At 57.6% G+C, this 115,343-nt stretch carries 93 protein-coding genes (2 of these 93 cut by a window edge); 48 read left to right on the top strand and 45 right to left on the bottom strand.

Translation table 11 applies throughout. The features are described 5' to 3' along the window. The 8 genes from ACR0DB_RS12745 to ACR0DB_RS12710 all read right to left on the bottom strand — a co-directional run. Nucleotides 1–105, bottom strand: the start of a protein-coding gene (locus ACR0DB_RS12745) for an acetyl-CoA C-acyltransferase (RefSeq protein ID WP_480551328.1). Its footprint begins 1,074 nt before the window's first position; only the first 105 of its 1,179 coding nucleotides appear in the window; its start codon is at nt 103–105; its stop codon lies off the left edge, out of view. Nucleotides 106–179: 74 nt separating this feature from the next. Beyond that, nucleotides 180–1,157 carry an NAD(P)H-dependent flavin oxidoreductase gene (locus ACR0DB_RS12740; protein ID WP_480551326.1) on the bottom strand — a complete coding sequence of 326 codons (978 nt, stop codon included), beginning with the start codon at nt 1,155–1,157 and terminating at the stop codon, nt 180–182. A 93-nt stretch (nt 1,158–1,250) separates the two neighbouring features. After that, nucleotides 1,251–2,180 carry a sugar kinase gene (locus ACR0DB_RS12735; protein ID WP_480551324.1) on the bottom strand — a complete coding sequence of 310 codons (930 nt, stop codon included), beginning with the start codon at nt 2,178–2,180 and terminating at the stop codon, nt 1,251–1,253. A gap of 285 nt (nt 2,181–2,465) precedes the next feature. Next, a complete protein-coding gene (locus tag ACR0DB_RS12730) occupies nt 2,466–4,055 on the bottom strand; it encodes a GMC family oxidoreductase (RefSeq protein WP_480551322.1) in 1,590 nt (529 codons plus the stop codon). 26 nt (nt 4,056–4,081) lie between these two features. Beyond that, nucleotides 4,082–5,194, bottom strand: coding sequence for an ABC transporter ATP-binding protein (locus ACR0DB_RS12725; protein WP_480551320.1), 1,113 nt, complete (start codon nt 5,192–5,194; stop codon nt 4,082–4,084). Between the two features lie 6 nt (nt 5,195–5,200). After that, nucleotides 5,201–6,082 (bottom strand): carbohydrate ABC transporter permease, encoded by an 882-nt coding sequence (locus ACR0DB_RS12720; protein WP_170785834.1) that lies wholly within the window; start codon nt 6,080–6,082, stop codon nt 5,201–5,203. Beyond that, nucleotides 6,082–6,975, bottom strand: a complete 894-nt coding sequence (locus ACR0DB_RS12715; protein WP_170773383.1) for a carbohydrate ABC transporter permease — start codon at nt 6,973–6,975, stop codon at nt 6,082–6,084. The genes ACR0DB_RS12720 and ACR0DB_RS12715 overlap by 1 nt, the downstream gene beginning before the upstream one ends. A gap of 102 nt (nt 6,976–7,077) precedes the next feature. Next, complete coding sequence (locus ACR0DB_RS12710) at nt 7,078–8,328, bottom strand: ABC transporter substrate-binding protein (RefSeq protein WP_480551318.1); 1,251 nt, start codon at nt 8,326–8,328, stop codon at nt 7,078–7,080. A gap of 353 nt (nt 8,329–8,681) precedes the next feature. On the opposite strand from ACR0DB_RS12710, the gene ACR0DB_RS12705 reads away from it, so the two are divergent. From ACR0DB_RS12705 to ACR0DB_RS12695, 3 genes are all read left to right on the top strand, one after another. Continuing rightward, entirely contained in the window at nt 8,682–12,230 is a 3,549-nt protein-coding gene (locus tag ACR0DB_RS12705; RefSeq protein ID WP_480551316.1) for an adenylate/guanylate cyclase domain-containing protein, read from the top strand. A gap of 29 nt (nt 12,231–12,259) precedes the next feature. Beyond that, complete coding sequence (locus ACR0DB_RS12700; protein WP_170773377.1) at nt 12,260–12,517, top strand: DUF4242 domain-containing protein; 258 nt, start codon at nt 12,260–12,262, stop codon at nt 12,515–12,517. Nucleotides 12,518–12,608: 91 nt separating this feature from the next. After that, on the top strand, nt 12,609–14,024 hold the full coding sequence (locus tag ACR0DB_RS12695; protein ID WP_480551314.1) for an FAD-binding oxidoreductase: 1,416 nt from the start codon (nt 12,609–12,611) through the stop codon (nt 14,022–14,024). Between the two features lie 9 nt (nt 14,025–14,033). Here ACR0DB_RS12695 and ACR0DB_RS12690 read toward each other — a convergent pair whose 3' ends face one another. Beyond that, nucleotides 14,034–14,765, bottom strand: a complete 732-nt coding sequence (locus ACR0DB_RS12690) for a response regulator transcription factor (RefSeq protein ID WP_170773373.1) — start codon at nt 14,763–14,765, stop codon at nt 14,034–14,036. Further along, nucleotides 14,762–15,952: a GAF domain-containing sensor histidine kinase gene (locus tag ACR0DB_RS12685; RefSeq protein WP_170773371.1), complete on the bottom strand. Its 1,191-nt coding sequence runs from the start codon at nt 15,950–15,952 to the stop codon at nt 14,762–14,764. Before ACR0DB_RS12685 ends, ACR0DB_RS12690 begins: the two co-directional genes overlap by 4 nt. A 224-nt stretch (nt 15,953–16,176) precedes the next feature. On the opposite strand from ACR0DB_RS12685, the gene ACR0DB_RS12680 reads away from it, so the two are divergent. The 5 genes from ACR0DB_RS12680 to ACR0DB_RS12660 are packed head-to-tail and all read left to right on the top strand — an operon-like array spanning nt 16,177 to nt 21,465. Further along, nucleotides 16,177–17,190, top strand: a complete 1,014-nt coding sequence (locus tag ACR0DB_RS12680) for a substrate-binding domain-containing protein (RefSeq protein ID WP_480551311.1) — start codon at nt 16,177–16,179, stop codon at nt 17,188–17,190. Between the two features lie 3 nt (nt 17,191–17,193). Next, nucleotides 17,194–18,666 (top strand): sugar ABC transporter ATP-binding protein, encoded by a 1,473-nt coding sequence (locus ACR0DB_RS12675; RefSeq protein WP_480551309.1) that lies wholly within the window; start codon nt 17,194–17,196, stop codon nt 18,664–18,666. Next, nucleotides 18,663–19,589, top strand: coding sequence for an ABC transporter permease (locus tag ACR0DB_RS12670; RefSeq protein WP_170785822.1), 927 nt, complete (start codon nt 18,663–18,665; stop codon nt 19,587–19,589). Before ACR0DB_RS12675 ends, ACR0DB_RS12670 begins: the two co-directional genes overlap by 4 nt. Then, complete coding sequence (locus ACR0DB_RS12665) at nt 19,586–20,563, top strand: ABC transporter permease (protein WP_480551307.1); 978 nt, start codon at nt 19,586–19,588, stop codon at nt 20,561–20,563. Before ACR0DB_RS12670 ends, ACR0DB_RS12665 begins: the two co-directional genes overlap by 4 nt. Then, the gene (locus ACR0DB_RS12660; protein WP_480551305.1) at nt 20,560–21,465 is read left to right on the top strand and encodes an SMP-30/gluconolactonase/LRE family protein; all 906 of its coding nucleotides are present in this window, start codon (nt 20,560–20,562) and stop codon (nt 21,463–21,465) included. Before ACR0DB_RS12665 ends, ACR0DB_RS12660 begins: the two co-directional genes overlap by 4 nt. 13 nt (nt 21,466–21,478) lie before the next feature. Here the strand turns inward: ACR0DB_RS12660 and ACR0DB_RS12655 are convergent, their stop codons facing one another. Together ACR0DB_RS12655 and ACR0DB_RS12650 are read right to left on the bottom strand one after the other, a co-directional pair. Next, nucleotides 21,479–24,169, bottom strand: coding sequence for a DUF6493 family protein (locus ACR0DB_RS12655; RefSeq protein ID WP_480551303.1), 2,691 nt, complete (start codon nt 24,167–24,169; stop codon nt 21,479–21,481). Next, a complete protein-coding gene (locus tag ACR0DB_RS12650) occupies nt 24,166–25,500 on the bottom strand; it encodes an SWIM zinc finger family protein (protein ID WP_480551301.1) in 1,335 nt (444 codons plus the stop codon). The genes ACR0DB_RS12655 and ACR0DB_RS12650 overlap by 4 nt, the downstream gene beginning before the upstream one ends. A gap of 296 nt (nt 25,501–25,796) precedes the next feature. Between ACR0DB_RS12650 and ACR0DB_RS12645 the strand changes: the two genes are divergently transcribed. After that, the gene (locus ACR0DB_RS12645; protein WP_480551299.1) at nt 25,797–27,536 is read left to right on the top strand and encodes a type I secretion system permease/ATPase; all 1,740 of its coding nucleotides are present in this window, start codon (nt 25,797–25,799) and stop codon (nt 27,534–27,536) included. After that, entirely contained in the window at nt 27,536–28,849 is a 1,314-nt protein-coding gene (locus ACR0DB_RS12640; RefSeq protein WP_170773363.1) for an HlyD family type I secretion periplasmic adaptor subunit, read from the top strand. Before ACR0DB_RS12645 ends, ACR0DB_RS12640 begins: the two co-directional genes overlap by 1 nt. Nucleotides 28,850–28,854: 5 nt before the next feature. On the opposite strand, the gene ACR0DB_RS12635 is transcribed toward ACR0DB_RS12640, so the two are convergent. Next, nucleotides 28,855–30,906: a dockerin type I domain-containing protein gene (locus tag ACR0DB_RS12635; RefSeq protein WP_480551297.1), complete on the bottom strand. Its 2,052-nt coding sequence runs from the start codon at nt 30,904–30,906 to the stop codon at nt 28,855–28,857. Nucleotides 30,907–31,062: 156 nt separating this feature from the next. Here ACR0DB_RS12635 and ACR0DB_RS12630 point away from each other — a divergent pair, with 156 nt between their 5' ends. From ACR0DB_RS12630 to ACR0DB_RS12610, 5 genes are read left to right on the top strand one after another with little or no spacing between them, the layout of a single operon-like run. Next, entirely contained in the window at nt 31,063–34,938 is a 3,876-nt protein-coding gene (locus ACR0DB_RS12630) for a beta strand repeat-containing protein (RefSeq protein WP_480551295.1), read from the top strand. Nucleotides 34,939–34,996: 58 nt separating this feature from the next. Continuing rightward, entirely contained in the window at nt 34,997–35,806 is an 810-nt protein-coding gene (locus ACR0DB_RS12625; protein WP_480551293.1) for a SapC family protein, read from the top strand. Beyond that, nucleotides 35,807–37,144 (top strand): TolC family protein, encoded by a 1,338-nt coding sequence (locus ACR0DB_RS12620; protein WP_480551291.1) that lies wholly within the window; start codon nt 35,807–35,809, stop codon nt 37,142–37,144. After that, complete coding sequence (locus ACR0DB_RS12615; protein WP_480551289.1) at nt 37,141–39,288, top strand: type I secretion system permease/ATPase; 2,148 nt, start codon at nt 37,141–37,143, stop codon at nt 39,286–39,288. The genes ACR0DB_RS12620 and ACR0DB_RS12615 overlap by 4 nt, the downstream gene beginning before the upstream one ends. After that, nucleotides 39,272–40,582 carry an HlyD family type I secretion periplasmic adaptor subunit gene (locus ACR0DB_RS12610; protein WP_480551287.1) on the top strand — a complete coding sequence of 437 codons (1,311 nt, stop codon included), beginning with the start codon at nt 39,272–39,274 and terminating at the stop codon, nt 40,580–40,582. Before ACR0DB_RS12615 ends, ACR0DB_RS12610 begins: the two co-directional genes overlap by 17 nt. 72 nt (nt 40,583–40,654) lie before the next feature. Here ACR0DB_RS12610 and ACR0DB_RS12605 read toward each other — a convergent pair whose 3' ends face one another. From ACR0DB_RS12605 to ACR0DB_RS12595, 3 genes are all read right to left on the bottom strand, one after another. Beyond that, on the bottom strand, nt 40,655–41,356 hold the full coding sequence (locus tag ACR0DB_RS12605) for a response regulator transcription factor (RefSeq protein WP_170785802.1): 702 nt from the start codon (nt 41,354–41,356) through the stop codon (nt 40,655–40,657). Continuing rightward, the gene (locus ACR0DB_RS12600) at nt 41,356–43,269 is read right to left on the bottom strand and encodes a PAS-domain containing protein (RefSeq protein WP_480551285.1); all 1,914 of its coding nucleotides are present in this window, start codon (nt 43,267–43,269) and stop codon (nt 41,356–41,358) included. The genes ACR0DB_RS12605 and ACR0DB_RS12600 overlap by 1 nt, the downstream gene beginning before the upstream one ends. 64 nt (nt 43,270–43,333) lie before the next feature. Continuing rightward, nucleotides 43,334–44,809: a sulfatase-like hydrolase/transferase gene (locus ACR0DB_RS12595; RefSeq protein WP_480551468.1), complete on the bottom strand. Its 1,476-nt coding sequence runs from the start codon at nt 44,807–44,809 to the stop codon at nt 43,334–43,336. Between ACR0DB_RS12595 and ACR0DB_RS12590 the strand changes: the two genes are divergently transcribed. The 5 genes from ACR0DB_RS12590 to ACR0DB_RS12570 all read left to right on the top strand — a co-directional run bounded on the left by ACR0DB_RS12590 (nt 44,729) and on the right by ACR0DB_RS12570 (nt 48,966). Continuing rightward, complete coding sequence (locus ACR0DB_RS12590; RefSeq protein WP_480551473.1) at nt 44,729–44,926, top strand: hypothetical protein; 198 nt, start codon at nt 44,729–44,731, stop codon at nt 44,924–44,926. The genes ACR0DB_RS12595 and ACR0DB_RS12590 overlap by 81 nt on opposite strands. Nucleotides 44,927–45,055: 129 nt before the next feature. Continuing rightward, nucleotides 45,056–46,180 (top strand): MlaE family lipid ABC transporter permease subunit, encoded by a 1,125-nt coding sequence (locus tag ACR0DB_RS12585; protein ID WP_480551283.1) that lies wholly within the window; start codon nt 45,056–45,058, stop codon nt 46,178–46,180. Nucleotide 46,181: 1 nt separating this feature from the next. Then, nucleotides 46,182–46,997 (top strand): ABC transporter ATP-binding protein, encoded by an 816-nt coding sequence (locus tag ACR0DB_RS12580; RefSeq protein ID WP_480551281.1) that lies wholly within the window; start codon nt 46,182–46,184, stop codon nt 46,995–46,997. Between the two features lie 5 nt (nt 46,998–47,002). Further along, the gene (locus ACR0DB_RS12575; RefSeq protein WP_170773352.1) at nt 47,003–48,319 is read left to right on the top strand and encodes an MlaD family protein; all 1,317 of its coding nucleotides are present in this window, start codon (nt 47,003–47,005) and stop codon (nt 48,317–48,319) included. Then, a complete protein-coding gene (locus ACR0DB_RS12570) occupies nt 48,316–48,966 on the top strand; it encodes an ABC-type transport auxiliary lipoprotein family protein (protein WP_170785788.1) in 651 nt (216 codons plus the stop codon). Before ACR0DB_RS12575 ends, ACR0DB_RS12570 begins: the two co-directional genes overlap by 4 nt. Here ACR0DB_RS12570 and ACR0DB_RS12565 read toward each other — a convergent pair. The 3 genes from ACR0DB_RS12565 to ACR0DB_RS12555 form a co-directional block, all read right to left on the bottom strand. Beyond that, nucleotides 48,963–50,879 carry a vWA domain-containing protein gene (locus tag ACR0DB_RS12565; protein ID WP_480551279.1) on the bottom strand — a complete coding sequence of 639 codons (1,917 nt, stop codon included), beginning with the start codon at nt 50,877–50,879 and terminating at the stop codon, nt 48,963–48,965. The two genes, ACR0DB_RS12570 and ACR0DB_RS12565, sit on opposite strands and share 4 nt — an antisense overlap. Then, the gene (locus ACR0DB_RS12560) at nt 50,876–51,415 is read right to left on the bottom strand and encodes an RNA polymerase sigma factor (protein WP_170773347.1); all 540 of its coding nucleotides are present in this window, start codon (nt 51,413–51,415) and stop codon (nt 50,876–50,878) included. Before ACR0DB_RS12560 ends, ACR0DB_RS12565 begins: the two co-directional genes overlap by 4 nt. Nucleotides 51,416–51,476: 61 nt before the next feature. Beyond that, nucleotides 51,477–53,057 carry an FMN-binding glutamate synthase family protein gene (locus ACR0DB_RS12555; protein WP_480551277.1) on the bottom strand — a complete coding sequence of 527 codons (1,581 nt, stop codon included), beginning with the start codon at nt 53,055–53,057 and terminating at the stop codon, nt 51,477–51,479. Nucleotides 53,058–53,233: 176 nt separating this feature from the next. Here ACR0DB_RS12555 and ACR0DB_RS12550 point away from each other — a divergent pair, with 176 nt between their 5' ends. Next, on the top strand, nt 53,234–53,638 hold the full coding sequence (locus ACR0DB_RS12550) for a fluoride efflux transporter FluC (protein WP_480551275.1): 405 nt from the start codon (nt 53,234–53,236) through the stop codon (nt 53,636–53,638). Further along, nucleotides 53,635–53,997, top strand: a complete 363-nt coding sequence (locus ACR0DB_RS12545; protein ID WP_170773343.1) for a fluoride efflux transporter FluC — start codon at nt 53,635–53,637, stop codon at nt 53,995–53,997. Before ACR0DB_RS12550 ends, ACR0DB_RS12545 begins: the two co-directional genes overlap by 4 nt. A gap of 20 nt (nt 53,998–54,017) precedes the next feature. Here ACR0DB_RS12545 and ACR0DB_RS12540 read toward each other — a convergent pair whose 3' ends face one another. From ACR0DB_RS12540 to queC, 8 genes are all read right to left on the bottom strand, one after another. After that, the gene (locus ACR0DB_RS12540) at nt 54,018–54,344 is read right to left on the bottom strand and encodes a cytochrome o ubiquinol oxidase subunit IV (RefSeq protein ID WP_237215853.1); all 327 of its coding nucleotides are present in this window, start codon (nt 54,342–54,344) and stop codon (nt 54,018–54,020) included. Then, the gene (locus ACR0DB_RS12535) at nt 54,337–54,969 is read right to left on the bottom strand and encodes a cytochrome c oxidase subunit 3 (RefSeq protein WP_480551272.1); all 633 of its coding nucleotides are present in this window, start codon (nt 54,967–54,969) and stop codon (nt 54,337–54,339) included. Before ACR0DB_RS12535 ends, ACR0DB_RS12540 begins: the two co-directional genes overlap by 8 nt. Then, on the bottom strand, nt 54,966–57,056 hold the full coding sequence (locus ACR0DB_RS12530; RefSeq protein ID WP_480551270.1) for a cbb3-type cytochrome c oxidase subunit I: 2,091 nt from the start codon (nt 57,054–57,056) through the stop codon (nt 54,966–54,968). Before ACR0DB_RS12530 ends, ACR0DB_RS12535 begins: the two co-directional genes overlap by 4 nt. After that, nucleotides 57,053–58,003, bottom strand: coding sequence for a cytochrome ubiquinol oxidase subunit II (locus ACR0DB_RS12525; protein WP_480551268.1), 951 nt, complete (start codon nt 58,001–58,003; stop codon nt 57,053–57,055). Before ACR0DB_RS12525 ends, ACR0DB_RS12530 begins: the two co-directional genes overlap by 4 nt. A gap of 104 nt (nt 58,004–58,107) precedes the next feature. Next, nucleotides 58,108–58,569, bottom strand: a complete 462-nt coding sequence (gene queF / locus ACR0DB_RS12520) for a preQ(1) synthase (protein WP_480551266.1) — start codon at nt 58,567–58,569, stop codon at nt 58,108–58,110. A gap of 20 nt (nt 58,570–58,589) precedes the next feature. Continuing rightward, nucleotides 58,590–59,300 (bottom strand): 7-carboxy-7-deazaguanine synthase QueE, encoded by a 711-nt coding sequence (gene queE, locus ACR0DB_RS12515; protein WP_480551264.1) that lies wholly within the window; start codon nt 59,298–59,300, stop codon nt 58,590–58,592. Beyond that, the gene (queD, locus tag ACR0DB_RS12510) at nt 59,297–59,650 is read right to left on the bottom strand and encodes a 6-carboxytetrahydropterin synthase QueD (protein WP_170356227.1); all 354 of its coding nucleotides are present in this window, start codon (nt 59,648–59,650) and stop codon (nt 59,297–59,299) included. The genes queE and queD overlap by 4 nt, the downstream gene beginning before the upstream one ends. After that, a complete protein-coding gene (gene queC, locus ACR0DB_RS12505; protein ID WP_480551262.1) occupies nt 59,650–60,351 on the bottom strand; it encodes a 7-cyano-7-deazaguanine synthase QueC in 702 nt (233 codons plus the stop codon). Before queC ends, queD begins: the two co-directional genes overlap by 1 nt. 531 nt (nt 60,352–60,882) lie before the next feature. On the opposite strand from queC, the gene ACR0DB_RS12500 reads away from it, so the two are divergent. From ACR0DB_RS12500 to ACR0DB_RS12470, 7 genes are all read left to right on the top strand, one after another. Continuing rightward, nucleotides 60,883–62,511: a peptide ABC transporter substrate-binding protein gene (locus ACR0DB_RS12500; protein WP_170773328.1), complete on the top strand. Its 1,629-nt coding sequence runs from the start codon at nt 60,883–60,885 to the stop codon at nt 62,509–62,511. Between the two features lie 66 nt (nt 62,512–62,577). Continuing rightward, complete coding sequence (gene oppB, locus ACR0DB_RS12495) at nt 62,578–63,501, top strand: oligopeptide ABC transporter permease OppB (RefSeq protein ID WP_480551260.1); 924 nt, start codon at nt 62,578–62,580, stop codon at nt 63,499–63,501. 10 nt (nt 63,502–63,511) lie between these two features. Continuing rightward, on the top strand, nt 63,512–64,441 hold the full coding sequence (locus ACR0DB_RS12490; RefSeq protein WP_170773324.1) for an ABC transporter permease subunit: 930 nt from the start codon (nt 63,512–63,514) through the stop codon (nt 64,439–64,441). Between the two features lies 1 nt (nt 64,442). Further along, the gene (locus tag ACR0DB_RS12485) at nt 64,443–66,248 is read left to right on the top strand and encodes an ABC transporter ATP-binding protein (RefSeq protein ID WP_480551258.1); all 1,806 of its coding nucleotides are present in this window, start codon (nt 64,443–64,445) and stop codon (nt 66,246–66,248) included. Nucleotides 66,249–66,564: 316 nt separating this feature from the next. Next, nucleotides 66,565–67,458 carry a UTP--glucose-1-phosphate uridylyltransferase GalU gene (gene galU, locus ACR0DB_RS12480; protein ID WP_170773319.1) on the top strand — a complete coding sequence of 298 codons (894 nt, stop codon included), beginning with the start codon at nt 66,565–66,567 and terminating at the stop codon, nt 67,456–67,458. Between the two features lie 67 nt (nt 67,459–67,525). Beyond that, on the top strand, nt 67,526–68,962 hold the full coding sequence (locus tag ACR0DB_RS12475; RefSeq protein WP_480551256.1) for a mannose-1-phosphate guanylyltransferase/mannose-6-phosphate isomerase: 1,437 nt from the start codon (nt 67,526–67,528) through the stop codon (nt 68,960–68,962). A 133-nt stretch (nt 68,963–69,095) separates the two neighbouring features. Next, on the top strand, nt 69,096–70,172 hold the full coding sequence (locus ACR0DB_RS12470; protein WP_480551254.1) for a DUF2793 domain-containing protein: 1,077 nt from the start codon (nt 69,096–69,098) through the stop codon (nt 70,170–70,172). A gap of 31 nt (nt 70,173–70,203) precedes the next feature. Here ACR0DB_RS12470 and fcl read toward each other — a convergent pair whose 3' ends face one another. Next, nucleotides 70,204–71,181 carry a GDP-L-fucose synthase gene (gene fcl, locus ACR0DB_RS12465; protein WP_480551252.1) on the bottom strand — a complete coding sequence of 326 codons (978 nt, stop codon included), beginning with the start codon at nt 71,179–71,181 and terminating at the stop codon, nt 70,204–70,206. 10 nt (nt 71,182–71,191) lie between these two features. Continuing rightward, a complete protein-coding gene (gene gmd / locus ACR0DB_RS12460) occupies nt 71,192–72,316 on the bottom strand; it encodes a GDP-mannose 4,6-dehydratase (protein WP_170773314.1) in 1,125 nt (374 codons plus the stop codon). Between the two features lie 155 nt (nt 72,317–72,471). Between gmd and ACR0DB_RS12455 the strand changes: the two genes are divergently transcribed. Continuing rightward, nucleotides 72,472–73,776 (top strand): UDP-glucose dehydrogenase family protein, encoded by a 1,305-nt coding sequence (locus tag ACR0DB_RS12455; protein WP_480551250.1) that lies wholly within the window; start codon nt 72,472–72,474, stop codon nt 73,774–73,776. Here ACR0DB_RS12455 and ACR0DB_RS12450 read toward each other — a convergent pair. After that, complete coding sequence (locus ACR0DB_RS12450; RefSeq protein WP_480551248.1) at nt 73,773–74,651, bottom strand: phytanoyl-CoA dioxygenase family protein; 879 nt, start codon at nt 74,649–74,651, stop codon at nt 73,773–73,775. The two genes, ACR0DB_RS12455 and ACR0DB_RS12450, sit on opposite strands and share 4 nt — an antisense overlap. A gap of 105 nt (nt 74,652–74,756) precedes the next feature. On the opposite strand from ACR0DB_RS12450, the gene ACR0DB_RS12445 reads away from it, so the two are divergent. Further along, nucleotides 74,757–75,647 (top strand): LysR substrate-binding domain-containing protein, encoded by an 891-nt coding sequence (locus ACR0DB_RS12445; RefSeq protein WP_480551246.1) that lies wholly within the window; start codon nt 74,757–74,759, stop codon nt 75,645–75,647. Here the strand turns inward: ACR0DB_RS12445 and ACR0DB_RS12440 are convergent. From ACR0DB_RS12440 to ACR0DB_RS12430, 3 genes are read right to left on the bottom strand one after another with little or no spacing between them, the layout of a single operon-like run. After that, nucleotides 75,620–76,696 carry a helix-turn-helix domain-containing protein gene (locus ACR0DB_RS12440; RefSeq protein WP_480503696.1) on the bottom strand — a complete coding sequence of 359 codons (1,077 nt, stop codon included), beginning with the start codon at nt 76,694–76,696 and terminating at the stop codon, nt 75,620–75,622. The two genes, ACR0DB_RS12445 and ACR0DB_RS12440, sit on opposite strands and share 28 nt — an antisense overlap. A 57-nt stretch (nt 76,697–76,753) precedes the next feature. Beyond that, nucleotides 76,754–77,500: an anti-sigma factor gene (locus ACR0DB_RS12435; RefSeq protein ID WP_480551244.1), complete on the bottom strand. Its 747-nt coding sequence runs from the start codon at nt 77,498–77,500 to the stop codon at nt 76,754–76,756. Continuing rightward, nucleotides 77,497–78,069, bottom strand: coding sequence for an RNA polymerase sigma factor (locus ACR0DB_RS12430; protein WP_480503693.1), 573 nt, complete (start codon nt 78,067–78,069; stop codon nt 77,497–77,499). The genes ACR0DB_RS12435 and ACR0DB_RS12430 overlap by 4 nt, the downstream gene beginning before the upstream one ends. A 48-nt stretch (nt 78,070–78,117) precedes the next feature. Between ACR0DB_RS12430 and ACR0DB_RS12425 the strand changes: the two genes are divergently transcribed. The 5 genes from ACR0DB_RS12425 (at nt 78,118) to ACR0DB_RS12405 (ending at nt 84,773) form a co-directional block, all read left to right on the top strand. Beyond that, the gene (locus tag ACR0DB_RS12425) at nt 78,118–79,065 is read left to right on the top strand and encodes a c-type cytochrome (protein WP_480551242.1); all 948 of its coding nucleotides are present in this window, start codon (nt 78,118–78,120) and stop codon (nt 79,063–79,065) included. A gap of 75 nt (nt 79,066–79,140) precedes the next feature. Beyond that, nucleotides 79,141–80,157, top strand: a complete 1,017-nt coding sequence (locus ACR0DB_RS12420; protein WP_480551240.1) for an Ldh family oxidoreductase — start codon at nt 79,141–79,143, stop codon at nt 80,155–80,157. A 70-nt stretch (nt 80,158–80,227) separates the two neighbouring features. Beyond that, nucleotides 80,228–82,414 carry a Tex family protein gene (locus tag ACR0DB_RS12415; protein ID WP_480551238.1) on the top strand — a complete coding sequence of 729 codons (2,187 nt, stop codon included), beginning with the start codon at nt 80,228–80,230 and terminating at the stop codon, nt 82,412–82,414. Nucleotides 82,415–82,484: 70 nt separating this feature from the next. Further along, a complete protein-coding gene (locus tag ACR0DB_RS12410; RefSeq protein ID WP_480551236.1) occupies nt 82,485–83,621 on the top strand; it encodes an NADH:flavin oxidoreductase/NADH oxidase in 1,137 nt (378 codons plus the stop codon). A 183-nt stretch (nt 83,622–83,804) separates the two neighbouring features. Then, entirely contained in the window at nt 83,805–84,773 is a 969-nt protein-coding gene (locus tag ACR0DB_RS12405) for a DUF3137 domain-containing protein (protein WP_480551234.1), read from the top strand. Nucleotides 84,774–84,788: 15 nt separating this feature from the next. Here the strand turns inward: ACR0DB_RS12405 and ACR0DB_RS12400 are convergent, their stop codons facing one another. Continuing rightward, nucleotides 84,789–85,247, bottom strand: coding sequence for an Lrp/AsnC family transcriptional regulator (locus tag ACR0DB_RS12400; protein WP_331252117.1), 459 nt, complete (start codon nt 85,245–85,247; stop codon nt 84,789–84,791). Between the two features lie 124 nt (nt 85,248–85,371). On the opposite strand from ACR0DB_RS12400, the gene putA reads away from it, so the two are divergent. Next, nucleotides 85,372–88,842, top strand: coding sequence for a bifunctional proline dehydrogenase/L-glutamate gamma-semialdehyde dehydrogenase PutA (putA, locus tag ACR0DB_RS12395; protein WP_480551232.1), 3,471 nt, complete (start codon nt 85,372–85,374; stop codon nt 88,840–88,842). A gap of 63 nt (nt 88,843–88,905) precedes the next feature. Here putA and ACR0DB_RS12390 read toward each other — a convergent pair whose 3' ends face one another. Further along, nucleotides 88,906–89,937, bottom strand: a complete 1,032-nt coding sequence (locus ACR0DB_RS12390; protein ID WP_480551230.1) for an NADP-dependent oxidoreductase — start codon at nt 89,935–89,937, stop codon at nt 88,906–88,908. Between the two features lie 296 nt (nt 89,938–90,233). On the opposite strand from ACR0DB_RS12390, the gene mtnA reads away from it, so the two are divergent. Next, nucleotides 90,234–91,325, top strand: a complete 1,092-nt coding sequence (gene mtnA / locus ACR0DB_RS12385) for an S-methyl-5-thioribose-1-phosphate isomerase (protein WP_480551228.1) — start codon at nt 90,234–90,236, stop codon at nt 91,323–91,325. A gap of 32 nt (nt 91,326–91,357) precedes the next feature. Continuing rightward, nucleotides 91,358–93,391, top strand: coding sequence for a bifunctional aldolase/short-chain dehydrogenase (locus ACR0DB_RS12380; protein WP_480551226.1), 2,034 nt, complete (start codon nt 91,358–91,360; stop codon nt 93,389–93,391). Here the strand turns inward: ACR0DB_RS12380 and ACR0DB_RS12375 are convergent. Further along, nucleotides 93,388–94,437 carry an FkbM family methyltransferase gene (locus tag ACR0DB_RS12375; RefSeq protein WP_480551224.1) on the bottom strand — a complete coding sequence of 350 codons (1,050 nt, stop codon included), beginning with the start codon at nt 94,435–94,437 and terminating at the stop codon, nt 93,388–93,390. The two genes, ACR0DB_RS12380 and ACR0DB_RS12375, sit on opposite strands and share 4 nt — an antisense overlap. A 472-nt stretch (nt 94,438–94,909) precedes the next feature. Between ACR0DB_RS12375 and ACR0DB_RS12370 the strand changes: the two genes are divergently transcribed. From ACR0DB_RS12370 to ACR0DB_RS12340, 7 genes are all read left to right on the top strand, one after another. Further along, nucleotides 94,910–95,830: an NAD-dependent epimerase/dehydratase family protein gene (locus ACR0DB_RS12370; protein WP_480551222.1), complete on the top strand. Its 921-nt coding sequence runs from the start codon at nt 94,910–94,912 to the stop codon at nt 95,828–95,830. Beyond that, complete coding sequence (locus ACR0DB_RS12365) at nt 95,831–97,342, top strand: glycosyltransferase family protein (protein WP_480551220.1); 1,512 nt, start codon at nt 95,831–95,833, stop codon at nt 97,340–97,342. It begins immediately after the preceding gene. A 118-nt stretch (nt 97,343–97,460) separates the two neighbouring features. After that, nucleotides 97,461–98,231, top strand: a complete 771-nt coding sequence (rfbF, locus tag ACR0DB_RS12360; RefSeq protein ID WP_170773284.1) for a glucose-1-phosphate cytidylyltransferase — start codon at nt 97,461–97,463, stop codon at nt 98,229–98,231. A gap of 6 nt (nt 98,232–98,237) precedes the next feature. Then, nucleotides 98,238–99,293 carry an NAD-dependent epimerase/dehydratase family protein gene (locus ACR0DB_RS12355; protein WP_170773282.1) on the top strand — a complete coding sequence of 352 codons (1,056 nt, stop codon included), beginning with the start codon at nt 98,238–98,240 and terminating at the stop codon, nt 99,291–99,293. Next, the gene (gene rfbC, locus ACR0DB_RS12350) at nt 99,294–99,851 is read left to right on the top strand and encodes a dTDP-4-dehydrorhamnose 3,5-epimerase (protein WP_480551217.1); all 558 of its coding nucleotides are present in this window, start codon (nt 99,294–99,296) and stop codon (nt 99,849–99,851) included. A gap of 109 nt (nt 99,852–99,960) precedes the next feature. Continuing rightward, nucleotides 99,961–100,935 (top strand): class I SAM-dependent methyltransferase, encoded by a 975-nt coding sequence (locus ACR0DB_RS12345; protein ID WP_170785728.1) that lies wholly within the window; start codon nt 99,961–99,963, stop codon nt 100,933–100,935. 519 nt (nt 100,936–101,454) lie between these two features. Continuing rightward, complete coding sequence (locus ACR0DB_RS12340; RefSeq protein WP_480551214.1) at nt 101,455–103,089, top strand: HAD-IA family hydrolase; 1,635 nt, start codon at nt 101,455–101,457, stop codon at nt 103,087–103,089. A 98-nt stretch (nt 103,090–103,187) separates the two neighbouring features. On the opposite strand, the gene ACR0DB_RS12335 is transcribed toward ACR0DB_RS12340, so the two are convergent. The 7 genes from ACR0DB_RS12335 to ACR0DB_RS12305 form a co-directional block, all read right to left on the bottom strand. Further along, nucleotides 103,188–104,177 (bottom strand): C45 family autoproteolytic acyltransferase/hydolase, encoded by a 990-nt coding sequence (locus ACR0DB_RS12335; protein WP_480551212.1) that lies wholly within the window; start codon nt 104,175–104,177, stop codon nt 103,188–103,190. Nucleotides 104,178–104,185: 8 nt separating this feature from the next. Next, on the bottom strand, nt 104,186–105,634 hold the full coding sequence (locus ACR0DB_RS12330) for a biotin carboxylase (protein WP_480551210.1): 1,449 nt from the start codon (nt 105,632–105,634) through the stop codon (nt 104,186–104,188). Between the two features lie 17 nt (nt 105,635–105,651). Then, the gene (locus ACR0DB_RS12325; RefSeq protein WP_480551208.1) at nt 105,652–108,384 is read right to left on the bottom strand and encodes an aminotransferase class I/II-fold pyridoxal phosphate-dependent enzyme; all 2,733 of its coding nucleotides are present in this window, start codon (nt 108,382–108,384) and stop codon (nt 105,652–105,654) included. A 44-nt stretch (nt 108,385–108,428) separates the two neighbouring features. Next, nucleotides 108,429–109,397 carry a carbon-nitrogen hydrolase family protein gene (locus ACR0DB_RS12320; protein WP_170773267.1) on the bottom strand — a complete coding sequence of 323 codons (969 nt, stop codon included), beginning with the start codon at nt 109,395–109,397 and terminating at the stop codon, nt 108,429–108,431. 110 nt (nt 109,398–109,507) lie between these two features. Next, nucleotides 109,508–109,846, bottom strand: a complete 339-nt coding sequence (locus tag ACR0DB_RS12315; RefSeq protein ID WP_480551206.1) for a hypothetical protein — start codon at nt 109,844–109,846, stop codon at nt 109,508–109,510. 69 nt (nt 109,847–109,915) lie between these two features. Continuing rightward, nucleotides 109,916–110,437: a VOC family protein gene (locus ACR0DB_RS12310; protein WP_480551204.1), complete on the bottom strand. Its 522-nt coding sequence runs from the start codon at nt 110,435–110,437 to the stop codon at nt 109,916–109,918. A gap of 138 nt (nt 110,438–110,575) precedes the next feature. Continuing rightward, the gene (locus ACR0DB_RS12305; RefSeq protein WP_480551202.1) at nt 110,576–111,142 is read right to left on the bottom strand and encodes a cupin domain-containing protein; all 567 of its coding nucleotides are present in this window, start codon (nt 111,140–111,142) and stop codon (nt 110,576–110,578) included. 149 nt (nt 111,143–111,291) lie between these two features. Here ACR0DB_RS12305 and ACR0DB_RS12300 point away from each other — a divergent pair, with 149 nt between their 5' ends. Both ACR0DB_RS12300 and ACR0DB_RS12295 read left to right on the top strand, forming a co-directional pair. After that, nucleotides 111,292–112,569 (top strand): 4-aminobutyrate--2-oxoglutarate transaminase, encoded by a 1,278-nt coding sequence (locus ACR0DB_RS12300; RefSeq protein WP_170773259.1) that lies wholly within the window; start codon nt 111,292–111,294, stop codon nt 112,567–112,569. A 2-nt stretch (nt 112,570–112,571) separates the two neighbouring features. Continuing rightward, nucleotides 112,572–114,047 carry an NAD-dependent succinate-semialdehyde dehydrogenase gene (locus tag ACR0DB_RS12295; RefSeq protein ID WP_237215846.1) on the top strand — a complete coding sequence of 492 codons (1,476 nt, stop codon included), beginning with the start codon at nt 112,572–112,574 and terminating at the stop codon, nt 114,045–114,047. 143 nt (nt 114,048–114,190) lie between these two features. Here ACR0DB_RS12295 and ACR0DB_RS12290 read toward each other — a convergent pair whose 3' ends face one another. Further along, nucleotides 114,191–114,772 (bottom strand): VOC family protein, encoded by a 582-nt coding sequence (locus ACR0DB_RS12290; RefSeq protein WP_170773595.1) that lies wholly within the window; start codon nt 114,770–114,772, stop codon nt 114,191–114,193. 211 nt (nt 114,773–114,983) lie between these two features. Beyond that, nucleotides 114,984–115,343, bottom strand: the 3' end of a protein-coding gene (locus ACR0DB_RS12285; protein ID WP_480551200.1) for a hypothetical protein. Its footprint extends 438 nt past the window's final position; the window shows 360 of its 798 coding nt (coding positions 439–798); its start codon lies off the right edge, out of view; the stop codon is at nt 114,984–114,986.

Raw genomic sequence — 115,343 nt, 5'->3', positions numbered from 1 at the left:
GATCGAATGCCCCATCAAAGAGGCCCCAAACGTGTTGTTAAACCCACCCCGGAAGGACTTGGCCAAACCCGTGCGGGCGGTTGAAACCAGAACGGCTCGTTTCATCTGTTGGGTTCTCCTTTTGCTTTACGTGTTTGGCGACACCCTCGCTTTGTAGCAAGATTTGCATTCCGCCCGGATCAATCCCGGCTAAAAGCGGCCAAGCGATCTGTGATGATCTCGTGGGCATCCGACATGATCCGATCAATCAGTTCCTGACAGGTAGGGATGTCATGGATTAACCCCGCAACCATCCCGCAGGACCACGCGCCTGCATCCATCTCACCATCTTGCATGACGCGCGGATAGACACCTGCGACTTCATTCATGATGTCCTCGAATTGTAGCTCCGTACCCTTGGCACGCTCCGTTTCCAAAACACGTTCGACGGCTGTGTTGGTCAGAACGCGCTCAGTGTTGCGCAAGGGGCGCATGACAAGGCGTGTGTCCAGTTCCGAGGCCGCGACGATGGCATCCTTGACGTTCTGATGCACCGGAGCTTCTTTCGTGGCGATGAACCGCGTACCCAGATTGATCCCGTCCGCCCCCATCGAAAGCGAAGCCACAAGACTGCGCCCATCCGCCTGCCCGCCCGATGCGACAAAGGGGATCTCCAGTTCATCCGCTGCGCGCGGCAACAAGATCATGTTCGGGATATCATCCTCGCCCGGATGACCGCCGCATTCAAACCCGTCGACCGACACCGCATCGCAGCCGATCTCTTGCGCTTTCAGCGAATGGCGAACCGACGTGCATTTGTGGATGACCTTGATCCCGGCCTCTTTGAGGTAGGGCATCACCTGCACAGGATTGCGTCCGGCCGTTTCGACAATCTGCACCCCGCCATCGATGATTGTTTTGATGATGGCCGGGTAGTCGGGCGCGTTTACCGTTGGCAGAAAGGTGACATTGACCGCGATAGGCTTGTCGGTCATGTCCTTGCAGCGCGCGATCTCATTGGCCAGATCTTTGGGTGTCTTTTGTGTCAGTGCAGTGATCGTCCCCAGCCCGCCCGCGTTTGAGACCGCAGCCGCCAGTTCTGCAAAACCCACGTAATGCATCCCCCCCTGCATGATGGGGTGTTGGATGCCGAACAGCTCGGTAATTCTGGTTTTCATACTCTGCCCTTCGAATTTAATTTTCGATCGTTCTATCTGTCATCTATGCCAAAGAACCGTCTTGGGAACAGGTTCTGCCTCAAGACTGTATGATCAGTCTATTTCCGGAACTCTGTCCTTGGGAATGCGCGCGCCGAAGTGCCGGATAGCTTCGCCCGCCGTCCTCTGCCCCCAATGAACTGCCTTTTCCTGATCACAGCCTTTGAACCGAGCGGAAAGATATCCAGCGTTGAATGCGTCTCCGGCACCTGATGTGTCGCGAACACCATCCACGGATTGGGTCGGAACTTCGCTCAGATGATCGTCGCAAAACGCCGTCAGAGCCGCGGCGCCATTTTTGACTGCAATTTCAACGACGCCAGCGCGACGCAAACGGTCAACTGTCTGAACCGGCGACTCGTCGCCCCACAGGGCGCTTTCATCGTCAAAGCTGGGCAGAGCGATATCGGTGAGCGTATTGAACCTGGCCAGAACGTTCCGCGTTTCGTCAGCAGACCTCCATAGTCGCGGGCGCACGTTAGGGTCGAATGACACGATCGCTCCCTGCGCCCGCGCCTTGGTCAAAGCTTCAAACAGAGTTTCACGGGCGGGCTCAGACAAAATGGCCAGTGTAATACCCGACAGATGGATCAGCCCCGAACCGGTCACGGCCTGTTCCAGCCATTCCAGATCGTCAGCGAATAACCGCGCCGCTGACGTATCCCGCCAATACTGAAAACTGCGCTCAACCCCATCAAGCTCAATCATGTAAAGACCCATCGTACGAGCCTCTGATCGACCAATGCCCGAGACATCCAGCCCGTCCTGCTGCGACTGCTCGACAAAAGCATCTGAAACGGAATCCATGCCAACTTTGGTAACAAACCCGACATCGGCCGCATCCCCAAGTAGTTGTGCCATGTGCCAAGCGGTGTTGAACGTATCGCCGGCAAAGCCCCGGCGATAGGTTTCGTTGCCTATATCCGCCATTTCGATCATCGCTTCGCCGATAGCGAGCGCCTTTCGGGATCCAAACGCTAACACTGGGCAACCTCCAATTCGGGCTTTCCGCCGGGCGGCCGCGCGCCGCAGATTTTATCTGGCAAAAGAAACGCCTTCGCGATGCGAGAACGGGCCAAAAAATACTCAGCGATTCCGCCACTCACATGCGGGTTCATCATTCAAAATTCCAACGGATTGATGGCGATAACAACCTTGTATCGTCAATGTATCGCAATCGACAACGGTTTCTTGTAGCGCGCCCTTTCAGACCCATCGACCATGGGCCCTGGACCACGAGAAATCCAGACCCGTCAGCATGGCCATTTTTTAGAAGACGTTGTGGTCCTGTTTGATCATATCTGCAGCCTTTTCACCGATCATGATCGACGGCGCGTTTGTGTTTGATGAGTTGACAGCTGGCATGATCGACGCATCTGCGACCCGCAGCCCCTCGATCCCGTTGAAGCGCAAACGCGGGTTCAGAACAGCTCCGGTATCGCTGCCCATCCGGCAAGTGCCGGCGCAATGGTGTGAGGTTTTGGAATGTTCGCAGATGAAATTGAAATAGTCTTCGTCCGTGCGCACATCCGGCCCCGGAAGGCGTTCGGCCAGAATGTAGGGTTTCAGCGCCTCCTGTGCCAGAATTTGCTGCACCAATTTCAGCCCGCGAACGGACATCTCACGATCATAAGGATCTGACAGGTAATTCGGATCGATCAGAGGCATGTCGGCGGGATTATCACTGCGCAACCGAACCGATCCCCGTGACCGTGGCCGCAAATGACAGGCGTTCAGCGTCACACCGCCATTTGGCATTGCTGCTACACCGGCTTCGATCCCGGTGCCAAGGCCCAGATGCATCTGGATATCGGGTGAGCGGGCGTTTTCATCTGCATACCAGAACCCACCCGTCTCAAACAGGCTGGAGGCAACCGGGCCCTTGCGCGTGAGCAGGTATTGCAAAGCCGCCAGCGCTGACAGATGCGGCTTGGCATAGCGGTCATAGGTATGCGGGCCCGTAACCTCGCATATCGCATAGAGGTCCAGATGATCCTGCAAATTCGCCCCGACATTGGGCTGGTCATAGACGACATCAGTTCCCAAAGCTCTCAGCGCCTCCGCCGGACCAATACCCGAAAGTTGCAACAACCGGGGCGAGCCGATGGCCCCCGAGGACAGGATCACCTCGGCCTCGGCGACGATTTTGCGGCCGTCCAGCAATTCGACGCCCGTTGCCCTACCGTTTTCAACCGTGATCCGGCGCACCTGCGCGTGTGTCTGAATGGTCAGGTTGGGCCGCGACCGTATGGGCGCAAGAAAGGCCATCGCGGCAGAGGACCGACGCGCACTGCGCTGGGTCAGTTGATAGTACCCCGCCCCGTCCTGCTTGGCCCCATTCACATCCGTTGTCTTTGGTATACCCAACTGACCGGCGGCCTCGATAAACGCATCGCAGATCGGCAGAGGGGCTGCGGGCATGGAAACCCCCAGCGGGCCGCCTTGGCCGTGGAACTCTCCCCCATATGTGTCATTGTCTTCGGATTTCTTGAAATAAGGCAGAACGTCCGCGTAACCCCAACCCTCGCAGCCCATCTGACGCCAGTCATCATAGTCCTGTGCCGCTCCGCGGGTGTAGATTTGGGCATTGATGGCCGAACCACCACCGATCACCTTGGCCTGTGTATAGGTGAACACCTTGCCCTGCATGTGCTGCTGCGGCACGGTGCTCCACCCCCATGACCCAATGCCTTTAGTCATCTTGGCGAAGCCTGCGGGCAGATGGAACAAGGGGTGACGGTCGCCGCCTCCGGCCTCAAGCAGCAGGACCCTCAGATCGGGGTTTTCCGAAAGGCGTGCGGCGATGACGGACCCGGCAGACCCCCCGCCTACGACGATAAAGTCGTAGCCGGTTGTCATGCGTTTAGGCCCTTCATCACAGTGGACTATCCCTGAATGCGGTTTTCGGTTTCAGGATCGAAGGCCACCGCTTTTTCCATGTTGACCGCAAAGGTGAAGTCCTGCCCAGGCGAAACCTCTGCATCCGACCGCATGCGTGCAATCACATCCCGACCACCCAGCGTCATGGACACAAATGTGTCGGACCCCGCCGGTTCTGTCACGACGATCCGGTTGGTCATCTGCGCGATATTCGACGATTTCCGATCTGCCCCGTCGACATCCGTGATCGTCTCGGGTCGGATACCAAGCAGGATGTCGCGCCCGTCCCAATGGGACAGGTTGTCCTGACTGAACGGCAGTTGCGCCATTGCGCCGTCATGCAAGGCGACCTCGGCCTGGGGGCGCCCATCCACCATCACCACCTTGGCAGGCACCACATTCATAGCGGGCGACCCCATGAAGGTGGCGACGAAGATATTGGCGGGGGTGTCATAGATCTCTTGCGGAGTACCCAGTTGTTGCACGTATCCACCGTTCATGACGGCGATCCGGCTGGACAGGGTCATCGCCTCGATCTGGTCATGGGTCACGTAGACAATGGTCGTGCCAAGGTTCTGGTGCAGTTTCTTGATCTCGGTCCGCATGTCGACGCGCAGCTTGGCGTCCAGATTGGACAGAGGCTCGTCGAACAGGAACACATCAGGGTTGCGCACCAAAGCCCGCCCCATGGCCACGCGCTGACGCTGACCGCCCGACAATTGGCCCGGCTTACGATCCAGTAACTGCTCAATCTGCAACAGCTTGGCAACCTCGGCCATGGCCTTTTCACGTTCGGGTTTCGGCACGCCGTGCATTTCAAGTCCGAAGGTGATGTTCTGCCCCACGGTCATGTTGGGGTACAATGCGTAGCTCTGGAACACCATGGCGATGTTGCGGTTTGAGGGATGAACCCCGTTCATCACCTGATCCTTGATACGGATCTCACCGCTGGTGATCTCTTCCAGCCCCGCGATCATGTTCAGAAGGGTGGACTTGCCGCAGCCCGAGGGCCCGACGAGCACCAGAAACTCGCCCTCCTGCACCGAGATGTCCACCTTGTGCAACACCTCGACCGCACCGTAGGACTTGGTTGCGTTGTCGATATCAAGAAAACCCATGGTCCGTTATCCTTTCACTGAACCCGCCATCAGGCCGCGGACGAAGTAACGACCGGCCACGATATAAACGAGCAGCGTTGGCAGCGCGGCCAGAATGGCGCCTGCAAAATGTACGTTGTATTCCTTTACCCCCGTCGACGACTGCACAAGATTGTTGAGCGCGACCGTCATTGGCTGGCTGTTGGCATCGGCAAATGACGCGCCAAACAGGAAGTCATTCCAGATATTGGTGAACTGCCAGATGATTGACACCACCGCGATAGGGCCTGAACTGGGCAGCAGGATGCGCCAGAATATCTGGAAGAACCCCGCCCCGTCGATCTGTGCCGCCCGGATCAGTTCGGTAGGGAAAACGGCATAGTAGTTTCGGAAGTAAAGCGTGGTGAAGCCAATGCCGTAAACCACATGCACCAGTGCCAGACCCCATGTGGTGCCCGCTAGGCCCATCAGGCCCAGCATCCGCGCCATCGGGATCAGAACGATCTGGAATGGGATGAAACAGGCAAACAGCATCAGCCCGAACAGGATGGTGTCATACTTGAAGCGCCACTTGGTCAGTACGTATCCATTTAGCGCGCCCAAAATGGTCGAGACGATAACGGCGGGCACAACCATCTTGATCGAATTCCAGAAATACGGGCGCAAGCCCGTCGGTTCGACCCCGATCTGGGCCGAGGACCAGGCTTGCAGCCACGGCTCGAGCGTGAAGACCTCTGGCAGGTTCATCATGCCGCCGCCAGTGATTTCCTCCAAGGGTTTGACCGAATTCACCAGCATCACGTAAAGCGGCAAGAGGTAAAACAGTGCAAACAGCAGCAAAACCAGATAGATCAGCGTGCGCGTGACGCGGCCCGTGCGGATTGCGGTATCTTGCGAAGTCTGAGACATCAGCGTTTCTCCCGCAATTCAGCGTAGAGATAAGGGATCATGATAGCGGCTATGGTCATCAGCATGATCGTGGCCGAGGCTGCGCCGATCCCCATCTGATTCCGCGTGAACGTGTAGGAATACATGAAGGTTGCGGGCAGCTCGGTCGCGCGGCCCGGACCGCCGCCGGTCAACGCGATTACAAGGTCAAAGGTCTTGATCGCAAGGTGGCTGAGGATCACGAAAGCCGACAGGAAAGCGGGCCTCAGCTGCGGGATGATGATCCGACGATAGAGGTTCCAGTTCGACGCCCCGTCCATTTGTGCCGCGCGCAGGATTTCATTGTCGATACCCCGCAGACCGGCCAGAAACATCGCCATGACAAAGCCCGAGGTCTGCCAGACCGCCGCTAACACGACGGTGTAAATCGCAAAGTCGCGGTTCTTGATCCAATCGAACTCAAAACTGGTCCAACCCCAAGTATGCATCACGTTTTCCAGCCCGATGCCGGGATCGAGGAACCATTTCCACGCCGTTCCGGTCACGATGAAGCTGAGCGCCATCGGATACAGGTAAATTGGACGCAGCAGGCCTTCACCGCGAATTTTCTGATCGAGGAAGATCGCCAATCCCAAGCCGATACAGGTGCAGATCACGATATAAAGCCCCGCGAAAATCCCCATATTGATGAGCGAGGTTTCCCAATGGCTCAATCGCCAGAGCTTGTCGTAATTCTCCCAGCCGACCCAGCCGAAGCTGGGCAGAATACGACTGTCGGTGAAGGACAGGTAGACCGAGAACAGGATGAACCCGTAGACGAAGACCAGAACCATCGCCAGTGAAGGCGACAGGACCAGTTTGGGAATCCAGTTCTGAAGGCGTGTCTTGAAATCCGCGTCGGCTGAAGCAGCCATGGCGTGCCCTCCTCGTTCCAGAGTTGGTGTTTTGGGGCTTATCCTGCCCCTTTCAAGACAGGGCGGCCAGGCAGCCGCCCCGTCAGAAGGTTCAAGTCGGGATTACTTGGCGATGGAAACCGCGTCGACCAGTTCGGTCACAGCTGTTTCACTGTCATACTCGCCGTTGAAATGCGCCGTCACGACGTCATAGACCGCGTTTTTCACCGAAGCCGGCGCCGCGTGGCCGTGCGCCATAGAACCGAACAAGTTGCCCGACGATGCAGCGGCGGCCAGATCCTTCATGCCTTGCTGACCACAAGCGTCTAGGTCGCTGCCATCCACGTCGGTCCGGGCCGGAACGGAACCCTTCACCTTGTTGAATGCAATCTGGAAGCTTGGCGACAGAATGGCGCTGGCCAACGCGGCCTGCTCGGCTGAAACCGAACCGCCTTGGTCGAACATCATGAACTGGTCGGCGTTGAAGGTGACCTGGTCCTGCGTGCCGGGGAAGCGGAAGCACAGGAAGTCCTGACCCGGAACTTTGCCCGCGTTCAGGAATTCACCCTTGGCCCAGTCACCCATCATCTGGAAACCGGCCTCGCCATTGATCACCATCGCGGTGGCAAGGTTCCAGTCGCGGCCCGAGAAGTTCTCGTCCACATTGGCGGCGATGAAGGACATGCGATCGAACGCTTCTTTCATAGCATCACTGCCCAGCGTTTCTTCGTCCAAATCAATGAACGCCGCCTTGTAACCGTCCGCCCCCAGGGTTGACATCGCGATTGCGTCAAACACGGTTGCGTCTTGCCAGGCCTGACCGCCATGGGCGATCGGGGTGATCCCGGCGGCTTTCAGCGCTTCGACAGCCGCGACGAACTCGTCCCAGTTGGTGGGCTGGGCGATACCGTTTGCATCCAGGACCGCCTTGTTTGCCCACACCCAGTTGGTCGAATGCACATTGACCGGAGCCGAAACCCACTTGCCGTCATGCTTGGCAAAAGCCTTCAATGCGTCTGGCACCACATCGTCCCAACCTTCTTTGGCTGCAACTTCGTTCAGGTCCGCCAATGCGCCCTGATCGGCCCAGTCCAGAATGTCGAAACCCAGTGCCTGAACGGCAGTCGGGGCATTCCCGGCTGTGACACGGGCACGCAGAACGGTCATCGCCTGCTCACCACCGCCACCGGCGACAGGCATGTCGGTCCAGCCGATACCCTGCCCGGACAGGTCGTCTTTCAGAACATTCAGTGCGGCGGCTTCACCACCGGACGTCCACCAGTGCAGAACCTCAACCTCTTCCGCCTGCGCCAGGCTGGTGGTGCTCAACAGCCCTGCCACAATCAGAGATTTTGTTTTCAGTAAGTTACGCATTTTCTTTCCTCCCAATATGCGATCTTTTTTGCACGGCCCCTTTTCGGGGTCCCATTCTTCCGTCTTGCGGCCATCCTCCAACCGCACATTCACCCGAAACGTTTATTGCGTTTTCTCGGCGAAATACTCCCAAACACTTAAGTTCATTCTTACCGAAGTCCCGGCCAAAGTGAATGTCAGCGCTATCATTGATCAAGGAACCGGCTTCGTCCAGTGTTTTGAACGCCAAAGTCAAAAGAAGGGTTTCAAATACCCGAGTCTTTTCGATCGTTTAGTTCGGGCACATGGCAGGGCCGCCAGATCGAAACGTCGCTTGGCTTGATCCGTGGGCCAATAGTCCGCATGATCACGAAATGAGTTTTGAAGTCACGTCATGGCTGAAAGACCTTGGAATGGAGCAGTATGCTGACACGTTCCTGCAAAATGACGTCGATGCACGTGCCCTACCGCTGCTCTCAAATGAAGACCTCAAAGAACTTGGCTTGTCCCTTGGCCACAGGAAGATCGTCCTTGCCGCCATAGCAAAGTTGGATGGCAACCCCGGATTGCCCATCACAAACGCCCCACCAGATGGAAACAAACCCGGTGAAACCGAAACCCGAGCACCAACTGCCGAGCGACGCCATCTGACCGTGTTTTTTGCCGATCTTGTCGGATCGACCGAATTGACAAACAAGTTCGATCCCGAAGATATGCGCGCCTTGTTGCAAAGTTATCAAGACAGTGTCGCTGGGGCAGTGACGCGTTTTGGTGGCTATGTCGCCAAGTATCTGGGTGATGGGTTGCTGGTCTTTTTTGGTTGGCCACAGGCCTATGAAGACCACGCCATCCGTGCGGTGAAGGCGGGATTGGATTCAGTTGCGCACGTGAAAATCCTGAAAACCCCTGACGGCGAGCCTTTGTCCGTTCGGATCGGTATCGCAAGCGGTGACGTGGTCGTAGGCGACGCCGTTGGTGAAAATACCTTCGAAGAGGGCGCGATGACCGGTCCGGTTCTGAACCTGGCGGCGCGGTTGCAGGAAAACGCGCAGCCGAACACGGTGGTAACTACAAGCGAGGATTCTGATGCCAGCCTGCGACGGGTCTTTTCGATTTCCTCACTTGGCCCTGTTTCGCTAAAGGGCTTTGACACCCCGCGTACCTTGCTGCAGGTCACGGCCGAGCGCAGCGCCGACAGCCGTTTTCAGGCGTTGCATCGTGAAAGTGAAAGCTCGGAAATGATCGGGCGGGACTTCGAAAAAGGTATCCTGCATCAAACTTGGCAACGGGCCTCTGCCGGGCATGGTGAGGTCGTCCTGCTGTCTGGCGAAGCCGGGATCGGCAAATCCCGCCTGACGGAAGAGTTTCTGAGCGGCGGCGACATCGCTGCGACGGCAGACGTCTTACGACTGAATTGCTCGCCCTATCTGACCAGCAGCCCCTTTCACCCGGTGACCGAGCGCATCTCGCAGGATGCAGGTGTCGGACCGGACTTAAATGACGATCGGGTGGTAGAGCTGGTCCGCGCCATGCTTGAGAAACGCGAGGGGATCGAACTGGATCACGTCCTGCCAGTTTTTGCGGCACTGGTCGCCCCACACAGTGATGTGGCCGAAAAGATTCTTGACCTGTCACCACAGGAACAGCGGGATTTGACCATCCAGACGTTGATCGACACGGTCAAAGCCCGCTCAACTGTGCGACCGGTTGTATTGTGTGTTGAGGACGCGCATTGGATTGACCCTTCGACAAACGCCTTGCTGGAAAGGTTCAAGTCCATCTGCTCGGACCTGCCATTGATGATGTTGATCACTCACCGCCCCGGCTGGGATCTTGCACGGGACGAAGGGGAAGCACACACTCAAACCCTACACCTGCGCCGCTTTGATCCAGACCATGTGGCGAACTTGATCCGCAATGTCTCGGGCAAGACCCCCGACACCGATCTGGTTCAGCTGATCATAGAAAAGACGGACGGCGTCCCACTGTTCGTCGAAGAACTTACCCGCGCTTATCTAACCACAGGTGGGCAGGGTGCAGTGGCTGTTCCTTCGTCACTAAAAGGCGCGTTGATGGCGCGGTTGGATGCGGTTTCATCAGACGCGAAACAGGTGGCACTGACAGGCTCGGTGATCGGGCGCGAGTTTGAACCTGGCCTGCTGCGTGCAGCACTGACGGATGCCACGGTCGACACCGCAAAGGGCCTGGACGAACTGTGCAAAACCGGGCTTGTTTTCGAAAGCGGCAACTCCAGAGGTCATTTCGTTTTCCGTCACGCACTGATCCGCGACACTGCCTATCAATCCATGCTCAGCACAACTCGGCGGGCGCAGCATGCCCATGTTGCCAAGGCGTTGGCAGCGTTGCGGTCCGCCGAGATTGAACGTCGACCTGAACTTGTCGCCCGACACCTGACCGAGGCCGAAGACTGGAGTGCGGCGTTCAAAAAATGGCAGGCGGCAACCGAAATGGCGCTGGCTCGTTCCGCCAGTCACGAGGCAATGACTAACGCGCACGAGGCGCTGAATGCAGCACGGAACCTTGAGGGCGACAATCAGTCCGAAACAATCCGGGCAACTGTTCTTGTCGGGCGCAGCTTTGATAGTTTGGGACAGCTACCCGAAGGCATTGCGGAACTCAAAAGCGCCTCGGACGCGGCAAATGCCCTTGGGGATGTCGAATTGGCCGCCGACGTAGCCCTGCATTTTTCGGATTCCTGCATGATGGCTGGGCAACGACATGGCGAAGTGATTTCCCTGTGCGAGGCCGCTTTGAAAAACCTGCCCGCGCAAGACGAAAGACGCCAGTGCCAGCTAAAAAGTCAGCTTGCCCGTGCCTGTCTGTTCCTTGGTCAAGCCTCAGAGGGTGCCCGATACGCCCAGGAATCGATGGAGCTTGCCGCCAAGCTGGGAGACAACAAATCCCAGTTCTCGGTCATGATGATGCAATACGGCGCGCCATTTATCGCAAGACCCGCCGACGAAAGGCACAAATGGCGGGAACATCTGGACAAGATGCACGAAGTAGCGCAGCATCTTGGCTCGATTGATCAGGGTCGGGACCGCACACTCAGCCTGTTTGTTGGGGCCGAAATGGCTGACCGGGCTCTGCTGGACCGGTCATTGAAACTGCTGACCGAGGTCTCCCAGAAAGACAATCACTTGCAGCTCTATTGGGTTCAGACCCATGCCCGGGCAATGATAGCGATCATGGAGGGCGACTTTGGCAAGGCCGAAAAGCTAGCTACCGAGGCGGTGAAAATCGGCCGCAAAACCCACGGGAAACATATCGAAGGCGTGTTTGGCGTTCAGATGTTCACCCTGCGCCGAGAACAAAGCCGTTTGCACGAAGTGGCTCCGGTCATTAAAAAACTGATGGATGAAAACGCTGACGACATGACCTGGAAGCCCGGTTTTGGCGTCATCGCAGCTGAACTGGGGTTTCATGACCCCGCTGAACGCATCCTGAACGAGGTCGCCGAGAGCGGATTTTATCTGCCGTCAGACGCCATGTATTCGACCACATTGTCCTATCTGTCCGATATTTGCGTCGCAGTCGGTCATACCACGCACGCGCAAACGCTGTTCGAGATGTTGGCCCCTTACGAAGACCTCACCATTACCGCTGGGGCAACGACGGTATGTACTGGCGCGGGTGCGCGACGGTTGGGAAATCTGGCTGCATTGCTTGAAGATTGGCCAACTGCAGAACGGATGTTTACCAAGGCAATCCAGATTGACACGGACATGGATTGCCCGCCCTGGGTGGCACACAGCAAAGCCGCCTATGCGGCGGCTCTGCGCAGGCTTGGCGGCAAGGACAACCTTGAACAGGCCATCCATCTCGAGGCCGAGGCGTTGGCAACAGCTCAGAAATTGAGTATGGTTTCCCTTAGGGAAAGGCTTGAAGGAACTGCAAGCTGAACCCTGTTTTCATTTCCTGGGGGGGAAATATGCCAAGATATATTATTGAACGTCAATTCGCCGAACAGGTAAACCTGACCGAAGGCGACAAAGCACATATTAAAGAAATAAATGACGAAGAAGGGATCGAATGGATCTTTTCTTTCCTCAGCGCGGACAAGCGCAAGACTTATTGCCTTTACGAGGCCCCTGACGAAGAAAGCCTGAGACAGGCCGCCAAACGGCTGAATATTCCGGCAGATGTGATTACTCCGGTAGATCGCATCGACCCCGGCGTTTTTGCCTGAGTTCTCGCAAACGACAAAAGGCGCGTACCCGCCGGACAACAGGCGGGGCACAGGGGCAAGAAACCTTCCTTGAACCAGGAAGGAATTTAAGATGTTTGACGTCAAGACATTGGACGGCAGCGCCGCTCGGATCGAGCGCGCTGCCTTGGACACTTTGAACGCAACGCTGCGCGGCGGCGTCCATTTGCCCGGCAGTCCCGAGTATGATCAGGCCCGCACAACCTGGAATAGCATCGTGGAGCGGCACCCAAGTTTCGTGATCCGCGCGCTTGGGTCCAGTGACGTGCAAAAAGCGGTGAATTTCGTGCGCGAGGCCGGGTTGACCATGTCCATTCGGTCGGGTGGTCACCAGATCGCGGGCCATGCTGTCGCCGACGATGCGGTTATGTTGGACCTGTCGCAGATGCGTTCGGTACATGTGGACCCGGTCAACCGAACCGCGCGCGTAGAACCCGGCGCCGTACTGGGCGATGTCGACCGTGAGACACAGGCCCATGCGCTGGCTGTGCCATTGGGCATCAACTCGACCACCGGAACGGCTGGTTTGACACTAGGTGGCGGCTTTGGCTGGATCACCCGGAAATTTGGGATGACCATCGACAACCTGATCTCTGCCCAAGTTGTAACCGCCGAAGGCGAAATCGTCACCGCATCTGCCAAAAGTCACCCTGACCTGTTCTGGGCCCTGCGGGGCGGAGGTGGCAACTTTGGCGTCGTCACATCGTTCGAATTCCAACTGCATCCGCTGGGCCCCGATGTCTTGTCAGGTTTGGTCGTTCACCCGATCGAAGCGGCCCCCAACCTACTGCCGGAATACGTGAAAATCGCGGATACCGCGCCGGATGAACTGACGGTCTGGACCGTGATGCGCAAGGCCCCGCCTCTGCCCTTCTTGCCCGAAGAATGGCATGGGCGCGAGGTCTTAATCTTTGCCGCGTGTTATGCCGGACCAATGGCCGACGGCGAAAAAGCTATGGCCGGCTTGCGCGGTCTTGGTGATCCGATTGCAGATGTCATCTCGCCCCATGCATTCGTGGACTGGCAAGCGGCCTTTGATGGGCTTTTGACGCCCGGCGCGCGCAATTACTGGAAAAGCCACGATTTCAGCACGCTGACATCCCACGCGACATCCGACCTGCTTGCCGCAATCGCCACGCTACCTGATCCGGCTTGCGAAGTGTTCATCGCACATGTAGGCGGTGCCATGGCGCGGGTACCCGCGGATGCAACGGCCTATCCCGAGCGCAGCGCTCATTTCATCATGAACGTTCACACCCGATGGGAAGATCCCTCAAAAGACGATACCTGCATCAGTTGGGCGCGGGCGTTGTACGATCAGATGGCACCTCACGCCACAGGCAGCGCCTATGTGAACTTCATGCCCGAAGATGAGGCCAATCACATGGCTGGTGCCTATGGTTCCAATGGCGCAAAACTGGGTCAAATCAAAGGACAATACGACCCGCAGAACCTGTTTCGGATCAACCACAATATCGTGCCAACCTGAGCGCAGATTTCAGAGCGACAAGGCAGAGCGCGCCAGCCACGCGCTTAGGTCCTTTTCAGCAGCGACGATGGCTTCGTTGTTCAAAATCTGCGAGGTTATTGCCTTGGACACGGCGCGCACGCGTTTGTTGATCGCAATATCTCCGGCTTCGATCAGCAGGTCGTTGACGTCCAGCTTTTCGTAGATCGACAGCAAACGGTTCTGGATAGTGCGCAATGCCAGTTTCCGGCGGGCGGCAATGGCCTTGTCAGGAAGACCCAGTGCAAGATCGGTCAGGATCGCTAGTTCGACCTCGGTCAGCGCCTCGCCCGACCGGCTTTGATCCCGCTGGATTTGGTGAATCTCACGGTCGACCATGATCTGGGCTTCCAGCAGGACCGCCCTCAGTGCCAAATGCATACGCGATGGGCTGGCGGTTTTCAGAACATAGCCATACGCGGCCTCTTTCGGGACGATCCGGGCGATGCCGCGCAGATACGCCTCGTCCGAATAGTTCGACCAGAACAAGATGCGTGTTTCCGGTCGCTCGGACCATATGGTGCGGGCGGCCTCAATCCCGTTGCGCTCTTTCATGCGCAGGTCCATGACGATGGCTTCGACACCATCTTCGCGGGCCTTGACCTCGCCCTCGCGTCCGTTGGCCGCCAGACTGATTTCGGACGCTTCAGGCAAAGCCTCTAGAACCAACTCTTTGAGGTAGTTGGCGTGCATTGCGTCATCTTCGACCAGAAGAACCTTCATGCCACTTCCTCTCTGCCGCGGCATTCCGACACCGGGAGCCTGACGCTGATTTCAGTTCCTTCGGCGTAGCGGATATCAAACTGTGCCGCGATAAGCCGGGCACGGGTACGCATATGGGTCAAACCGCCAGAAACTTTACCTGTTTCAATGGCTGCCGAACTGGCCCCATCGTCACGTATCGATAGATGCAGCCCGTCACGGCACTCGATCTCGACCAGAATGGAAGACGCCCGCGCGTGCCGCACGGCATTGTTGATCGCTTCTTGCGTGATGCGGTACAGCGCAATTCGTTTGGTCTGTGGCAAATCGTCAATCAACCCTTCAGACAGGTCGCGCACATCAATGTCGATCTCCTGATCCGTTCCGACAGCCCGTTCAAGATGCGTGCGCACAGCGTGCTGGAACCCGAACAGCTCCAGCAGGGACGGGATCGAAGTGTCGATAATCTCGCGCAGCCCCTGGATGCAGGTTTGCATCGACCCGCGCACAGCTTCGATATCTTTCTGAGTTTTGCAGCGCTCAAGCTCTCGGCTGATCCGGGTCATATCGGCCAGCGTCTGGTCGTGCAGATCCATACCGATCCTCTGCCTCTCAAGCTCAAGCGCGTCGGTCAGGCTCAATGCACCCAGACGCAACCCTTCTTCACGCGCCTGCAATTCCGCGCGCATGATCGCTTCGCGCCGCGATTGTTCGTTGGCTCGCAGCGCATAGAAATAGGGGGCAAGAATATCGGCGATGTTGCGAACCTGTTCGACCGCCTGGTCATCGTAGAAATCCAGCTTCTGCGACGAGCAGTTCAAGGCACCGATCGTGCGTCCCAGCACTTTCATCGCCACGTTAACGCGACTGCGCATCTGATGTTTGATGATCGGCTCGCAATCGGCCCCTTCGAACACATATCGCGGGTCTTCCAGCGCGTTGCCGGTCAACATGCTGTCGCATTCCCCCCGCAGGATATCGCGCACCGGAGAAACCTCGACAGGCGCGCGCGTGCGGCTCCAACTGGTGCGCAGACCGACCTCGTAGCTGGTGTTCCAGTTTCCCTTGTCGTCAACCAGGCACACGTCAAGGTGATCAACCTGCAAAATGCGGTCGATCTCGGACTTGACCGAGCGCAAAGCGGACTTGATGTCGAGGTTGCCTGCCAGGTGATTGGAAATCCGCAGGTAATAGGCAAGATCGGCCATGGACGCACTTTCGAAAAACCGGTCCGCGGCGACCGGCACAACACAGTATAGAAGTCCGACCCCACCCTGTCATGCGGATCACCGCAATAGTTTTGCGGGAACCCGCAATCTTTGCGCGCATCCTACTCTTACACTTTTGCCCATTGCGCGGAATCCTCTCGCTGCCTGCCGGATTGAGCGGGCCCGATGAACGTGCGGCGGAGGGGCCGCCCAGGGAGGAAACTATGACACTCAAGGCAATCATGCTTGGCGCTGTCGCCGGGATTACCGTAATGGCGGCCACCGGTGCCACCGCAGACACATCCGACAAACGCATCGCGCTGTCCAACAACTATGCCGGAAACTCATGGCGTCAGGCCATGCTGGAAAGCTGGCAGAAAAATGGGGATGCAGCCGTGGCCGAAGGCTTGGTTGCCGCAGCGGATGCCTTCACCACCTCTGAAAATCAGGCGACCGAACAAGCTGCCCAGATTCAGAACATGATCCTGCAGGGCTATGACGCCATCGTCATTAACGCAGCCTCGCCCACGGCAATCAATGGCGCGGTCAAAGCTGCATGTGACGCGGGCATCACCGTTGTCTCGTTTGACGGGATCGTGCAAGAGCCCTGCGCATGGCGCATCGCCGTCGACTTCCAACAGATGGGCCGCGAACAAGTGAAATACCTGGCCGAGCGCTATCCCGATGGCGGCAACCTTTTGGAAATCCGTGGGCTGGCCGGTGTCTTCGTCGATGATGAAATCAGCGCGGGTATTCATGACGAGGTAAAGAACTCCAACTTTGAGATCGTAGGTTCGGTTCATGGCGACTGGGCGCAGGACGTTGCGCAAAAGGCCGTTGCGGGCATTCTGCCAAGCCTGCCGGAAATCGTCGGTGTCGTGACCCAAGGTGGTGACGGCTATGGCGCCGCACAGGCCATTGGAGCCACCGACCGCTCGATGCCAACCATCGTCATGGGCAACCGTCAGGACGAATTGCAGTGGTGGGCCGACGAAAAAGCCGCCAACGGGTATGAAACCACGTCGCTGTCGATTGCTCCGGGCGTCAGCACGCTTGCTTTCTGGGTCGCGCAACAGATTCTGGACGGAAACGACGTGCCCAAGGACCTGACCGTGCCTTTCCTGACCATCACCCAGGACGAATTGGAAGAGTCGCTGAAAACCACGCCCAAAGGGTCGGTCGCCAACGTTGAATATACGTTGGAACAGGCCAAAAACGTGATTTCGTCGGCTCAGTAGTCAATGAGCGATTTACACACGATACCCGGCGCAGTTTCTGCGCCGGTTGTCTCTCTGGACGCGGCCCATATGTCTTTTGGGCCCGTTCACGCGTTGCGCGCAGCGACGCTGGAAATTGCCGCGGGCGAGTGTATCGGATTGGTCGGCCACAATGGCGCGGGCAAGTCGACACTGGCCAATGTAATCAACGGGCGGCTGTCCCCCACTCAGGGCGCTGTGACCTACCGCGCCGGGGATGCCACGTTGACCAATGGACAAAAAGCGCAGGCATCCGGCGTGCGCAGCGTGTTTCAGGAGCTGTCGCTCTGCCCAAACCTGACCGTGCTGGAAAACCTACGCATTCCATTTCGCACCATGCCACGCAAGAATTGGCGACGCGTGGCGCGGCAGAAAATGCAGGACGCGCTGGATCTGGTTTTTCCCGGCCACGGCATCAAACCAAGTGCCACTGTCGGCAATTTGACCATTGCCGAGCGTCAGATGGTCGAAATCGCCATCGCCTTCGCAGACCGCGACAGCGAACCCAGCCTTGTTATTTTGGATGAGCCGACCTCGTCACTTGATGCGGCCATCGCGCAGCAGTTGCTGGATCATATCAAACGCTTTTGTACCGAAGGTGGCGCGGTGCTGTTCATCTCGCACATGATGGGCGAGATTTTCGATGTGTCGACCCGGATCGTGATCATGAAGGATGGTCAGATCGTGGATGACCAACCTGCCCGAAATTTCACCCGCGAAAGCATTGTGGACGCTATGGGCCACGTGGCACCGGATGACACCGATACCGGTGCAACCCGCACCGCCAAAACGCTGGGCGCCGAGGTTGTACGCGCAGAGAATGGCCTGAACGCCCGTCAAGGTGAGATCGTTGGCTTGGCCGGTCTGGCCGGTCATGGGCAAGCCGAAGCGCTGGCGCAAATCTTTTTCGACCATTCTTCGGTCTGGAAATCCTCGGGTAATCCCGAAGTGGTCTTCGTCGCGGGTGACCGTACGCGAGATGGGGTTATGCCGCTTTGGTCGATCCTCAGAAACCTGTCTTTGACCACCCTGTCCGAATTCAGCAACCGCATTTTGGTGGATCGCGGAAAGGAATCCGATCTGGTTCAGAACTGGAAACAGAGGATTGGAATTCGCACCGACAACGTATCGAACCCCATCCTTTCTCTTTCTGGGGGGAACCAGCAAAAAGTTCTGTTCGCACGGGCCTTGGCCTCGTCCGCGCCGATTGTAGTGATGGACGACCCCATGCGCGGTGTCGATGTGGGCACCAAGAAGGAAGTCTATCAAATGATCCGCGACGAAGCCGCCAAGGGGCGCAGTTTCTTGTGGTATTCCACCGAGACGGACGAGATTCTGGAGTGCGACCGGGTGTTTGTCTTCCGCACCGGGCATATTGCAGCGGAACTCAGCGGGGATGAGATCACCGAAGAGAACATTCTTGCCGCCTCATTCGAAATGCAGGAGGCCGCAGAATGACCGGGGATCGTCTGCGTCTCGCCCTGCCCGTTTTGTCGCTGGCCGTGCTTTTGGGGGCTGTCTTCTACCTGCAACCGCGCGCTATGAGTTATTTCGGTCTGAACCTGCTGTTCAATCTGGCGATTCCGGTCGCCTTAGCGACCATCGCCCAGATGATGATCATCATGGTCAACGATATCGACCTGTCGATTGGTACATTTGTCAGCTTCTGCGCCTGCGTGACTGCTACGTTCGTTCACGACACACCACTGATCGGCTATGCCATCCTGGCGGCGGCCATTCTGGCTTATGCCGGTTTGGGCGCTCTGATCCAGTTCAGGGGGTTGCCTGCCATCGTCGTAACTTTGGGTATGTCTTTTGTCTGGGGCGGGCTGGCAGTTTTGATCCTACCTTCTCCCGGTGGCGCATCGCCGGAATGGCTCAAGACGTTGATGAGTTACAAGACACCTCTGGTCCCCATTGCTGTGGTCGCACCTTTAGTTATCGCATTGGTGGTACACCTGCTGATCAAACGATCCTGGGTCGGCGTGATCCTGCAAGGGGTCGGCGGCAATGACCGCGCGATGGAGCGCGCCGGGTGGTCTCTGGTCAAACTGCGCGCGTCCGCATACGGGCTGGCCGGGTTGTTCGGCGTTCTGGCCGGAATGTGCCTTGTCGGTCTGACAACGGCAGCGGATGCCAACATTGCGCTGAGATATACTCTGCTGTCCATTGCCGGTGTCATTTTGGGCGGGGGCGAGTTTGTCGGTGGACGCATCTCTCCGTTTGGAGCGGTGATCGGCGCTCTGACCTTGACCCTTGCAGCCAGTTTCCTGTCCTTCTTGCGCCTGTCGCCTGACTGGCAGATCGGAGCGCAAGGGGCGATCCTAATCCTTGTTCTGGCGGTGCGGCTGCTCTTCGTTCGGAAGGAGGCTGCGGCGTGACCGATAATACCTCGTCCACCGAAGAGCCCTTGAATCCTGTGCGGATCTTGTTCTCAAAACCCTGGATCTGGGCCTTTGTGGCCGCCGCCCTGACTTTTGCGGCAACCAGTCTGGTAGCCGGTTCCGGCGCTGGGTCGCTGTTCTATGCCGCCCTGACATTTGCCGCTTTTTCCGCCATCGTCGGGATTGGGCAGATGCTGGTGATCACCTTGGGTCCCGGCAATGTTGACCTTTCGATCCCCGCATCAATGACATTGTCGGCGACGCTGGCGTTGAAATTTATGGATTCGGAAACCGCGCTGATCGTACCCGGTCTATTGGTTGCAATCGGCGTCGGCATTGGCTGCGGCCTGGTGAATTTCGCCTTAATCCTGTTGCTGCGTATCCCGCCAATCATCGCGACCTTGTCTGCCTCTTTCCTCTATCAGTCACTGGCCATCTGGTCGAACCGAGGACTGCGTATCAAACCGCCCGAGCCGCTAGCTGATTTCGCAACCGGCGGAGCGCTGGGAATTCCTAATGTCGCCGTGATTGGCATCCTGCTGGCGATTTGCGCCTGGGTTTTGCTGGAACGGTCGATCGCGGGGCGGTGGATCTCGGCGATCGGTCAGAACCTCCGCGCCGCACGGCTGAGCGGTGTTCCCGTCAACGTCGTTCGCTTTGGCGTCTATGTCAACTCGGCTGTCTGTGCTGCGCTGGCGGGGTTTCTTCTGGCCAGCTTCTCGGGGGGCGCCAACCTGAATATGGGGACTGAATACATGTTGATGTCCATTTCGGTCGTCGTGATCGGCGGGTCGTCTATTGGTGGCGGAAATTCCAACGTGCCCGGTATCTGGGGCGCCGCTTTGTTTATGTTTCTCATCGTCTCAATGCTGAACTCATACGGATTAGGAGCTGGCGTCCGGCTTATATTGACCGGCCTTGTCATCGTCGGAGTCGTCGCATTGGCCAGCCGTAAAGGATATGACGTATGACTTTTTCGCAGACCTACGACATCATCCGGCCGGAGTTCCGCGATCTGATCCATAGCAATATGGGCCTTGCGCGCATCTCATCGGGGCACCGCTGGACAGAAGGGCCGGTCTGGTTTCCCGCACATAACCTGTTGCTGTTTTCGGATATACCCCATGCCCGCATCTACCAATGGACCGAAGGTGGTGGGGCAAGTGTGTATCGTCAGCACTCCGAATATTCCAATGGCAACACCCGCGATCAGAACGGTCGCCTTGTTACTTGCCACCATGGAAGCCGCTCGGTTGTGCGCACGGAACATGACGGCACACGGCAGGTGATTGCCGAAAGTTACATGGGCAAGCGCCTGAATTCTCCTAACGACGTGGTGGTTCGCTCGGACGGGTCCATCTGGTTCACGGACCCGACCTATGGCATTCTGTCCGATCTGGAAGGGCATCAGGCCACCCCGGAACAAGAGGGTAGTTTTGTCTATCGCGCCAGCCCGGATGGGCAGGCACTTTCGGCGGTTGTCACCGATTTCGTTCAGCCCAACGGACTTGCCTTTTCGGTGGACGAAAACCGGCTCTATATTGCGGAGTCAGGCAGCAGCCACGACCCTGAAGTTCCTTCAGTGCTACGAGCGTTCGACGTAGACACGGATGGTAATCTGAGCGGCGGTCAAGAGTTTGCAACCATCGACAACGGATTGCCGGATGGGTTGCGGGTGGATCGCCACGACAATATCTGGTGCTCGGCCGCAGACGGGGTGCATGTCTTTTCGAAGGCAGGAGATTTGCTGGGTAAGATCCTAGTGCCCGAAACGGTTGCGAACCTAACATTCGGGGGCACGCGCGGGAACATGCTGTTCATAACGGCCTCGACCTCTGTCTATTCGATCTTCGTCAATTCCGCCGCGGCCTGACGGGCTCAAGGCCCTATAGGCTATGAAGCTTCAACAGTTTCTTTGCAAACTTACCGGTCTTTCCGCCAGCTTTGATCGCCGCCAAAGCTGCTGTAGACTTTGGTGCTGTCAAACCAGACCCTGACAGCACACAAAGCTCATGGAGCAGTTCCAGAATTCCGCCCAAATCGCGCGGAAGCGTGTCGGGCAAGTCATACAGCATCGCTGACAAAGCTTTTTGAACCTCATGCGCGTGCATTTTGGATAGCTCAGAGACTTGCGCCATGCGTTTGGTCCAGCGCCGCAGGGGGAGCGCTCCGAAAAAGACCAACTCGCGCGCGGCGTCGGCAAATTCTTCGGATTGAAATCTGCCCTGCGCAATCAAGGTTGCGATTGAGTCACCGGTGGTCATTCCGATACCTTCATCCGCACTTGCCAGATACCACGCCAACATCGCATGGGCCATTTTACCCGGCTGCAATCCGGGGCGAAAAAACGAGTCCAGATAGGTCAGGCAATGGTGCCGCGTCAGCTTTTGATCCAGTTCCAGATCGAAAATACCGGCAACAAAATACAACTCTGGCTGCGTTGGGTTCATCAATACTGCCCACGGGTTCAGTCCTAGCAGCCAGCTGGTACCAGGATCGCTTCCATAGCAGTGTTCGAATTTCGCAGGCAGGGCAAAACCCAAACTCGGATCAACATCACCCGGCATTTTCGGTAAAATAGAGACGTTGGGCTGCGGCCAGAAATACTCGTCGATACGCCGGATTTTGGCCGTGAAACGATACTCTGCAGGAGTACCCAGACCGGGAATAATACCCCCAACCAAACGCTGGATATTGGGGTCGGCCTCAATCGGTCGGCGCCCCTGCCAGGCCATAGCCCAGAGTTGGCAATCTGTCTCAGGCCTGAACTCACCGCCCAAGGCATATCCCAACGCACGCTCTGCTTCGGTCTGCGGGTTTAGAGCCGCCAACGCCTTTTCGCGCCCTTCCGACCCCAGTCGCAGGATCGCAAGCCTGAAATCCATGGCCCCCGGCCGAACACCCAGGCCACGGTAATGTTCCAGCCTGTCAATCAAACGCAATGGGTCAACACATCCGCGATTGTCGGAAGGGGCCGAGAGCATCGGAACCGAATGGCCCGCCTGAACGAAAGACAACAGCTCTTTGGCGCGCGCCGCGAATATCCCTTCGAAACTATGGGGCGAAATACCCAAGGGTTGGTGACCGGAATATCGTGGCTCTAGATAGGGTTGCAGTTCGGCATCGAAATCGGACCTGTTGGCCCAGCTCAATCCCGCAACCGAAATAGGTCGCTGAAAATACTTACCCGGACTAAAACCGCCCTCGAGATCGCGCGTTCTGATCTGATTTGCCCGCTTTTTTAGAGGGCCAAGTAGCGGGGCAGCCTCGGCTCCGAACCGCGCTATTCCATCAAATGCCTGCTCGATCAGGAAGGGGTCATGGCAATTCTCCAGGAGGGCCAGATATGCCGAAACCGCCTCATCTACGGAGGAAACAGGCTCAAACGGCTCAGGTCTAGGAACGGGAAAGTCGGTGATTTCCGCTTTGGCCAAAGGTGCGGTGTCAGCAAGCCGCGCGCGGACCGTCGGCGTCACCACATCCAGATAGTCCGCGATCGTCGTCTGAACCGCGGCATTATGCATCTGACCGAGGCTTTCTATCAGATCCACCGCCCGCGTTTGCACATCCCCAACCTCTGATATCAAAGACGAGGTGGCGGTTTCGGCAATTTCGGCCACCCTATCCGGAGTGCGTTTGGCGCAGGATTTCAATAGACCTAACGCATTCAAAGCCGTCGATTTCTGGCGGCTTTGCAAAGCAGGTTCAATCGCGTCGAGCAGGGCTTTGGCGTCAAGTTCACCACATCGGTCGGCGCGCTTCAGCGCCTTGACCGCAATCGCCACTGTCGGGGGAACCGCACTATTGAGGAGGCCGAGGTACTGATCCACGCGCTCAACGATTTCAGCATCGCTCGGTTCTAGCGCTGTATGAAACCGCGAGTACCAACCCGCGCGAAACTGCGCAAAATCCCGCTTCAGGGCCTCTAGTGAGCTATCCAACAAGCGCTGTCGGTCCAGGTCACCGTTTTCGCTCAGAGCTCGCAAAACATCCGCCCATCCTGCGCGGGGTCCTGAATATTTGTCATGCGCAGCAAGGCTGAGATCACCACCGCCTTCAACCTCGAAGAACCGCCAGACATCCTGAGACAAAAACTGATCCCGCGCGTTGTCGGGAACGCCCGCTTGAATGGCGTAGTAGCCAAGAATATAGGCGTCCGTCTGGGGGATTGAGCACAACCGTTTTCGGTTCAACAAATGTACCGCGTCGATCAGGCGGGGATTGTCTTCAACCGCAGCCTCGGCCCAGGCGTCGATCCAACTGAGCTTAAGCTGCGCAAACACTTCGTCCAAAGGAAGGGATTGCGGCAAGATACGCCAATCCCCACAGGCATATTCCGAGGGTCTGGCGGTGGCAATCACGGCGATCCCCAATGCTTCGCCGTCTTTGGCAAATGCTTTGAGCGGCTTTTGGCCTTTCATCTGCGCTTCCCACCAGACCTTTTCATAAGCTTTTTGCGTCTTCAGCGCATGCCGGGCAAATGGCCTTCGATCCGCCTCCGACATCTTTGCGAGGGCCTTTAGAACATAGCGCGCAGTGCGCGTTGTAATCAGGGTCAGAAACTCCTGTTCAGTCACGCTTGGCGCTCCATCATCAGTTCGACGGCTAAAATGTGTTTGCAGGGACCACGCGTATGGCCATTAGCAGCAAACCACGGGCATGTGCAGCTGTGCCCGTCCTCGGCAAAGCGAACCTGATGCGTAACATCGCCACTTTTCACATCCGCATAGTTTTGGGACAATGCGACCGCTCCGTTGTCCGCCAGGTTTGCGGCGGCTTTCAGCCTTGGATTCAAAGATCTGACGCGCTCGAAGCCAAAGGGGAGTTCTCGGTGAAACCAGGTTTGCGACCAAAGATCATAACCTACACGACCCAACGCAGCCAATTGGCACAGCGCGATGTGCACCTCGTGCGGTGAGGCGTTGATGAGGGGTGCCAGGATATTGGGATCAAGCCGGTCCTGCCAGTTCAATTGCGCGGTTACTGCAGCCGTTTTCTCGGCCTCGGTCGTGAGGTCAGAGAGCAACTGCCCGTCGCCTGAAAACCCGCGCCAAGGATCTGCATTCAAGACCAGACACAAACGCTGCCCAGCAAAATCCAAAACCCAGGCCGAACTTTTCAGACCTTCGTTGACAAAAACACGCAGTGTCTTCGCCTTGGGAGCCAGAGACAGCAACACGTTTAACCGATGACCACCGCGCAACGGCACGCTACCCAGCGAAGCTCGGGTTGTTGCTCTGACCCGTTGCCCCTGAGCCGATACCCAAACCAGATGATCCGATTTCGATCGCGGCAAACTGCGCAAAAATTTCTGTGCTGGTGTCGGGGCCAATGAAAGAGCGGGTACCATACCAGCCATATGGCTCTGCACCTCGACAAATCCCTTCAACCAGCGCAAGGGAAGCGGTACTTTTCGTTCGACGAGCCGGTTTTCATCATGTGTCAGGGCCACGGCTTTGGGCCCAATCGAGATCTGCAACTGGCTGTCGGGCGAAACCTGGGCCAGCATAGCCCTCAAGTTGGGGCCAAAATCCACATTGGTTGTCCCTGTGCGACGCTGTTCGGCGTCTAGCGCGGCCTCATCTATGTCCAGACGGGCATAGGTGCTGCAACAAGCTGAAAACCCCTCAAACCGCACGGTTTCGTGCCCTACTGTGACCACTGGGTCCGCTTCGCGCAGAATCCGGGCCAGCATCGCGGGTGGGACGTAAAAGCGGCTGCCGACGATATCGGAAACCGCGCGCAAAGACCTAGCCGTGATCAGAGGGTGTTTGGCGTGTGCGATCAGGAAATCCTGAGAAGCATCTGGATCGGACTGATCAGCCACCAGACTCAGCTTCTGCTGAGATGACATTCCGGTCAGAGATGACCGGCCCGCATAGTGATACGTGTAGTCGAGTTCTCTCATCTCCGGATACCGGAACTTAAAAACTAATCAATTTGTTCCGATTCATCGTAGACGCCGATTGCACCGCTATTCAACTGACCGAAACGGCCCGAGGGCGTCGTGAGACATTATCGCCGCAATTCCGGAATCGTCAGGGGAGCAACGGCGTCTGATCCGCGGCGGTCCGATCATTCCCATCACTGTGTGTTTGATGTAGCTTTTGCGGCAGTGTTCCGCTCTATCTCACAACCCATGCATTTTAACTGTCTTTGTGGTGCGTTAGAGTCAAAACAGCATTGTCGTCGAAAGTCCTACTCGTGAAGCCAGCAAGCCGTTTCTCTCAACCTCCACAACACGAGCTGCGCAAAGTTCGCAATCAGGGATCAGCCTTTCTGACGCTCGCCTTCTTGTTCAGCATTTTCGTGAATCTGCTGATGCTGACCGGACCGTTGTTCATGCTGCAGGTTTACGACCGCGTTCTGGGGTCGCGCGCGGTCGAAACATTGACTGCTCTTTTCCTGTTAGTGGCGCTTTTGTACGGGTTGATGGCAATGCTGGACTATGCCAGGGGCCGTATCGTGGCCCGTTTTGGTGCCCGATTCCAGTCGACCCTGGACGAACGTGTGTTCGAGGCGACGTTACAACGATCTTTGAATCCTCAGGTCCGGGCTGCGCCTTCAACAGGTTTGCGGGATTTGGAAGCCATTCAAAACCTCTGCTCATCGCCGGTATTGTTGGCTGTGATGGACATTCCGTGGACACCGGTTTTCATGGCTGCCATCTTCCTGTTCCACCCGATGCTGGGATGGCTTGCCGTAGGCGGCGGAGCATTTCTGGTGACTATAGCATTGCTGAACCAAGCGCTGACACGGCGCAAGGTGGCCACGGCGCAATCGGCTTCGGCACAGGCGAATTCCTTTTCCGAACACGCGCGGCAAGCGGCGGAAATTGTACGCTCTCAAGGGATGCAGAAGGACATCATTCAGCGTTGGCAAAAACAACGCACCAATGCATTGCATCAGACAATCGCAGCCAGCGACTGGACTGGCAGTTTTACCTCACTGACCAAATCACTGCGACTGTTCCTGCAATCCGCTATGCTGGCTTTGGGAGCCTGGCTGGTTCTGCGCAACGAGTTGACACCGGGCGCGATGATTGCTGGCTCTATTCTGCTGGGTCGCGCGCTGGCTCCGATCGAGCAGACAATTGGCCAATGGGCGATGATCGAACGTGCCCGAACAGCCTGGGGGTCTCTGAACGAGTTTCTGGATTCAACTCCACCTGAAACGCCTCGTACCAAGCTGCCTGTTCCCGAGGCCCGGTTGACGGCCAAGGGACTAACCGTCATTCCACCGGGTGCGGAAAAACCAACTTTGCGCAACATTTCCCTAAACCTGTCACCGGGCAGCGCTCTGGGTGTGATCGGGCGCAGCGGTTCGGGCAAATCGACACTAGCCAAAGCCTTGCTGGGATTGTGGCATCCGGCGGTCGGCGAAATCCGCTTGGGCGGTGCGACGTTGGATCAATACGACCCGACCGATCTGGGCCAGCATATCGGCTATCTGCCGCAGACCGTGACCCTGTTCAATGGCACTGTTGCGGAAAACATCGCACGAATGTCGGAAAACCCGGACGCCGAGGCCGTGGTTGAAGCTGCCCGAAAAGCGAACGCGCATGAGCTGATCCTAACGCTGCCAAAAGGCTATGACACGTTTCTTGAAGGCAACGATAGCCAGCTTTCAGGTGGTCAAAAACAGCGGATCGCTCTGGCGCGCGCCCTCTACGGGGACCCGGTACTTTTGATTTTGGACGAACCGAACTCGGCCTTGGACGCCGATGGGACAGAGGCGCTGAACACCGCAGTGCGCGGCTTCAAGGCAGCTGGGAAATCCGTGATAATCATGACGCATCGTCCGCAGGCAATTTCGGAATGTGAAAACCTGATCGTTGTCGAACGTGGACAGATCATCAAGTCCGGTGCCCGCGACGAGGTGCTGGGAGCCATGGTCCAAAACGCTGGTGCGATCAAACGCGGCCTCAGTCAGGCGGGGAATTGATGCAAAAAAGCAGCTCTGATACGCGTCCTGTTTGGCGCATCACATTTCCGGCGATGGTGGGGTTTGTCGCCTTGGCCATTCTGGTTGGCGGTTTGGGAATCTGGGCCGTACAGACCCGACTTGCAGGGGCCATTATTTCGCAGGGGACGATCGAAGTTCAAAGCAACCGGCAGGTCGTTCAGCACCCCGACGGCGGCGTGGTCGGAGAGATTTTCGTGCGCGACGGTGACGAGGTTCAGCAGGGCGATCTGTTAATCCGGTTGGACGGTACTTTTCTGAAATCTGAGAAAATCATCGTAGAAACTCAACTGTTCGAGCTTTTGGCCCGCAAAGCCCGACTGGAAGCAGAACGTGACGGCATCCCGGCACAGGAGTTGCGCGCACGTCTGGACGAATTGGAACGGCAAGAGGCCATCGAACCCGAACTAGTCGGCGGCCAGCAACGTTTGTTCGAGGCCCGGTTGGACACATTAAGTCAACAAGCCGAGCAGCTCGGGAAGCAACGCATTCAGACGGAAAGCGAGATTGAAGGTACGGAGGCTCAGCTTATCTCTCTGCGCCGTCAAGTCGAGTTGATCCGGGAGGAGCTGGAAGATCAGCAAAGCTTGTTCGATCGGGGCCTGACACAGGCCAGCAGGGTCTCGGCGCTGTTGCGGGAAGAGGCCAGCCTGACCGGGGATATCGGCCGGTTAGAGGCCAATATCGCCCGTTTGCGCGGGCAGATCGCGGCAACCGAGATCCAGATTGTCGAGCTGAAAGCAGCCCGCCGAGAAGAGGCGATATCGACCCTGCGCGATGTTCAGGCACAGATCGCTGAACTGGCCGAGCGACGCCTGTCCCTGACCGTGCGTCTGTCCAGGCTGGATATTCGCGCACCGGTGACAGGGGTCGTCTATGGCAGTCAGGTTTTCGCGTTGCAATCCGTGGTCCAACCCGCCGAGCCTATGATGTATGTGGTGCCCTTGGACACACCTTTGCTGGTAGCCTCGCGCGTGGACGCTATTCATGTCGATCAGCTGCACGTGGGACAGCCTGTCCTGCTGCGATTCACCGCGTTCAATCAGCGTGAAACACCAGAAATCGAAGGGCAAGTCATCAACGTTTCGGCTGATGCTTTTACCGATGACAACACCGGGCTGACCTTTTATCGCGCCGAAGTTGTACCAAATGAAGGACAGCTTGGCCGTCTGAACGGTCAGGAACTGCTCCCCGGAATGCCCGTCGAAACCATGATTAAAACAGATGAGCGTACGCCTCTGTCCTATCTGGTCAAACCATTGTCGGACTATTTCAACAGGGCGTTCCGGGAATAGAGCGGCTAGGCCTGTTCAATATTGCCAAGCAGGATAGTGGTCATATCTGCGGTGATCACGTTGTCTACGGCAACGATATCGACCCCTGTTTCGTAGGACACATTGTTCGGCGTGATGCCGCTGAGATCCGCATCATCGTCCAAGAACACCCATTCCGGCGAATGTGGGGTAGATTGCCCAACAGAAACCTGCAAAATCGCCAGCGCGTCCAACGCATTTACAGTGCCGTCTTGCGTGATGTCGGCCGCAATCAGATTCTCGGCCGAGGCCGGTCCCCATGTTGGTTCAAGCCCGACGGAAATACGCAAAACCTGAAGCGCGTCTAGAGCATTGATATCGGCACTTGCCGTTGAATAGCCCTTGATCACGTCAAACTCACCCGAGAACATCCCAGGAGGAAGGTCAAAGTCGAATACACCATTCTCGTCCGCGCGCACGGTCAAAATGCCCCCGCCTTCGAGCGCTAACTGGATTTCTGCATTGGCCAAAGCTGGATTCTGCGTTTGGGAATCGATCGAGATATCGCCCAGAACACCATCCGAGCTACCGGGGTCCAGGCCCCCCAAAGTCCCCAGGTCCACGGGTATATGATCGGGGCCACCAAAGCCCGCGCCGAATACCTGTTGCTCGGACAATGGACCTCCCGCAGCGGATATGAGTTCGACCGTAGTGTCCAGAAACTCTATCCAGGCCCCCTGACCTGTAGCCGTGAATGTAAGTTGATCCGGCGTGCGCAGCAGTGGGAAATCGAACATGTCCAGACGGTCTGTACCCGCCTCGAAATCAGTAATGATCACAGGGGCGCTGCCATGCTGCATGACGAAAATATCCGCTCCGGCCCCACCGGTCATCTCCGTGGCTCCGGCACCGGCGATCAGGATGTCATCTCCCGCCCCACCCGACAAATTCGTGTCGAGAATACCTCCGTTAAGCATGTCGTTTTGATTTGTGCCAGTGATCGTGCCAAACCCTTCCTGCACGATCCCCAGATCAGAGAGGTCGACTGTCAATTGCGTCAGACCACCATCCTGTTGTGAGGAGGCAAATATTTGCAGCTCATCCCCGACATGAGCCGTGATCACCGTCTCAACATTCTGTAGTCCGGTGTCCAACGTGTCGGCAAAACTGTCCAGGTAAACCAGTTGCCCGCCTGGTGTCATCGTGAAAAGTGTGACCCCGTCATCGCCTCCCCCAGCCACTAAGAACACATGGCCGTCCACCTCGATGACGGACATGTCCTGAAGGGTTTCGAACCGCGTGTGCAACGAATCCAACACGTGATCCGTGGGTACAAGCGAACCCGAGGCATCCAGCTTCATCAAGCTGATGGAATTGCTCTGCGCCCCGGCGACGACGACCCATGACTGACCGTACGCTTGCACCACGTCAACCGCGGTAGGCACTGCAATGCCCAGTTGGTTCAGCGCCTCGCTGTTATCAACTTCTGACAGTCCCCCCGTGGCGGAATCCACTGTGTAAATCGCGATGGAATCCGTCTCTGCATCAGAGGCCACCACGACATTCTCACTGCCAAATTGAATGACCTCCATCGAGTCGGCGCGACCGGCGATGGATCCCGACACCGTCAGACTTCCGTCCGGATTCACTAGATAGGTCGAGATTTGACCCGTATCTTCATGGGCCAAGGCCAGCACTCCACCCGTCTCAACCGAGTATTGCACAAGCGCGGAAACATCTCCGCCCCCGATCAGACTGTCGGTGGTCTGTAACGTTCCGACAGTTCCATCTGGATTAAGTGTGTATCCTACCAATCCCGTGACCAAATCGACATCCAGAATCAGTTGGTCACTACCGGCAAGCGTCACGAGCTCGGCACTATTGCCTATTTGTTGCGAAATCGTCCCGCTGTAATATTGAATGTCTTGCTGTTGCGGAACAATGCCTTCTAGCAGCTTCCAAACCGTGATGCCGCCTCCAGGGCCCGTCACGCTGTATAGAAACGTGTCCCCGTTAAACGTTTTTAAAGCCGTATCGCTGATACCTGAATCGAGCGCTACGCTTCCCGTTGCAACCACGCCTTCGAACTGAAGCATCATGTCAAATCACCCCGTGCCACACTTGGCTTTAATGACAGGATGATCTGATGCCCGGTCCGAAACCAAAGCACAAATGTGGTGAAAACGGGAAGTTCGGCATCAGTTTAACTCAATTTTTTCTGGTCCGACCGCATGAGTCACTGGAGGGCAAGACAGATGAACAAGAGCTGGACCCCTTGGGCGGACGCGGACACCACATGTGAGGGTAAGATGACCAAAGACCACGATTCCAATCGCCACGCGAACAACCCCGTGACCGGGGTCGAGGACAAAGCGCAGATTCGTCGTTGGCTTGATGACAAAATGCGCCGCTGGGCAGGTCGGGGTCTTGCAGGTGGGTTGGGCTCAACGCTGATGGCGCTGCCTGCTCTGGGGCAAGCCACGATCGAAGAGCTTTACGCCTTTCAATTCGCCGAAACCATCCCAGGTGTCAGATCGGTCAAACTGCTAAAAGATGGCGATGTCCTGGTTAAATTGGCGAACGGGAAATCGATGATCGTGGCGGCAGAGAACATCCAGATTCTCGATAGTGGTGCAATCATGATCGCGGAAGATATCGTGGCTGAGATTGCGCAGTTCAGCCTGGCCGCAGAAGCGGGCGGCGCGGCTGCCGCAAGTGGCATCAGTGGGGTTGGCGCTGCCGCACTAGGTGGACTTGGTTTGGCCGGGGCGGCCGCTGCTGCAGGCGGCGGGGGCGGAGGCGGGGGCGATGATCCCGCTCCGGCACCAACATATCCCCACCTGAATTTGGCAGGAGCCCAATCCAACGCGCTGAGCAGCACCGCACTAAATTCGGTCACGCCCGATGGGACAACAGATATCGAAGTGTCGATCGGATCCGTTTCCGTATTGGTGGAGCCCGAACCAGACGGAAGCTGGAACGTTGCACTGACACCCGACCAAGCGGCAAACCTTCCCCAAGGTGTCAACACCGTTACGATCCGTCATCTTGACGGCTACGGGAACGAACTGGTGGTCGAAAACGTGACCTTCAATGTCGATACAATTGCTCCGACGCTGGCAATAACCGATTTCTCGCACGGCGCGGTTGTGAACGCCATTGAGCAAGGAAACGACCTTACCGTATCCGGAGCTTCGGACGCTGAAAACGGGCAAACCATCACGGTGTCCGTCAACGGACAAGTCTATTCAGCCACGGTGAACGCAGGCCAATGGACAGCGACAATACCAGCGGCAGACTTGTCAGCTTTGCCAGATGGAACAACTATTTCGGTAACAGCAGATGTGACAGACGCTGCGGGCAACCCTGCGCCACAGGCAACAGGCAGCTTTGAAACGGATTTCACCGCGCCCACGTTGACCCTCAATCCGGTAGCTGGCGGATCCATCGACCTGATTGACGTAGGGAGTGACCTTAATATTACCGGGACGACCACGGCTGCGGATGGCGAAATAGTCTCGCTTGACTTCAATGGGCAGGTCTACACGGGCACCGCATCCGGAGGAAACTGGACTGTCACAATCCCCGCCGCGGACCTAAGCGGACTGTCGACCGGCACACCTGTCGCAATTGGCGTTTCAGTAGCAGATGCGGCTGGCAACATTTCTACCTTGGTCAACGCATCTATTCCGGTCGACTTGACCGGGCCATCGATCTCGATCGCAACCCTCCCCGTTGGCGACGCACTGAACACGGCGGAAGTGACATCAGACCTGACAATTTCCGGGACGACGGCAAATGTTCAGGATGGTCAAACCGTAACCGTCACACTGGACGGCCAGACCTATACAGGTACGGTCACAAGTGGAGTATGGAACGTTACTATCCCTGCATCCGATCTCGGCGCATTGACCGATGGCGGAACATTTTCCATCACAGCAGATGTGTCTGACACGGATGGATTGATAGCACCGCAAGCCAGCACGGCCATCGTCAAGGACGTCACCGCGCCGACCCTTAGCATCGACAGTTTTTCGGCTGGCGCTGTCATGAATGCATCCGAGAAGGGTACGGATCTGACAATCACTGGCACCACCAACGCCGAAGACGGGCAAACGGTCACCGTCAATCTCGGAGGCCAATCCTACACCGCTACGGTATCTGGCGGCGCGTGGACAGCAACTGCTCCTGCGAGTGACGTAGCCGCCCTATCGGACGGCGCAACCATCGCCGTCACCGCTGATGTTTCCGACGAGGCCGGAAACCCAGCTGTACGAGCCACAAGCAGCTTTGACACCGACTTTTCCGCACCCTCAATCAACGTGACTTCACTTTCGGACGGGCCTGTTCTGAACTTCGCAGAACTTAGTACCAACCTCGTGGTTTCCGGCACCTCCGATGCGGGCGACGGAGCTGTCGTTTCCGTCCAAATTGTCCGGGGGGATGGCACCGTAGACGTCGCAGGGACCGCCACTGTGAATTCGGGAAGCTGGTCGTTTACCGCGACACCTTCTGACCTGACTGAATTACAAGACACGGAATCCTACACCGTATCCGCCTCTGTTTCCGACACGGCAGGCAATACCGCATCCGACATCAGCACTTTCGATACCGATTTTTCAGCGCCTGTCATAGCGATTGACCCGTTAGCTGTCGGATCTACGCTGGACATCGCGGAAAGGGGCTCGGACCTGACGGTATCCGGCACCACGACCGCTGAGGATGGGCAAACTGTTACGGTCTCTCTGAACGGTCAGGACTATGTCGCCACGATTGCTTCGGGAAGTTGGAGCGCGACCATCCCTTCTGGAGATCTCGGCAGCCTGGCAGACACAACAGCCTTCACCATAAGCGCAAATGTCGCTGATTTGGCAGGCAATCCGGCGACACCGGCGACGGCAGCGATAACGACGGATTTCCGCCCGATACTATCCTTGAATTCCACGGGTACCAACGGATCGGTCTTGCTCGCAGACGCGCAGAGTACGGGGCTCACAGTCTCTGGAAGTTCGATAGGTCTTACAGCAGGACAGACTGTTAGTGTAACCCTGAACGGAACACCTGTGGGGACAGCCTCGGTTGGCGCAGACGGGACATGGTCTTTGCCGGTCCCTTCAAGCGACTTTGCTGGTCTAAACGCTGGTGACGACCTCACTTTTCAAGTTCAGGCAACAGTTACGGGTGGGCCGGATCCCGCACCTACAACGGATACAACAACCGCGTATTTACCCGCCGCATACACAATCTCGGAAGTCAGCAACGATGGTTCTTCGGTGATATTCCAAATTCACGCCGACCCGAACCGCGATATCTCGGGCGGGCTGGCCGTCACAGCAGAAATCGGATTTGATCCGGCCGTTGTCACAATCAACCCTACCTCCATTTCCGAGAACAGTGATTTCGGGCTTTTCCTGACCAATCCAGTCGGAGCATCAGCTGTCAACATCGCGGGGGTCGCAACGACCTACTCGGACCTGTCACAACCCGTTGTGACATTTACCGCGGCTGTCGTTGATCCTTCCAAACCAATCATTCTGACCATAGATACGCCCGACGGTGGTCCTTCGGTCTACCAATTGGGCAGTGGAGGAGACGATACGCTCACCGCAAACGCCGTCGATAATTTCCTGCAAGGTTTCGGAGGAAACGACACCATAGACGTATCGAACGCAGGGCGGGATGTCGTGGTCTTCGAAGCTACGCCAGCAGCGAACGGCGTGGACACCATTACGGGCTTTACGCTCGGCGCAAAGGCTGAGGTCACAGATGCGATTATGTTCAATGGGTTCGACAGTACCACACTGCGGGGAGACGGAACTAATTTCGAAACCCTGGAACTGGGAGACGCCGTTGGCACAAATACTGGTTTCGTGGGTCTTACGACCGTTTTGGTAGATTTGAGCGCAGGCACAATTGAAAACGCTGTCGAGAGTTTGAGCGATCTGCAAGCGGGTGACGAAATCTATGTCATGGCGACAGATGGCAATGACAGCGTGTTGGTCCATGTCGAATACAGTGCACCAAATGCAGCATCGGTTGAAACAGTTGCAGAATTCACAGGGCTGGACGACCTAAGCGGTTTGTCCCCCGACAATATCCTGCACACCGACCCAACTGGCGCATCCGCCTGATCCAACGACACTGCCAAATTTGAAAATCGGCGGTGTCTTATATCCGCATGAGGTGAATATGGCACAGAACGGTCAGTTTCCACTGACGTTTTCGAGGTACCAAGGAAAATACTGGAAACGTTTTACCTCTTTTCGCTTTGCGCAAAACCTCACAGAATGTCCGATCGTCGAGAAAGAGATTCGTCAGGTTGCGGCGGCTTTTCCGATCGTGTTTCGGCGCGCGGGCACTGAAATTCACCCCTTTGCTTTGCTGAGTCTAAGCGGCGCCCGCACCCCTTTCGTCTCAGATGATGGGCGATGGTTGGCAGGCTATGTTCCATCCGATTTGCGCTGTCCTCCTTTTCGCTGGCGCACCAGTCAAGATCCAGCCAAGCAGGACTTGAACGCAGAGGGGCTTTTGGTCGACGAGTCACTGGGGTTTGTAGGTCAGGATGGAGAACCCTTCTTCAATGCCAGCGGTGATCTAACGCCTGAACTGCGCCAGGTCTTTGGCTTCTTAAAAATGCGGGCTCAAAACGAACAGAAAACCGCAGCGATTTGCAATAAATTGGATACGTTTGACTTGCTGCAATCCGCCGGAATGCACGAAGGAATCGAATTTCCCGAAGGTATTCTTACCGTAGATTCTGGAAAGCTGGCGGCCCTGACCGACAAAGACAAATTGGCGCTGATCAATGATGGAACGCTGCGGCTGGTTCACGCCCATCAAGTGTCGTTGTCTCATTGCGCTTGGCTGGCAAGCGCCGAGCGAAATCTGACAACTTTTCAAGTCCAAACCTCGTACACCGAAAATTCAGATCTATCGGGTTTCCTCGGCGCAATGGCCCTCGCCCAATGGAACGAAATTCAACAAAACGGTAGTTATTAAATGCGGCTATCCCCTAGAAGACTGGTCCTTTACTTCATCCTCTCAGGCTGGCTTACCGCTTGCGCTTTCGGACCGGATTTATCTTATGTCGACTCGTCTCTTTCCACTGGTGCAGTCGGTCGCGGGGCCACTGCTCCTTCACTGACCCTGCTTCGAACGTCTTTTGGGCAACGCGTTAAGCAGGCGGTCGAGAACAACCCGAGCCTTGCAGAAAGTGAAAGCCGCTATAAAAGAGCTACCGCAACCGAAGAAGCGGCACGTGGAGCTTTTCTTCCCCAAGTAAATCTCGGTCTCAGCGCTCGATCGCAACGATCCGATTCCGACCTTGCGAATTTCACGCCCTACGTTCGTATTTCCCAACTCGTCTATGATGGCGGGGTCGCCTCCAGTGAGCTAACCGCAGCAAAAGCGCGCGTCCTAGAAAGCAGGGGAGACCAACTGCAAACAGGGTCCGCAATAGCTCTTGCAGCAATCGAAGCGTACGTTTCGGTTCTCAGCCGTCGTGAGATTTTCAACATTTCAGTTCGAAACGTCGAAGTTCACGAAGATATCCTGCACCAGATCACTGAAAGGTCCTTTCTTGGTGCCGGATCAACGGCGGATGTCATGGCGGCGCGATCTCGAATGGCGGATGCGCAGACACGCCTCGCAGATGCACGCGCCAGAATCGACCGTGCCGAAGCGCAATTCCGCGACATCTTCGGTCAACAGGCCGGGGATCTATCGAAGCCGGCAAAGGCGCCGAAGCTGACGCGAACAGACACGGAAATTGTAGTGAACAGCCCTCAGGTCAGACGAGCAGACGCGGCCTTATTGGCCGCTAAGGCAGATTTGACAGCGGCTTTGGCACGCCGTCGTCCGGGCGTTGAATTGGCTGCCTTTGCAGACCGCGACGATGACGATGACACAGATTTCGGAATTGACCTGTCCGTGAACTATGAGCTGGATAGCACCGGCCAGCGCCGCGCTTCGATTTCTGCCGCTGAAGCCAGAGTAAGCGAAGCCGAATTCGCGCGCGAGACGCTGATACGAGATATCCGGCGCGAGCTTGACTTTATTCGCTCTGACCAGCAAGCCGGCGCCAAGCGACTGCAAGCTGCCAAGATCGCCGCGAAGGCAAACGAAGACAGCGTGGAGGCAGCGCGGGCGCAATTCACCATAGGTCGGCGTAGTCTCATCGAAATTCTCGACGCCCAACGTGACTATGTAAACGCTCAGGAAAGGCTGATCCTGGCAGATCAGAATTTCTTTTTGACGAACTATGCTGCGCTCAGTTTGACAGGTGACATTTTGGACCTTCTCGGCCTTGAGGTCGTGACCCAGGGGGCAAGACAATGACACAACAACAAATTCTGATTGGGCCGTCCAAAACGTCTGGGCTTGAAACGTGTTTTTTGCATGTTGCAGCTCATCTCGATCGTCCACTTACAAGCGCTGCATTGAATGCCGCACTAACCGGAGACGGCGACGGGCTGACCATTCACGACCTGCTCGAGGTGGCTCAGAATGCTGGGTTGCAAGCCGGTTATGGGCGTTGGGCGCTCGGGGATTTGGACAGTAGTTTTACGCCCGCAATTTTACTTCTGACAGATCAACACGCCGTCGTCTTTCACGGTTTTTCAGAAAACGGCGATCTCCTGATTTTTGACCCAAAGATGGGAAACGAAATAACCGAGATCGAAGGGGCTAAGTTGGCAACGATCTACACTGGCTACGCGATTTTGTTTCGGCGCGTGCACAACGAAGATCATAACAGGACATTCAGACCCGAGACCGGTCATTGGTTTTGGTCGGCCATTGGTTCAAACCGCTGGTCCTACGCGCAAGTTGCGCTTGCGGCGGCGGTGGCAAATTTGCTCGGGCTTTCCACATCTGTCTTTATCATGGTGGTCTATGATCGAGTGCTACCCAATGAAGCAACTGAATCGCTGATCGCATTGACCCTTGGTGTCGGTCTAGCACTGGTATTCGACTTCGTCCTGAAACTGTTGCGCGCCGGGTTTATCGACCGAGCAGGTCAAAAATCGGACAGGATGATGGGACGACGTATTTTCGATCACCTTCTCAACATTCAGATGAAATCCAGAACCGGATCGACGGGCGCTATGGCCAGCACAGTTCGCGAGTTTGAAACGCTGCGCGAGTTTTTCACCTCGGCAACCTTGGTTGCTGTCGTAGATCTGCCTTTTGTCGCTTTGTTCGTATTCGTCATCCACCTTGTTGGTGGCCCTCTTGCCATAATACCGGCCATGGCAGTGCCAATCGTGTTGCTTTCGGGGCTGGCCGTGCAACCGTTTTTGTCCCGGTTGGCCGAACAAAGCTTTTCCGGAGGGCAATCCAAACAATCCGTTTTGGTCGAAACGGTTTCGGGACTTGAAACCATCAAAACGACGGCCGCTGCCAATCAGATGCGTTGCCGTTGGGAAGGTGCGGTCGAACGGCAGGCATCACACAGTGTAAAAAGTCGAGCTATTACTCAATTGGCTCTGAACCTGACAGGGTTCACTCAGCAAGCAGCCCAGGTCTTGATCGTGTTCTATGGTGTCTTTCTGATCACCGAAGGGGCGACCAGTATGGGTGCCCTTGTCGCCTCGGTCATGTTAACCGGTCGGGCTCTGGCTCCTTTGGGGCAACTCGCGCAAACGTTGACACGCGCAAATCAGGCGCGCAGCGCGTACCGCAATCTGAACGCGCTGATGGAAGCAGAAAGCGAGCGTCCCCAAGGGAGGACATGGATCACCCGTGGCACTATTGAAGGACGTATCGCATTTAAGAACGTCTCGTTTTCTTACCCTGGTCAAACCCGTGACACCCTCAGCGATGTGTCCTTCGAAATTGAAGTTGGCGAAAAAGTCGCAATTCTAGGCCCCATCGGGTCGGGCAAAAGCACTATCTCGCGGCTATTGCTGGGTCTCTACCAGCCCCGCGCAGGGTCAGTGATGCTGGATGGTGTAGACATCCGACAAATTGATCCAGGCGACCTGCGGCGCAACATTGGTTCAGTGCTTCAAGACATATGGCTGTTTTCGGGAACGATCCGTGAAAACATTGCCAGTGGCACGATCAGGCCGCAAGATCAGGACCTAATTGACGCAGGGCAAGTTGCCGGAGTGGAAGATTTCATCGCCGACCATCCTGGCGGTTATGACCAGCCTCTTGCCGAACGTGGCGAGGGATTGTCCGGTGGGCAACGCCAAGCCATTGCCTTGGCACGGGCTTTGATTGGCCGTCCTCCAGTACTTTTACTGGACGAACCCACGAGCGCGATGGATGTGAAAACCGAGGCTGAGGTCATAAAGCGCCTGCATAGCGCTACCAAACGCGACACGATGATTATCGTGACCCATCGCACCAGCCTTCTGGCGCTTGTTGACCGGATTATCGTGATCGAAAACGGACAGGTTGCCGCAGATGGGCCAAAATCGATTTTGACACGGCAGCCACGCCCCAATGGGAGGCATCTGAATGTCGCAGCATCCTGACTTTGCATCATTGGCCAATGAAATAAGGGGGCAATCTCCTTGGCGCGGTTCTGTGTTGTTGTTTGCAATTCTGGCTTGCCTGCTGACAGTAGGGTTCTGGGCGTATTTTACTGAGTTGGACGACGTCACACGCGTGGACGGGCGCATCGTTCCATCAGCCAATGTTCAACTCATCGACGCCACAGAATCCGGCGTATTGCGATCGCTGCACGTCAAAGAAGGCCAAATCGTGGATGAGGGCACATTGTTGATGGAGTTCGACACCACGCAAATAGACAGCCAACTCAACCAGGAACAACAAAGGGCTTTTGGCTTGATGGCCAGAGTCCACCGGTTGCAGGCGGAAATAAACGAAACCGAATTGCGATTTGCGCCAAGGCTGGTCGAAGGCGCGCCGGAAGTCGTCAGATCGGAAGCGGCCCTATTTGACGCTCGGCAATCCGAGTTGAGATCTGAGATCGCGATCCTGGAGCGACAACGACAACAACGTCAGCGGGAATACGAGGAAAGCTTGGTTGATCAGGTAACTGCCGACGAAACCTTGCAAATCCTGGCAGAGGAACGCGCCATCATGACACCATTGGTCGAACAGCGTATGGAACCTGCGACGACACTGCTGACGTTGCGACGAAATGAGGCCGAATGGGAGGGGCGGCGTACACGGGCCGTTGCGATCACACATCGCTTGAAAACCGGGCTGGATGAAATTGACGATCGGATTTTAGCAGCGCAAAGCCGGTTTCGAAGCGCAGCATTGACCGATTTGGCGATCACCACGGCAGAACTTGCGACCCTACAACCTCTTTTACCGGCGCTTAAGGATCGTGCCGAACGTGCTCAAGTCAAATCCCCAATGCGCGGCGTGGTTAATCGGATCTACCGTACTACGATCGGAGGGCTGGCCAGAAGCGGAGAAGAGTTGATCGAGATTATCCCTCTCGACGATCGCTTGTTGGTCGAGGCCTATGTAAAACCGGAAGATATCGCCTTTCTGCGCGCAGGGCAGCCGGTCAAAGTAAAGATTACGGCCTACGACTTTGCCCGTTATGGTGCATTGGATGGCCAGATCACGCGGATTGGGGCCAACACCATCACCCGGTCCGAGCGAAATGACGAAGAGGTTTTTGTCGTCGAAATTCAGACCAAACACTCGATTTTGGATGCCAATGGTGTAGAAGTGGAAATCATCCCAGGCATGATCGCAGAAGTGGATATTTTGTCGGGCAAGAAAACCGTGCTGGACTACGTTTTGCGTCCCGTCGTCAAAGTCAAAGACCAAGCGTTTCGCGAATAGTCCCGTCTGAAAGCCTCTGCATCTCATGTACAAACTGGGCAGCGGGGTCTCGACGACTATGAGACCGTCCGATCAGGCCCACTCGACATCCCCCAGAAAAATATATCCTGCGCCATAAATCGTCTTGATCAGACGCGGGTTTTTAGGGTCTTCACCCAGCTTCGTCCGCAGCCGAGATATGCGCACATCCATGGCCCTGTCAAAACTGTCACCGGCTCCCCCACCCAGCGCCTCTTGCATCTGAGCGCGGCTGATCAAGCGTTTAGGACTTTCAAGAAATAGTCGTAGAACTTCGCCTTCCGCATGGCTGAACGAAGTTTCCGCACCATCCTCGTTCTCAAGGATGTAGCGATCGAAATAAGCCGACCAGCCGTTAAAGCGGGCCGTATCCGACTGCACGGCCTGTACCCGCGGCGATCGCAATCGGGCGCGGATACGCGCAACAACTTCGGCAGGATCAAAGGGTTTGGTGATATAGTCATCGGCCCCCAATTCAAGCCCTGTGACGCGGTCCTGAACTTGCGCTCGGCCGGAAATGATGATGACTGCCGCGCCTTGCTCCAACGCCAACCGGTGCACCAGCGCCAAGCCGTCCGTGTCGGGCAGAGACAGATCCACAAGGCAGACATCGGGTGTGGCGCGTTTTAGCGACGCCTCGAATTCGCGGGCTCGGGCGAAGCTTTGAGTCCGGAACCCGGCATCTTCCAGGGCATCGGTCAGGATGCGGCGGATTTCAGGTTCGTCATCGACGATGGTGACCAATGGCTGTGTCATCAAGCAACCTCGGATCGGAGAAGGGCGGAAAGTTGTGCCCGCGTAAAGGGTTTGCGCAGAACAGGGGCGCGCGTCAGAGCTTCGCGGTGCAACGGGTCGGAATATGGCAGGGATGTCATCAGGATTGTTGGTAAACGTGACCGCATCCGTGTCAGCAAGTCCAAACCGGTTGCATCCCCTTCAAGCCGAATATCTGACAAAACCAACGCGATGTCGTTCAGGTCACTGGTCAAAGCCAGCGCTTCATCGGCAGAGGTGGCTTCGATTACAGTGAACCCCAGATCAATCAGCATATCGCGAAAGTTCTGGCGCAAGGCATCGCTATCTTCGACCAACAAGACCAACCCTTCCTGCACCGGCGGCGCGGGACGATAGGGCAGGCGCAGGACGACGGATGCACCGGACGGCGTGTTGCGCAGGCTCAGATCGCCGCCTGCCAGTTTCACCGTGTCATAGACCATTGGCAGCCCTAGGCCCGATCCTTTGTCGCCCTTGGTGGTAAAGAACGGGTTCAGCGCCTTGTCCAGCGCCTCGGGCGAGAAACCGGGGCCGGTATCGGACACCGCAATTTCGATCCAGATCGTCCCGATCGTATGTGCGCTGATCGTCACCTGCCCCGAGCCGCCACAAGCATCGCGCGCATTCAGAACCAGGTTCAGCAATGCGTCCTGCACCATGCCCGGATCCAGCATCAGCGCCTCATCGGGCAGAGTATTCACCACCGAAAGACCCACGCCGCGTGGCAGAGAGGGTGAGGCAAGGATACGCAAATCCTCTAACAAACCTCGCATATCGGTTGCCTTGGGCTGCGGCGTTCTGCTGCCGGTCATGTCGGCGATGCGGTTTAGAAGCTGGCCGCCTCGGCGCGCCGTCTGTTGCGTGGCGGCCACCAGTTCTCGGGCGCTTTCGGGCAGATCCATCTTTTGCAGCCGCGACTGTATGCCCAGAATGATCGTCAAAAGGTTCGAGAAATCGTGCGCCAGCCCGCTGGTCATCTGCGCAGCCATCGCCCGACGGCGTGTTTGTTGCAGTGCGACTCTGGCCTGCGTTTCTTCGGTGATGTCCACCGACATGACATAGACGCCTCCTTCGCCATCTGGCGTGAACGAGACCCGAATGCGACGAGAATCCTGATCCTCGTTAAACTCGAAAACCGAGGGTTCTCCGCCATAGGCATTTTGCAAATGCGCTTCGACCCGGAGATATGTGGCCGATCCCAACGCTTGCGAAATATGCATCCCAAGTATATCGGACGGCCGGCCAGGCAGTACGGTGCTCAGACGGCGGTTCGAGTAGTCATAGCGTCCCTCAGAATCCAGATGCGCGATATGGGCTGGCATCATTTCTGTCGTCATCCGGGTACGGGCTTCGATCTCGGTCAACTGTCGCTTGGCTTCCTCTAGCGCCGAGATCGTCGCAGCCAGTTTCCGGTTTGTTGCTGTCAATTCTTCGGCCCGGTCCAGAAGTTGTTCGGACAATTCCTCGGATCGGGCACGCAACAGGGCCTCAGCCTGTTTGGTGTTGGTTATGTCGGTATAAACGGCGACCCAGCCACCTTTAGGAAGCGGTGCCCCCTCGACCGAGATCACCTGCCCATTGGCCCGCACGCGTTCCATATAATGGGGTTCGAAAGCAAGTGCCTGTTGGACACGCTGTTCAACGATTGTATCGACATCGGCTACGTCGCCATATTCGCCAAGTTCGGCAAGATATCGGATCGTGTCATGAAAGAACGCGCCGGGCTGGACCAAGCGATCCGGCAAATCGAACATTTCCTGAAACGGACGATTACTGACGACCATCCGCAACTGGCTGTCATAGATCGACAGCCCCTGACCAATCAGGTTTAGGCCTGCGGTCGTCATGGCCTTTATGTTCTTGTCAGTTAAGTCCAAACCCGTCCTCCCCGACATATGCGTAGCACCGGATCTTTCACAGGTGTAGAGGGCACAGGCGCGACATTCGCGCCAGTGCGTTTCAATAGCGTTTTTGCACCTTCGGTCCATCCGAGGTGATGGAATGCAAGGACAGCGCATGATCCGTATTGCGCATCCGGTGACGTAGCATCTGCCGCCCCAAACGGGCCAGATCGATCGCAAATGCGGGGTCGTTGGCTACGTTTTGCATTTCACCGGACTGTTGGTGATCGAATAGAATGGGCGGCAGGTCGGCGGCAAATTCGACCAAAGTAAACCGCGCGTCGCGCAAGATGGACAGGTTCGAGTCGCTATGGCCGGTTCCAAGCCGCTGTTGCCATAGAGTTTTTGCTTGCGGATCTCCGAAATCCAGTTCGCTGTAGGTATAATTGCGCCAATCTTCGGGCGCGTCCCCCGTCAGCAAGGGCAGCAATGACCGTCCGTCCATCGCATTGGGCGGCGTCCGGCCAACCCAGTCGAGGATGGTGGGCGCGATATCAATGGACTCGGTCGGAACGGTCACAACCTGACCGGCCTGTGCCTGATTGCCCGGCACCCGAATGATCAGTGGCGTATGATAGGCGGCGTCAAACACCGTCATTTTGCCCCAGCTATGATGATCGCCCAGCATCTCGCCATGGTCTGCGGTCACTACGATAAGCGTCTGCTCATACTGGCCACTGTCTTTCAAAAACTGGATAACGCGCCCAATATGGTGATCGACCTCTGTGGTCAGGCCCAGATAGACGGACCGCAATGTCTGAATATTCTGATCACTCGGTTCGACTTCATCGAACCCCAACACAACGTCACCTGCGCTATGGCGATCTATGGTCGGCTCAAAGAACGGGTGCATGGCGCGATCTTTCGCCTCGTCTGCGTGCCGGATCGGCAAAGGCAACGCGGCGGGATCATACATGTCGTTATAGGGCGACGGGGCCACCAGCGGCGGATGCGGCCGGATATAGGTCAAATGCGCAAACCAGCCCTGACCGGCCATCGGCGCCATATGGTTCAGGAAGCTGTCCGTCAGAAAGGCTGTGTCGCTGTCCTCGGCCCGGTAAGGTGCGGGATCGTTCAGCCTTGGCGCGCCACCGTCGGGCGCGGTTGGCTTGTGAAGATCCCAATAGTCCTGAAACGCATAGCCCTTTTGCATCAGATGGGCGCGCCAAGGATAGGATTCCTCCAACCGCATCTCCAGCACTTCGTCAAATCCCGGCATCGGATGCTCATAAGATTTGAGGATCGGGTCTGACGCATCATAGGCTCTTGGGTCCGCCGACGTATCGGTATAGCCGAACAACATCGGGCGATATCCGGCCTTTCGCATTTCCGACGCGATGCTGGGCGTGTCATGCCGCAGGGGCGTTCCGTTGCGCACAGACCGGTGGTTCATCGCATATTGCCCGGTCAGGATAGATGCCCGTGACGGCCCGCAGGGATTGGTGACGGAAAAATGGCGGTCAAAGCGGACGGCATCAGCTATCAACGCCCTGAGATTCGGCAGCTCGATACAATCCGCCAGAGCGCCTCTCAGACAATCTGCCCGAAGCTGATCAATAACAATGAAAAGGACATTCCCCGACTGCGGCATGTCAATTCTCTCAAACCCGAATTTAACCTGCGGCCACACTGTCCTGAACAGGTGAATTGAGCAATAGGTATAGACTATGCGCAATCAGGCTTTGGGGCTTGTCGCATTCACGACATGATGCAGGGACAAAATTGCTTCTTCCCAAAAAATTACATTGCAGCACCACACTGTTTTACATCACATACAGCCATGACGCGACCTAGCCTGAATTCGGAAACAAGCCCCGACGGCGTTTACCTTCGGGTGTCCGGAGACTTGCTGACTCAGACACTCAGTAGCGTCGAACAGAGCTTTGCTGCGTATAAGCCTGACGATAGCAATCTGATCATTGATCTGTCTGGAATCCAGGCGCTGGACACCAGTGGGGCTTGGGTGGTTGCCGACCTTGCGCATAGGGCGAAACTGGCCGGAGCCGAGGTGCGGTTTCAAGGGGCGTTGCCCGCGTATTCCGACCTGATCGAGACGGTCACACGCAACATCCCCGAGGATCCGGAAGCAGAAGACACTAGTCGCAGTTTCGCAGATTGGATCGAAAGTCTGGGCAAGCGGACTGCAGGAGGGTGGAAAGACACGCTGTCGATGCTGGAATTCCTTGGGATGACCCTGCACCGGTTGATGCGCACCCTAATGATGCCTCGACGACTGCGCGGTGCCGCGCTTGTGTCGCAAATGGAGGAAACCGGCTTTCGCGCCATTCCAATAGTCGCGCTGATGGGCTTTCTGATCGGGGTGGTTCTGGCGTTTCAGGGCGCAACCCAGCTGAAGCAATTCGGAGCCGAGATCTTCGTGGTCGAGTTGATCTCGATCTCGGTCCTTCGGGAACTGGGCATTTTGCTCACGGCCATCATCGTGGCGGGCCGCTCTGGCTCGGCCTTTACGGCCTCGATCGGGTCGATGAAAGTGCAAGAAGAGATTGACGCGATGAGGACCCTCGGCCTGGATCCGATCGAAGTTCTGGTCATACCCCGCGTCATGGCATTGCTGGTCATGCTGCCCATTCTGGGGTTCATTGCCAATATGGCGGCCCTGATCGGCGGCGGATTGATGAGCTGGATTGATCTGGGCGTCAGCCCCGGCATGTTCGCCACGCGTCTGAAAGAAAACACCGGCATCTGGCAATTTGCCATCGGCATGATCAAGGCCCCTTTCTTTGCGCTTGTGATCGGGGTGATTGCCTGCTGGCAGGCGTTACAGGTCAAGGGCTCGGCCCAAAGCGTTGGGCAGCGTACAACGGCGTCTGTGGTTCAATCCATTTTTATGGTGATCGCGTTGGACGCCTTGTTTTCCATCTTCTTTTCGGTGATGGGTGTCTGACATGGACGGGACTTTGCCGCAGCACAGCCAAAAGGCGGACACACAGCGCGAAGCTGTTATCCGCGTGCGCAACCTGACCAACCAATTCGGCCCTCAGATCGTGCATCAAAATCTGGATTTAGATGTCTGGCGCGGTGAAGTTCTGGGCATCGTTGGCGGATCAGGCACCGGGAAATCCGTTCTGCTGCGCACGATCGTCGGGCTAAACAAACCGGCCGCTGGCAGTATCGAGGTTCTGGGCGTCGATGTTGTGAACGGCCCCGAACAGGAACGCCGCCGGATTGAACAGCGCTGGGGCGTTGCGTTTCAGGATGGCGCGCTGTTTTCCTCTCTGACCGTGTTGCAAAACATCATGGCGCCGCTTCGCGAACACACGGGCCTCAGTGAAAGCCTGATGTGCGCATTAGGAAACCTCAAGATCAGCCTTGTCGGCCTGCCACAATTTAGCTGCGGCAAGTTTCCGTCCGAATTATCCGGAGGGATGCGTAAACGCGCCGCCCTTGCACGTGCGCTGGCGCTGGACCCCGAGATTGTCTTTCTGGACGAACCCACCGCCGGTTTGGACCCGATCGGGGCCGCCGCCTATGACGATCTGATCGGCGAGTTGCAACACGCGCTTGGGCTGACCGTTTTCATGGTAACTCATGATCTGGACAGCCTTTATGCCATCTGTGACCGGATTGCCGTACTTGCAGAAAAACGCGTCCTGGTTGAAGGTCCGATTGAAGAAATGACCAAAGTCGATCATCCTTGGGTGCAAGAATATTTCACCGGCCCAAGGGCACGCGCGGCACAAGAAAAAGGGCTAGGCAGGTAACGGCAATGGAGACCCGAGCAAATTATATCCTGATCGGTGCCTTCACGCTTGCGGGCATTCTTGGTGCGTTCGGGTTCTTCCTTTGGCTCGCCAAATTCGAAATCTCGCGCCAATACGCGTATTATGAGGTGCTGTTCGACAATGTCTCGGGCCTCTCCGCCGCCGGTGGGGTCAGCTATAACGGGTTGCCAGTCGGACAGGTCATTTCGCTGGAGCTGGATGAGGACGATCCTTCGAAAGTACGAGTCCGTCTTGAGGTGGACGCGGAAATCCCGGTGACATCCGAAACTATTGCGCAATTACAATCGCTTGGGGTGACCGGCGTTAGTTTCGTGGAACTGACCGGTGGATCGTCAACCGCAGAACGCCTACCGCAGAACAGCCTGATCCAAAGCAAACGCAGCGCCATTCAGTCCCTCTTCGAAGGCGCGCCTTTGTTGATGGAGAAAGCCATCACCCTGCTTGAAGACATCAACGAGGTTGTAGACGAAAAAAACCGACAGGCCGTTTCCGATATTCTGGCCAACGTCGCCTCGGCCACCGGGCGGCTGGACAAGACCCTGTCAGATTTCGAATCCCTCTCGGCCGATCTGGGCGGCGCAGCCCGAGAGATTTCGGACTTCTCCAAACGTCTGGATCAGCTCGCCGATACGGCCGAGACCACTCTGACCACCGGAACCGATACACTGAATAGCGTCAAGACGGCCTCTGAATCCGCTGCCGCCGCGCTGGATAGCGCCAAGACGACTTTTGAGACCGCAGACCAGGTTATCCAGCAGGATCTGAGGCCGTTTATTGACCGCGCCTCATCTCTGGCAGAAAATCTGTCCGGCCTGTCAGATGAAGGCAGCGTGGCGCTTGCGACTGCCACGGAAACCTTCCTGAATGCCAACGAAACACTCGGCTCTATCACCGGTGCAATGGACACAGCAAAAGGCACACTGACATCAGCCGAGAGCGCCTTTGATTCAGCCAATCGCGTGATCAACGAAGACGTGGGCGCTGTCATGGCCGACATCCGCAACGCCGCCAATCAGGTGGCAACCACAGTCACCAGCGTCACCGACAGGCTGGACGAGATTTCCGAGGATATCCTCAGCGCGTCGGAATCGGCCTCAAACCTGTTGGGAACGATTGACGGAATCGTCCAGGAAAATCGTCGTCAGATTTCGGATTTCATGCGCGTTGGCCTGCCCCAATTCACCCGGTTCATCGAGCAATCCCAACGATTGGTGGTCACTCTGGATCGGCTGGTCGATAAGGTTGAACGTGACCCAGCGCGGTTCCTGCTGGGCACTCAAGCATCGGAGTTTCGCCAATGATCAGGTTTCTTCCTTTCGTTCTGGCGGCAGTGGTTCTGGCTGGATGCACCGGGCTGGGTACGTTGCAACAGGCGTCAAAGCCCAACGACCTGTATCTGCTGACGCCTAAAAGCACGTTTTCATCGTCGCTGCCACGCGTACAAAAACAGATCGTTGTAGAAGAGCCGACCGCAACGGCGGCGGTCAATACGGATCAGATTGCGATCCAGCCTTCGCATCTGCAAGTACAGTACCTGTCCCGCGCGCGGTGGGTCGACCGAGCCCCCCTGATCGTGCAGGCGCTAATGGTTGAAAGCTATGAAAACAGCGGCAAAGTGGCCGCGGTTGGACGGTCCACTGTTGGCCTTCGAGCAGATTATGTCATCGTCCCCGATCTGCGCGAGTTTCAGGGCATAGTCGTCAGCGGCACCGATGGCGAGTCGACCGTTCGCATAGAAGTGCGCATGAACATCAAGATAATCGACGAGTTCGAAGACAAGATCATAGCGTCGGGTTCGTTTCAGGAAGCCGTGATCGCCGAAAGTGAACAAACCCCGGATCTGGTCAACGCTTTTGATATCGCCCTGGGCAAAACCATGCGCGACGCGGTCGAGTGGAGCGTTCGAAGAATACACACACACTCGACCAATAACCCAAGGTCGTTCTAATCGGCCAAGGACTGGGCCAGGCGCATCAACATGATTGCCTCGGCTCTGTATCCAAACGGATCGTCCCCTCGTGCCGCCGTGGCCATTTCGATGGCCTGCGGATATGACCAGTTGCCCAGATATTCACCTCCCCTCAGCGCCTGGGCGTATCCAGCAATCGCGTGGGAAAACGCGACATCGTCCGTCACAACGCCCTGGCCGAAACGAATAGGGTTTTCGATCAACTGGCTGCGGTCCGATCCGGGTTGCTTGTAGCGCAATTTGAAATATCCGATCTCCTCGCCCGCATCCGCGACCACCTGAGACTCGCCATAGCGCAAGGGACCGTTGCGGATCGCGTCGGAGCCGACAGGTGTGACTTCGTAAATCGCAGTCACACTGTGCCCTGCCCCGATATCGCCTGCATCGATTGCATCATTGTCAAAGTCCTGACGCTGAAGTGCCCGCGTCTCATAGCCAATCAGGCGATATTCGGCGATTTGCGCGGGGTTGAACTCGACCTGAATTTTGACGTCGTTGGCAATTGGAAACAGCACGCCGGTCAATTGATCGACCAGCACTTTACGCGCCTCGCCCAACGTGTCGATATAGGCCGCCTGCCCGTTCCCGTTCTGCACTAAGGCCTGCATCGTGGCATCATCCAGATTGCCGCGTCCAAAGCCCAAAACGCTCAGATAAGTTCCGCTGTCGCGTTTCCGAGCAATGAAGTCCTTCAAAGCCTCCGGATCCGACAGCCCCACATTGAAATCACCGTCTGTTGCCAGAATGACCCGCGTCACCTCGCCATCCGACGCAATCTCCTCGGCCACCTGATAGGCCTGTTGCAACCCGGCTTGTCCGGCGGTCCCGCCTCCAGCCTCGAGCTTATCCAGCGCCGCCAAAATCTTACTCCGCTCGGTGGCCGGGGTCGGTTCCAGCACCTGCCCTGTATTGCCCGCATAGGTCACGATTGAGACCTGATCTTCAGGCCCAAGTTCCGACAGCAATAGCCGGAAGGACTGTTTAAGCAGCGGCAGCTTGTTTGCATCCTGCATCGAGCCTGAACTGTCGATCAAAAATACAAGATTCAGGGGCGGACGTTCGGCAATCTGGGGCAGCGCGCCCTGAATACCGATATGCACAAGCTGCGTTCCCGCGTTCCAAGGCGTCGGGCTGACCGTGATCGTCGGACGAAACGGGGCCTCACCATCGGGTGCCGGATAGGCGTAGGGGAAGTAATTCACCATCTCTTCCACCCGCACCGCGTCTTTCGGCGGCATCTGACCATTCAACAACGAGGACCGGACAATCGCATAGGATGCCGTGTCCACGTCGATCGAGAAGGTCGAAACTGGGTCCTCTGCCGTCACTTTCAGTGGATTGCTATCGGCGTTTGCGAAGGCTTCTGTGTTCGGAGTTGATGCGACTACGACGTCGGGTGCAGCCGGGGCGATCCGGGCAACCTCGGCGATATTATCCCGACCGAGGCGAACCGTCGGCTCGCTGCTTGCACCTTCCGCGCGCTTGCTCAGTGCCTGCGGGGAAGCGGCGATAGCGTCGGCAAATTGCTCCTTGGCTTGTGGCAACGGCTGAGGGATAGTTGCCGGTTCAACAACCCGGCTTTCGATCTGGTCCGTCACGCGCAGCGGGCCAGTTTGCATCTGCGGGACAATAAGCACCAATGCGATAGCCCCAAGGGCTGTTGTAGCGGTCAAAACACCACGGGAAGTCAGGGAATTCAGCATGAAAATCGCTCCTTCTGTCAGGCGGGCTACTGGGCCACGCTTGACAGTGGGACGTGCGCCGACGCGAGATCCTTGGGCGCGCGCAAAAGATTTTCGTGCCCGGTCCAGATTATTCGCCCGGCGTGCGCTGTCGGGGGCGGGTGTTGCCGCATCCATCAGGGATTTGAGATGGTCAAGATCGTCGGTCATTGGTCCAATTCCTCTTGCCGCATGGCCCGCAAACGCTTTCGGATGTCCGACATACGCCACGAGACCGTCCCTTCCGACACGCCCAGAACCTCAGCCGCCTGCGCGTGGGTCATCTCTTCCTCAAGGGTCAGGGCAAGCGTCTCCTGCAAATCCTGCGGCAGGCTGCGCATTGCCCTTTGCAACCAATCCACGGCCTCGGCGGCCTCGGTCGCTTCGGCCCGGCGCATCTGTTCGACGTCGCCCCACCCTGCTGCGGCGCGGCTGTGAGAAGTGGCGCGGCGACGCGCATCCTCTGCCGCATTCACCACCACACGATACAGCCATGTGGTGAACTTGGCCCGCGCCTGAAAGGCCTGAACCTTCAAAGGTAGCGCGGCGCAGATATCCTGCGTCAGGTCCTCGGCCTGATCCGCTCGCCCGGTCAGCCGGAAACACAGTCGGAAAATCCGGTCATAGTGGCGTCGCAATAGCGAAGCGAACGCGTCCGCGTCGCCTTTTGCCGCCGCCCGGGCCAGATCCTCATCCGATGTTTCCATACGCATCACGATGAGTAAGACGGATGGAAAAGGTCAATCCTTGGCGCGCGCGTGAAAAAAATCAGAAATGCTGGGCCGAGGAGATTTTCCAATCGGCCGCGAACTCATCCGGGACGGCATCGCCCAGGAACGCGCCCTCATCCACGATATCGTACAGTTCTGCGTAAGAGTGCTCTCGCTCATCCGCTGTACGACGCCGGATATCCGAGGGGTTAAGTTCGGACACTTTCTCTTTGCCCATGGCCCCCAGAATTTCGCGGAAACTTTCCAGCGTGGCGTCGTGATAGCGATGAACCCGCTGTCGTTTCTGCGGCACGTTCACGGCGCGACCACGAACCGGGTCCTGCGTGGCGACGCCGGAGGGGCAGCGGTTGGTGTTGCAATGCAGCGCCTGAATACAACCAATGGCAAACATCATCGCCCTTGCCGCGTTACACATATCCGCACCAAGCGCGAATTTCTCGATCATGTCATAACCGGTGGCCACTTTGCCCGAACAAATCACCCGGATCTTGTCGCGCAACCCTGCGCCACGCAGGCAATTGTTCACAAAGATCAATGCCTCGTTCAGAGGCATGCCCAGACGGTTGGTGAACTCGACCGGAGCCGCGCCAGTGCCCCCTTCGGACCCGTCAATAGTGATGAAATCAGGCAGAATGCCTGTCTCAAGCATCGCTTTGCAGATTGCCATGAATTCCGACGGGCGACCAATGCATAGCTTGAAGCCAACCGGCTTACCACCCGACATCTCACGCAGATGCTGAACGAACTGCATCAATCCGGTCGGACCCTCAAAGGCGGAGTGCGTGGGGGGCGAAATGACGTCCTGGTGCACCGGAACGCCACGAATTTCAGCAATCTCCTCATCAACCTTGGCGGCAGGCAACACCCCCCCATGCGAGGGCTTGGCCCCCTGCGACAGTTTGATCTCAATTGCCTTTACAACGTCCTTTTTGGCCTTTTCGGCGAATTTGTCCTTGTCGAACCCGCCATCCGCTGAGCGGCATCCAAAATAGCCGGTTCCGATCTGCCAGATGATATCCCCACCCTCGGCCAGATGATGCGGAGACAAACCACCCTCGCCAGTGTTATGAGCAAATCCTCCATCCTTGGCACCGCCGTTCAGAGCCCTGATCGCATTTGCACTAAGCGCGCCAAAGCTCATCGCCGACACGTTCAGGCGCGAAGCATTGTAAGGCTGGGAGCATTGCGGACCGCCCAGCAAAACGCGCTCTTCGCGTTCGTCCACATGTTTGGGGGCGAGTGAGTGATTGGTGCGGTGATAACCCACGGAATTGATATCGTACTGCGTCCCAAAAGCCTGCGTGTCCACCTGACCTTTCGCGCGGGAATAGACCAACCCGCGAACAATTCGGTTATAGGGGCGGCCACTTTCGTTCGTTTCCACAAAATACTGGCGGATTTCGGGGCTGACGAACTCCAGCATATAGCGAAAATGCCCAAGCACCGGGTAATTGTTCAGAACATTGTGCTTCGTCGTCAGTATGTCGTACAGACCGATCACTGCGTAGGGGATCAGCAAGATCAACAGCCAATGGATCGGAGACCAGACAAACCCAAGGATCAGGGTCAGCGGCAGGCAAACACAGCTTAGAAAGTAATAGAGTCGGCGGACTATCATTGGGGCTCTCCTGAACTGGCCTGCGTTACATCGGAAGTTGGGCAATTCGATCTTTTGTTGCAAGCGTTTATGCCATTTGTCACCTGTTCCAGCGGATTCGTGATAGTGGCGGTCGATGGTTGAACCGTCCCCAGCCAGTGGGTATGCCGATAGGCACAAAGAACTGGGCAGGGTCTGTGACTGATAGCAAACTTCAACCCAACATTGGGCGCATGTTCCTTGCCGTTTTCGTCGGCGGCGCGGCAGGTTCGCTGCTGCGTGAAGGGTTGTCGGTCCCGCTGCCCAGTATCTTGGCCGTAACGACGACCTTCGGGATCAATGTTTTTGCCTGTTTCGTTCTAGGCTGGCTCTATTCCATCCGGCACCGGGTTCATGCGCATGTATTGCATCTGGGAGCTGTGGGGTTTTGCGGCGGGCTGTCCACCTTTTCCTCTTTCGTGGCCGATCTGGCCGCGATCGCCTCAACTAGCCCATGGGGCGCGGTCTATGCTGCCACGTCTGAGATTGTCTTTGGCCTTGCCGTAGCCCTGTTGGGTGAGGCAGTCGGGCGGCGCGTTCACGGCGTGAAGGGGGCCAGATGACCGAAGCCTATCTGCACGCCATCTTTGGCCTCGGCGGAGGGTTGGGAGCGGTTCTGCGCCATTGGATCGCCTTGCGGCTGCGGCACGATCTGCCGATTGCAACGCTGTTTGTGAACGTGCTGGGCAGCCTGTTGCTGGGGCTTTGGATAGGGGTTCTCGGCGGGCCGGTCGAGATGGGGGAGGAGGCACGGCGACTGGTATTCGGATTCTGCGGCGGCTTCACCACGTTTTCTAGCTTTGCCTATCAAACGCTGGACCTGAAACGAGAACGCACCCTTGTGTTGGCCGCTGGCAACATCGCGTTCAGCCTTGCCCTTTGTTGGGGGGCGGTTGTATTGGGAATGTGGCTGACGCAGTGACCGATCGCGGCCCCGGCAAGTTACATCGGATAGGTATGCATCCGCATCGACAGATTGCCCATGATCCAGACCGTGCCCACGATGATGATCAAAAGGACAAGCGTTGAAAACAGCACCAAGTCCAAATCCTCGCGGCTGCTGCGGCGGCGATCAATATGCAGGAAATACACCAGTTGCACGATCAGTTGGGCCAGGCCCAACAGACCAATCGTCAGGTAGACGCCCGTGGTTTTAATGCCGAACACATAGGCAATGATGAAAACGATCAGCGTCAGCACCAATGAACCGCCGTAACCGACAACATAGCGTCTGCGTTCGCGCCGGTGCATCTCGGTGAGGTTATCCATAGGTCAGCCCTCCGAAGTAGACGATAGTGATGATGCCGATCCAGATCAGGTCGAGAAAGTGCCAAAACAGCGCCAGACGCACAACGCGGGACATCAGCACATCGGTCAGGCCAAAGACGCGCAGCTGTATGCCAAGCACGACCAACCACAGACACCCCGCCGCAACATGCAGCCCGTGTAGCGGGACCAACCCGTAGAATGCCGACAGGAATCCACTGCGCTGGGGTACTCCGCCCTTTTCCGCCATCGCCATGAAGTCGCGCAGTTCAAGCACCAAAAAGCTGAGGCCAAGGACCAGCGTTATCCCAAACCACATCACGATGCGGGATCGTGGCAGGTTGTATTTCAGAGCCAGCATTGCCAGCCCGACCGTCAGGCTGCTGGTCAGCAGGATCAACGTCTGGGCGAAAATACTGGTCAGATTGAACAGCTCATGCGGACCGGGGCCACCAGCCTGCGCGTCGATCATGGTGATGTAGATGGCGAACATCAGGCCGAAATAGACCAGATCGCTCATCAGAAAGACCCAGAACCCGAACGAGACGACCTCGGTGGCTTTGTCCGCGCCGGGGTGGCGGCGACCAAGGTTCAGGCCAGGATAGCTGTGGGTGGGCGCGCGCTTCATGTCGCCGCCTCCAGATCGGGGCGGGCGAGACCGCGGTTTTCTGGGGCGTATTCGTGATCGCGGTCAACGGGGGTCGCTGCGCGGACCAGATCCAGCCAAGCCTCGTGTTCCTTGCGCACTTGTTCGCGTGGGATAACCTCTTCGCTATCGGTTCTGAACGTCCAGGCGATGAAAGACACGAGCATCAGACCGGTAGTCAGCGCCGCCAGCCACCAGATCCACCAGACAAGTGCGAACATCCACACCCCGCTGAGCACGCAGAGGATGAAACCGATGCTTGTGTTGCCCGGCAGCAGGATATCCTCATAGGCATCCGGCTTTGGATAGGCCGCACCCCGCTCTTTCGCTCCGGCAAAGTCGTCACGCTCTGTCACCTGCGGGATAACGGCGAAATTATAGGGTGGCGGCGGGGCCGGGATTGACCATTCCAACGTGCGCGCGTCCCATGGGTCCCCCACCGGAACGCGTGTGGTTTCACGCTGTTTGATACTGACCCACAACTGCGCGACAACCGACAAAAGTGCGGCCAGAATGACCAGCGAGCCCAGTGCAGCCACTATCATATAAGGGTGAAAGCTGGGATCTTCCCAACTGAACGACCGGCGCGGCATCCCCATGAGCCCCACGAAATATAGCGGCAGGAAGGTCAGCATGAACCCAACCGTCCACAGGGCCACCGAAATCCGGCCCCATGTTTCGTTCAAGCGAAATCCGAAGGCCTTGGGGAACCAATAGTTATACCCGGCCAACAGCCCGAACAGCACCCCCGGCAGCAGCACATTGTGGAAATGGGCCACCAAGAACAGAGTATTGTGCACCTGGTAGTCGATGGTCGGATTGGCAAGGATGACACCCGACAGCCCTCCGATCACAAAGAGCATCAGGAAGGCCAGACCGTAAAGCATCGGCACCGAAAACCGGATACGCCCGCGAAACAGCGTCGCCATCCAGTCATAGACTTTCACGCCGGTCGGGATGGCGATCAACATCGTGGCGATGCCGAAAACCGCATTGATCAGCGCGCTTTGCCCCATGGTAAAGAAGTGGTGCAGCCAGACGGTAAAGGACAGGATCGCAATCGACATGGTCGCAATGACCAGCGAGTTGTACCCATAAAGCCGTTTGGCCGAAAAAGTGGCAAAAATCTCGGAATAGATCCCGTAGGCGGGCAGAACCAACAGATAGACCTCGGGGTGGCCGAACAGCCAGAACAGGTTGGCGTAGTTCATCATGTTGCCGCCAAGGTCATTGGTGAAAAAGTGGAAATCCAGATACCGGTCGGCAGCCAGCATTAAAGCGGCCACGCCCAAAGGCGGCATCGCAAAGATGATCAGGATCGAGCTGCAAATGATCGTCCAGCAATACATCGGCAGCCGCATGAAGGTCATACCCGGCGCCCGCAGCTTGTAGATCGTCACCGCAAAGTTGATCCCTGTGAGGGTGGTGCCGATCCCCGATACGACAATGGCCCAAATCCAGTAGTCAGGCCCGACCCCCGGATTGAACGCGGCGCCGGTATAGGGCGGATAGGCCGTCCACCCTCCGGTCGAGAACGCGCCCACCACCAGCGAAACCATCAACATCATCCCGGCGGAAACCGTCAGGCCCAAGCCGATCTGGTTCATGACCGGAAAGGCAACATCACGCGCGCCGATCATCAGGGGGATCAGAAAGTTCGCGACGCCAAACACAAAGGGCACAGCCACAAAGAACACCATGATCGTGCCGTGGGTGCTGAAAAGCTCGGCGAAATGTTCGGCTTCAAGGAACCCGTCCCCCGGCCCCGCAGCCTGCTGGGCGCGCATAACGACGCCTTCCAGCACCCCACGCGCCAGCATGACGATCGCAAAGACGATGTACATGATACCGATTTTCTTGTGATCCGCACTGGTCAGCCAATCACGCCACAAGGACCCCCACAGGCGGAACCATGTCAGCAGCCCTACAACGACAACCACCCCGACCAGAACAACGGCGGCGGCGGCATTGGCCACGATCTCATTGGCGTTCGGCGTCTGGATCAGACCTACGATCGGGAACGCATCCCAGCTTAGGCGCCCGATAAGCCCCCCTGCTTCCGACGTCATTGCGCACCCTCCTGCCCATAGGTTGCAGTTCCGGGTTGCTGATCTGTCGGTAGCGGTTGCCCACCGTGATATCGGTGCAGGATCGAGTGGAACAAATCCCCCTCCTCAAGCGTGAAATACAGCGCGTTGAGCGGCATGAGCGGCGTACCCAACGCAGCCTGTACCTCATCGCGGTCGGAGCGCATGGCCAATGTTTGATAGGTCTCATCGGTCAGCGGAATGCCATGGGTGCGGACGCTGTTGACCCAGGCCTCAAAATCGCCCGGTTGCATCGCTTGCGTCACGAATTTCTGCTTGGTGAACCCACGGCCGTTATATTGGGTGTTTTCGCCCTGCATGGTCCGGGGGGTGTCGGCCACCAGATGCAATTTGGTTGTCATGCCGGGCATCGCGTAAATCTGCCCTGCCAGCGCCGGGATCATGAAGGATTGCATGACCGTATCGGTCGTCAAGGTCAGGGCCACCTGCTGGTTCACGGGTATGCCGAACTCTCCCACGCTGGCGATGCCATGATCGGGGTAGATGAACAGCCATTTCCAGTCGAGCCCCACAACCTGAACGTTCACGGCAGGCTGATCTCCAAACAGCGCGGCATAGGGATCAAGCCGGTGCGTCGCCTTCCACAAATAGAAAGACAGGATGGCCACGATCAGCACCGGCACCCCCCACATGGCAAATTCCAGCGGACCAGAGAAATCCCATTTGGGCCGGTAAGCGGCAGAGGCGTTGGGGCGGCGGCGATAGCGATAGGCGATCAGGGGTACCAGCACTAGCACTGGAACCACTGCGATCAGGATCAGACCCGTCGCTCGCAGCAGATGGGTTTTCTGCACGGCCGCAATCGGCCCCTGCGGGTCCAGAAAACTGTCACTGGCCAAAGTGGATTGCGCGGACACAAGTGCAAGCACAACCAGCACGAGTACCCGCGACCAATTGAAATACCTCACACCCAAAAGCCCTTATACCGATATCTGGGTCAACTATCGGCAGAGTCACTCGATTACTCAAGGCTTTTTCGGGTCGGATTTTCGCCCGACCCAAGCGAGCGGTGTCAGCCGCGCCCACGATAGGGCGGCACGCCCTGATCGGGAATCCAGACATGCTCGGGTATGGCCCCCGTCTGCCAGAAAACATCAATCGGAATACCGCCCCTCGGATACCAGTACCCGCCGATCCGCAGCCAGCGCGGGTCAAGAAAATCGACCAGACGGCGCGCGATGGACACGGTGCAATCTTCGTGAAACGCGCCGTGATTGCGGAACGAGCCCAGAAACAGCTTGAGCGACTTCGATTCCACCAACCATTCGCCGGGCACATAGTCGATCACCAGATGTGCAAAATCCGGCTGCCCCGTCATCGGGCACAGCGAGGTGAACTCGGGCGCGGTGAACCGCACGCAATAGTCGATATCGGCCTGCGGGTTTTGCACCCGCTCCAGCTCAGCCGCTTCGGGAGAGGTGGGCAGTTCGGTTTTGCCGCCCAATTGGGTCAGGCCGCTGTAAATAGTTTCCATTGTCATCTCCTGATGGGGTTTTAGACCCCGCGTTTGTTGCCCCATAAAAGGACATGCAGTTGCGGCAGCACCCGCGGGGTGAACCAGCCATCTGCGGTAACTTTCTCGACCAGCCATAACAGACGATCCGACAGGGTTTGCGGATCGACGGGCTGCGTGGGGTCGACCGTCTCATTGCCCGGTTGCAAGTAAAGCTGCAGCGCGGGATAACGATCCTCCACAGCACGGGCCCAAGCGTAGTCACGCTCATCAAAGATCACGATTTTCATCACCGTTTTGGGGCCGTTTCCAGCAGCCGTCAGACAGGCGTCGAACGCGACCCAATCCACCGTCTCCCCGCTCGAGGGCGGTTTGGGGCTCAGAACCAGCGTATCCAGATCGTTGAACCACGGCTTTGCGATGGAGCCCTGCGTTTCGCAGGCGAACCGATAACCCTCTGTCCGTCCCAACGCGATCAGGGGCGCAAAGTCCTGAATGGCAGGATTGCCACCCGACAGCGACACGGTCAAAGGCCGCCCGCCTGACAGGTCGCGCACTCGGCTCCAAACCGCATCCGTGGTCATCGCCGCCCAGTCATGACGATAGGCAGTATCAACCGCGTGCAGGCTGTCGCACCAGCTGCACCGGTAATCACATCCGCCGGTGCGCACGAATACAGTAGGTTCCCCGATCAGCGCGCCTTCGCCCTGAATCGTGGGGCCGAAAATCTCGGCAATGCGCAGGCGGGTCATGGGCGATACTCGGCCCATGTTTTCGGTGTTTCGCTGACCCGCACGGCAGCGGTTTCCGGCCAACGGGCAGCACACCAGTCATAGAAATGACGCGCCATGTTTTCAGCCGTGGTCAAGATGTTCATCACATCGTTCAGATGGCGATGATCAAACGTCTCGTCGATATAGGTCTTGAGCGGCTTCAGCTCGCCATAGTCGCGGACAAACCCGTCGGCGTTCAGGTCAGTGGCGGCCAGTTCGACCTCAACCACATAATTATGCCCATGCATCCGCGCGCATTGGTGATCGTCGGGCAGATGGGTCAGTTGGTGCGAGGCAGAAAAGTGGAATTCCTTGGTGATCCGATACATCAGGCGCTTTCCTTCTGTGCCGTGGCTGCCAGCCAGAAATCAGGGTCGTCATAGGTTGTCGGGTCAGGGATACCGGCCAGATGGAAGGCCTCTCGCCGCTCGACACAGGTACCGCAGCGCCCGCAATGGTTGTCTCCGCCTTTGTAGCAGGACCATGTCTGGGCAAAGGGGGTGTTCACACGCGCGCCCTCGGTCACGATATCGGCTTTGCTGCGATGCACGAACGGCGTGAACAGCGAGACGTCGGCATAGCCGTCCAGCGCCAGCTTCTGCATTGCCTCAAAGGCTTCGGTGAAGGCAGGGCGGCAATCGGGATAGATGAAGTGATCCCCACCATGCACGGCGGTGGCCACCGCATCTGCCCCACGGGCGGCGGCGGCACCGAATGCAACTGTCAGCATGATGGCGTTGCGGTTGGGCACCACGGTCACTTGCATGCTGTCTTCGGCATAGTGCCCGTCGGGCACATCCACATCATCGGTCAGGGCCGAGCCGGTCAGAACCGCTCCAACCGAACGCAGGTCGATGATGTCATGGGGCACACCAAGGCGCAGCGCGCAAAGCGCAGCATAGTCCAGCTCTTTGCGGTGACGCTGGCCATAGTCGAAAGAGATCAGGCCCGCCAATTCGTGATTCTGCGCAACCATATGCGCCAAAGATACCGAATCCAGCCCGCCCGAGCAGATTACGATCGTTTTCATATTTTGAACCCTTGTTTTGATACCCGGGTAGGCTGCGACCGGGATGCGCCCTGTTATACTCTGTCGTGCGCGGTGCCAAGGCCCAAGCGCCTGATTGCCGGATCACAAGACGGACAGATGGATTCAGGAGCGATTCGCATTTTTGGATCAGGTGACGTGAGGGAAACACAAAGACTTCAGGTCAAGTCCAAGCCTCATGCTTCACGAAAGTGTCAAGAACACGTGAAGTTTCGCCATTTTATTGCCTGCGACCTCTCGGTTTCATTCACAATCCACCTAAGGTTGCCTAATTTGCAGGCAAAGGCTTTAACCTTTTTTGAAATAATGCCAACGTCTGCCCCAGTGAAAGGCGACTTTCGCAACAACATTCCTGACTGCAAACCGAAACCCAGTGACGCGGTGTTCATTGCGATCTGACAAAGCAAAATCTGAACCTGTTCCGGGCCGCTTTCTGGTCGGGCAATCAAGGTGGCAACGGGCCACCCTGATCGGCTGCGTGCGCCTTGCCTTCAAAAAACGGGAGTTAACAATATGAACAAGTATATTCGGACATCTCTAGCAGGCCTGCTGACCTCGACTATGATCACCGGCGCGGCTTTTGCCGCCGGAACCCACCCAACCACGGGCGAAGCGCTGGCCGATGACCAGACGTTCACCTATCGCATTCTGGACGAGCACAGCTCGGTCGATCCGCAGGTAGTTGAGGATGTTTCGGGCGCCGAGATCGTCCGCGATCTGTTCGAAGGTCTGATGAACCAGGACGAAGACGGTAATCTGGTGCCGGGTGTTGCCACCAGCTTCACCACCAATGATGCCAAGGACGTCTATACCTTCACCCTGCGCGACAATGCCAAGTGGTCCAATGGAGATCCGGTTACAGCTGGCGATTTCGTTTACGCCTGGAAACGTGCCGTCGATCCCGCGCTGTCCTCGCCCTATGCGTGGTACATGGAGCTGATGTCGATCGAGAACGCGTCTGAAATTATCGCAGGCGAAAAGCCGGTTGACGATCTGGCCGTCAAAGCCATCGACGACCACACGCTGGAAGTAAAGCTTAGCGCGCCGCTGTCCTATTTCCCGCAGATGACCACGCATGCGACCACCTTCCCTGCCCCGCAGAAAGTGATTGAGGAGTTCGGCGACGCCTGGACCAAGCCCGGCAACATCGTGTCGAACGGCGCTTATGTTCTGACCGAGCATCTGCCGCAGGAACGCTCGGTTCGCGAGCGCAACGAGATGTACTGGGACAACGACAACACGATTATCGAAAAAGTCGTGGCCTTGGTCATTAACGACGAAAACGTGGCCCTGACCCGCTATCTGGCCGGTGAACTGGACCGCACCGAAGTGCCCGCAGGCCAGTTCCCGCGCCTGCAAAAAGAGCACCCGGAAGAGGCGATCAGCTTCCCGCGTCTGTGCAACTATTATTACACGTTCAACCTGTCCGAAGGTGGTCCGGAAGCGTTCAAAGACCCGAATGTCCGTCAGGCCCTGTCGCTTGCTGTAGATCGTAAGATCATCACCGAGAACATCATGGCAGGCGGTCAGCCGCAGGCATATACTTTCGCACCCGAAGCAACCGCAGGCTTCACCGTTCCGGACGTTGAAATGGCGTCGATGTCGCAAGCCGAACGGGACGAACTGGCCAAAGAACTGCTGGCCGAGGCTGGTTATGGCGCAGACAATCCGCTGAGCTTCGAGATGGTCTACAACACGTCAGAAGCGCACAAGAAAGTTGCCGTGGCGCTGAGCCAGATGTGGAAACAGAAACTGGGCGTGAACGCCGAGCTGGCCAACATGGAATGGAAAGTGTTCCTGGAAGAGCGCGGCAACCAGAACTTCGATCTGGCCCGTGGCGCATGGTGTGGCGACTATAACGAAGCCTCGACCTTCCTGGACCTGTTGCAGTCAGATTCGGGCTATAACGACGGCAAGTACAACAACGCCAAAGTTGATGAACTGCTGGCCTCTGCCAAAACCGCGGACGACGCCGCGCCGCTTTATACCGAGGTCGAGCGTATCATCGCGCAAGAGACCCCCGTCATCCCGATCTATCACTATGCTGGCGTCTATATGATGGACAGCGATGTGGGGAACTGGCCGGTCAATAACGTAGAGCAGAACTGGTACTCCAAAAACCTCTACAAAACAGCCGAGTAATCACCTTTAGATCCCGCTGTGCCCCAAGGACCGCTTTGGGGCACAGCCAATAATTGGGGGCATGAAATGCTTGCCTATATTATCCGGCGGCTATTGGTCGCCGTTCCGACGATTCTATTGCTGATCGTCGCCAGTTTCTTTCTGATGCACTTCGCGCCCGGTGGGCCCTTTACCTCGGAACGGCCCCTGCCGCCCGCGGTTCTGACCAATATCGAGGCACGCTATGGGCTGGACCAGCCGCTGTGGAAGCAGCTTTGGGACTATCTGTATAACATCGTGGTGCATTTCGATTTCGGACCATCCTTCAAGTTCAAGGACCGCGATGTGAATGATATCATCGCCCAAGGTTTCCCGATCTCACTGACCTATGGGTCCCTGTCGTTCCTGTTTGCCACCACGATTGGTGTGGGGCTGGGGATTGCGGCGGCCATCAAGCACAATAGCTGGATCGACTATTTCGCCGTCGGTCTGGGCATTGCAGCTCAGGCGCTGCCGAACTTCATCATGGGCCCGATCCTGATCCTGACCTTTACCCTGTGGTTGGGCTGGTTGCCGGGCGGTGGCTGGAACGGAGGGCAATGGCCATACCTGATCATGCCCGTTATCGCGCTCGCGACCTCATATATCGGCTCGATCGCGCGGATCACGCGATCGTCTATGCTCGAGGTTCTGAACTCGAACTTCATCCGCACCGCGCGGGCCAAAGGACTGCCGACCAGAACCGTGATCTGGCGCCATGCGCTGAAACCGACGCTTTTGCCGGTGGTGTCCTATCTGGGACCGGTCTTCGTCTATGTTCTGACGGGTTCGGTCTTCGTTGACATCTATTTCTCGACCGGAGGTCTGGGGCAAGCCTATGTCGGCTCGGCCCTCTCGCGTGACTATGCGGTGCTCTTGGGGGTCACGATCCTCTATGGCGCGCTGACCGTCATCGTGAACCTTATGACCGACCTGGCCTATGCCTGGTTCGATCCGAAAATCCGGTACTAAGGGGCGAAACATGCTTGGAAAATCTCAAAAAGCCGCCCATCTGGCCGAAGATATCACCGATTACACGGTCATTCAGGGGCGTTCACTGTGGCAAGACGCACGGATGCGTTTTGTGCGCAACAAGGCCGCGATGGCCAGCGTAATCATTCTGGCGCTGATTGTTCTGTTCACCCTCATCGGGCCCTACTTCGCGGTCTGGAACAATGAAGAGATCGACTGGAACGTTATGGGTGACGTGCAGGGCATGGGTATGCCCTCAGTCGAAACCGGCCATTTCTTTGGCGTCGATGATTTGGGGCGCGATCTTTACAGCCGCGTCATTCAGGCCACCACCACATCGCTGCTGGTCGGTCTGATCGGCGCAGCGACAGCGCTGATCGTTGGCACCTGCTATGGCATCGCCGCCGGCTATATCGGTGGCCGGACCGACAGCGTCATGATGCGCTTTGTCGACATCTTGCTGGCGATCCCGGCAACTTTGGTGATTATTCTGCTGCTAGTCGTGGCGGGTCGATCCTTCTTCATGCTGTTCATCGCACTTGGCGCGGTTGGTTGGCTGACCATGGCGCGGATTGTACGGGGTCAGACCCTGACCCTGAAGAACCGCGAGTTCATCGAGGCCGCCCGCGCCGCAGGTGTCAGCGAATTTACCATCATGTACCGCCATATCCTGCCCAACTTGCTGGGCGTTGTGATCGTCTATGCCTCGCTTCTGGTGCCTGAAATGATCCTGACCGAGAGCTTTATCTCGTTCCTTGGGCTGGGGATTTCAGAACCTTACACCTCGCTGGGTCGTCTGATCGCGGAAGGGGCCGGAACCATGGGGTATGGCACCCTGTGGCAATTGATGTTCCCGCTGACTTTCTACGTCGCCATCATCATCACGATGTTCTTCATCGGGGATGGTCTGCGTGACGCTCTGGACCCGAAGGATCGCTGATATGAGCCTGTTTTCCGTAAAAGACCTGAAGGTCCAGTTCGACACCCCCGATGGCGTGGTCGAGGCCGTCAAAGGCATCAGTTTCGACATCAACCCTGGCGAATGCCTTGGCATCGTGGGCGAAAGCGGGTCGGGCAAAAGCCAGACCTTCATGGCCGCGATGGGCTTGCTGCCGCCCGCGGGACGGGCGCTGGGGTCGGCCACTCTGAACGGCACCGAAATCCTGAACCTGCCGATCAACCGCCTGAACAAGATCCGTGGCTCGGACGTGGGTATGATCTTTCAGGACCCATTGACCGCGCTAACCCCGCATCTTCGGATCGGCCAGCAAATGCGCGAGGTTCTGCAGGTGCATGAAGGGTTGCAAGGCGCGAAGGCGCGGGCCCGCTGTCTGGATTGGCTGAACCGCGTCCGTATCCCTGAGGCCGCGCGGCGACTGGACCAGTTCCCCCACGAATTGTCCGGGGGGATGCGCCAACGCGTGATGATCGCCATGTCGATGCTGTGCAATCCCAAGCTGCTGATCGCGGATGAGCCCACCACGGCGCTGGACGTGACCGTTCAGGCCGACATTCTGGACCTGATGGTGCGCCTGCAAAAGGACGAAGGCACCGCGATTGCCCTGATCACCCATGATATGGGCGTAGTCGCCCGTATGTGCGACCGCATTCAGGTCATGCGCATGGGCGAATTTGTCGAGGCCGGAGATACCCGCGAAATCTTCCGTGACCCGCAGCACGACTATACCCGCACCCTGCTCGAGGCGATGCCGCGCATTGATGCAGGCGATGCGCCCAAGGCGTTGGAGAAGATCGAAGAACCGCTGCTTAAGGTCGATGACGTCAAGGTGCATTTCCCGATCAACGTCAAAGGCGGGTTGTTCGGCCGCAAAGTGCCGCTCAAGGCTGTCGATGGCGTCAGCTTTGACATCCGCAAGGGTGAAACTCTGGGCGTTGTGGGCGAATCCGGCTGCGGCAAGTCCACGCTGGCGCGCGCCGTATTACAACTGATCGAACCCAGCGGTGGAAATGTCAGTTGGTTGGGCCACCCCATTGTGGGTCTGAAGCGCGCCGAGTTGAACAAGTACCGCAAGGACTTGCAGATCGTCTTTCAAGACCCTCTGGCCAGCCTCGACCCGCGCATGACAATCTCGGCATCGATCGCCGAACCGCTCAAGACCTATCGCCCCGATCTGACGGACCGCGAGCGCAAGCAGATGGTCAGCGAAATGATGGAACGTGTGGGCCTGAATGCCAACATGATCAACCGTTATCCGCACGAGTTGTCAGGCGGTCAGAACCAGCGGGTCGGCATCGCGCGCGCGATGATCAACAAACCCAAGCTGATCATCTGCGACGAGGCGGTCTCGGCCTTGGACGTGTCCATTCAGGCGCAAATCGTCGAATTGCTGCGCGAGTTGCAGCAGGAATTCGGTCTGTCGATGATCTTCATCAGCCACGATCTGTCGGTGGTACGCGCCGTGTCGAACCGGATCATGGTGTTGTATCTGGGTCGGATCGTGGAGCTGGGGGATGGCGAGGTGATCTGCTCGGACCCGATCCATCCTTACACCAAGTCGCTGATCTCGGCCGTTCCGATCCCTGACCCGGATGTGGAACGCACCCGTCAGCGGCTGAAGCTGCCAGGAGAGCTGCCCTCACCCATGGACCCCAAAGCCGCGCTGCGCTTTTTGCCCAGCCGGTTGTCTGCCGGTGAGACCGACTATGTTCCAAGCCTCAGCGAAGTTCGTCCTGACCACTTTGTCGCCGAACACGACCCGTTGGATGCCATCATGGCCAATGGGTGATACCCGGCCCGAAGTCAGAATGCTGACTTCGGGCGTATTCAAACCCTGCTTAATTTGCACGCAAGATTAACTAATAATTCAGCACTAGTTTAACTCAAATAAGTAAGATTGTTTCCAAACCGCTGGAACTCATTCGCCCGGCGCGCACCTTTGACATCGGATCGTTTTGACTTCCTGCCGTCTGAGTGGCACGCTTGTCGGCGATTGGTTATTTGATACGAGTGTTGACGTTGTACATTCCGGCCGCACCGCCTATGAACACGCCGTGGGCACCTGACGGAATTTCCGGCACTATAGATTGAACTTGAGAGGTACTATGGCACGCAAGGTCACCAAAGCAATTTTCCCGGTCGCGGGACTTGGTACCCGCTTTTTGCCTGCGACGAAATCCGTCCCAAAAGAGATCATGACTCTGGTGGATCGCCCGCTGGTTCAATACGCGATCGACGAAGCCCGGGCAGCCGGAATTACGGAATTCATCTTTGTCACGTCACGCGGGAAATCCGCGCTCGAAGATTACTTTGATCACAACCACATCCTCGAACAGGAATTGAAAGCCAAGGGTAAGGATGACCTGCTGGAAGCGCTGAATGCCACCAATATGGAAAGCGGCGCGATTGCCTATATTCGTCAGCACAAAGCACTTGGTCTTGGGCACGCAGTCTGGTGCGCCCGCCGACTGATCGGGGATGAGCCCTTTGCCGTGATGCTGCCCGACGATGTGATTGCCGGGGACAAGCCTTGCCTGCAACAGATGGTCGAAGCCTATGAGGAAACCGGCGGCAACATGGTTGCCGCAATGGAAGTTCCGCAAGAGAAAACAAAATCTTACGGTGTTCTGGATGTCGGTGAAAACATCGGATCGGTTGTGCGCGCGCGCGGCATGGTAGAGAAACCAAAACCCGAAGAAGCCCCGTCGAATCTGGCTGTGATCGGGCGCTATATTCTTGGGCCGTCGGTTCTCTACAACCTCAACCAAAAGAAGAAAGGCAGCGGAGGTGAGATCCAGCTGACTGACGCCATTGCAGAAGATATCGGCAACGGAGTTCCCGTCTTTGGCTACAAGTTTGAAGGCCAGCGGTTCGACTGCGGTTCCAAGTCCGGGTTCCTGCAAGCCACCGTGGCCTTTGCTCTGGCCCGCCCGGATCTGCGCGACGATCTGCGCGAATACCTGCATGACATTGTTGCGACGGATCAGGCGGCCCAGTAATCGGCCACTCTTTCCTTTGATCGCAAGACGCGCAATATAGGCGCGACGCGCTAATAGGCGGATATTGATGACTACGATTTATCCCGTGATTCTTTGCGGTGGGGCGGGGACTCGACTGTGGCCCTTGTCGCGCAAGAGCTATCCCAAGCAATTCGTGCCCCTGATCGGCGCGACAAGCCTGTTGCAGGATTGTGCCGAGCGGATGCGTGGCCCTGCGGATGCCCCTTATGCCAAGCCATTGATTCTGACCAATGATGCTTTTCGCTTTGTGGTGCCCGAACAACTGGCGGAAATCGGCATTGATCCCGGCCCCATTCTGATCGAACCCGAAGGGCGCAACACCGCCCCGGCGGTTCTGGCCGCCGCGCTCTATCTGCACGCCAGCGACCCCGATGCGGTGATGCTGGTCGCCCCGTCCGATCATGTGGTTCCGGACAAACTGGCATTTCATACGGCCGTTGCAGCCGGTGTGGACGCCATCACCACTCGCAGTGATTTGGTCACATTCGGTATTCAGCCCGACCGCCCCGAAACCGGCTATGGCTATTTGAAACTTAGCCATGCACCGACCGGTGAGGGCCAAGCTGTTCCACTGGAACGGTTTGTTGAAAAGCCCGACCTGGCCCGCGCACAATCCATGTTGGAGGATGGCAGCTATCTGTGGAATTCGGGCATCTTCTTGTTTGCGGTCCGCGATATCATCGCAGCCTTTGAAGGCCATGCGGCCCAATTGATGGACCCTGTGCGCGCCGCAGTCTCGAACGCCAAAACGGACCTTGGTTTCTTGCGCCTTGACCCCGAGGCTTGGTCGCAGGTCGAGGATATCTCGATCGACTACGCCGTCATGGAAAAAGCCCCGAACCTGAGCGTCGTGCCCTATGCCGCAGGCTGGTCCGATGTCGGCAGTTGGTCCGCTGTTCACGAGTTGGGAGAACCAGACGCGCAAGGGGTCGCAACTGCAGGCGAGGCGACCGCTATCGACTGTCAGAACGTGCTGGTCCGCTCGGAATCCTCGGCGCAGGAAGTAGTCGCGTTGGGGGTACAAGACATGATCGCCATTGCAATGCCAGACGCCGTTCTTGTGGCCAGTATGGATCGGGCGCAGGACGTGAAGAAAGCTGTGGCCGCCCTGAAGGAAAAGGGCGCGAAGCAGGCAGAATCCCTGCCGGTGGATCATCGCCCCTGGGGCTGGTTCGAAAGCCTGGTGATCGGCGACCGCTTTCAGGTCAAACGCATCCACGTGCATCCCGGCGCCGCGCTAAGCTTGCAATCGCATCACCATCGGTCCGAGCACTGGATCGTTGTGGAAGGAACGGCGAAAGTCACGATTGATGACGAGGTGCGTCTGGTCTCGGAAAACCAATCGGTCTACATCCCGCTGGGCGCGGTCCATCGGATGGAGAACCCGGGCAAGGTTCCGATGGTTCTGATCGAGGTGCAGACAGGCTCGTATCTGGGTGAGGACGACATCATCCGATACGAAGACATCTACGCCCGCGACTAACCAACATCTGCTTGCAAACTGGAAGTTACCAACTGGTTTCGCCGCCGTGCGTGCCGGTCACACGGGATTCATGCGCTTAATCTCATTGTGGCGCAGTGAATGCCAGACCGACAACCACAGGAGGGCGCGCCCAATGTCACAGAACTCACCCCGTTTGAACCTGCCATTTATCCAGCCATCGCAGGCGCAAAAGCATGTCACCCACAACGAAGCTCTGCGCCATCTGGATCTGGTCGTGCAACTCAGCCTTATCGCAACCGATGCTGTTACCCCGCCCGCGACGCCCGCGCAGGGTGACATCCACGCTTTGGGTGCCGCGCCCACCGGCGATTGGGCAGGACAGGGCGGCAAGCTGGCTGCATGGTTGGACAATGGCTGGGTGTTTTTTGACCCGAGCTTGGGATGGCGCGCCTGGGATCAGGGTGATGGCATCCTCAAATCGTGGGACGGGTCGAGCTGGATAGCCCCGCCCGCCGGTACGCAAAATCTGAACGGCGTAGGCATAGGAACTTCGTATGACAATACCAACAAACTTGCGGTGCGGGCAGCTGCCACGCTACTGAGCCATGATGGCGCTGGTCATCAGATGAAGATCAACAAGGCGGCGGCGGGCGAGACCGCGTCGCTGCTGTTCCAGTCGGAATGGACCGGTCATGCCGAGATGGGTCTGACCGGAACCACTGGGTTTACGATCAAAGTTTCCCCGGATGGCAGCAACTGGAGCGACGCGTTGGCTTTGGACCCCGCAACCGGCACTGCATCCGGCACTGCGATCCAGCAAAACGCCAGTGACACCACAACAGGCCGCTTGATGCGGGCCGATTACGGTTATGGTCCCGGCAACCTTTTGGGCGCGGTGCAAGAAAACGCAGGCACCCCGACGGGCGCGGTGATCGAACAAGGTTCAAACGTGAATGGCGACTATGTCCGGTTTGCCGATGGCACCCAAATTTGCACGGCCCGGCTAAGCCCGACGGATTGCACCACTGCCGAAGGCGCGGGGTTTACCAGCGCCGAAGCCACTTGGACCTTCCCGATGCAATTTGCAGCGGGTTCTGTGCCCGCACTGTCCGGTGATGGCGGCGACACAAACCGTTTTGCTGCGTGGGGCACCCCAAGCACGACGCAGGTCAGCTATAAGGTGCAGTCGTTCACCTCAGGCGCCGCCATGGTCGCCCCTGGCGCTGTCGCCATCGGTCGCTGGTTCTGATCTTAGGGCCGCCCGGCAATCTGTCGGGCGGTCACTTGGCGCGGATTTGCGCCTGAGACTGGTCCAGAAACCACCCATAGGTTTCGCGAATACCGTCTTCCAGCCCGACCCGCGCGCGCCATCCCATGTCGGCCAGCCGCGAGACATCCATCAACTTGCGCATCGTCCCGTCCGGCTTGCTGCTATCCTGTGAAATCCGCCCGTCATACCCCACGGTCCGCGCCACCAGTGCGGCAAGTTCCGCGATCGAGATATCTTCACCACAGCCCACATTGATATGGCTCAGCATCGGCTGGGTATTGGCCTCGTAAATATCGCGCGGCAGGTCGAGAACGAACAACGAGGCCTCGGCCATATCGTCCACATGCAGGAATTCGCGCCGGGGCTTGCCAGTGCCCCAGATCACCACCTCATCCAGCCCGTCGCGCTTGGCCTCGTGAAAGCGGCGGATTAGGGCGGGCAGCACATGGCTGTTCTCGGGGTGGAAATTGTCACCCGGACCATAAAGGTTCGTCGGCATGACCGAGCGGTAGTCGACCCCATGCTGCCGGTTGTAACTTTCGCACAGCTTGATCCCCGCGATCTTGGCGACCGCATAGGGTTCATTTGTCGGCTCCAACACGCCAGTCAGCAGGGCATCTTCGCGCATAGGTTGCGGAACCGCGCGCGGGTAGATGCAGGAACTGCCCAGTTGCAATAGGGTCTGAACCCCTGCAGCAAAAGCCTGATGGATCACATTGCACTCGATCATCAGGTTTTCGTAAATGAAATCCGCTGGATAGGTGTTGTTGGCATGAATGCCCCCAACCTTGGCGGCGGCCAGCACCACCACATCGGGGCGTTCGGATTGCATGAAGTCGCGAACTGCCGCCTGATCGGTCAGATCAAGCTCGGCATGGGTGCGGGTGTTGAGCTCAAGCGCTTCACCTGCTTTTTTACGGCCTTGCAACCGACGCAGGATCGCGCCACCGACCATGCCGCGATGTCCGGCAACATAGATCTTTCGCATGCCCCGCTCCTCAGCCATTTTCCAGACTGACCGGCAAGTCATACCCGTGCTCTTTCAACAAGGCATGGCGTTTGGCGGTCTTCAAATCCTCACGCACCATTTCGGCGCACATTTCCTGAACGGTCAACTCGGGTTCCCACCCCAGTTTGTTTTTGGCATTTGACGGATCGCCCAACAGAGTTTCCACTTCAGCCGGGCGGAAATATTGCGGGTCGATCCGCATCACAACATCCCCGGCCTTCAATGCAGGCGCATCCGCGCCTTCGACCGAGACCACAGTGGCAATCTCATCCACGCCATCGCCCGAAAACGCCAGCGTCACACCCAGTTCAGCCGCTGACCATTCGATGAACTGACGCACCGAATACTGCACCCCGGTTGCGATCACGAAATCCTCTGGCGTGTCCTGCTGCAACATCAGCCACTGCATCCGCACATAGTCCTTGGCGTGACCCCAATCCCGCAGGCTGTCGATATTGCCCATATACAGACACTCTTCCAGACCCTGCGCGATATTGGCCAACCCCCGCGTGATCTTGCGGGTGACAAATGTCTCGCCCCGGCGTGGGCTTTCGTGATTGAAGAGGATTCCGTTACAGGCATACATGCCATAGGCTTCGCGGTAGTTCACCGTGATCCAATAAGAATAAAGCTTGGCCACCGCATAGGGTGAGCGCGGATGGAACGGCGTTGTCTCACGCTGCGGAATTTCCTGAACCAGACCGTAAAGCTCCGAAGTCGAGGCCTGATAGAACCGGGTTTTCTCCTCCAGCCCCAGAAAGCGGATCGCTTCCAACAGGCGCAGGGTTCCGATGGCGTCCACATCGGCAGTGTATTCCGGCGACTCAAAGCTGACCGCCACGTGGGATTGCGCTCCCAGGTTATAAACCTCATCCGGTTGCACCTGCTGGATGATCCGGGTCAGGTTCGACGTGTCGCTCAGATCGCCATAGTGCAGATGAAGGCGTGGATTCGGCACATGCGGGTCCTGATAGATATGGTCGATCCGCTGCGTATTAAATGACGAGGCACGGCGCTTGATACCATGCACCTCATATCCTTTTTCCAGCAAAAACTCGGCCAAGTAAGAGCCATCCTGCCCAGTGATGCCGGTAATTAATGCTGTTTTTGTCATCGGTCCATTCCACACATTCTATCTGCTTGATCGCAGACTCAGAAACAGCAAGATACCCCGGAATGCAACCCAAGGTCACGGCTGGGCATTGAAACCGGCGAAACTTTCCTGAATGAATGCGCCACAAGGCGGTTTCCGAAGAAGGATATTGATACATGCGTATTGCAATGATCGGCACAGGGTACGTGGGGCTCGTGTCGGGGGTCTGTTTTTCGGATTTTGGCCATGACGTCGTTTGCGTAGACAAGGCCGAAGGCAAGATCGAGATGCTTCAGACGGGCGAAGTTCCGATCTATGAGCCCGGTCTGGACGTGCTGATGGCCAAGAACGTCGCCTCGGGACGGTTGAGTTTCACCACCGACCTCGCCGCTGCCGTGGATGGGGCGGACGCTGTGTTTATTGCGGTGGGCACCCCGACCAGGCGCGGCGACGGGCATGCAGACCTGACCTATGTGATGGCCGCCGCCGAAGAGATCGCCAATGCGCTGACCGGCTATACCGTGATTGTCACGAAATCCACTGTTCCCGTGGGCACCAACCGTCAAGTTCAAGAGGTGGTCGCTGCCGCCAACCCGCAGGCCGAATTCGATGTCGCCTCGAACCCGGAATTCCTGCGCGAAGGGGCCGCCATTGATGATTTCATGCGCCCCGACCGGGTGGTTGTCGGTGTCGAAAACGACCGGGCCGCCGGAGTGATGGCCGATATCTACCGCCCACTCTACTTGCGCGATTTTCCGATCCTGACAACCGATCTGGAAAGCGCCGAGATGATCAAATACGCGGCCAATGCGTTTCTGGCGACCAAGATCACCTTTATCAACGAAATCGCCGGTCTGTGCGAACGTGTGGGCGGTGATGTCAAGGAAGTGGCACGCGGCATCGGTCTGGATGGCCGGATCGGCAATAAATTTCTGCATGCTGGCCCCGGTTATGGCGGATCATGCTTTCCAAAGGATACCAACGCGCTGGCGCGGATTGGACAGGATCACGCCTATCCGATGCAAATCACCGAGACGGTCATTCGGGTCAATGACGGTGTAAAAAACCGGATGATCGACAAGATCCGGGATGCCTGCGACGACAGTTTCAATGGCAAGACCATCGCGGTGCTGGGCGTGACCTTCAAACCCAACACCGACGACATGCGCGACGCGCCCTCATTGACCATCGTGCCCGCCCTGATCGGGGGCGGTGCCCGTGTCCGCGTCGTCGATCCGCAAGGCCGCGCCGAAGGCGAGGCCCTGCTGCCCGGTGTCGACTGGTTCGACGATCCTTATGCCGCCGCAAAGGATGCGGATGCGGTCGTGCTGCTGACCGAGTGGAACGAGTTCCGCGCCCTGAACCTCGGCGATATGGCGGCCTCGATGACCTCGGCCAGAATGGTCGACCTGCGCAACATCTATTCCCGCGACATGGCCCTGAAGGCCGGGTTCGAGAGCTATTCCGGGGTCGGTCGCTAACCGTACAGCGGCACATCCGCCTGCGCGCCCTCGGCCAAAGCCTTGCTCTGGTCGCGCCGCACCTGGTCGTACAGAGCCAGCGATTCTGCTGAAAACAAACTGTTGGGCGGGGGAACGGGAACAAAATTGCTCTGCCCGTCGCGCCCGCGCGCCAGCATGGCATAGTCTTTTTCGGCCACCAATTGTTTGGCATTGGGGTTCAGATACCGGATCGCCAACCCGATGCGCCGGTCGTCCGAGCTGTTCGGTCCTGACCCGTGGATCGTTAAACCGTGATGCAGCGACATTTGCCCCGGCGACAGCTCTATTCGGGTTTTGTCCTCCTCCGCCACCTCCACGGCGATCTCTTGCCCGCGTGACAGAAGGTTCGTGTCAGAATAGGTGTCGTTATGCGGCAGGATCGGGTTCTTATGGCTGCCCTGCACAAAATCCATGCAGCCGCTTTCAGGCGTCGCAGGCGACAGCGCGATCCAGGCCGTAACCTGATCCGGCGTCTCGCCCATACCCCAATAGGTCAGGTCCTGATGCATACCGACCGTGTGCGCGGTCCGCGGTTCCTTGACGAAAAATTCGGCTGACCAGATCATGATGTCGGGGCCCAAAACGCCCTCGACCAGATCCAGAACACGGGGGTCCCTGGCAACGCGGGCGGCCAAAGGCATTACAAGATGCGAATTGACCCGCTTATAGGTGTTCAACGGCAAAGGCAGATCGGCATCCAGCCAGTCCCGCTCAATCTGCTCGAACTCGGCCCGCAGGGCAGCCGTTTCCGCGCCGGTGAAAACGGTCAGGGGAAACAAATACCCATCCTCCCAATACTGAGCGGATTGTTCGGGCGTCAAGGCGGTTTGAGCCATTGGGACAGGGTCAGACATGCGCGCTCCTCCTTACTGCATGTGATTGCAGCCTAGTTGATGCGTCATTAATGGCAGAGCACAGGTTCTTGCCCGTCAGGCTAAGTTCAGCTTAGTCTAACTGCTATGGCAGGCCGTATTCCATCCCTGAATTGGCTACGCGTGTTCGAGGCCGCCGCGCGAACCGAAAGCTTTGCGCGCGCGGCGGCCCAGTTGAATATGTCCGCCGCCGCCGTCAGCCAACAGGTCAAAGCGCTCGAAACACAATTGGGCACCCCTTTGTTTCACCGCCATGCGCATTCCGTCACCCTGACCGAGACCGGACGCGCCTATCTGCCATCAGTGCAGCAATCGTTGCTGATGCTGGAAACCGCGACGACCGGATTGTTCGGCGAAACACGAGAACAGCGGCTATACGTGCAGTCGGTTCTTCTGTTCGCGCATGGGGTTTTGGCCAGGGGGCTGACCGATTTTCACACGCAATACCCCCATATCAATCTGTCCCTGTCGACCGGCAACCGGGACGCTGATTTCACCAATCGGTTCACCGATCTACAGATCGTGTTCGGCAATCCGAACCTCTTTGGCACGGAAAGCGATGAACTAGTGCGTGAAAGGCTGTATCCCGTGGCCCCGCCCGAACTGGCTGCGCAGATCGATACGCCGCAGGATTTGTTTAACTTCACCCTGATCGAGGTCTCGACCCACCGCGCAAGCTGGCCACATCTGTTCGAAACGCTACGCCTGCCCGGGGGTCAGGCGCGGTATTTCTTTGCAGACAACTCACTTATCGCGGCCGAGCTTTCGGCGGCAGGCGCGGGCATTGCGCTCGCCCGAGCGCCTGCGTCAGACCGTATTGTAGCTCTGTCAGGCTTGGTTCCATGCCTCGACGGGATCGAGGTCCCGGGGCAAGAAGCTTATCACTTGATCTATCCGTCCCGCCGAACTCTGCGCCCTGCGGCACGGCGGTTTCGGGAGTGGATCATGGATCACAGCGCGGCAGTCCAGACGCGGTAACGCCCCTGCCCGGTCACTTCACGGATCAAGCCGCGATCCGAAAACCTGTCGATATTGCGCTGAACCGCCGCGCGCGAGGCACCCGTCAACTCTTCGGCCAACGGGGCCGACACCATGGGCCAGGCTGTCAGCGCTTCAATCAGTTTGGGTGGGGTTCGTCCGCTCAGGTCGTCGGTCGCGGCGCGGGCACGAGTGTCCCAGGCGCTGACACGGTCCAGATGCAACAAGGCGGCCAAGGCGGCCTGCCCAAGACCCCGATACCACGCGCCCAACTTTTCCCCGGTATCACCCATGCCACGCAAAGCGCCGGGGCCTGACAGGGCCAATGGCATGAAAAGCGCGCCGCCCCGACCCATCGTGGCTGCATGGCGTGCTGCGATGATGGCTGCTTCGGTGTCGTGCCCGACACCCGGTGAAACCGCACGCCACGCATGAAAAGCAATCGCAGCTTGCGTGACCGGGTGCAGCCCGTCCGCATGCCCCATCACCTCGGCCAGGTCGGCGATGGCCTCGGGCACTTCGTCGATCCCCTGCGCCATCCGGTCAAGAAAGGCAGTTACCCCGGTGGCCCATCCGCCCTCGGACGGTCCTGCACCTGATGTCAGACGCCGCACGGCCCAGCCGGACCGAAACAAGGCCTGTACGTCATCACCGGTCGCGCCGATCCGCAACCCGGTCCACAGCGCCAAGCGATCCACACCGATCCGGTCACCAGTCCACCAACCCAGATCAGACACGTCCATCAATGCCAGACGATGCGTCCAGCCTTTGGGACCAGCCCGTAGCCTTTCATCCAAGGCACCGAATGTGGCCGCCAGATCTGCCAGTTCTAGGGACAGCTCGGCCTGCGCCGCCCGCCAATCCCGAGGATCGAACAACAGCCTGCGATCCGCCTTTGGCCCGGGCAGGAAAAAGTCCTCCTCGGGTTCTTCATCGGGAGGCAGAAACCACAGATCGTCATCCTCGGGCGGATCGACATCATAGATACTGCCGGGGCCCAGCGTATCGTCGTCCTCATCGGGATCGGGAATGACAGGTTTGGTGGTCATACCCGACATATTTCGAGTATTTCCACCAGTTCACAAGACGATTCTGCCGCTTAGGGATCAGCTGGCGAAACTTGTCGTCAGAATATCCAGCTGCCCCTGCAACGGTGTTTGCGGGCTGCTGCCGATCAGCATGTACCCATATCCACCTTCAGACCATGTCGCGGTTGCAAGGCCGCTCAGCTCTGTAAGGTTCACATCTTTGCTGGGGGCGCCTTCGCCCTGACGGATGATGCAGAAGGCAAAGGGCTGACCCTGTTCATCTGCGAACACGACCTGAATCAACGGCTTGCCGTTGAACGACAGAACCTGCGCGCGCTTTAGCTCCATCCCCGGCAGGGCTTCCAGCGTGTCGCGGTTCAGCGACCGGCCCAGCTCGGCCTCGGCCAATTCGAACTGCGTGTCCAGCGCCTGAGCCGAATTGTCCAGCGAGGCAATCGTATCGGGCACATAAAGCGACTGGTAGATCGCCGCCTGTTCAGCCCAGCCCAGCGGCTCGGGCCGGGTGCTCCAGAAGGTTGCCGACACCGCCAGCACCGCGACCGAAGCGGCGACAGCCACCAAACGCCACGGGCTTCCGGAAGGGTGAACAGGAACAGCCGACTGCGGTTCAGGCAGATCGACCTGCGGTGCCTCGGCGGGCACGTTTTCAAACACCGCCTGCACAACCGGTGCAAACGGATCCAGCGCCATCAGACGCGCTTCCAGCTCGGGGTCGGCCGCAACCGCGGTTTCAATCGCGTTTGCCTCAGCCTCATCCACATTGCCTTCCAGATACGCTGTCAGCGTCTCATCGGAAAACTTCATTTGCCACTCCGTCGAACGGCGCTTGCAGCATCCTGCTGCATCACGGTTTTAAGTTTCTGCCGGGCGTTGGACAACCGGCTCATAATCGTACCGATGGGAACGTCCAGCATCGCCGCCGCTTCGCGGTAACTGTAGCCTTCGACAAAGACCAGCATTACCGTTTCGCGCTGCGCTTCTGGCAGTTGCATCACTTGGGTAAACACCTCAGCCGCGAAAATATTCGTTTCGGAATCGGAATCATGTGAAATTAATTCTGCCTCGGGCGTCACCGACAACGCCTGCGCCTTGCGGACCGAGCGCGAGCGCACCTCGTTCAACCAGATCGAGCGGCAGATCGTCATCAGCCAACTGTCCAATCGATCATGCGAAGTCACCTGATGGTGACGCTCCAACGCACGCAGGCACGTGGATTGCAGCAAGTCATCCGCCACATCGGAGGCTCCGGACAAGGCAAGCCCAAAGCGCCAAACGCGTTTCGAATGCGTCTGTATCGCGCCGCGCACGGCCTGTTCGGAACTAATTTCACCACCCATTGAATAAATAGTGACCTGTGTGTGTTTGACATTCACGGATCGGGCCCGCGAGGTCAGGAATGTCATAACCTGTGGAGGAATGAAATGAAACTTATGTTGAAAGCAGTCACGATTGCGTCGGCAATTATTGCAACCCCGGCCTTGGCTGAACATTGGACCTTGTCGCCCGAAGGCTCGCACCTGGCCTATGGCACCATCAAGAAAGACACCGTGGGCGAGGTGAATTCCTTCACCAACCTGTCAGGCCATGTCAGCCCTGATGGCAAGGCCGAGATCGAGATCGACCTGTCCTCGGTCGAGACGAATATAGACATCCGTAACGAGCGCATGATCGAGCATGTCTTTCGCAATGCAGGCACGGCGACTTTGACCGCCCAGATCGATATGGACGAGGCGAAGGCGCTGGCCGTCGGTCAAACAGCAGTCGTTGATGTCGAAGCGGCACTGTCGCTGATCGGCACGGATGTTGAGTTTGATACTGAAATGTTCGTCCTGCGGGTTTCTGAGAAATCCGTGATGGTCTCGACCAATGACATGGTGTTTCTCAGCACCGAAGACGCGGGCGTGAATGCCGGGGTCGACAAGCTGATGGAGCTGGCCAGCCTTCCCGGCATCACCCGGACCGTGCCCATCACCGCACGCCTATTCTTCAACATGGACGAGCAAAAAGCCGACGCTGGGACAGCTGCTCCGGTTGAGGTCGCCGCTGTTGCCGCAGTTGAAGGGGATATCAAGGCGGGCAAAAAAGTTTATCGCAAGTGCAAGGCGTGCCATCAGATAAAAGAGGGCAAGAACGGTGTAGGCCCCTCGCTGTACGGCATCGTTGGCGCGTCGGCTGCCCAAGCGGATGGGTTCAAATACTCGGACGCGCTGAAAAGCTCGGGCATTGTTTGGGATGTCGAGACCCTGACCACTTTTCTGGCTGACCCCAAGGGTACTCTGCCCGGCAACAAGATGCAGTTCGCCGGCCTGAAGAAGGATGAGGACATCACCAACGTCATTGCCTATCTGCAATCGGAATCGGAAGGCTAACGCCGGAAAGCTGTTCCTTCGCCTGCCCTGCCGCGCTATTCCTGTCCATGGCAACATAGAAAAGGAAGGCGGGGCATGAGCGAAACGGTCAAACTGACTTTGGATGAGATCCACGGGCTAAGCCTGACCATCCTAAAAAACGCGGGCTATGGCCCGGACCATGCCACCGCCATCGCGGATTTGCTGACCACCTGCCAGATCGACGATTGCCACTCGCACGGACTGTTTCGCCTGCTCATGTGTGCAGAAACGATGGACGCGGGCAAGGTCGACGGCCATGTCGCGCCAGTCATCACCCCCTCAGACAATGCCATTGTCCGTGTCGATGCACGCGGCGGGATCTCCTTGCTGGCCTTTCATGAGGCCCTTCCCCACCTGATCGAGAAAACGCGCACGCACGGCATCGCCGCAATGGCGATCAACCGGTGTTTCCATTTCTCAGCCCTCTGGCCCGAGGTTGAACAATTGTCCTCGGCTGGGCTGGCCGCGATGGCGATGGTGCCCAGCCATTCCTGGGTCGCCCCAGCCGGAGGTACACGCGGGTCACTTGGCACCAACCCGCTGGCCTTTAGCTGGCCGCGTCAGGGTCAGGATCCATTCACCTTCGACTTTGCCACCAGCGCCTTTGCGCGGGGAGAGATCGAGCTTTACCGCCGCGCAGGCAAACCCCTGCCCGACGGCGTAGCGCTCGACAAGAACGGCAACCCAACAACCGACCCGCACGCTGCGATGGAAGGCGCGATGCTGACCTTCGGCAGCTATAAGGGGTCGGCTTTGTCGATCATGATCGAGCTTTTGGCTGGGCCCTTGATCGACGATCTGACCAGTCTGGAAAGCTTGGCCTATGCCGACGGCACCAGCAGCGCACCTTATCATGGCGAGATCATCCTGGCCTTCGACCCCGCCCAGTTCAGCGGCGGCCGCGTGGACGAAAACGATGCCCGCGCCGAGCGGCTGTTTGCCGAAATCACGGGTCAGGGCGCGCGTCTGCCCTCGCAACGGCGCTATGCCGCGCGTGCGCGCAACAGGGCGCGGGGCTATGCAGAAATCTCAAAAACGCTGCACGACGATCTGCTGGCTCTGGCCCGTTAGAATTCGGCCTCTTTCCCTTGCCGGTGCCTGTGGCTAAGAAGACCCTCCGACCCAGTTGAAGGAGACCCCCTTGGACCGCATCGCACGCACCATCGCCGCCGAGATCAACGCCCGCCCTGATCAGGTCGGCGCTGCGGTCAAACTGCTGGACGAGGGGGCCACAGTCCCATTTGTCGCCCGCTACCGGAAAGAGGCGACCGGCGGGCTGGATGACAGCCAGCTACGCACCCTGTCTGAGCGACTGGACTATCTGCGCGAACTCGATGCCCGCCGTGACACGATCCTGAATTCAACCCGCGATCAAGGCAAACTGACCGACGACCTGGCCAAGTCCATCGCCGGGGCCGAGACCAAAGCGCAGTTGGAAGACATCTATCTGCCCTACAAGCCCAAGCGGCGCACCAAGGCGATGATCGCACGCGAAAACGGGCTGGAGCCGCTGGCCGAGGCGATATTGGCCGACCGTTCTGCTGACCCCGACGCGCTGGCCGGGGGCTATGTCTCGGACGCAGTACCCACGACCAAAGATGCCCTGAACGGTGCCCGCGACATCATCACCGAACGTTTGACCGAAAACGCCGTCCTGCTGGGTGAGTTGCGCAGCTTCATGCAACGCGAGGCCCTGCTGACCGCAAAAGTAATCGACGGCAAGCAGACCGAAGGGGCCAAGTTCAGCGACTATTTCGACCACACCGAACGCTGGGCCGATACACCCTCGCACCGGGCGCTGGCGATGCTGCGCGCCTCGAAAGAGGGGATCGTGACGCTCGATATTGCCCCCGACCCCGAAACCGGCGCTGCGCGGGCCGAGGCGATGGTCGCCGCCCATCTAGGCACGCGGACCAATTCACCCGGCGATCTTTGGTTGCGCAAAGTGGCGGGGTGGACATGGCGGGTCAAACTGTCTCTGTCGATGATGGTCGAATTGATGGCCGATCTCAGAAGCCGCGCGCAGGACGAGGCGATTCAGGTCTTCGCCCGCAACCTGAAAGACCTGCTGTTTTCCGCCCCCGCCGGGGCCAAGGCAACGCTGGGGCTCGATCCCGGCATCCGTACCGGTGTCAAAGCGGCGGTGGTCGATCCCACCGGCAAGCTTGTCGCCACCGACACTCTGTATCCGTTCCAACCCAAAAACGATCTGCGCGGCGCGCAAGCCGCCATTCTCAAGCTGATCTCGACCCATGACATTGACCTGATCGCAATCGGCAACGGCACCGCCAGCCGCGAGACGGAAAGCTTTGTCGCTGATACGCTGAGACTGCTGCCAAACGCGGTAAAAGCCCCAACCAAGGTGATCGTCTCAGAGGCGGGCGCGTCGGTCTATTCCGCCTCGGAACTGGCCGCGCGCGAGTTTCTCGATTTGGACGTTTCCCTGCGCGGCGCGGTCTCAATCGCGCGCCGTTTGCAAGACCCGCTGGCGGAACTGGTTAAGATCGAACCCAAGTCCATCGGCGTCGGGCAATACCAGCACGATGTCGACCAGCACCGACTGTCGCAATCGCTGGATACTGTGATCGAAGATGTGGTGAACGCGGTCGGTGTCGATCTGAACACCGCCTCGGCCCCCTTGCTGTCGCGGGTGTCGGGTTTGGGTCCGGGTTTGGCCGACGCCATTGTGGCCCATCGGGACGTGAACGGCGCGTTTGACCGCCGCGAAGACCTGCTGAACGTGGCGCGCCTTGGCCCACGCGCTTTCGAGCAATGCGCGGGTTTCCTTCGTATTAGAGACGGATCCGAGCCGCTAGACGCCTCCTCAGTCCACCCCGAGGCCTATGGCGTGGCGCGCCGCATCGTGGCCGCCTGTGGGCGCGACATTCGTCAGATCATGGGGCAGAAAGACGCGCTGAAAGGTCTGCAAGCCCGGCGTTTTGTCGACGATGCCTTTGGCCTGCCCACCGTGATGGATATCTTTACCGAGCTTGAAAAGCCCGGCCGCGATCCGCGACCCAGCTTCAAGACCGCCTCTTTCGCGGAAGGGGTCAATGAGATCACCGACCTGAAACCAGGAATGCGGCTTGAGGGCACCGTCACCAATGTCGCAGCTTTCGGGGCATTTGTGGATATCGGCGTGCATCAGGACGGGCTGGTGCATATCAGTCAACTGGCCGACCGCTTCGTCAAAGATCCACATGAGGTCGTCAAAACCGGTCAGATCGTCAAAGTCGCGGTCGTGGAAGTGGACGTCAAACGCAAACGCATCGGCTTGTCTATGCGCAAAGATGGCGGGGCGGGCCAAGCGGGGCGCGGGCGTCGTTAACAGATTATCTATTTGGGTTGCGCGCTCGGTTTCGCTAGGTTGACGGAAAATGACAGTCGGAGAGACCAGAATGCCCTCATTATTCAGTCCATTTGACCTGCGATCCGTGTCGTTCAAGAACCGTATCGCTGTCTCGCCGATGAGCCAGTACAGGGCGAAAGAGGGAGTCGCCAATGACTGGCATCTGGTGCATCTGGGCCGGTTTGCCATGGGCGGTGCCGGGCTGGTCTATGCCGAAGCGACCGCCGTCACCCGTGACGGGCAACGCACGCCCGGCGATCTGGGTCTGTGGGATGACGCCCAGATTGCCCCGCTGAAACCCATCGCCGATTTCATCACTCGTGAAGGCGCGGTGCCGGGCATTCAACTCAGCCATGCCGGGCGTAAAGCCTCGGAGCGGCGTCCTTGGCACGGCGAAACTCCGCTGGATGAAGAAGACGCCACGCAGCGCGATGAAGCGGCTTGGCCTGCAATAGCCCCCTCTGCGCTGCCCTATGCCGAGAGTTGGGCGACGCCGCGTGAGATGACCGAGGCCGATATCGAAGACGTCATCGCAGCTTTTGGTGCGGCCGCACGACGGGCGCAGGCTGCCGGATTCAAGATGATCGAGGTCTATGCCGCGCATGGCTTTCTGGTGCATCAATTCCTGTCCCCGATTACCAACCAGCGGTCGGACAATTGGGGCGGAAGCGCCCAAAACCGAGCGCGCTTTGCCGTCGAGATCGCACGTGAAATCCGACGAAACTGGCCTGAGGACTATCCTCTGGCTTTTCGGTTATCGGCGTCGGACTGGGTGGACGGCGGCCTGACCGTCGAAGACACCGTTGACATCGCCAAGGCGCTCAAAGCTGCCGGGGTGGACATGATCGATTGCAGCTCGGGCGGGATCGGCGGCAAGGATCGCCCGCAGCGGATGACCATCGGACACGGCTTTCAGGTGCCGTTTGCATCGCAAGTCCGGTCCTGGGCGGATATGCCGACGATGGCGGTCGGTTTCCTGTGGGACCCCAAGGTGTGCGACGCGGTGATTCAAAAGGGCGACGCCGACATGATCGCCGTGGCCCGCGAATTGCTGGACGACCCGAACTGGCCCCTGCGCAGCGCCGCTGCACTAGGGGCCGACCAGAACCATGCCCTATGGCCCGTCGAGGCCGGATGGTGGCTGATGAAACGCAACCGGCTTTTGTCCAAACTGGGCCTGCGATAGCGCATCAGATCGCGCCTCGAGGTCCAGCGAGGCGCTTCTCTGTGTCGAAAATGGCGTCGCCTGCGCGAACATGGCTAAGACGGACACATCCGATACAAATGATACACGTCTGGGGATACTCTGGCGGACAAGGGATCGCTAGCATCTGCGCCAAACTCGTAGTTTGTTGGTCAGGATTTAACGATGTCAGAATACCAGTTTGTCGAATCTGCCCCGTTTGAGACCGGGTTTTCCCGGATCTATGACCAGCAGATTGCCCCATTCCTACGCGAGAAAGAAGTTGAACGTCAGGCCGCCGTCTCGCGCAGTATGTTCTGGATCAAGTTCTCTGGCGTTGTTGCCGTCGTACTGGCCGGACTAGGCGGGTACTACATTCATCCTCTTTTTGCGATTTTTCCACTTGCTTTCGGCGGGGCCGCGGCCTTGATCCTTTATCTGGAACGAGGCGGAAAAGTCAGTTCCGATGTTTCGAAATACATTCGCCCCATCCTGTGCAAATTCCTAGGGCATATGGAGCTGCACTCGGACGTACCTATGAGCTTCCTTCCGATTGGGCGCTTGGTTTCATTGCAAATCATACCTGAATCCGAACGCGTGCGCGAAAATCACGCGATCAGCGGCACCTGGCGGGACACCAATTACAAACTGCTGCAAATGAGCTGCTCGGACACTTACAGAGACAGCGACAACAAACGAAAGACCAGAACCTTGTTCTCGGGCATCGTGCTGGAAATCGACTGCCCGGCAACAATACCACGCACGGTCTTCGTCAAAGATTTCGGTGGGACCCTAAACAAGCTGTATAGCTGGGCAAGCCGCAACGTCTTGCCCCAACATCGCTGGGATCTTGGCCTAGAGGATGCCGAGAAGATCTTTGAGGTTTTTACCGACGACCCGCACCAGCTGGAACAATACGTCAAACCCGAATTTGCTTATACACTGAGCGAGATCGCCAAACGCTACCAAGGTGGGCGCGACTATTGCTCAGCGGCATTTTCGGGCAAGAAATTCTATCTGGCGCTCAGCCTTCCCCACGGGTTTCTCAGCTTCAACCTTGGTGGTGCCCCGCTGAGTGAAGCGGATGAAACCATCCATCGCGCCTTCCGCGATCTGGTAATGCCACGACAGATCATTGATGCCCTTCATCAATGAACGCTGTCGGGCGGCTCAGTCTTTCACCGATTGCATCGACACATGGGTCGAGGTGCTGTCCACATGCGGGAGCGTGGACACGACACGGCCCAAAATCTCACGGTAACTGCGCATATCCTTGGTGCGCAGTTTCAGCAGATAGTCAAAGGCACCCGCAATCATGTGGCATTGTTCGACCTCGGGCGCGCGTTGCACGGCTTCATTGAACTCAGTCAAAGCCGCTTCGGTGGTGATTTTCAGGCTGACCTCGACAAAGACCACCTGTTCGACCCCCAGCTTCGAAGGGTCCAGAATCGCGCGAAACCCCTGTATATACCCTTCCGAGATCAGACGTTTCATCCGCACCTGACAAGGTGTCTTGGACAATCCGACCCGCGCCGACAATTCCGTAACCGGAATACGGCCTTCACGGCTCAGAATACGTAGGATTTTCAGGTCATGTCGGTCTAGTTGACTATTTTTCTCTATTAACACGGTCTCAATCGCCAAAACTAAATAGGAAATTTGGTCAATAAACACGCCTATTTTGAAGCTTTAGTCAACATAACTTTCGGCGATTTGGTAAGATTATTTAAATCGAAAGCGGATTGGAAAGAACATGACTGGGCTACATGATATTCGTCTGAACCTTCGACACAACCACCTGCGGGCAGAATTCGAGGTATTGCTGGACCTGACAAGCCGCAATCCGATTGACGCAGCAAGGCGGGCGGTGGTCCAGAATCGCGCGGCTGATCTTGTACGCGCGATCCGCAACGACAGCCGCCCCGGCCTGATGGAAGTCTTTCTGGCCGAATATGGCCTATCCACCAATGAAGGCGTGGCCCTGATGTGTCTGGCCGAGGCGCTGCTGCGGGTGCCCGATGCAGATACGATTGACGCGCTGATTGAAGACAAGATCGCACCTTCGGCCTGGGGGCAGCATCTGGGGCAATCGTCGTCGTCTCTGGTCAACGCCTCCACCTGGGCGCTGATGCTGACGGGCAAGGTGCTGAAGGACGGCACCGGCATTGCTTCGACCCTGAAAGGGGCGGTGAAACGGCTGGGGGAACCGGTGATCCGGGTCGCGGTGGCGCGGGCGATGAAGGAAATGGGCGCGCAATTCGTGCTGGGTGAAACCATCGAAGAAGCGCTGGAACGCGGCAAGAAACAGGAAGCCGAGGGTTACACCTATTCCTACGACATGCTGGGCGAGGCCGCCTTGACAGCCCACGACGCCGAGGCGTTTCTGGCCGCCTATTCGGACGCCATCGCCAAGCTGGCCACGGAATGCGACGCGCAAGACATACGAGAAAATCCCGGTATTTCGATCAAGCTCTCGGCGCTGCATCCCCGCTATGAGGTCGGGCAAAAAGACCGGGTGATGGCGGAGCTGGTGCCTCTGACGCTGCAACTTGCACAACAGGCCAAGGCCGCCAATATGGGCCTGAATATCGACGCGGAAGAGGCGGATCGGCTGGATCTGTCCCTTGACGTGATCGAAGCTGTTCTGCGCGACCCGTCGCTTGCGGGCTGGGACGGGTTCGGCGTGGTCGTGCAGGCCTATGGCAAGCGCGCAGCCTATGTTCTGGATTGGCTGCATGCGCTGGCTGCTGAATTGGACCGTAAAATCATGGTGCGTCTGGTAAAAGGTGCCTATTGGGATACCGAGATCAAGCGAGCACAGGTCGAAGGGCTGGGCGGCTTCCCGGTTTTCACTCGCAAGGCGGCCACCGATATCTCGTATATCTGCTGCGCCCAGAAACTGCTGGGCATGACAGATCGGATATATCCGCAATTTGCCACCCATAACGCCCATACAGTGGCCGCGATCCTCGACATGGCCACAGACACACGCAGCTTTGAGTTCCAGCGCCTGCACGGTATGGGCGAAAGCCTGCATGATCTGGTCCTGAACGGCAGCGGCACCCGGTGCCGGATTTACGCGCCTGTCGGGGCGCATCGGGATCTTCTGGCCTATCTGGTGCGACGCTTGCTGGAAAACGGGGCGAACTCTTCGTTCGTGAACCAGATCGTCGACCAATCCGTGGCCCCGGAAATCGTCGCCGCCGACCCGTTCGACGCGCTCGACTCAGGCTCTAACGCGGCTGTTCTGCTGCCTGCCGACCTTTATGGGACCGAACGCCCGAATTCACGGGGCTGGGATTTGCACGGCACCGACGATCTGGCCGAGATCGAACAGGCCCGCGCGCCATTTCGCGCAAAGTTCTGGCAGGTTGGGCCGCTTTTGGAGGGCGCGTCGCAGAACACCACAGACCGCCCTGTCCTCAATCCCGCCGATCACGCGGACAAGGTGGGTGTGGTGGCTGAGGCATCGGTCGAGGATGTCAAAACGGCACTTGGCGCGGCAGCCCAGTGGAACGCGGGTGCTGAAACGCGTCGCCAGACCCTGTTTCGCGCCGCCGAGCTATATGAGCAGAACTTCGGAGAGCTGTTTGCCATCCTCACCCGCGAAGCGGGGAAGACCCCGATGGACGCCATCGCCGAGCTGCGCGAGGCGGTCGATTTCCTGCGCTACTATGCTGTGCGCGGCACCGAAGTCACGCGACCTGCGCGTGGTGTGATGGCTTGCATTTCACCATGGAACTTCCCGCTGGCGATCTTCACCGGGCAGATCGCCGCCGCACTGGCCGCCGGCAATGGTGTCCTGGCCAAACCGGCGGACCCAACGGCCATAACCGCCTGGGTCGCCGTCAACCTGATGCATGAAGCCGGGGTTCCGAAGACGGCGTTGCAACTGCTGCCGGGCCGCGGCTCGGTCGTAGGCGCACGGCTGACGTCGGACCCAAGGATCAAAGGGGTGTGCTTTACCGGCTCGACCCACACGGCGCAAACGATCAACCGCGCCATGGTGGATCAGATCGCCCCCGAGGCCCCTTTGATCGCCGAAACCGGTGGATTGAACGCGATGATCGTGGACTCTACGGCGCTGCCGGAACAGGCGATCAAGGACATTGTTGCCTCGGCCTTCCAATCCGCCGGTCAGCGCTGTTCTGCGCTACGGCTGCTTTACGTACAAGAGGACGTGGCCGAACCCTTCCTCGAGATGCTCTACGGCGCGATGGATGAGCTGGTCGTGGGCAACCCATGGGACTTGCGTACCGATGTCGGGCCGGTGATCAGTGACGGCGCGCAGGGTGAAATCCTTGCCTATGTCGAAGACGCCCGCGCACAGGGGCGTGTGTTGAAAGAACTGGATACCCCGACAGACGGGACCTTCGTTGCCCCAACCGTCCTGCGTGTATCGGGTATTGGTGATCTGGAAAAAGAGGTGTTCGGCCCGGTCATGCATGTGGCCACCTACAAGGCCGCCGAGCTGGACGCGGTGGTCGCCGCGATCAATGCCACGGGCTTTGGCCTGACCTTCGGAATGCACTCGCGCATCGACGACCGGATCGAACAGGTTACGTCGCAGCTGAACGTCGGCAACATGTATATCAACCGCAACCAGATTGGCGCGATTGTGGGGTCCCAACCTTTCGGGGGTGAGGGGTTGTCGGGCACCGGGCCCAAGGCGGGCGGTCCGTCTTACGTCAAGCGCTTCACCAAGCCGGTGACGCAAAGCTTTGCCGCGGCTACGGGACAGGCCGCCGATGAGGCCACGGTTCAGGCTGTCCTGACGGCGACCAAACGCCCACCGCGTATCGCGTTGAAACGGCAACAGCTACCGGGGCCGACGGGCGAGTCGAACACGCTGTCGACCTATGGCCGTGGCATCATCCTGTGTCTTGGCCCATCGCTTGAGGCCGCGCAGGCGCAGCGCGAAATCGCTGTGGCGCATGGCTGTTCCGCCGTCATCGTTGCGCCCGGCGCAACGGGTCCGAACACGGTGGACGGTGTACTGGAACCCGCTGTGTTAGGCTCGATTTCGGGCTTCGATGCGGTTGTCTGTTGGGGAGAAGAGGCTCAGCTTCGGGCCATCCGCACGGCCTTGGCGCAGCGACCCGGTGCTTTGATCCCGATGATCAATGACGCGGATTTCGGCGACCGCTGTCAGCTTGAGCGTCACGTGTGTATTGACACCACTGCTGCCGGTGGCAACGCCTCGCTTTTGGCGGCAGCAAGTTGACCCGCGACCGCCCCGGCAGACCGATTTGTCCGGGGCGGTGCACAAAAATGAGAGGCGGTCAGATCACCCCACCTTTACGACCATCTTACCAAAGTTCCCCCCGGCCAATAACCGATTGAACGCTTCAGGCGCGTTTTCCAGCCCCTCGACCAAGTGTTCTTTGTAAGTGACCGAGCCGTCTTTTAGCCAGCCGGTCATATCGCGAACGAACTCCTGATACACTTCGGGGCCGAAATTGTCGAAAATGATGAAACCCTGCATGCGTACCTTCATCCGCAACAACGTCCCCATGATCACCGGGCCCATATCCGGCCCCTCGGGCAGACCGGGCAGGTTGTACCAGGCCATGACGCCGCAAACCGGAACGCGCGCGAACGGGTTCAACAAGGGCAGAACCGCATATAGCACCTTGCCGCCGACATTCTCGAAATAGACGTCGATGCCATCCGGGCAGGCATCACGCAGTTGTCCAGCCAGATCATCCGAGCGATGATCCAGACAAGCATCAAATCCCAGATTTTGCACCACATGCGCGCATTTCTCGGGCCCACCCGCAATGCCGACCACCCGGCAGCCTTTCAGCTTGGCAATCTGACCCACAGTCGCCCCCACCGGGCCTGAGGCTGCGGCGACAACGACGGTCTCACCGGGTTTTGGCTCACCGATTTTCAGCAGCCCGGCGTAGGCCGTATAGCCCGGCATCCCCAAAATCCCCAGCGCCCAGGACGGGTTGTCTGGTGATTGACCAAGATTGACCACCTGCACCCCGTCCGAGATCGCATAATCCTGCCAGCCGCTCATGTTCAGGACATAATCGCCAACCGCAAAGCCCTGAAGGTTCGACTGCTCGACCCGTCCCACGACCTGCGCAGTCATAACACCGCCGATCGCCACCGGCTCGGCATAGGATTTTGCATCATTCATGCGTCCACGCATATAGGGGTCCAAGGACAGAAAGACCGTGCGCACTAGCATTTCATCTGCCCCGGGCGTCGGGACATCGGTTGTCTCTAACCGCAGAGTGTTCTCGTCTGGCTCGCCCTTGGGACGTTCGGCCAGAACAATACGGCGGTTTGTATCGGGGGATTGGGGCATGGTGCTCTCCTACAAATCGGTTTGCCGTAGCAGAGACCGGATAGCTAAGATGTGCAACCCAATCTGCCCCGGAATTGTGGCGTTACAACCATAGGCTGCTGAAATCCACCGATCTCTTCACCTTGCAAGGGTTTGACATTGCCGGGCCAATCGCCAACAACTTGCATGTCTCATTTCGTCAACCGACCCGCTGCGCCCGTGGTTTACAATCCTCATTTCGAAGGGCTGGCGCGTTTTGGGCCTGTTGCGGCAGGGACACGGCCCTCGGGGGCACGACACAACCAGGAGGATAGGCAATGAAAGTCGGCGGCGTTCACTATCGGTCGATCTGGCGCGATGCGCAAAGCGGCGCAGTGCGGATCATTGATCAACGCTGGCTGCCGCATGAATTCAAAGTCGTCACCTTGTCCGCATTGGAAGATTTCGAAGTCGCAATCCGCGACATGTGGGTGCGCGGGGCGCCTCTGATCGGGGCGACCGCCGCCTATGGCATGGCCGAGGCGATGACGCGGGACCCCTCGGACGTGAATTTCGAACACACCAGCACCGTTTTGAACGCGACGCGGCCCACTGCGGTCAATCTAGCATGGGCACTGGCGCGGTGCCGTGCGACTCTGTTGCCGCTGCCCCCTGAAAACCGGGCGGACGCTGCCTGGGCGCTGGCCCAGGAGGTGTTCGAGGAAGATATCGAAATCAACCGCCGCATTGGTGAAAACGGCCTGGCCCTGATCAGAGAGATCGCCGCGAAGAAGCCCGCAGGCGAGCCAGTGAACCTTCTGACCCATTGCAACGCCGGCTGGCTGGCGACGGTCGATTGGGGCACGGCCACCAGCCCGATGTACCACGCCTATAACGAAGGGATTCCGATCCATGTCTGGGTCGACGAAACCCGCCCCCGCAACCAAGGCGCCCTGACCGCGTGGGAGCTGGGCGAACATGGCATCCCGCACACCTATGTGGTGGACAATGCAGGCGGGCATCTGATGCAGCGCGGGCTGGTCGATCTGGTCATCACCGGCACCGATCGCACCACCGCACGCGGCGATGTGTGCAACAAGATCGGCACCTATCTCAAGGCGCTGGCGGCCCATGATAACGGGGTGCCTTTCTATGTCGCTCTACCCTCGCCCACAATAGACTGGTCGCTGCAAGACGGGGTCGCCGAAATCCCCATCGAGGATCGCCCCGAGGCCGAGATTACCCGTATTCAGGGTCTGAATCAGGGTCAGATCGGCGAGGTTCTGGTCACGCCACAGGGCACATCAGGCGGCAATCCGGCCTTTGACGTCACCCCCAACCGTCTGGTCACGGGGCTGATCACCGAACGTGGCATCTGCGACGCCAGCGCCCAAGGCCTGGCCGGCCTATTCCCCGACAAAGCCCATTGAAAGCCCACAGACTGCAAACCGAAAGAACACCGATGATTGAAAACTGGTACGACGCGGCAAAAGCACAGAAATGGCGCGCGGCGGCGGGCGATGACCCTGCCGATCAGGAACTGGCGGAGCGTGTCTATACCTCGCGCCTAATCGGCCAGAACCCCGACCTGTTGATGCATGGTGGCGGCAATACTTCGGTTAAACTGGAGCGTCCTGATCTGTTCGGCGACCAGCGTCAGGTGCTGCATGTCAAAGGTTCGGGCTGGGATCTGGACACGATCGAGGCACCGGGTCTGCCAGGGGTCTGGCTTGATCCTTTGCTGAAGGCCCGGCAACTTGAAACCCTGTCCGACGAAGACATGGTCAACTACCAACGCTCGAACTTACTGGATTCGACCTCGCCCAACCCGTCGGTCGAAACGCTGCTGCATGCGTTTCTGCCTCATAAATATGTCGACCACACCCATGCGACTCCGTTCCTGATCCTGGCTGATCTGCCCAACGCGGCCGAGATCTGCCGAGAGATCTTCGGCGATCGTCTGGGCATTGTGCCCTATATCATGCCCGGCTTCGATCTGGCCAAGGCGGCCGCTGATGTCTACGACGCGAACCCCGCGGTCGAGGGCCTATTGCTGCTGCAACACGGGCATTTTGCCTTCGGTGACACGGCGCAGGAAAGCTATGACAAGATCGTCAGCCACACCAATGAGGTCGCCGCCTATCTGGGCCTGACGGGCGTCACCCCTATCGGCGAACGCCGTCCAGCTGAGGGTTTACAGGTTCTGCCTATGCTGCGCGGTGTCATCGCCGAGGTGAATGCCGAGCGCGACGACGCGATGCCCATCTTTGATCTGCGCAACGGCGATCATACCCATACCTTCATGGCCCGCCCCGATATCGACGCGCTGGCCACACGTGGGATGGCATCACCCGATCACGTGATCCGCACCAAGGGCCGCCCGCTGGTGCTGCGCCGCGCCGATCTAGCCAACCGCGAGACCATCAAAGCCAAGGTCGAAGGTTTTGCCGACGAGTATCGCGCCTATTTCAACCGTCAGGCTCCGCACGCCAAGGAACCCAAAACCCTGCTGACCCCTGATCCCAAACATGCCTGGATCGAAGGGATCGGCATCGTCGGCATGGGCGGAAACGCCAAGGCAGCAGCAGCAGCGGCCGATCTGGCCGAGCAAAATATCCGCGTGCGCGCCGTTGGCGAAGATGCGGGCGGGTTCTATCCAATCAGCGAAAAGGACATGTTCGACTGCGAGTATTGGTCGCTGGAACAGGCCAAGCTGGGCAAGGGAACGCCATCGCCGTTTCAGGGCAAAGTCGTTATGATCACGGGCGGTGCGGGCGCGATCGGGGTGGCCACGGCCAAAGCCTTTGCCGCCAAGGGGGCCAACCTGGTGCTGATCGACAAGGACCCGCAGGCGTTGGATCAGGCGCTGGACCAGCTTGGGCGATGGCACGTCCCCCATGCCGAAGACATCACTTCGGACGGCGCGGCTCAGCGGGCGATGGACGCCGCGATCCTAGCCTTTGGTGGGTTGGACATCCTGATCTCAAACGCAGGCACAGCAAGGTCGGGGGCTTTGCTGGATCTGGACGATGCGGCCTTCCGGCAGGCATTCGAATTGAATTTCTTTGCCCACAAGAATTTTGCCACCGCCGCCGCCCGCGTGATACAGGCGCAGGGACGCGGCGGGCAGATCCTGTTCAACATCTCAAAACAGGCGGTCAATCCCGGCAAGAATTTCGGGGCCTATGGCACACCGAAAGCGGCCACCATGTTCCTGATGCGCCAGTTGACTTTGGAACTGGCCGGTGCGGGCATTCGCGTTAACGGGGTGAATGCCGACCGCATCCGCTCGGGCCTGTTAACGGACGATTTCATCAAGGAACGCGCCGCCGCCCGTGGTGTCAGCGAAGACACCTATATGGGCGGAAATCTTCTGGGCCGCGAAGTTCAGGCTCACCACGTCGCCGACGGTTTCGTGACCCTTGCACTGTCCAAGCGTACAACCGGCCACGTCCTTACCGTCGATGGCGGCAACACTGAGGCCGAATTGCGTTAGCCGGGTGATTTCTGCGCCTGCTGCCACTCTCGCCAATGCTGGTCCAAAGGCCCCTGTACTGCAGCCATCACGGCCTCGGCCTGTTCAGCGGGAATGGCGACGCGGTCAATCGGGGCGATACTGGGATTGCACCAGGTCGTGGCCCCCAGCCGGTTGCCAAAGCAATCAAAAATCACGTAGTCGAAATGGTCAAACATATCGGCCAGCAGATAGCTGTTATTGGGTGAACTCGCGACATTGAACTCAAACGCCACAACGGGTCGGAAGTTTTCGAACGTTTTGTGAGCACCGTGCAGGACCTCAAGCTCGAACCCTTCCACGTCGATTTTGATGAAACCAGGTGTCAGGTCGAACTGATCGACCAGCACATCAACGTTCAGCATATCCATACGGATGGTTTCAAAATCATCCTCGATATCAGGGAAGAACTCTTCAATGTAATTTGGGCGCGCGGAGCCAAGCTCGTGATGAGTTTCGGAATAGGTAAAACTGACATCGCTGGCCGCCCGAGACCCTATAAGCACATTGGTAATGTCGACCTGCGGGTCGCCCGCAAAACCTTGCTGCAACGCGCGATGCAGCGTCGGGTGCGGTTCGACTGCAATCAGCTTCTGGTCCGGTCGGCGAAAGGCATTGCGCATGGCATGGGTGTGAAACCCTTTGTTTGCCCCGATGTCGATAGCGTCACCGCCGCGTTCAAGCACCGGCGTATAATATAGCCGGACAACTTCATGCAGCGCCTGCATGAAGGGATCAGGAAACCAGCCGTCTTTTACAAACGGAGCATACTGCGTTTGCAACTGCTGCGGCGTCGGTGCCTGAGGACTGGATTGCACCGTTAAATTTAACGCTTTGAACGTCATCAGGGTTATACGCGGGTCGCTGAACCGAAGGCCAATGAACGGATCCACTTCGGACCCATCCAGCTCGAAAACCAAGGTCTCGCGGCCCCAAGCATGATCCAGTAACCGCGGGTGAGAAACCGCGTTGAAATTTCGATTTTCGGGGGCGCCGTGCTCCAAATAAGCTTCGAAAACAGGCGGCATGTCGCCGCTTTGATCATGGCGCCCAAACCATGAGAACGACACTTCAACCCACTGTTTTCCTCCTGACAGGTCAAGAACCTGGTCAAGGCGGAGAAATGCGGCATGGAAGTGCATATCCTGATTTTGAGAAACCCGGACGAACCGCGCTGTTCTATCCCTGACCTCGAAGGTCATATAATCTGGGCTTGTCGAAAATACTTCCATCAAATGCGATCCTTAGTGAGGCGTCGGAGGCCAAAAAAGCTTACGGCCCAAAATAGCTGTTGTGTGCGGTTAAGTCAGCCGGCACGCTAGAAGTCAATCGACATAAACACAAGCAATGACCCCTCAAATAACCCATTCGAAACTGGCGATTTTCCGCTTGTCCCGCTCCACTGCATTTGCCCCTGTTCAAATCCAATGTGCTAGTGTCTGGTAAATGTCACTTTAGTGTGCGAGTGACCTACCCGACGAATGCGGAATGAGGCTCAGGATGAGAGTATTGGTGACGGGTGGAACCGGTTTTCTGGGGCAAGCAGTCTTACGCCAATTGGCGGAGAAACCTTTTCACATAGGCAGCTTGCAACGGGCATCATCTACCTCTGTTGACGACCTTCTCGCAGATGGCTCCGCGACCGTTGAGACACTGATCCTGAAACCAGAACTGAAGGATATTTGCGCGCAGGTCGAAGCCTTTTCGCCTGATGTAATCGTGCATATCGCGGCCGTTTCTCGGGCCAAGGAAGACGAAGAGGGCATACGCGCGATGCTCGAGGTCAACACGCTATTGCCGTCGCTTCTGGCCCAGAGCGCGGCGCGCTGCGGGGCGAAGGGCATGGTGGTATGCGGCACAAGCTGGCAAACTTCGTCGCCAGAAAACATCTATGACCCGTTCAACTATTACGCAGCGACAAAGCAGGCCGCCGAAGATATTCTGGTTCCTTTCGCAAAGAACGGGCTGAATGTCATTTCCCTTAGAATGTTTGACAACTACGGCCCATCAGATTGGCGCAACAAAGTCGTCGATCTTGTTTTTAACGCGGTCGTCGCGCAAGAGCCCCTGAAAATGTCGCCGGGGTTTCAGAAAATGGACCTCGTCTACGTCGAAGACGCGGCGGCTGCGATTGTCGCCGCGACCGAGCGCGCGGCAGGCGACCCGCTGGACCAATTGGAAGTCTATGGTGTGTCTTCAGGCGAGCATCACTCGCTTCGCGATCTCGAAGCATTGATCGGCGAGATCGCGGAGGCAGCACCCCCCATCCAATGGGGTGAGCGCCCGTATCGTCCGAATGAAATAATGGAGCCCAACCGCAAATTGGCGCGCGTTCCGGGGTGGTCCCCTCGCGTAAGTCTTCGTAAAGGTCTTGAAAGAGTGTGGGAATCAAAACGCAACGCATTGAGACTGGCAAAGTAAATGTCGCAAAAACACACGTTCACAACTCTCGCGCTGCTGGACAACATCCAGTTTCCTAAGCTGGAAAACGGCAAACCGCTTGCCTTGAACTACAGCCACGACAAGAACCTGTTTCAATTTGTGCATGAAGCGCTCAGACGCGGTCACACTGTATTCTTGGCCTCAGCGCAGGAACCTACGGACCCGAAATTCCGCGTGAAGGTAGTCAGCGCCTACCCCAACTATGTGTGCGAAACCGCAGATATTAACAACAAGGACGTCGATTTTGTCGTGAGCGTTTTTCCCGACGCTCTCAACATCAAGCCGACATTTCCCAATGCCAAGATCATCGCCATTATGCCCGCTTTGCATTGGGTTGAAGATCCCGGCTTGTTTACGCACGACTACTTGCGGCGGGTGATTACCGCGGCCCGCTATCATGTGGACTATTACGTCACCCAAAATATCCGTATGAAGCAGGTGCTGTTTTCCTTGCTGCACCTGCTGGCGCGGTTTCCTTACGAAGATCGTATCCTGGTCGCACCCCAAGGGATCGTGGATGAGGTCAAGCGACAGGCCCCTGATCGGCAGAAACTGCGGCAGAAACTGGGACTAGAACCCGATGACATCATGGTTCTGAATTCCGGCGGCATTTGGAAATGGACAGACTTCAACACTTTTTTCCAGGCGTTCTGCGAATTTACTGTCGAAAACCCGTCTCATAGGCTGCGGCTCTACATGATGGGAATTGTGCAGCCTTTTAACCGCGATCACGACGAATACGTCGCGCAATTCCGTGCCATTCTGGACAAGTACCGGGATAAGCTGGGTAAACACCTTGTCCTGTTTGAAGACTGGGACGAGGGCGGTAAACATGTCCAAGACTATCTGAGCATCGCCGATGTTGGGATCAATGTCAGCCAGGACACGCTCGAGGCGTGGCAAAGCTACAGAATGCGCTTTCTGGACTACATGTATTTCGGCATTCCAGTGATCAACACGTCCGGGGATGATTTTTCGACCAGGCATCCCGACGCGTTGTTCGTTTGCAAACCCAAAGATACGAAATCGTATAAAACCATATTCCGGCAAATTACGGATCGCCCGGAGCTTGTCAGCGAAAAATCAGCCATGATGCGCGAAATTGCAGCTGAATATGATAGCCAGCAAACCTATGGCCGCCTGATCGAAAAGCTCGAGCGTTTACCCGCGCGCCCTGAAAAAGACCATGTCTTGTGGGATGCAAGCATTGCCGATCAGCCAGATTTTTCAGCAACACCTGCGCTTCACCATGCTCAGGAACGGCATAAAAATTGGTTTGTCAGAACTTGGAGACGCCTCACCCAGAGCCGGAAACGCAACCGAATGCGGATGAGACACATGTTAGCGGGACAAAGTTATCTGATCGAGCGGCAGGCGGTGGCTGTCGACCAGCTTTCGAAGATAGATATGCAGCAAAAGGAAATTGCCGACGCTCTGGATCGCCTGAACTCGGCCGTCAATCAAAAGGACGCGCCAACGCAACAAAAGTAGGAATGGAATACTTGTTGCAAAGGGCAGCAGCATTTGGGAAGCGTAAACCACAATAAATACTCGAAGAAATTATTTGCGTTCAATAAATCCAAACACCCAGGAACTGAAAGATAGAAAAATGAAGGCTGTTATTCTTGCCGGCGGGTTCGGTACGCGCCTTGCAGAAGAAACCGGATTGCGCCCCAAGCCGATGGTTGAAATAGGCGGCAAACCGATCTTGTGGCATATCATGAAAACCTATTCCCACCATGGCATCAATGATTTCGTTATTTGCCTGGGATATAAGGGCTACTTTATCAAAGAGTATTTCCAAAACTATTTCTTGCACAATGCCGACGTCACTTTTGACATCAAACAAAACAGCATGACCGTCCATGAAATGCGAGCCGAGCCTTGGACCGTTACACTGGTTGAAACCGGCGAAAACTCTCAGATTGGCGGCCGGATCAAGCGGGCTTCGCGGTATTTCAAAGATGACGAGGCCGTGTGCATCACCTATGGGGACGGCGTCGCTGACGTTAACATCACTGCTGCCATCGAATTCCATAAACAACACGGAAAACTGGCTACCGTCACCGCCGTTCAGCCTCCGGGGCGTTTTGGCGCACTGGACCTTCAAGACGAGAAGGTGCTCGGGTTTCAGGAAAAGCCGGTTGGCGACGGCGGCTGGATCAATGGCGGATATTTCATCGTTTCTCCGAAAATCGTGGACTATATCGACGATGACTTCACGGTTTGGGAGCGCGAACCTCTGGAAAACCTTGCAAATGACGATCAGTTGCGGGCTTGGTACCACCATGGTTTCTGGCAACCCATGGATACCCTGCGGGACAAGGAGCATTTGAACCGTCTTTGGTCCAACAACGAAGCAAAATGGAAAGTGTGGTGACGTAGCATGTCTAAGAAAATCCTAGTGACCGGAAACACAGGTTATGTCGGCCCCGTTCTGGGGCGTTTTCTGAAACAGCGACACGCGGACCTGCATCTGGTCGGGTATGACGCGGGCTTTTTCTCGCATTCGCTGACCGGGTCCGATTTCCTGCCCGAAATCGTGTATGACACACAGCACTATGGCGACACACGCGACATCACCGCTGACCATCTTGCGGGCTGCGACGCGGTGGTCCATCTGGCCGCCGTTTCCAACGACCCCATGGGCAAAGAATTCGAAACAGTCACCCATGACATCAACCGCGCCGCAAGCGTTCGGCTGGCCAAGCTTGCCGCCGAATGTGGCGTATCGAATTTCGTCTTTGCCTCCTCCTGTTCCATGTACGGCGCGGCCGAGGGCGGCCCGCGCAAGGAAACCGACGCTACCGCCCCGCAAACCGCCTATGCCCGATCCAAAATAGGCACCGAGCTTGACCTGCAAGAGGCCGATCTGGGCGACATGACCCTGACCTCTTTGCGGTTCGCAACTGCCTGCGGCATGTCCGACAGGCTGCGTCTGGATCTAGTGCTGAACGACTTCGTGGCCTGCGCCATGGCTACCAACAAGATCGTCGTTCTCAGCGACGGAACGCCGTGGCGGCCCTTGATCGATGTCGAGGACATGGCTCGCGCCATTGAATGGGCAGCTCTGCGCGAAACGTCGAATGGCGGTAAATTCCTGGCCGTGAATGCCGGACGTGACGAAAGCAATGTGCGTATCTCTGAGCTGGCCGAAAAGGTCAAAGCACAATTCCCCGGCACCGTGGTCGAGATCAATACCGACGCGCCGCCCGACAAACGCTCGTACCAGGTTGACTTCGCGCTGTTCAAATCGCTGGCCCCCGAGTCCATCCCGCAAGTGACGCTCGAGCAATCCATCGAACGTCTGCGCGCAGGGCTGGAACATTTCGGCTTTGGCGACACTGATTTCCGCAGTTCGTCTTTCATCCGACTGAACGCACTGCGTGCGCATATCGACAGCGGACGTTTGTCGCGTGATCTTCGCTGGGGGTCGCTGTAAATGCTGTTCACCCCGACCCCGCTTGAAGGGGCTTATCTGATAGAGCTGGAAAAACGCGGCGATGACCGCGGCTTCTTTGCCCGAATGTTCTGCGAGGACGAGTTCAAAGCACATGGCCTTGTCGGAAAGTTCGTGCAGATCAACAATTCATTGACCATGTCGAAGGGCACAGTGCGGGGTATGCATTATCAACTTCCCCCCCACGCCGAGGTCAAGCTGATGCGCTGCGTAAAAGGTGCGATCTTCGATGTCATCGTCGATCTTCGGGATGGGTCAAAGACGTTCGGTCAATGGTTCGGCGCTGAACTTACCGCTGAGAATCGCAAGATGATGTATGTGCCGAAAGGCTTTGCCCACGGCTTCATGAGCCTTACTGATGACACGGAAATCATCTATCCGGTCAGCGCGGCATACGCGCCGGAAAGTGAGCGTGGTCTGCGTTGGGATGATCCGGCGATCGGCATCAATTGGCCTATGGCAGCTCAGGAAGTTTCGCAGAAAGACCAAACGTGGAACGATCTGGACAGATCGACCCATGCAGTAAAAGAAACTGAGTAATTTGCGGAAACTGGCCCAGGATTTCTGCAGGTCAGCTTCGGAAGTTACCCGATTTTGATACTCAGAATGTTGTGGCATAGCCGGTAGAGCACACGGAAGGCACCGTAAGATGAAAAACCCTATGAAATCGCGGATTCGAAACAAACACATCAAGCGCAGCGTTGACGAATTGATCGCACAAGTTAGCGAGCTAAAACAGGCGCTGACAGGTGACGGTTCGCTTTATCCAGCGCAACCTGCGGAACTTGCATTGAATCTACACAAGGCGATCGTAGGGAACTGGAGCGCGGTTGCTGCTACATGGCCGCTGGCTCGGACACCCAATGTCGACATTGCTCCTGACTACGAAACCCCCATACCGTCGCGCGACAATATTGGCAGGATACAGGGTAAGTATAATCCCTGTGTCGTGGGCACAGATGGATCTGAACCGGATGCGCTGAATAAGTCGTTTATTTCAGGCGGCATAGAAGACATGACCGTTGTCATGAACATCAGCGAGGTTATGGGACTGCCGCTAACCAAGGACACCGTTACACTTGATTGGGGCGTCGGTTGCGGACGCATCGCCAGACATATCCCCGACATATTGAAACCAAACTTGTTTGGCGCTGACGTTGACCCTGTCAATATTGCCTATTGCAAGGAGAACATGCCGTTCGGGGACTACACAGTGCTCGATCCATACAGCGCAACTCCTTACGATGACGATCAATTCGATCTGGTCTACTCTCATAGTGTGCTGACCCATCTTGCAGAACCTGACCAAAATCACTGGCTCCAAGAATTGTCGCGCATAACCCGTGGCTTGATGGTTCTGTCTGTTCACGGCCCGTATAGCGTGTCGACCGCCGAGTGGTCGAAAAACCCCTACGCGGTCGAACACTACATGTTGCAAGGCATCGTAGACGCACCCGACCCGAACCCAGACATCGCAGACGTAACCGACCCGGAATATTATCGCGATATTGGCCATACACCCCAGTACATTCAAAACCACTGGTCAAAATTCGTGGAAGTCGTCGAGATTATTCCTAAAGGCTTCGGGCATGTGCATGATGCAGTGGTCTGTCGTCCAAAATAAGATAATTCCCGCAGGTTCAACTAACGTACGAGCCTGCGGAAAAACCACTTGGGCTCGGCGCCTGAGCGGACCGATACATTGAAGGCCGGCGCATTTCCGCGATAAAATGCGGTGGTCAGATCCCGGTTTCAATTGGTTGCCACCTTCAACAGGGCTCGAACTTAAATAACAGGTATGAACAACTTGGCTCCAAGCGATCAACTGCTCGAACGCGTCGATTCCTTTGATTTTCTATCGGTCGATATTTTCGACACGCTTCTGTTCCGCCACTGCAAGTCTCCTGTTGATCTGTTCGAATTCATAGCGGATCATCCTGAGGTCCTCCTAGCTACCCAACATTTCAAAGACTATCGCACTGGCGCCGAGGCAATGGCGCGAGAGGATGCTTCCGCACAGCGGATCGAAGACGTGACACTGGATCAGATCTATGCCTGTTTCGCGCAACTGACAAATTGCACAAAAGATCGGGCTGACAAGATCAAACAGCTGGAACTTCGGACTGAACGCGATCTATTGCATGTGACCAGCCTGGGCAGAAAATTTCTGACTCGTATTCAGGACAGTAAGTCGCGCTGGGTGATCACCTCGGACATGTACCTGCCGAAAGACGAGTTGGAAGATCTCCTGACGCAAAAGGGTATAACCGGATGGGAGCGCGTCTTCGTCTCCGGTGAACAGGGTAAGACCAAGCACACGGGCAGCCTGTTTGACGACGTCGCAGCGCATTTTGATGTACCCCGCAACCAGATCCTCCACATTGGTGACAACCGCCATGCAGACGGGAAAATGGCGACGCAGGCAGGGTTCATATCGCATGTGCTACTGGCCAGCAAAGACCTGCCAACGCGATCTCCAAAACCTCGGCGACACACTAGTCTGCTGAATGGAACGCAGCCGATCTCGCAGATTTTCACCGCCAACTACTTGGAAACACATCACTACGACTCGGAAAATGTCGACTTTCGAAAACTGTCCGACGACCAGTATCTTGAAGCGTTTGGCGCCTTGATGATTGCTCCGCTCATTACATCGCTGTTGATTTGGATAAAGCGGGAAATGGACAAACAGGGCATTTCGCGGCTCGCGTTTCTGGCACGGGATGGGATGTTTCCAAAAGCTGTTTTCGATCTGCTTTGGCCGCGAGGATATGAAACTCAATATGTTGCTGCTTCCCGGCGTTTGTTGACCCTTCCTTTTACCGAGTTAGACCCTGATACAATCGCGGGAATGTTGCATGCCACGCTTGAAGGATCGCAAACGCTGGACGCGTTTCTCGGGAAGATTTCCGCAGGCCCGCTGTTGAAATCTCTATTTGCAGACGCTGGCCTATCTGGCACGGACGAACTGACAAAAGAGCGCCGCCGCACCATCCTGAATCTGTTGCGTGAAAACCCTGACGCTTTCTATCAATCTTTCGCGCATGAAAAGGAGGTCCTGTCCAACTACTACCGCTCGGTATTCCCTGAAGGCACACATACAGCCATCTTCGACGTCGGGTGGCGCGGCAGTTTACAGCGGTCTATTGATGAGATTATCGGCAAGGACGCACATGTTCTGGGTCTTTATTTTGGCACGAGCGCTCAGGCTGCCTCTATTCTGCGCCGAAATGGGCTGGAGTACGAAAGTTTCGCCGCCTCCAATGGCCTTCCTCTGTTCATGTACCCTTGGGTCGAAGACTTCCGCGATATCGTAGAATTCTTCTTTTCTGCCGATCATGGCAGCGTTCTGGGTCTACAGGAAAAACCGCAGGGCGAAATCGCTTGGAAGACGTCTGACGTCAGTACAGCAGAAGCTGAAAACCTCCAACGCGCCAAAAAGATTCAGGATGGCGCGCTGCGTGCCATCAAGTCGGTCACTTCGGCCATACCCATCGACGTGCTTGCCAAATATGCCAATCCAAGGGACGAAAAGGATCTTCGACAGTTTCTAAGCAAACCGCACCGCCACGATGCCGCCCGCTTCAACAAGGTCCGCATATTTTCAGGTGTGGGCGATACCACCGGAGAAAGCCTGACCCGCGTTGGCGAACGCAAATCTCATTACCGAAATGCGAAAGGCAGCCGGTGGAGGGCTGGCTACGTTGCTCAGCTAAACCCGATCGCATTCGCCTGGGTGAAATTGCAGTTCCGGAAAAGGAAGCGCATCCGATTGTAACGGATCGAGCCAGAACGCGAATCTAGCCCGGGCATTACTGGCACTTAATGTCGAAACACACAGTGTCTTCCCTGAGGATACGGCCCGCAAACCTGACGTCAAAACACCACTTCAGCCGCATCGGGCAGCAACAAGGTCAGATCATCTTCCGCGAACTGGTCAAAAGACACGTCCCATGCAGCGCCTGGCCACAGAAGTTGCAGCTGTTTATTCACGGGCCGGTAGACGGCTGTATAAAGCGTCCCGAACCCGGATTTGAAGGCGGTGGAATAAAGCGGCGGGCGCAGGAACGCGTCGATGAAACGCTTTTCGCTTTCGGGGTTTTGGCTCAGGCGGTTCAGTAGAAACCGTTCCCGCTCGACCGTTGCAGTGAATCGCGCATGTTTGGACCACTCAACCTGCCCCTGATGGTTTGTCGCCACCGGCACGTCCGAGATTTGCGGGTGCCGGTCAGGGGCAAGATAAACCGTGCTGTGATTGTATTTCGCGTCCAGAACGGTGACGTTGTAGCTCATGTGGCAGGGAATGCGACAGAGCGCATTTACCGCCTGTGCCGTGGTCTCACAGGTCTGCAACACATAGCGCAGGATCAGCGGCACGCCGAAGCCGTCGCCCACCTCGCGCCGACCGCCAAAGGTCAATGAGACCGTAAGGCCGGTATCGTTGATGCCATCCAGCAGACCGAGAATGCCATCGCTCATCCCGATCACGCCGCGACCGCCCCAGCGGGTTTTCAACAATGCCGCGTCAAAGGTTTTGGGATGGTAGTCGTAGTTGCGCACCAAAATGGGTGTCTTGCCACGCCAGATCGCCTGGCTACACCCCGACAGATATTTGGGCGGGCAATAAAAGCTGAGAAACCGCGCCTGACTGTCGCTGCCGCCCACCAGTTCAACCACCTCTTCATATAGCGGCAGGATCTCGGGCATGTGCGTTTGCAACGCGCGCAAGCATTCGCGATAGGTGGGCCGCGCCGAATACCCCTCTTGCACCCACCATTTATGGTAGGCGGGCCAGTATTCGGCAAACAGCCCGGCCAGCTTGGGACCGGGCTGTTCCTCGTCGATTGAGCGAAAAACAAGCGCCATGAGGCTTTCTACATGATTTTGAACGCAGGATCTTCCATCGGCTGCGCGGCTGGCAGCGGTTCGGCGGCGTAGGCCGACGTAATGCCGTGAATCCACTTTTTCGACTTGTCCGTCAGCTTGAACCCCTTGGTCATTGACCGTCCCCGCGTCACCAGAATGCCCAGATCGGCCCCTTCATAGCGGTAGTCGCCGACATTCGAGATGCGCAGGAAGAACGCCTCATTCTCTCCCACTGCGCGGCGGTGATAGTCGAAGCGGTCAAACACCACACGGCCATCTTCAAGCATCTTGTAGATGCCCGATTGGGGGGCCTGCGTGATGCGGTCGACGCTGTCATCGGTATGCTTGATCACCATCTGCGACCAGCTGTCGATCATGTCAGGGTCGGCCCAACGGGCGTTCAGTTCCTCGACATCCAACTCGAAGGGCTTCTTCGAAAATTCCAGCAGGTGGAACAGGAACAGCGGCGCGTCGGCATGGGCAAAAGCCGCATGGTTGGTCATCGAACTGGCCCCAGTGATACGCGGGTTCAGCTCGCCCAGCCATAGCTCATCGGTTTTCTTGTCGATCAGGAAATCTAGTTCGAAATAGCCGCGATAACCGGATTTGCGTAATTCCTCGCCAAACTGGTAGGTCAGCTGCCGCGCCTGTTCGCGCGCCTTGGGTGGGAAGGCAGTCGAGAATATCTCGTTCCCGCACCAACCGCCGCGATAGGGGGTGAGTTCGTTGAAGCCCACAAGCTCGGTCATCAGCGGGCCCACAATAGTGCCTTCGGACGTCGCGCAGGCCTCGATCGCCGCACCGCGACAATCGATCCGCTTCATGATCTTGATCTCGCCCTCGCCGACGATCTCATCCTTGTGTTTGTTGAAATCCGCCTCGGATTTGATGAAGAAAGTGGTGTGGCCGCTGTCGCCAAAGGCCGATTGTAGCACCAGATCATGCCCCAACCCGGCTTTGTCGCAAATTTTCTTCAGGTGATCATAGCTTTTGACCACGCTCAGCGTATTGGGCACCGACGGCACACCCGCCTTGTTGCCGATGCGGACCGTTTCGATCTTGTTGTCGCATTTGGTGCGCAGCTTGGCTTTGGGGAACCACAGCTGACCGCCCAGTTCCTTGACCAGTTTCTCGGTCGTCTCATCGAACATCAGAAACACGAACTTGGGCTTGCCACCGCGCCGCTTGACCAGGTCGATGACCTCTTTGTGCTGTAGCAGATAGTTGTTGATGTCTTCGATCGACTGGAATTCGTCATGCGGCATCTCAGAAGGCACGAACACGTTCGGATGCCGCCCGTCAAAACAATCCATGTAGCAGATATAGGTGAAGTTCATCACCCACTCATCCAACCCCAACAAGTTGAAATTGGTCGCCGACACAAAATAGATCGGGTCCTTGTTGGTGTGGAAATACCGGCGGATTTCCGAGATGTTCTTCAGCACCTTCTTAGGCATATGGTCCTCCCAGTCCCTTATGTTTTCTTGACTGATTTCAAAGCGTCTTCGGTAAAAATGCGCAGGCCCAGATCGGCGCGGAAACCGTGGATCTCCGACACGTCCAGTTCCTGCATGAATTTGAGAATTTCCGGGCTGATCACCTGCCCCGGTACCAGAATAGGAAAGCCCGGCGGGTACGGGATCACGAAGGTGGCCGAGACCATTTCCTCGCCCGCCTCCAGCCGGTCCAGCATGTCAAGATCGGGTTCCACGTAGTCACAATTGTCCTCGTCATAGGACAGGAAGAACGCGGTGCGGATATCGCCCGCCTCGGTGCCTTCAACACAGCGGAACGCATCATGGAAGCGGCTGAAGTCGGGCAGTGGCGGGACGTGTTCGCTCAGGTTGCGGACTCGCTTGTCAAAGGCGCGCTTTTCCATCTTGGACGCGTCGTCCATCAGATCGTCCAGCTCCTTGGCGATCTCGACCAGCACCTCGATCAGATAGGCGACCGAGCTGCGCGTGGTGCCGATATTGGTCATGAACAGCACGGTATTGCGCGAGGTCTTGTTGATCTGGATGCCGTATTTGTCCATCAGGATCTTGGTCTTGAACGTATCACCGTCCCAGCCCGTTGCGCCCACATGCAGCGTAATCCGCGTGGCATCCAGAACAAATTCATCCTTCGCCCAGCAATCCCAAACGTCCGCCCAGCCCTGATCGGGATCGAAATAGCTGGTCATACCGCTTTCGCGGTACTCCTCGGGGATCATGTCGCCTGCAGTGACCAGTTTGAAGTATTTCTTCAGCAGCGGATGCGTCGTGACCGCCCGGCGGATCGCCATGGCGCTTTCGACCTGACGCTGGACGAACTCATAACCTTCGATCTCGACCTGCCTGCGGCCAACATCCAACGAAGCGATGATCTGATAGTTGGGCGAGGTCGAGGTGTGCGTCATGTAGGCTTCGTGAAACGCTTCTTCCACAGCGCCTTTGAACTGTTGGTCGTTGACGTGGATCATCGAGCCCTGCCTCAGCGCGGTCAGCGTCTTGTGTGTGGATTGCGTGGCATAGACACGCACCCGTGCGTCCGGCGGGGCGATCAGACGGGTGTTCAGCAGGGTCTCATCATCCGCGCCCTCCAGCTCGACCTGTTGGGCTGCATAGGCTTCGGAATGGTCTGCGGAGCGGAACTGTTCACGCAGGATATTGGCCGAGCGCATCGCCGTTCGCACGCGCGTGTTGGGTGCGAAACGGGCATAACCGAACCAGGCTTCATCCCACAGAAACACAAGGTCTTTCTTGATCGCCAGACATTCCTGCATCACCCGCTGAACGTTGTAGACGATGCCATCAAAGGTGCAGTTGGTCAGCAGCACCATGCGCACCTGATCCAGCTTGCCCTCGGCTTTCAGGGCCAGCAGCTTGTGCTTGATCTCGCGGATCGGCACCGCACCGTACATCGAGTAGTCGTGCAGAGGGTAGCTGTCCATATAGACTACGCTCGCCCCCGCCAGCACCATGCCGTAATGGTGCGATTTGTGGCAGTCACGGTCGACCAGAACGATATCGCCAGGGCGCACCAGCGCCTGCACCACGATCTTGTTGCAGGTCGAGGTACCGTTGGTAGCAAAGAAGGTCTGTTTTGATCCGAACGCACGGGCGGCGGCCTCTTGCGCTTCCTTGATGGGGCCGCGTGGCTCCAGCAGAGAATCCAGCCCGCCCGATGTGGCCGAGGTTTCGGCCATAAATATGTTCGACCCGTAGAACGCCCCCATATCCTGAATCCAATGGCTACGGCTGATCGACTTGCCGCGGCTGATCGGCATGGCGTGGAAAACGCCGGTGGGTTGCTTGGAATATTCTTTCAGCGCGGTGAAGAACGGGGTTTTGAACCGCCGCTGCACCCCGCGCAGGATGTTCAGATGCAGTTCCAGAAAATCTTCCTGATTATAGAACACCCGTCGACACAGGCCCAGATCAAGCCCGGCGATATCCTCGGCCGAACGGTCGGTGATTAGATAGGCATCCAGCTCAGGGCGCAGCATTCCAATCCGGCGACAGGTTTCCGGCCCGTATTCCGAAGGGGACAGCGCATCAAGATCTGCGCCTTCGCCGTACAGGCTGATATAGCGCCCCAACACGTTGGTTTCGTTCTTGGACTTCAGGCTCAGACCCGGACGAACGATCACGGCCTGCACATTCTGGTTGAACAGAACGCCAATCAGCGCATCCTCGACGCTGGGCACCACGACGGTCTCATAAATGAACGGGTCTTCGCTGCGGCGCATCCTTTGCAGGCTGGATTGCAGGAACCGTTCCTGATGTTCGTTGACATTGTCGACGATCATTACCTCGAAATAGGGTCGCCCCAGCGCACGGGCTTCGTGGCTTTGAGCCGCTTCATCCTCGAACTCGTCGCCCTCGGTCTCATCCGCGATCAGAGGGATCGAGCGACGCCGATACGCCCCCGATGTCAGCGCGCGCGAGACCCGGCGCACGGCGGTCGAGAAATCGCCGAAATTGCCGTGGTCCAGCAACCTGCGCAAATAGTCAAAGGCCGACGCGCCAGGAAACGCGAAATAAACCTCGATAGGGGCCAGTGCCTGAAGCAGACGGCGCGCCGTGTCCCGATCAGAATCACCGGCGTTTTGATCCAGAGATTCGGCTGTTTCCCGCAGCGCGCTCCACCTGTCCGCCCGCAATTGCGAGGCGCTGTAATAGTCCGAGATGGTGTGGAGCTTTTCGCTGTCGGATAAGCCGTGCATGAGATCAATGTCCTTTCTGCAATTCCCGAAAAGCTGCGCTGGTATCAGTCTGTGCCTGAGCGCCCTTTGTAGAGATAAAGATTATCGGGCTTGGTCGAGGTATCTTCGTTGTATCCCAGCGCTGTTCTGGGGTCGGAAGCGGCAACACCGGCAACATCGCCCTTTTGCGGGATGCGCAGCGGCCCCAGCGTGTGCAAATAGGCATCTGCTCCGCTGGCCCGGTCATAAACCGGGAAATCCGCCTCGCGGTCGCGGAAGCTTTTGAGGACCTGACCCAGACCTTTCAGCCCGACCTCGCGCTGGCGGCGGACCTGGTCCAGATCGATCTCGATGGGGAAGATGTCCTCTTGCCCCGCCGACTGGTGAAGCACCGTAGCCGAGGGATCAACCACCAGCGACCGCCCTACTCCACCAGCGGCCAGACCGTTCACGTCGAACACGTAACACTGGAACTGCGCCGCGGTGGCCTTTGCAATCGACAATTCGGCCTCACGGTCAGTGGTGCCGGTCAGCACCGGATGCAGCAGAACCTCGACCCCCTGGCTGGTCAGGTGGCGAGTGGTTTCGGGGAACCAGATGTCATAGCAGATCGAAAGCCCGAACCGACCCACATCCGGGACGTCAAAAATGCAGAATTCCGTGCCGGATGAAATGCTCTGTTCGTAGGGTTTGAACGGGAACATCTTCGAGTATTTCGAAACGATCTCACCCTCGGGGTTGATCACCACCGAGGTGTTGAAAATCCGCCCGTCCTCGCGCTTTTCGAACATCGAGCCGGGGATCAGCCAAATTCCATAGCGACGCGCAGCGTCCTGAAAACGCGACAGATCGTCATTGGGAAAAGGCTGGGCAAACCGGTCGAGCGGACCATAGGGGGCCAACTCGCTGAACAGCGCCATCTGGGTCCAGGGAAACCGCGCCATCATAATGTCGATCCGGTGCAGCATCGCATCTACATTCGACTGCAACGCGCCCACATGCATCTGAATTCCGGTTATCGCAAAAGGGGTCATCTTGTTTGTCTCTTCTTCTTGCCGATTGCGACCGCCGAAGTGGTCCGGCGTTCTTCATCGGAACATGAAAGCACGGATTGGTGCAAGCCCACGATCCGCAAGGGGGTGATTTAGTCGGCCTCCTCCTCGCCGGGGGATTCCACAAAGTCGATATCGTTGCGCACCCAAAAGAACCTGAACCCGCAACTACGCAGCCATTTCTCCAACCGGTCCAGACTGGACCATTCCCGCCGCAGACCGCGCGTGGATTCCACCAGCGCCCACTGACCATCGACCAGAAAATAGACCGTCCAGGTGTTGGGATGCGCCGAGTGATTGGCAAAGCCGCCGCTAACAACCTCGCGCGCGGTGCGCACAGCGACCGGATAGTCTCCGATCCTGTTTTCAGCGGCGAGGATGGCCAAGTCGTTCTGGCGGATCGTGAAAGTTGGAAAGGGAGCGTCGTTCATGATTTGCCTGTTAAAGAACACACACATTCCGGTGCCCCACGATCCGTCTGTAGATCAGCATATGACGGATCACGCGGCCACGGTCTGGTTTGCCGGCTCAGTGGTCTCGACCACAGCTTCAGCATCCTGATCCGGAATGGCGCGGAACAGGGCCCTGCGGCGCTCGCTGATATCTTCGGATTTCAGATTTTCGATCCGCGTCGCCAGTGTCCAGATATGACCAAACGGGTCGGCAACCGTGGCGCAACGTTCGCCCCAATAGGTGTCGATTGCCTCGACCATCAGGGTTGCGCCGTTTTCCAAAGCGGTCTCCAGCGCGGCATCCGCGTCTTCGACATACATGTGGTGGCCCACCGGGGTAACGGTGCCGGGAACAGTCGGTGCATGAGCGCCCCAGCCCGCAGTGACGAACAGCATCGAGTTGCCAATCTTGATGGCGGCAAAGCCGGGGGCCTCATCCGCATCAAAGGCCTGAATCTTGGCGTCAAAGGCTTTTTCGTAAAAGGCCAGCGCCGCAGGCACGTCCGCAACAGCCAGCGATGCCGTACAGGTGCGATAGCCGCGCGGTAGAGTGGCAGGCTTCTTTTTCATATCTCAAATCTCCGAATTGGGCGGGGGAGCGCCCGATGAGACATGCGGGAAAATCCCGCAGTATGAATCATACTGTGGATCAACTGGTCACTCATTGCAACACTATGGTTCATAGTGCGGATACATCCGCGATGACGGTCAGAAAGTCGGCGGGGTACAGGCGCTGACGATCCGACATTTTTCCGGTCCAACCTGACGGAACCGGTGCGGGGTGCGGCTGTCGAAATAATAGGCGTCCCCGGGCCCTAGCACCTTGCGTTGATCGCCCACCGTAACCTCGACCCGGCCCGAGACCACCACGCCGCCCTCTTCGGCCTCGTGGCCATACATCACACGGCCGGTATCCGCGCCCAGATCATAGGTTTCCTGCAAGATCATCATCGCGCGCCCGTGCAAGTTCGATCCCACCTGCCGCAGCGACAGCCCGCCCTTGCCGATCTCGGTCAGGTCTTCTGCTGCATAGAACACGGTCTGCTCGGCCTCGATCTCGAACGAGAAAAAGTCGGACATGCCGATCGGAATACCCTGCAAAATCCGCCGCAACGCTCCGACCGAGGGGTTCATCTTGCCCGACTCGATCAACGAGATGGTCGAGTTCGGCACATCCGACTTTTTGGCCAACGCCCGCTGTGACAGACCCGCGCGTTCACGCAGGGCGCGCAGGCGCAATCCAAGGGTCAGATCATCCTGTTTGGCGTTCTTCATGTTCACTATCCGCATCACTTGAAGGGTGCAGGGACCGTAAATCAAGGGCTTATGGTTGGCAAGAAACAGGCTTTCGCTCAAACCTGTGGCTACTAAAGTCACGCGATCAGATTTACGGGCGCGCGCCCGACAACCCGAAAGGACGCAATATGCTGAATGCTCAGATTGCTGAACGCCGCAACACATCGATCGCGCAAGGCGTGGGAATGCAGACGCAGGTCTATGTGGACCGCGCTGCGAACTCCGAGGTTTGGGACGTCGAAGGCAAGCGTTACATCGATTTCGCCGCAGGCATAGCCGTTGTGAATACCGGGCATTGCCACCCCAAGGTGATGGAGGCGGTCACGACGCAGGCCGCGAACTTTACTCATACCTGCCATCAGGTTCTGCCTTACGAAAACTACATCCGTCTGGCCGAGCGTCTGAACGAAAAGGTGCCGGGTGATTTCACCAAGAAGACCGTCTTTGTGACCACCGGTGCCGAAGCGGTGGAGAACGCCGTCAAAATCGCCCGTGCAGCCACCGGCCGCCCCGCCGTGATCGCCTTTGGTGGCGGCTTCCATGGCCGCACCTTCATGGGCATGTCGCTGACCGGCAAGGTGCAGCCGTACAAGGCCGGCTTCGGCGCGATGATGCCCGACACCTATCACGTCCCTTTCCCGGTTGAGCTGCACGGCACCTCGACCGAGGATTCGCTGGGCGCGCTGACCAAACTGTTCAAGGCCGATCTGGACCCGGGCCGCGTTGCTGCCATCATCATCGAGCCGGTTCAGGGTGAAGGTGGCTTTTACCCCGCCCCGGCCGAGCTAATGCGCGGCTTGCGCGCCCTGTGCGACGAACACGGCATCGTTATGATCGCAGACGAAGTGCAGACGGGTTTTGCCCGCACCGGCAATTTGTTCGCGATGGAAGCCTATGACGTGGCCGCCGACATCACCACCATGGCCAAAGGTCTGGCGGGCGGTCTGCCGTTGGCCGCGGTCACGGGTCGCGCCGACCTGATGGATGCGGCGCAACCCGGCGGTCTGGGCGGCACCTATGGCGGCAACCCGCTGGGCATCGCCGCCGCCCATGCGGTGATGGACGTGATCGAAGAAGAGGACCTGTGCGCCCGCGCAAACGAGCTGGGCTCGCGTCTGAAACAACGTCTGGAATCGATCCGCGCCCGTACACCCGAGATCGTCGACATTCGTGGCCCCGGTTTCATGATCGCGACCGAGTTCAACACCACCGACGGTAGCGCACCAAACCCCGAGATGGCCAACGCCGTGCGGGCCGAGGCGCTTAAGCGCGGATTGATCCTGCTGACATGTGGCGTATATGGGAACGTAATCCGCTTCCTCGCACCGCTGACGGTGCAGGATGAGATCTTCGCCGAGGCGATGGATATCCTCGAAGCCTCGGTCGACGCTGCCAAAGGAGCCTGAACATGCTGGATACCAAAGTGACCAAGCTGGAGCTGAAAGATCCCAGCCTTCTGGAAACCCGCGCCTATATCAACGGCACATGGGTTGAGGGTGAAGCGACCTTTCCCGTTTACAACCCTGCAACCGGCGATCTGATCGCCAATGTGACCGATGTCAGCATCGAAGGCACCGCGCGAACCGTGGACGCGGCCTATGCGGCAAAGAAAGAATGGGCCGCGCAAACCGGCAAGGAGCGCGCCGCAATCCTGCGCAAATGGTTCGATCTGATGGTGGAAAACGCCGACGATCTAGCTACGATCCTGACCGCCGAGATGGGCAAACCCTGGGCCGAAGCGCGGGGCGAGATCCTGTACGGGGCGTCTTTCATCGAGTGGTTCTCGGAAGAGGCCAAGCGGGTCTACGGCGACGTCATCCCCGGCCATCAGCGTGACAAACGCATTGTCGTTCTGAAACAGCCTGTGGGCGTGGTCGGTTCGATCACCCCGTGGAACTTTCCCAACGCTATGATTGCCCGCAAGGTTGGTCCGGCACTGGCTGTAGGCTGTACCTTTGTGGCCCGTCCGGCAACGCTGACGCCTCTGTCTGCGCTGGCGATGGCTGTTCTGGGCGAACGTGCGGGCATCCCGGCAGGTGTGTTCAACGTCATCCCCGGCACTGACAGCTCGGGCGTGGGCAATGAGATGTGCACCAATGACAAGGTGGCCAAGATCACCTTCACCGGGTCGACCCGTGTTGGCCAGATCCTGATGCGTCAGGCGGCAGGCACGATCAAAAAGATGAGCCTCGAACTGGGTGGCAACGCGCCGTTCATCGTGTTCGACGACGCCGACGTGGACGCTGCCGTGGATGGTGCAATGATCGCCAAATTCCGCAACAACGGCCAAACCTGCGTCTGCGCCAACCGCATCTATGTGCAGGCGGGCGTCTATGACGAATTCGCCGCCAAGCTGGCCGAGAAGACCAAAGCCCTGAACGTGGGCGACGGTTTCGGTGACGGTGTCACCACCGGCCCGCTGATCAATGACGCGGCCGTCGCCAAGGTCGAGGAACATATCTCGGACGCGGTGTCCAAGGGCGCAACGGTCACGCTGGGCGGCAAACGCTCGGACCTTGGCGGCACGTTCTTTGAACCCACCGTTCTGACCGGTGTGACCCGCGACATGGTGGTCGCAAAGGATGAAACCTTCGGCCCTGTCGCGCCCCTGTTCAAGTTCGAGGACGAAGACGACGTCGTCGCCATGGCCAACGACAGCGAATTCGGTCTGGCCTCGTATTTCTACAGCCGTGATCTGGCGCGCGTCTGGCGCGTGGCCGAAGGGCTGGAATCGGGCATGGTGGGCATCAACACCGGTCTGATCTCGACCGAGGTCGCGCCCTTCGGCGGTGTCAAACAATCCGGTCTGGGCCGCGAAGGCTCGAAATACGGGACCGAGGATTTCCTCGAGATCAAATACCTCTGCATGGGAGAGATTTCCTGACCTTATCGGGCAGGATCTGACCCCGCGGCACCAAAGAAAAGACCGGGCTTCAACGCAAACCCGGTCTTTTCTTTCCAATTCTGGCGGCTTCAGAACCCTACCGGATCACCGCCTCACTCTTTAGTGCGAAAGGCCAAAGATCTTCAGTATCCCTTGCGCACAGAGCGATCCGCCGACAGCGAATTTTGACTCTGTTCAACCAGCATTTCGATTGCATCTGCCAGATGTTCCCGGTTGATGTGATGATCCCCCCGCGCGACGCGAAGTTTATGCGCTTTTAGCAGTACATCGGCATGGCGACAGCCTTCGGGCGGTTCGAACCTATAGCTTGCAATTTCAAGCCGGAGCCCCAGCGGATCGCGGAAATAGATCGAATCCATGAAGCCCCGATCGACGGGACCCGTGTTATCAACGCCCCGCGCATCCAAACGCGCTGCCACTTGCCAGAATGTGGCTTGGCTGACGTTGAAAGCGAGATGATGCAAAGACCCGATGGCCTCTGGTACAGGGGTCGCATCCGGTTTCCGGTCTTCATTGGTAAAAATTGTGATGAGGCGCCCATCGCCGGGGTCAAAATACAGATGCCCCTCGTTAGGATTGTCGAGATTCGGCTGATCAAAAATGAACGGCATTCCCAGAACCCCTTCCCAGAAATCAATCGACGTCTGTCGGTCCGCTCCGTTGATCGTGATGTGGTGCACACCCTGCGTTTGAATTTTCTTAATCTGATTGGACTTTGACATTTTGCGACTCCGGGGTTTGTACACTCAGGCCTGACCTGTCGGGTTTGATTTCTGCGGCATCACAGGTGCGGGCCCAAGGTTCATAAGCTTTGCCAGTGCAACAATTTTGCGCCCCACATTGTTTTTCAAAAACGTTTCAGCCGGGCCCTTTCACGTGTTGGTGACAGAATACGGCATTTCCCTTTTGCACGGCTCATTTGGTCAACCGGTCTTCTGCGAAAAGCTTCGGGTCAATGATCGCGACAATGTCGCTGCCGCTGTCCTGCAATCCAAGCCTTTCACACAAATAGGCAGACGCAACATTGCCGGGCGCAATGCCCGTCTTGAACCCCGTAGCGCCAAGCTGTTCATGAGAGTGTATCAGAGCCATTGCCCCCAAGATTGTCGCAATCCCCTCGCCCATACGCTCGGGTTTGGTCGAAAGCTGACCCCATTGCGCGCGACGATGCAACGGGCTGCTGGGTGGATGACACAGAACCGAGCCCGCGGTCGCGACCGGTGTACCCGACCTGTCAACGGCGACCATGGCAAACCCGGGCCGGGACACTCCACG

This window comes from Ruegeria sp. AB6, from assembly GCF_056542685.1.
The sequence above is the reverse complement of the archived record's forward strand: the minus strand, read 5'-3'. Positions and strand labels throughout refer to the sequence as shown.

Bases quoted from the DNA above. Each gene is read 5' to 3' on its own strand.
- ACR0DB_RS12440 (WP_480503696.1), bottom strand. From the start codon at position 76,696: ATGACCACCAAACCTGTCATTCCCGATCCCGATGAGGACGACGATACG.
- ACR0DB_RS12590 (WP_480551473.1), top strand. From the start codon at position 44,729: ATGGCGGTCAAAGCGGACGGCATCAGCTATCAACGCCCTGAGATTCGG.
- putA (WP_480551232.1), top strand. From the start codon at position 85,372: ATGACTGGGCTACATGATATTCGTCTGAACCTTCGACACAACCACCTG.
- ACR0DB_RS12650 (WP_480551301.1), bottom strand. From the start codon at position 25,500: ATGAGAGAACTCGACTACACGTATCACTATGCGGGCCGGTCATCTCTG.
- ACR0DB_RS12715 (WP_170773383.1), bottom strand. From the start codon at position 6,975: ATGGCTGCTTCAGCCGACGCGGATTTCAAGACACGCCTTCAGAACTGG.
- ACR0DB_RS12560 (WP_170773347.1), bottom strand. From the start codon at position 51,415: ATGGAAACATCGGATGAGGATCTGGCCCGGGCGGCGGCAAAAGGCGAC.
- ACR0DB_RS12710 (WP_480551318.1), bottom strand. From the start codon at position 8,328: ATGCGTAACTTACTGAAAACAAAATCTCTGATTGTGGCAGGGCTGTTG.
- gmd (WP_170773314.1), bottom strand. From the start codon at position 72,316: ATGACAAAAACAGCATTAATTACCGGCATCACTGGGCAGGATGGCTCT.
- ACR0DB_RS12315 (WP_480551206.1), bottom strand. From the start codon at position 109,846: ATGAACGACGCTCCCTTTCCAACTTTCACGATCCGCCAGAACGACTTG.
- ACR0DB_RS12365 (WP_480551220.1), top strand. From the start codon at position 95,831: ATGTCGCAAAAACACACGTTCACAACTCTCGCGCTGCTGGACAACATC.
- ACR0DB_RS12615 (WP_480551289.1), top strand. From the start codon at position 37,141: ATGACACAACAACAAATTCTGATTGGGCCGTCCAAAACGTCTGGGCTT.
- ACR0DB_RS12450 (WP_480551248.1), bottom strand. From the start codon at position 74,651: ATGTCTGACCCTGTCCCAATGGCTCAAACCGCCTTGACGCCCGAACAA.
- ACR0DB_RS12390 (WP_480551230.1), bottom strand. From the start codon at position 89,937: ATGCCCCAATCCCCCGATACAAACCGCCGTATTGTTCTGGCCGAACGT.
- ACR0DB_RS12425 (WP_480551242.1), top strand. From the start codon at position 78,118: ATGAAACTTATGTTGAAAGCAGTCACGATTGCGTCGGCAATTATTGCA.
- ACR0DB_RS12740 (WP_480551326.1), bottom strand. From the start codon at position 1,157: ATGAAAACCAGAATTACCGAGCTGTTCGGCATCCAACACCCCATCATG.
- ACR0DB_RS12410 (WP_480551236.1), top strand. From the start codon at position 82,485: ATGCCCTCATTATTCAGTCCATTTGACCTGCGATCCGTGTCGTTCAAG.
- ACR0DB_RS12725 (WP_480551320.1), bottom strand. From the start codon at position 5,194: ATGGGTTTTCTTGATATCGACAACGCAACCAAGTCCTACGGTGCGGTC.
- ACR0DB_RS12370 (WP_480551222.1), top strand. From the start codon at position 94,910: ATGAGAGTATTGGTGACGGGTGGAACCGGTTTTCTGGGGCAAGCAGTC.
- ACR0DB_RS12640 (WP_170773363.1), top strand. From the start codon at position 27,536: ATGCAAAAAAGCAGCTCTGATACGCGTCCTGTTTGGCGCATCACATTT.
- ACR0DB_RS12680 (WP_480551311.1), top strand. From the start codon at position 16,177: ATGACACTCAAGGCAATCATGCTTGGCGCTGTCGCCGGGATTACCGTA.
- ACR0DB_RS12535 (WP_480551272.1), bottom strand. From the start codon at position 54,969: ATGAAGCGCGCGCCCACCCACAGCTATCCTGGCCTGAACCTTGGTCGC.
- ACR0DB_RS12695 (WP_480551314.1), top strand. From the start codon at position 12,609: ATGTTTGACGTCAAGACATTGGACGGCAGCGCCGCTCGGATCGAGCGC.
- queC (WP_480551262.1), bottom strand. From the start codon at position 60,351: ATGAAAACGATCGTAATCTGCTCGGGCGGGCTGGATTCGGTATCTTTG.
- ACR0DB_RS12580 (WP_480551281.1), top strand. From the start codon at position 46,182: ATGGACGGGACTTTGCCGCAGCACAGCCAAAAGGCGGACACACAGCGC.
- queF (WP_480551266.1), bottom strand. From the start codon at position 58,569: ATGGAAACTATTTACAGCGGCCTGACCCAATTGGGCGGCAAAACCGAA.
- ACR0DB_RS12330 (WP_480551210.1), bottom strand. From the start codon at position 105,634: ATGCCTAAGAAGGTGCTGAAGAACATCTCGGAAATCCGCCGGTATTTC.
- ACR0DB_RS12730 (WP_480551322.1), bottom strand. From the start codon at position 4,055: ATGACAACCGGCTACGACTTTATCGTCGTAGGCGGGGGGTCTGCCGGG.
- ACR0DB_RS12445 (WP_480551246.1), top strand. From the start codon at position 74,757: ATGGCAGGCCGTATTCCATCCCTGAATTGGCTACGCGTGTTCGAGGCC.
- queD (WP_170356227.1), bottom strand. From the start codon at position 59,650: ATGTATCGGATCACCAAGGAATTCCACTTTTCTGCCTCGCACCAACTG.
- ACR0DB_RS12500 (WP_170773328.1), top strand. From the start codon at position 60,883: ATGAACAAGTATATTCGGACATCTCTAGCAGGCCTGCTGACCTCGACT.
- rfbC (WP_480551217.1), top strand. From the start codon at position 99,294: ATGCTGTTCACCCCGACCCCGCTTGAAGGGGCTTATCTGATAGAGCTG.
- ACR0DB_RS12670 (WP_170785822.1), top strand. From the start codon at position 18,663: ATGACCGGGGATCGTCTGCGTCTCGCCCTGCCCGTTTTGTCGCTGGCC.
- ACR0DB_RS12355 (WP_170773282.1), top strand. From the start codon at position 98,238: ATGTCTAAGAAAATCCTAGTGACCGGAAACACAGGTTATGTCGGCCCC.
- ACR0DB_RS12685 (WP_170773371.1), bottom strand. From the start codon at position 15,952: ATGGCCGATCTTGCCTATTACCTGCGGATTTCCAATCACCTGGCAGGC.
- ACR0DB_RS12605 (WP_170785802.1), bottom strand. From the start codon at position 41,356: ATGACACAGCCATTGGTCACCATCGTCGATGACGAACCTGAAATCCGC.
- ACR0DB_RS12305 (WP_480551202.1), bottom strand. From the start codon at position 111,142: ATGAAGAACGCCAAACAGGATGATCTGACCCTTGGATTGCGCCTGCGC.
- ACR0DB_RS12635 (WP_480551297.1), bottom strand. From the start codon at position 30,906: ATGATGCTTCAGTTCGAAGGCGTGGTTGCAACGGGAAGCGTAGCGCTC.
- ACR0DB_RS12610 (WP_480551287.1), top strand. From the start codon at position 39,272: ATGTCGCAGCATCCTGACTTTGCATCATTGGCCAATGAAATAAGGGGG.
- ACR0DB_RS12380 (WP_480551226.1), top strand. From the start codon at position 91,358: ATGATTGAAAACTGGTACGACGCGGCAAAAGCACAGAAATGGCGCGCG.
- ACR0DB_RS12720 (WP_170785834.1), bottom strand. From the start codon at position 6,082: ATGTCTCAGACTTCGCAAGATACCGCAATCCGCACGGGCCGCGTCACG.
- ACR0DB_RS12485 (WP_480551258.1), top strand. From the start codon at position 64,443: ATGAGCCTGTTTTCCGTAAAAGACCTGAAGGTCCAGTTCGACACCCCC.
- ACR0DB_RS12600 (WP_480551285.1), bottom strand. From the start codon at position 43,269: ATGTCGGGGAGGACGGGTTTGGACTTAACTGACAAGAACATAAAGGCC.
- ACR0DB_RS12705 (WP_480551316.1), top strand. From the start codon at position 8,682: ATGAGTTTTGAAGTCACGTCATGGCTGAAAGACCTTGGAATGGAGCAG.
- ACR0DB_RS12335 (WP_480551212.1), bottom strand. From the start codon at position 104,177: ATGGCGCTTGTTTTTCGCTCAATCGACGAGGAACAGCCCGGTCCCAAG.
- ACR0DB_RS12540 (WP_237215853.1), bottom strand. From the start codon at position 54,344: ATGGATAACCTCACCGAGATGCACCGGCGCGAACGCAGACGCTATGTT.
- ACR0DB_RS12375 (WP_480551224.1), bottom strand. From the start codon at position 94,437: ATGCCGCCTGTTTTCGAAGCTTATTTGGAGCACGGCGCCCCCGAAAAT.
- ACR0DB_RS12405 (WP_480551234.1), top strand. From the start codon at position 83,805: ATGTCAGAATACCAGTTTGTCGAATCTGCCCCGTTTGAGACCGGGTTT.
- fcl (WP_480551252.1), bottom strand. From the start codon at position 71,181: ATGCGAAAGATCTATGTTGCCGGACATCGCGGCATGGTCGGTGGCGCG.
- ACR0DB_RS12300 (WP_170773259.1), top strand. From the start codon at position 111,292: ATGCTGAATGCTCAGATTGCTGAACGCCGCAACACATCGATCGCGCAA.
- ACR0DB_RS12490 (WP_170773324.1), top strand. From the start codon at position 63,512: ATGCTTGGAAAATCTCAAAAAGCCGCCCATCTGGCCGAAGATATCACC.
- ACR0DB_RS12585 (WP_480551283.1), top strand. From the start codon at position 45,056: ATGACGCGACCTAGCCTGAATTCGGAAACAAGCCCCGACGGCGTTTAC.
- ACR0DB_RS12530 (WP_480551270.1), bottom strand. From the start codon at position 57,056: ATGACGTCGGAAGCAGGGGGGCTTATCGGGCGCCTAAGCTGGGATGCG.
- ACR0DB_RS12565 (WP_480551279.1), bottom strand. From the start codon at position 50,879: ATGACCGACGATCTTGACCATCTCAAATCCCTGATGGATGCGGCAACA.
- ACR0DB_RS12455 (WP_480551250.1), top strand. From the start codon at position 72,472: ATGCGTATTGCAATGATCGGCACAGGGTACGTGGGGCTCGTGTCGGGG.
- ACR0DB_RS12295 (WP_237215846.1), top strand. From the start codon at position 112,572: ATGCTGGATACCAAAGTGACCAAGCTGGAGCTGAAAGATCCCAGCCTT.
- ACR0DB_RS12435 (WP_480551244.1), bottom strand. From the start codon at position 77,500: ATGAAGTTTTCCGATGAGACGCTGACAGCGTATCTGGAAGGCAATGTG.
- galU (WP_170773319.1), top strand. From the start codon at position 66,565: ATGGCACGCAAGGTCACCAAAGCAATTTTCCCGGTCGCGGGACTTGGT.
- ACR0DB_RS12625 (WP_480551293.1), top strand. From the start codon at position 34,997: ATGGCACAGAACGGTCAGTTTCCACTGACGTTTTCGAGGTACCAAGGA.
- ACR0DB_RS12690 (WP_170773373.1), bottom strand. From the start codon at position 14,765: ATGAAGGTTCTTCTGGTCGAAGATGACGCAATGCACGCCAACTACCTC.
- rfbF (WP_170773284.1), top strand. From the start codon at position 97,461: ATGAAGGCTGTTATTCTTGCCGGCGGGTTCGGTACGCGCCTTGCAGAA.
- ACR0DB_RS12570 (WP_170785788.1), top strand. From the start codon at position 48,316: ATGATCAGGTTTCTTCCTTTCGTTCTGGCGGCAGTGGTTCTGGCTGGA.
- ACR0DB_RS12325 (WP_480551208.1), bottom strand. From the start codon at position 108,384: ATGCACGGCTTATCCGACAGCGAAAAGCTCCACACCATCTCGGACTAT.
- ACR0DB_RS12575 (WP_170773352.1), top strand. From the start codon at position 47,003: ATGGAGACCCGAGCAAATTATATCCTGATCGGTGCCTTCACGCTTGCG.
- ACR0DB_RS12545 (WP_170773343.1), top strand. From the start codon at position 53,635: ATGACCGAAGCCTATCTGCACGCCATCTTTGGCCTCGGCGGAGGGTTG.
- ACR0DB_RS12700 (WP_170773377.1), top strand. From the start codon at position 12,260: ATGCCAAGATATATTATTGAACGTCAATTCGCCGAACAGGTAAACCTG.
- ACR0DB_RS12620 (WP_480551291.1), top strand. From the start codon at position 35,807: ATGCGGCTATCCCCTAGAAGACTGGTCCTTTACTTCATCCTCTCAGGC.
- ACR0DB_RS12555 (WP_480551277.1), bottom strand. From the start codon at position 53,057: ATGATAGTCCGCCGACTCTATTACTTTCTAAGCTGTGTTTGCCTGCCG.
- ACR0DB_RS12475 (WP_480551256.1), top strand. From the start codon at position 67,526: ATGACTACGATTTATCCCGTGATTCTTTGCGGTGGGGCGGGGACTCGA.
- ACR0DB_RS12660 (WP_480551305.1), top strand. From the start codon at position 20,560: ATGACTTTTTCGCAGACCTACGACATCATCCGGCCGGAGTTCCGCGAT.
- ACR0DB_RS12420 (WP_480551240.1), top strand. From the start codon at position 79,141: ATGAGCGAAACGGTCAAACTGACTTTGGATGAGATCCACGGGCTAAGC.
- queE (WP_480551264.1), bottom strand. From the start codon at position 59,300: ATGACCCGCCTGCGCATTGCCGAGATTTTCGGCCCCACGATTCAGGGC.
- ACR0DB_RS12310 (WP_480551204.1), bottom strand. From the start codon at position 110,437: ATGAAAAAGAAGCCTGCCACTCTACCGCGCGGCTATCGCACCTGTACG.
- ACR0DB_RS12675 (WP_480551309.1), top strand. From the start codon at position 17,194: ATGAGCGATTTACACACGATACCCGGCGCAGTTTCTGCGCCGGTTGTC.
- ACR0DB_RS12320 (WP_170773267.1), bottom strand. From the start codon at position 109,397: ATGACCCCTTTTGCGATAACCGGAATTCAGATGCATGTGGGCGCGTTG.
- mtnA (WP_480551228.1), top strand. From the start codon at position 90,234: ATGAAAGTCGGCGGCGTTCACTATCGGTCGATCTGGCGCGATGCGCAA.
- oppB (WP_480551260.1), top strand. From the start codon at position 62,578: ATGCTTGCCTATATTATCCGGCGGCTATTGGTCGCCGTTCCGACGATT.
- ACR0DB_RS12470 (WP_480551254.1), top strand. From the start codon at position 69,096: ATGTCACAGAACTCACCCCGTTTGAACCTGCCATTTATCCAGCCATCG.
- ACR0DB_RS12345 (WP_170785728.1), top strand. From the start codon at position 99,961: ATGAAAAACCCTATGAAATCGCGGATTCGAAACAAACACATCAAGCGC.
- ACR0DB_RS12630 (WP_480551295.1), top strand. From the start codon at position 31,063: ATGAACAAGAGCTGGACCCCTTGGGCGGACGCGGACACCACATGTGAG.